Source organism: Photorhabdus aegyptia, assembly GCF_000612035.1.
Lineage (GTDB): Bacteria > Pseudomonadota > Gammaproteobacteria > Enterobacterales > Enterobacteriaceae > Photorhabdus > Photorhabdus akhurstii.
Genome location: NZ_JFGV01000008.1, coordinates 1 through 110,512, shown reverse-complemented (window position 1 = coordinate 110,512; position 110,512 = coordinate 1). Strand labels below are relative to the sequence as shown.

Annotated in this window: 79 protein-coding genes and 4 pseudogenes; 39 read left to right on the top strand and 44 right to left on the bottom strand. The window is 42.7% G+C overall.

Annotation, left to right across the window (positions count from 1 at the left end; genetic code table 11):
- Positions 1–204: 204 nt before the first annotated feature.
- Positions 205–654 carry a phage tail protein gene (locus BA1DRAFT_RS03865; RefSeq protein ID WP_036776181.1) on the bottom strand — a complete coding sequence of 150 codons (450 nt, stop codon included), beginning with the start codon at positions 652–654 and terminating at the stop codon, positions 205–207.
- Between the two features lie 550 nt (positions 655–1,204).
- On the opposite strand from BA1DRAFT_RS03865, the gene BA1DRAFT_RS03860 reads away from it, so the two are divergent.
- Complete coding sequence (locus BA1DRAFT_RS03860) at positions 1,205–3,190, top strand: alkyl/aryl-sulfatase (RefSeq protein WP_036776179.1); 1,986 nt, start codon at positions 1,205–1,207, stop codon at positions 3,188–3,190.
- A 96-nt stretch (positions 3,191–3,286) separates the two neighbouring features.
- On the opposite strand, the gene BA1DRAFT_RS03855 is transcribed toward BA1DRAFT_RS03860, so the two are convergent.
- From BA1DRAFT_RS03855 to BA1DRAFT_RS03815, 9 genes are all read right to left on the bottom strand, one after another.
- Positions 3,287–5,230, bottom strand: a complete 1,944-nt coding sequence (locus tag BA1DRAFT_RS03855; protein ID WP_036776208.1) for an exoribonuclease II — start codon at positions 5,228–5,230, stop codon at positions 3,287–3,289.
- A gap of 139 nt (positions 5,231–5,369) precedes the next feature.
- Positions 5,370–6,008, bottom strand: a complete 639-nt coding sequence (nth, locus tag BA1DRAFT_RS03850; protein WP_036776177.1) for an endonuclease III — start codon at positions 6,006–6,008, stop codon at positions 5,370–5,372.
- Between the two features lies 1 nt (position 6,009).
- Positions 6,010–6,708, bottom strand: a complete 699-nt coding sequence (locus BA1DRAFT_RS03845; RefSeq protein ID WP_036776175.1) for an electron transport complex subunit E — start codon at positions 6,706–6,708, stop codon at positions 6,010–6,012.
- The gene (gene rsxG, locus BA1DRAFT_RS03840) at positions 6,705–7,334 is read right to left on the bottom strand and encodes an electron transport complex subunit RsxG (RefSeq protein WP_036776173.1); all 630 of its coding nucleotides are present in this window, start codon (positions 7,332–7,334) and stop codon (positions 6,705–6,707) included. Before rsxG ends, BA1DRAFT_RS03845 begins: the two co-directional genes overlap by 4 nt.
- Positions 7,335–7,343: 9 nt before the next feature.
- Positions 7,344–8,423, bottom strand: a complete 1,080-nt coding sequence (rsxD, locus tag BA1DRAFT_RS03835; protein ID WP_036776170.1) for an electron transport complex subunit RsxD — start codon at positions 8,421–8,423, stop codon at positions 7,344–7,346.
- A gap of 12 nt (positions 8,424–8,435) precedes the next feature.
- Positions 8,436–10,541, bottom strand: a complete 2,106-nt coding sequence (gene rsxC, locus BA1DRAFT_RS03830) for an electron transport complex subunit RsxC (protein ID WP_036776169.1) — start codon at positions 10,539–10,541, stop codon at positions 8,436–8,438.
- Positions 10,534–11,166 (bottom strand): electron transport complex subunit RsxB, encoded by a 633-nt coding sequence (gene rsxB, locus BA1DRAFT_RS03825; RefSeq protein ID WP_036776166.1) that lies wholly within the window; start codon positions 11,164–11,166, stop codon positions 10,534–10,536. Before rsxB ends, rsxC begins: the two co-directional genes overlap by 8 nt.
- Positions 11,166–11,747, bottom strand: a complete 582-nt coding sequence (gene rsxA, locus BA1DRAFT_RS03820) for an electron transport complex subunit RsxA (RefSeq protein ID WP_011146612.1) — start codon at positions 11,745–11,747, stop codon at positions 11,166–11,168. Before rsxA ends, rsxB begins: the two co-directional genes overlap by 1 nt.
- 107 nt (positions 11,748–11,854) lie before the next feature.
- Positions 11,855–12,295, bottom strand: a complete 441-nt coding sequence (locus tag BA1DRAFT_RS03815) for a DUF2569 domain-containing protein (RefSeq protein WP_036776165.1) — start codon at positions 12,293–12,295, stop codon at positions 11,855–11,857.
- A 196-nt stretch (positions 12,296–12,491) separates the two neighbouring features.
- Here BA1DRAFT_RS03815 and BA1DRAFT_RS03810 point away from each other — a divergent pair, with 196 nt between their 5' ends.
- Both BA1DRAFT_RS03810 and BA1DRAFT_RS03805 read left to right on the top strand, forming a co-directional pair.
- Positions 12,492–13,529 (top strand): oxidoreductase, encoded by a 1,038-nt coding sequence (locus BA1DRAFT_RS03810; protein WP_036776162.1) that lies wholly within the window; start codon positions 12,492–12,494, stop codon positions 13,527–13,529.
- A gap of 84 nt (positions 13,530–13,613) precedes the next feature.
- Complete coding sequence (locus BA1DRAFT_RS03805) at positions 13,614–14,591, top strand: bile acid:sodium symporter family protein (RefSeq protein ID WP_036776161.1); 978 nt, start codon at positions 13,614–13,616, stop codon at positions 14,589–14,591.
- A gap of 96 nt (positions 14,592–14,687) precedes the next feature.
- Here the strand turns inward: BA1DRAFT_RS03805 and BA1DRAFT_RS03800 are convergent, their stop codons facing one another.
- Together BA1DRAFT_RS03800 and BA1DRAFT_RS03795 are read right to left on the bottom strand one after the other, a co-directional pair.
- Positions 14,688–15,089: a hypothetical protein gene (locus tag BA1DRAFT_RS03800; protein ID WP_036776159.1), complete on the bottom strand. Its 402-nt coding sequence runs from the start codon at positions 15,087–15,089 to the stop codon at positions 14,688–14,690.
- Positions 15,090–15,167: 78 nt separating this feature from the next.
- Entirely contained in the window at positions 15,168–15,452 is a 285-nt protein-coding gene (locus BA1DRAFT_RS03795) for a colicin Z C-terminal domain-related protein (protein WP_036776158.1), read from the bottom strand.
- A 229-nt stretch (positions 15,453–15,681) separates the two neighbouring features.
- Between BA1DRAFT_RS03795 and BA1DRAFT_RS03790 the strand changes: the two genes are divergently transcribed.
- Both BA1DRAFT_RS03790 and BA1DRAFT_RS03785 read left to right on the top strand, forming a co-directional pair.
- Positions 15,682–15,876, top strand: coding sequence for a type II toxin-antitoxin system Phd/YefM family antitoxin (locus tag BA1DRAFT_RS03790; protein ID WP_051560642.1), 195 nt, complete (start codon positions 15,682–15,684; stop codon positions 15,874–15,876).
- Positions 15,877–15,951: 75 nt separating this feature from the next.
- The gene (locus BA1DRAFT_RS03785) at positions 15,952–16,809 is read left to right on the top strand and encodes a glycosyltransferase (RefSeq protein ID WP_036776157.1); all 858 of its coding nucleotides are present in this window, start codon (positions 15,952–15,954) and stop codon (positions 16,807–16,809) included.
- Positions 16,810–16,868: 59 nt separating this feature from the next.
- On the opposite strand, the gene BA1DRAFT_RS03780 is transcribed toward BA1DRAFT_RS03785, so the two are convergent.
- From BA1DRAFT_RS03780 to manA, 4 genes are all read right to left on the bottom strand, one after another.
- On the bottom strand, positions 16,869–17,102 hold the full coding sequence (locus BA1DRAFT_RS03780; RefSeq protein WP_036776156.1) for a hypothetical protein: 234 nt from the start codon (positions 17,100–17,102) through the stop codon (positions 16,869–16,871).
- Between the two features lie 342 nt (positions 17,103–17,444).
- Entirely contained in the window at positions 17,445–18,446 is a 1,002-nt protein-coding gene (gene add, locus BA1DRAFT_RS03775; protein ID WP_036776155.1) for an adenosine deaminase, read from the bottom strand.
- Between the two features lie 77 nt (positions 18,447–18,523).
- Complete coding sequence (locus tag BA1DRAFT_RS03770; protein WP_036776154.1) at positions 18,524–20,077, bottom strand: YdgA family protein; 1,554 nt, start codon at positions 20,075–20,077, stop codon at positions 18,524–18,526.
- A 139-nt stretch (positions 20,078–20,216) separates the two neighbouring features.
- On the bottom strand, positions 20,217–21,389 hold the full coding sequence (gene manA, locus BA1DRAFT_RS03765) for a mannose-6-phosphate isomerase (RefSeq protein ID WP_036776153.1): 1,173 nt from the start codon (positions 21,387–21,389) through the stop codon (positions 20,217–20,219).
- Between the two features lie 304 nt (positions 21,390–21,693).
- On the opposite strand from manA, the gene fumC reads away from it, so the two are divergent.
- Positions 21,694–23,088 carry a class II fumarate hydratase gene (fumC, locus tag BA1DRAFT_RS03760; protein WP_036776152.1) on the top strand — a complete coding sequence of 465 codons (1,395 nt, stop codon included), beginning with the start codon at positions 21,694–21,696 and terminating at the stop codon, positions 23,086–23,088.
- A gap of 130 nt (positions 23,089–23,218) precedes the next feature.
- Here the strand turns inward: fumC and BA1DRAFT_RS23705 are convergent.
- The 3 genes and pseudogenes from BA1DRAFT_RS23705 to BA1DRAFT_RS03750 form a co-directional block, all read right to left on the bottom strand.
- A pseudogene (locus BA1DRAFT_RS23705) lies at positions 23,219–23,323 on the bottom strand (toxin-antitoxin system antitoxin component); the annotation flags it as partial.
- A gap of 53 nt (positions 23,324–23,376) precedes the next feature.
- Entirely contained in the window at positions 23,377–24,303 is a 927-nt protein-coding gene (gene tus, locus BA1DRAFT_RS03755; protein ID WP_036776151.1) for a DNA replication terminus site-binding protein, read from the bottom strand.
- 416 nt (positions 24,304–24,719) lie between these two features.
- On the bottom strand, positions 24,720–26,627 hold the full coding sequence (locus BA1DRAFT_RS03750) for an amidohydrolase (protein WP_036776150.1): 1,908 nt from the start codon (positions 26,625–26,627) through the stop codon (positions 24,720–24,722).
- Positions 26,628–27,049: 422 nt separating this feature from the next.
- Between BA1DRAFT_RS03750 and BA1DRAFT_RS03745 the strand changes: the two genes are divergently transcribed.
- The gene (locus tag BA1DRAFT_RS03745) at positions 27,050–28,162 is read left to right on the top strand and encodes a class II histone deacetylase (RefSeq protein ID WP_036776149.1); all 1,113 of its coding nucleotides are present in this window, start codon (positions 27,050–27,052) and stop codon (positions 28,160–28,162) included.
- 275 nt (positions 28,163–28,437) lie between these two features.
- Here BA1DRAFT_RS03745 and BA1DRAFT_RS03740 read toward each other — a convergent pair whose 3' ends face one another.
- Complete coding sequence (locus BA1DRAFT_RS03740; protein WP_036776147.1) at positions 28,438–29,037, bottom strand: lytic polysaccharide monooxygenase; 600 nt, start codon at positions 29,035–29,037, stop codon at positions 28,438–28,440.
- A gap of 303 nt (positions 29,038–29,340) precedes the next feature.
- On the opposite strand from BA1DRAFT_RS03740, the pseudogene BA1DRAFT_RS24460 reads away from it, so the two are divergent.
- A pseudogene (locus tag BA1DRAFT_RS24460) lies at positions 29,341–29,586 on the top strand (ATP-binding cassette domain-containing protein); the annotation flags it as partial.
- A 98-nt stretch (positions 29,587–29,684) separates the two neighbouring features.
- Here BA1DRAFT_RS24460 and BA1DRAFT_RS03730 read toward each other — a convergent pair.
- Positions 29,685–31,292, bottom strand: coding sequence for an ABC transporter substrate-binding protein (locus tag BA1DRAFT_RS03730; protein WP_036776146.1), 1,608 nt, complete (start codon positions 31,290–31,292; stop codon positions 29,685–29,687).
- 447 nt (positions 31,293–31,739) lie between these two features.
- On the opposite strand from BA1DRAFT_RS03730, the gene BA1DRAFT_RS03725 reads away from it, so the two are divergent.
- The 8 genes from BA1DRAFT_RS03725 (at position 31,740) to BA1DRAFT_RS03685 (ending at position 42,300) form a co-directional block, all read left to right on the top strand.
- On the top strand, positions 31,740–34,142 hold the full coding sequence (locus BA1DRAFT_RS03725; protein WP_036776145.1) for a DMSO/selenate family reductase complex A subunit: 2,403 nt from the start codon (positions 31,740–31,742) through the stop codon (positions 34,140–34,142).
- 302 nt (positions 34,143–34,444) lie between these two features.
- Positions 34,445–35,962: a M60 family metallopeptidase gene (locus BA1DRAFT_RS03720; protein ID WP_051560640.1), complete on the top strand. Its 1,518-nt coding sequence runs from the start codon at positions 34,445–34,447 to the stop codon at positions 35,960–35,962.
- Positions 35,963–36,570: 608 nt separating this feature from the next.
- Complete coding sequence (locus BA1DRAFT_RS03710; RefSeq protein WP_036776142.1) at positions 36,571–38,001, top strand: gamma-aminobutyraldehyde dehydrogenase; 1,431 nt, start codon at positions 36,571–36,573, stop codon at positions 37,999–38,001.
- A 15-nt stretch (positions 38,002–38,016) separates the two neighbouring features.
- On the top strand, positions 38,017–38,790 hold the full coding sequence (locus tag BA1DRAFT_RS03705; protein ID WP_036776140.1) for a nuclear transport factor 2 family protein: 774 nt from the start codon (positions 38,017–38,019) through the stop codon (positions 38,788–38,790).
- Positions 38,727–38,984 carry a hypothetical protein gene (locus BA1DRAFT_RS03700; RefSeq protein ID WP_152544267.1) on the top strand — a complete coding sequence of 86 codons (258 nt, stop codon included), beginning with the start codon at positions 38,727–38,729 and terminating at the stop codon, positions 38,982–38,984. The genes BA1DRAFT_RS03705 and BA1DRAFT_RS03700 overlap by 64 nt, the downstream gene beginning before the upstream one ends.
- Before the next feature lie 37 nt (positions 38,985–39,021).
- On the top strand, positions 39,022–40,299 hold the full coding sequence (locus BA1DRAFT_RS03695) for a 4-aminobutyrate--2-oxoglutarate transaminase (RefSeq protein WP_036776138.1): 1,278 nt from the start codon (positions 39,022–39,024) through the stop codon (positions 40,297–40,299).
- 33 nt (positions 40,300–40,332) lie between these two features.
- Positions 40,333–40,701 carry a DUF805 domain-containing protein gene (locus BA1DRAFT_RS03690; RefSeq protein WP_036776137.1) on the top strand — a complete coding sequence of 123 codons (369 nt, stop codon included), beginning with the start codon at positions 40,333–40,335 and terminating at the stop codon, positions 40,699–40,701.
- 57 nt (positions 40,702–40,758) lie between these two features.
- Positions 40,759–42,300, top strand: coding sequence for an NAD(P)/FAD-dependent oxidoreductase (locus tag BA1DRAFT_RS03685; RefSeq protein ID WP_036776136.1), 1,542 nt, complete (start codon positions 40,759–40,761; stop codon positions 42,298–42,300).
- 341 nt (positions 42,301–42,641) lie between these two features.
- Here BA1DRAFT_RS03685 and BA1DRAFT_RS03680 read toward each other — a convergent pair whose 3' ends face one another.
- Both BA1DRAFT_RS03680 and BA1DRAFT_RS03675 read right to left on the bottom strand, forming a co-directional pair.
- Positions 42,642–43,019, bottom strand: coding sequence for a type II toxin-antitoxin system VapC family toxin (locus BA1DRAFT_RS03680; protein WP_036776134.1), 378 nt, complete (start codon positions 43,017–43,019; stop codon positions 42,642–42,644).
- Entirely contained in the window at positions 43,019–43,222 is a 204-nt protein-coding gene (locus BA1DRAFT_RS03675) for a type II toxin-antitoxin system VapB family antitoxin (RefSeq protein WP_036776132.1), read from the bottom strand. Before BA1DRAFT_RS03675 ends, BA1DRAFT_RS03680 begins: the two co-directional genes overlap by 1 nt.
- A gap of 308 nt (positions 43,223–43,530) precedes the next feature.
- On the opposite strand from BA1DRAFT_RS03675, the gene BA1DRAFT_RS03670 reads away from it, so the two are divergent.
- Entirely contained in the window at positions 43,531–44,301 is a 771-nt protein-coding gene (locus BA1DRAFT_RS03670; protein ID WP_036776131.1) for a glucose 1-dehydrogenase, read from the top strand.
- Between the two features lie 81 nt (positions 44,302–44,382).
- On the opposite strand, the gene BA1DRAFT_RS03665 is transcribed toward BA1DRAFT_RS03670, so the two are convergent.
- The gene (locus tag BA1DRAFT_RS03665) at positions 44,383–45,066 is read right to left on the bottom strand and encodes a hypothetical protein (RefSeq protein ID WP_036776130.1); all 684 of its coding nucleotides are present in this window, start codon (positions 45,064–45,066) and stop codon (positions 44,383–44,385) included.
- A 394-nt stretch (positions 45,067–45,460) separates the two neighbouring features.
- Between BA1DRAFT_RS03665 and BA1DRAFT_RS03660 the strand changes: the two genes are divergently transcribed.
- From BA1DRAFT_RS03660 to BA1DRAFT_RS03640, 5 genes are all read left to right on the top strand, one after another.
- A complete protein-coding gene (locus tag BA1DRAFT_RS03660) occupies positions 45,461–46,477 on the top strand; it encodes an NAD(P)H-quinone oxidoreductase (RefSeq protein WP_036776129.1) in 1,017 nt (338 codons plus the stop codon).
- A 454-nt stretch (positions 46,478–46,931) separates the two neighbouring features.
- Positions 46,932–48,851, top strand: a complete 1,920-nt coding sequence (locus BA1DRAFT_RS03655) for a pyridoxal phosphate-dependent decarboxylase family protein (protein WP_036776128.1) — start codon at positions 46,932–46,934, stop codon at positions 48,849–48,851.
- Positions 48,852–48,896: 45 nt separating this feature from the next.
- A complete protein-coding gene (gene tyrP, locus BA1DRAFT_RS03650) occupies positions 48,897–50,105 on the top strand; it encodes a tyrosine transporter TyrP (protein WP_036776127.1) in 1,209 nt (402 codons plus the stop codon).
- A gap of 91 nt (positions 50,106–50,196) precedes the next feature.
- Complete coding sequence (locus BA1DRAFT_RS03645) at positions 50,197–50,631, top strand: DUF29 domain-containing protein (RefSeq protein WP_036776126.1); 435 nt, start codon at positions 50,197–50,199, stop codon at positions 50,629–50,631.
- 54 nt (positions 50,632–50,685) lie between these two features.
- The gene (locus BA1DRAFT_RS03640) at positions 50,686–51,126 is read left to right on the top strand and encodes an OsmC family protein (RefSeq protein ID WP_036776125.1); all 441 of its coding nucleotides are present in this window, start codon (positions 50,686–50,688) and stop codon (positions 51,124–51,126) included.
- Positions 51,127–51,281: 155 nt separating this feature from the next.
- Here the strand turns inward: BA1DRAFT_RS03640 and BA1DRAFT_RS03635 are convergent, their stop codons facing one another.
- Positions 51,282–51,596, bottom strand: a complete 315-nt coding sequence (locus BA1DRAFT_RS03635) for a hypothetical protein (protein ID WP_036776123.1) — start codon at positions 51,594–51,596, stop codon at positions 51,282–51,284.
- Between the two features lie 415 nt (positions 51,597–52,011).
- A pseudogene (locus BA1DRAFT_RS03630) lies at positions 52,012–52,173 on the bottom strand (Tn3 family transposase); the annotation flags it as partial.
- Positions 52,174–52,667: 494 nt separating this feature from the next.
- Here BA1DRAFT_RS03630 and BA1DRAFT_RS03620 point away from each other — a divergent pair.
- The 4 genes from BA1DRAFT_RS03620 (at position 52,668) to BA1DRAFT_RS03610 (ending at position 56,197) form a co-directional block, all read left to right on the top strand.
- Positions 52,668–53,438: an AAA family ATPase gene (locus BA1DRAFT_RS03620; RefSeq protein ID WP_036776120.1), complete on the top strand. Its 771-nt coding sequence runs from the start codon at positions 52,668–52,670 to the stop codon at positions 53,436–53,438.
- Positions 53,439–53,552: 114 nt separating this feature from the next.
- Complete coding sequence (locus BA1DRAFT_RS22920; RefSeq protein WP_420865116.1) at positions 53,553–53,720, top strand: ATP-binding protein; 168 nt, start codon at positions 53,553–53,555, stop codon at positions 53,718–53,720.
- A gap of 173 nt (positions 53,721–53,893) precedes the next feature.
- A complete protein-coding gene (locus BA1DRAFT_RS03615; RefSeq protein WP_036776119.1) occupies positions 53,894–54,235 on the top strand; it encodes a bleomycin resistance protein in 342 nt (113 codons plus the stop codon).
- A 204-nt stretch (positions 54,236–54,439) separates the two neighbouring features.
- Positions 54,440–56,197: an acyl-CoA dehydrogenase family protein gene (locus BA1DRAFT_RS03610; protein ID WP_036776117.1), complete on the top strand. Its 1,758-nt coding sequence runs from the start codon at positions 54,440–54,442 to the stop codon at positions 56,195–56,197.
- 171 nt (positions 56,198–56,368) lie between these two features.
- Here the strand turns inward: BA1DRAFT_RS03610 and BA1DRAFT_RS03605 are convergent, their stop codons facing one another.
- The 3 genes from BA1DRAFT_RS03605 to BA1DRAFT_RS03595 all read right to left on the bottom strand — a co-directional run bounded on the left by BA1DRAFT_RS03605 (position 56,369) and on the right by BA1DRAFT_RS03595 (position 58,456).
- Positions 56,369–57,205 carry an ergot alkaloid biosynthesis protein gene (locus tag BA1DRAFT_RS03605; RefSeq protein ID WP_036776116.1) on the bottom strand — a complete coding sequence of 279 codons (837 nt, stop codon included), beginning with the start codon at positions 57,203–57,205 and terminating at the stop codon, positions 56,369–56,371.
- Positions 57,195–57,419 (bottom strand): nuclear transport factor 2-like protein, encoded by a 225-nt coding sequence (locus BA1DRAFT_RS03600; RefSeq protein WP_051560639.1) that lies wholly within the window; start codon positions 57,417–57,419, stop codon positions 57,195–57,197. The genes BA1DRAFT_RS03605 and BA1DRAFT_RS03600 overlap by 11 nt, the downstream gene beginning before the upstream one ends.
- Positions 57,420–57,787: 368 nt before the next feature.
- Positions 57,788–58,456, bottom strand: coding sequence for an SDR family NAD(P)-dependent oxidoreductase (locus BA1DRAFT_RS03595; RefSeq protein WP_072164752.1), 669 nt, complete (start codon positions 58,454–58,456; stop codon positions 57,788–57,790).
- 544 nt (positions 58,457–59,000) lie between these two features.
- Here BA1DRAFT_RS03595 and BA1DRAFT_RS03590 point away from each other — a divergent pair.
- A complete protein-coding gene (locus BA1DRAFT_RS03590; protein WP_051560637.1) occupies positions 59,001–59,945 on the top strand; it encodes a phosphatidylinositol-specific phospholipase C in 945 nt (314 codons plus the stop codon).
- Between the two features lie 93 nt (positions 59,946–60,038).
- On the opposite strand, the gene BA1DRAFT_RS23880 is transcribed toward BA1DRAFT_RS03590, so the two are convergent.
- A complete protein-coding gene (locus BA1DRAFT_RS23880; RefSeq protein ID WP_235200962.1) occupies positions 60,039–61,562 on the bottom strand; it encodes a hypothetical protein in 1,524 nt (507 codons plus the stop codon).
- A gap of 754 nt (positions 61,563–62,316) precedes the next feature.
- Here BA1DRAFT_RS23880 and BA1DRAFT_RS03575 point away from each other — a divergent pair.
- The 5 genes and pseudogenes from BA1DRAFT_RS03575 to BA1DRAFT_RS03555 all read left to right on the top strand — a co-directional run bounded on the left by BA1DRAFT_RS03575 (position 62,317) and on the right by BA1DRAFT_RS03555 (position 66,897).
- Positions 62,317–63,270, top strand: a complete 954-nt coding sequence (locus BA1DRAFT_RS03575) for a hypothetical protein (RefSeq protein ID WP_036776115.1) — start codon at positions 62,317–62,319, stop codon at positions 63,268–63,270.
- Positions 63,271–63,708: 438 nt separating this feature from the next.
- Positions 63,709–64,621: pseudogene (locus BA1DRAFT_RS03570) on the top strand (Rpn family recombination-promoting nuclease/putative transposase).
- Between the two features lie 364 nt (positions 64,622–64,985).
- The gene (locus BA1DRAFT_RS03565; RefSeq protein WP_036776114.1) at positions 64,986–65,180 is read left to right on the top strand and encodes a hypothetical protein; all 195 of its coding nucleotides are present in this window, start codon (positions 64,986–64,988) and stop codon (positions 65,178–65,180) included.
- 6 nt (positions 65,181–65,186) lie between these two features.
- Positions 65,187–65,843, top strand: a complete 657-nt coding sequence (locus tag BA1DRAFT_RS03560; protein WP_036776113.1) for an SGNH/GDSL hydrolase family protein — start codon at positions 65,187–65,189, stop codon at positions 65,841–65,843.
- A gap of 10 nt (positions 65,844–65,853) precedes the next feature.
- Positions 65,854–66,897, top strand: a complete 1,044-nt coding sequence (locus BA1DRAFT_RS03555) for an acyltransferase (protein ID WP_036776111.1) — start codon at positions 65,854–65,856, stop codon at positions 66,895–66,897.
- 190 nt (positions 66,898–67,087) lie between these two features.
- On the opposite strand, the gene BA1DRAFT_RS03550 is transcribed toward BA1DRAFT_RS03555, so the two are convergent.
- The 11 genes from BA1DRAFT_RS03550 to BA1DRAFT_RS03500 form a co-directional block, all read right to left on the bottom strand.
- A complete protein-coding gene (locus BA1DRAFT_RS03550) occupies positions 67,088–68,092 on the bottom strand; it encodes a hypothetical protein (RefSeq protein ID WP_036776110.1) in 1,005 nt (334 codons plus the stop codon).
- A 522-nt stretch (positions 68,093–68,614) separates the two neighbouring features.
- Complete coding sequence (locus tag BA1DRAFT_RS03545; RefSeq protein WP_051560636.1) at positions 68,615–69,781, bottom strand: cupin domain-containing protein; 1,167 nt, start codon at positions 69,779–69,781, stop codon at positions 68,615–68,617.
- 190 nt (positions 69,782–69,971) lie between these two features.
- On the bottom strand, positions 69,972–72,905 hold the full coding sequence (locus tag BA1DRAFT_RS03540; protein WP_036776108.1) for a salicylate synthase: 2,934 nt from the start codon (positions 72,903–72,905) through the stop codon (positions 69,972–69,974).
- A complete protein-coding gene (locus tag BA1DRAFT_RS03535) occupies positions 72,905–73,702 on the bottom strand; it encodes a thioesterase II family protein (protein ID WP_036776107.1) in 798 nt (265 codons plus the stop codon). Before BA1DRAFT_RS03535 ends, BA1DRAFT_RS03540 begins: the two co-directional genes overlap by 1 nt.
- Positions 73,702–74,799 carry a Gfo/Idh/MocA family oxidoreductase gene (locus tag BA1DRAFT_RS03530; RefSeq protein WP_036776106.1) on the bottom strand — a complete coding sequence of 366 codons (1,098 nt, stop codon included), beginning with the start codon at positions 74,797–74,799 and terminating at the stop codon, positions 73,702–73,704. Before BA1DRAFT_RS03530 ends, BA1DRAFT_RS03535 begins: the two co-directional genes overlap by 1 nt.
- Entirely contained in the window at positions 74,796–86,540 is an 11,745-nt protein-coding gene (locus tag BA1DRAFT_RS03525) for a hybrid non-ribosomal peptide synthetase/type I polyketide synthase (RefSeq protein WP_036776104.1), read from the bottom strand. Before BA1DRAFT_RS03525 ends, BA1DRAFT_RS03530 begins: the two co-directional genes overlap by 4 nt.
- Positions 86,540–92,689: a non-ribosomal peptide synthetase gene (locus tag BA1DRAFT_RS03520; RefSeq protein WP_036776102.1), complete on the bottom strand. Its 6,150-nt coding sequence runs from the start codon at positions 92,687–92,689 to the stop codon at positions 86,540–86,542. The genes BA1DRAFT_RS03525 and BA1DRAFT_RS03520 overlap by 1 nt, the downstream gene beginning before the upstream one ends.
- A 42-nt stretch (positions 92,690–92,731) precedes the next feature.
- Positions 92,732–94,579, bottom strand: coding sequence for an ABC transporter ATP-binding protein (locus tag BA1DRAFT_RS03515; RefSeq protein ID WP_235200961.1), 1,848 nt, complete (start codon positions 94,577–94,579; stop codon positions 92,732–92,734).
- Positions 94,479–96,278, bottom strand: coding sequence for an ABC transporter ATP-binding protein (locus tag BA1DRAFT_RS03510; RefSeq protein WP_235200960.1), 1,800 nt, complete (start codon positions 96,276–96,278; stop codon positions 94,479–94,481). Before BA1DRAFT_RS03510 ends, BA1DRAFT_RS03515 begins: the two co-directional genes overlap by 101 nt.
- Complete coding sequence (locus BA1DRAFT_RS03505) at positions 96,271–97,518, bottom strand: MFS transporter (RefSeq protein WP_036776101.1); 1,248 nt, start codon at positions 97,516–97,518, stop codon at positions 96,271–96,273. Before BA1DRAFT_RS03505 ends, BA1DRAFT_RS03510 begins: the two co-directional genes overlap by 8 nt.
- Positions 97,515–99,521: a TonB-dependent receptor gene (locus BA1DRAFT_RS03500; protein WP_036776100.1), complete on the bottom strand. Its 2,007-nt coding sequence runs from the start codon at positions 99,519–99,521 to the stop codon at positions 97,515–97,517. Before BA1DRAFT_RS03500 ends, BA1DRAFT_RS03505 begins: the two co-directional genes overlap by 4 nt.
- Before the next feature lie 297 nt (positions 99,522–99,818).
- On the opposite strand from BA1DRAFT_RS03500, the gene BA1DRAFT_RS03495 reads away from it, so the two are divergent.
- Positions 99,819–100,796 carry a helix-turn-helix transcriptional regulator gene (locus BA1DRAFT_RS03495; RefSeq protein WP_036776099.1) on the top strand — a complete coding sequence of 326 codons (978 nt, stop codon included), beginning with the start codon at positions 99,819–99,821 and terminating at the stop codon, positions 100,794–100,796.
- A 79-nt stretch (positions 100,797–100,875) separates the two neighbouring features.
- Here BA1DRAFT_RS03495 and BA1DRAFT_RS03490 read toward each other — a convergent pair whose 3' ends face one another.
- Positions 100,876–102,729 (bottom strand): polyurethane esterase, encoded by a 1,854-nt coding sequence (locus BA1DRAFT_RS03490; RefSeq protein WP_036776097.1) that lies wholly within the window; start codon positions 102,727–102,729, stop codon positions 100,876–100,878.
- A 1,014-nt stretch (positions 102,730–103,743) separates the two neighbouring features.
- Between BA1DRAFT_RS03490 and bla the strand changes: the two genes are divergently transcribed.
- The 3 genes from bla to BA1DRAFT_RS03475 all read left to right on the top strand — a co-directional run bounded on the left by bla (position 103,744) and on the right by BA1DRAFT_RS03475 (position 105,400).
- A complete protein-coding gene (gene bla, locus BA1DRAFT_RS03485) occupies positions 103,744–104,628 on the top strand; it encodes a class A beta-lactamase (RefSeq protein ID WP_036776096.1) in 885 nt (294 codons plus the stop codon).
- A 101-nt stretch (positions 104,629–104,729) separates the two neighbouring features.
- Positions 104,730–104,984, top strand: coding sequence for a type II toxin-antitoxin system prevent-host-death family antitoxin (locus tag BA1DRAFT_RS03480; RefSeq protein ID WP_036776095.1), 255 nt, complete (start codon positions 104,730–104,732; stop codon positions 104,982–104,984).
- The gene (locus BA1DRAFT_RS03475; protein ID WP_036776186.1) at positions 104,984–105,400 is read left to right on the top strand and encodes a type II toxin-antitoxin system VapC family toxin; all 417 of its coding nucleotides are present in this window, start codon (positions 104,984–104,986) and stop codon (positions 105,398–105,400) included. Before BA1DRAFT_RS03480 ends, BA1DRAFT_RS03475 begins: the two co-directional genes overlap by 1 nt.
- A gap of 91 nt (positions 105,401–105,491) precedes the next feature.
- On the opposite strand, the gene BA1DRAFT_RS03470 is transcribed toward BA1DRAFT_RS03475, so the two are convergent.
- A complete protein-coding gene (locus BA1DRAFT_RS03470) occupies positions 105,492–105,782 on the bottom strand; it encodes a type II toxin-antitoxin system RelE/ParE family toxin (protein ID WP_036776094.1) in 291 nt (96 codons plus the stop codon).
- Complete coding sequence (locus tag BA1DRAFT_RS03465; RefSeq protein ID WP_036776093.1) at positions 105,770–106,042, bottom strand: CopG family ribbon-helix-helix protein; 273 nt, start codon at positions 106,040–106,042, stop codon at positions 105,770–105,772. Before BA1DRAFT_RS03465 ends, BA1DRAFT_RS03470 begins: the two co-directional genes overlap by 13 nt.
- A 662-nt stretch (positions 106,043–106,704) precedes the next feature.
- Between BA1DRAFT_RS03465 and BA1DRAFT_RS03460 the strand changes: the two genes are divergently transcribed.
- The 3 genes from BA1DRAFT_RS03460 (at position 106,705) to BA1DRAFT_RS03450 (ending at position 110,245) form a co-directional block, all read left to right on the top strand.
- Complete coding sequence (locus BA1DRAFT_RS03460) at positions 106,705–107,418, top strand: phage tail protein (protein WP_036776092.1); 714 nt, start codon at positions 106,705–106,707, stop codon at positions 107,416–107,418.
- A gap of 313 nt (positions 107,419–107,731) precedes the next feature.
- Positions 107,732–109,873: an amidase gene (locus BA1DRAFT_RS03455; RefSeq protein ID WP_200868758.1), complete on the top strand. Its 2,142-nt coding sequence runs from the start codon at positions 107,732–107,734 to the stop codon at positions 109,871–109,873.
- Positions 109,874–109,906: 33 nt separating this feature from the next.
- Positions 109,907–110,245, top strand: a complete 339-nt coding sequence (locus BA1DRAFT_RS03450; RefSeq protein ID WP_321192522.1) for a hypothetical protein — start codon at positions 109,907–109,909, stop codon at positions 110,243–110,245.
- Positions 110,246–110,512 lie beyond the last annotated feature (267 nt).

Sequence of the window (110,512 nt, the reverse complement as noted above, 5' to 3'; positions counted from 1 at the left end):
TGCTTCTTTGTTGGCTGCACTCACTCACCCCGGTCACATAGTTATCTATGCTCCCGGGGATTCGCTCCCTTGCCGCCGCGATGCATCTTGAAATCTATAGGGTATATGTGAACTGTAGGATGGTGAATTTAGTTGGACGGGTGGCAGTTATGCCAATTTTGAGCATCATTTTGTCCCGTCTGATATATCAGTCATCGTGATACTTTAAGCAGCCTGAATGGTTACTCGGTCTGCGGTAAGTTTTATTTCTTGAACGGCGATATCATTGCTGGTGGCATCAAAAGAGGGGGAAGTTAATGAAGTTGGGAATGCATTTGCTACGCTCCAGCTCATTAAAATTTCGGTACCGGCTTCATTGGTCAGGCTAATTGAAACGTCTTTTTTCTCAACCTGATTAAGCTGAATGGAATTAAGCCAGTCAAAAAGTTTGGTATCGCCAGGGAATACCCCTTTACGCAGCGTAATATTGATCAGTTGACGCTGGCCCGGCATTTTATAGTAATTACCGGTGCCATCTTTGTACTCGATGACATCATAAGTAATGTCCAGTCCCGAAACGCTGTTGAAAGGGATTTGTTCATCACCAACGGAGACAACAAATCGATAAGTTGGTATTGGATAGTCAACAGCAATTTGTTCTGTTGTTATGGTCATAGTTATTTCCTTTATTTTTCATGTGTATTACATGTTAAGCATGATTATTGCTTTGTTTTGATTGTAGACAATAGCTACCGCACTAACCTGTTTTGCCTTGGTTACTATTTATAGAGGAACTTTTTACATAGGAACGTTATTTGGTGAATCTAAGATCAGAGTAATGATCACGGTAAATTATAATCAACGTTTGTTAGTTTTAAATATTAATTATTGATGTATGTAATTATTAATTATAAAAACAATTTCCATGTAAATTGTTTCTCAATCATATTGTTATATTTTTTTAGCAAAGGGTGAATAAATATTGTGTTATAATTTTTGACATGAGGACAATGAGCAATTTTCAATAAAGTTATTTATTAACATGTAGTTATGCCTATTTTTGTAAGATTTAATTTTGCGGGATGTTTTATTTCAATAATGGGAGGTTCAGGAAATGAGTTTCTCATTATCTGTTGTGATTGAGTTATGATGCATATCGTTTAGATGTTATCGATAAGATTATGTTTTATTTGATAGTTAAATATATCTAAAGGAATATAACTTGATGAATTACAAATTTTTTCTAGCTATTTCAACGGCAATATCGTTTTCCATTTTTAGCTCTTCATCATTGAGTCAAGATAAACTTTCCCTTCCTGCAACGGAAATCACTAAACAAGTTAATGCCGAAATGGCATCAACTTTGCCATTCGACGATAAATCTGATTTTGATGATGCGAAACGAGGTCTGATCGCCAGGCCGGATTCTCTGATTATTCGTGATGATAAAGGTAAAGTTATATTAGATCTCGATAGTTATCGTAAATTTATTACGGATAAAACACCTGCGCCAGACACGGTTAACCCCAGCTTATGGCGTAATGCCCAACTGAATATGGAATATGGGCTGTTTAAAGTGACCGATCATATTTATCAAGTACGTGGTTATGACGTATCTAATATTACTTTTGTTGCAGGAAATACTGGGTGGATTGTTTTAGATCCAGCTACATCCGCGGAAACAGCAAAAGTAGCCTATGAGTTGGTCAGTAAACACTTGGGTAAAAGGCCGATAGTGAGTGTGATTTACAGCCATTCTCACATTGATCATTACGGTGGTGTGCGCGGTATTGTCAACGAGGATGATGTTAAAGCCGGAAAAGTGCAAGTTATTGCGCCAGAAGGTTTTATGGAACAGGCTGCTAGCGAGAAGGTGATCGCCGGTAATGCAATGAGCCGTCGGGCTGTTTATATGTTTGGTTCTTTGTTGCCGCGTACTCCACAGGGGCATGTAGGAACGGGATTGAGTCCAGAATTGGCGACTGGAACGGTAACGTTAATCCCGCCAACACGTACTATCAAACTTACGGGCGAAAAAATGACGGTTGATGGTGTGGATATGGTATTTCAGGTGACGCCCGGCACAGAAGCTCCCGCAGAAATGAATATATGGTTTCCGCAGTGGAAAGCGATGTGGATGGCGGAAAATACGACGAATACCATGCATAATATTTTGTCGTTGCGGGGTGTCCAAGTACGCGATGCTTTAGCCTGGTCGAAATATATTGATCAAGTCATTGAATTATATGGGGATCAGGTAGAGGTAAAATTTCAGAGCCACCAATGGCCGATGTGGGGTAAAGAGCGTGTGGTGGATTATTTCAAAAAGCAACGCGATTTATACAAATATATTCACGACCAAACAGTGAATCTGATGAATAAAGGTTACACGGGTGAAGAAATTTCTGAGATGCTCAGATTGCCATCAGAGCTTGCACATTATTTTCCCAACCGTGGCTATCATGGCGCACTGAGTCATAACGTTCGTGCGGTTTATCAGTTCTATATGGGGTGGTACAGTGGAAATCCTTCTGATTTGAATAATCTGCCGCCGAAACCTGCTGCGATTAAATATGTGGAATATATGGGAGGTGAAGCTGCATTGATAAAACGAGCGCAGGCTGATTTTGATAAAGGAGGATACCGTTGGGTAGCGCAAGTGCTTAAGCATGTTGTTTTTGCTAACCCCGATAGTATGGCAGGGAAGGCATTACTGGCTAAAACCTATGAGCAATTAGGTTATCAATCTGAATCAAATTCCTGGCGTTCGATCTATTTGCAAGGTGCATCGGAACTACGTCATGGTGTGCCAAAATCTGGCGGTCTGAGTACTAGCAGCCCGGATACGATTCGTGCCATATCACCGGAGATGTTATTTGATTATCTGGCAGTGCGGTTGAATGGACCTAAAGCTGCTAGTAAGAAATTGGTGATGAACATTAATCTTACCGATCTCAATAAGCGCTATACACTGACCGTGGAAAATGGGGTACTGAATTATACGGGTAAACAGGTGGCGCAGGCCGATGTCACATTGACGTTAACCAAAGCCACTCTGGATAAAATTCACTTGGGTAAAGAAGAATTTGATAATGAGGTAAAAAAACGGAATGTGAAAATTAAGGGAGAGCGCGCTAAGTTTAATGAGTTCCTTGATACGCTGGATAGTTTCCCATTCTGGTTCAATATAGTGACGCCCCGCGCAGAATAGAATGTGATGTAATTCTTCCCTTTTAGTGCGGATGTTTAATAACAAACTACAGCTTAATCGCTGTAGTTTGACGCAGAGAAGGTGTTATGAGAATAGTTAGGCCACAGGGCGGGCGACAATATTACGCGTTTCCATTCTGACTTCTTCGATACGAACATCAATAATGTCGTTCAATTGGTAAGCGGTTTCACCTTTGATAATCACTGTGCCGGTCTCTTGGCTGCATTGCAGTTCGTCACGCACGGCATGCAGGAATGGTGCCGGTATAAAGGCTACGGCGCCGTTATCGACCAAGCGAACACGTAAACCGCCACGGGTAATATCAATGATTTCCGCAGTAAAGCGTTGCTCTGTTCCTGCATGGGAGTGCAGGAAGCGTGCGTATAGCCAATCTCCTACATCACGTTCGGCCATACGATTCAATCTGCGACGTTCGGCCAGTTGCAAACAGGTTTCTTCTGAGGGTTGTTCCACATCCGTTTTTTGAATAATCGCTTTTAGTAAGCGATGGTTAATCATATCGCTGTATTTACGGATCGGTGATGTCCAGGTGGCGTAAGCCTCAAAACCGAGACCAAAATGAGGACCGGGTTCAGGTTTAATTTCTGCGAAAGTCTGGAAACGACGAATGCGACTATCAAGGAATTGTGTTGGTTGTTTATCCAATTCACGGCGTAATTTGCAGAAGCCGTTTAAGGTCAACAACTCTTCTGTATTGGCATCTATACCATTTTCTTGCAGTAATTCAACCACTTGTTCAATTTGCAGCGGCTCAAAACCCATATGGACATTGTAAATACCAAAACCTAATTTATCGCGCAGGATTTTTGCGGCGCACAGGTTAGAAGTGATCATCGCTTCTTCAACAATACGGTTGGCTGTACGACGTTGTTCTACCACGATATCCAGTACATAACCATTATCGTCAAGGATGAAGCGGTAGTCAGGACGATCTTTGAAAATAAGCGCGTTTTGGTGGCGCCATTGGTTACGGCGATCACTCATTTCTTTCAGGAGAGTGATTTGAGTTCCAATTGCCTCAGAAGAAGGTTTCCAGGTTCCTGTTTCTTCCAGCCAGTCGGAAACTTCGTCGTAAACCAGTTTAGCTTTTGATTCAACCCAGGTAGAGAAAAACGCAATATCATCACCCAGTTGACCATCTTCCAGAATGGAAACCTGACAAACCAATGCCGGACGGCGGGCGTTAGGGCGCAGAGAGCATAAATTTTCTGACAGATCGCGCGGCAGCATAGGAATGTTAAAACCCGGCAGGTAGTTAGTGAAAGCACGTTGATGGGCGATTTGATCCAGTTCGCTGTTAGCCGCGATATAAGCGGTTGGATCAGCGATGGCGATACTGAGTTTCAGGCTGCCATCATCTTGCTTAACGATATGCAAAGCATCGTCCATGTCTTCCGTGGTTGCACTGTCGATAGTGACAAAATCCAGTGACGTTAAGTCAATGCGCTCAAGATCGCCATCGTTCATCTGGCAATCGGCAGTCATGGTGGGAGCATCACGTTCCAGATTATGGCGAGTTAGTGTTACCCACCAAGGGGCGTAGTGATCGCTACTCTCAGTAATATAGCCGGTAATTTCCGCATGAAACCCACGGCTGCCTTTCAGTGGGTGATGGCGCATTTCAGCGACGGCCCAATCACCATGCTGAAATGGATGTGTGACCTGATTGGCTGGCCGACAAGGGATAGCATCTTTTAACAGTGGGTGATCAGGAACGATCCATAAACGGTTATCGTTTTCTTTTTTCTGGATACGGCCAACGAAGCGATTTAGAAATGGTTCGACCAATGTTTCTGGTTCGGCGATCTCTCTTTCTTTATCAGTATGAATAGCGGCAGTGACTCGATCGCCATGCATAACTTTTTTCATGTGTGGGGGGGGAATGAAATAGCTTTTTTGCCCATCGACTTCTAAGAATCCGAATCCTTTTTCGGTACCTTTGACCAAACCTTCTACTCGAAGTGTTTGGGAATGAAGTTGCTGTTTTAGCTGTGCAAGCAGCGGGTTGTTTTGAAACATAATATCCGCGGAGAAAGTTAGAGGGTTATTATCAGATAGTTTTTGGAATAACAGTTTTACGCGAATTGGCGGTGTCGAGCAAGCAACATCTGCAAAATAGCGCAAGACAGTATGGAAATTGCAATGAAAATTACAATAGTTACTCAGGGTAAATTTTTTCTTTAAATTCACATAGATCTTCAATAATACAGGAGCCACAACGAGGTTTACGAGCTATGCAGGTATAACGACCATGTAAAATAAGCCAATGATGACAATCAACTTTAAATTCGGCCGGAACGACTTGCAGTAATTTATTTTCGACTTCATCGACATTTTTACCGGGCGCGAATTGAGTACGGTTACAAACGCGAAAAATATGGGTATCGACCGCAATAGTCGGCCAGCCGAAAGCGGTGTTTAATACCACATTGGCTGTCTTACGGCCAACACCTGGCAATGCTTCCAATGCAGCGCGATCTTCGGGAACTTCGCCAGCATGCTTTTCCAGCAATATTCGGCAAGTCTTAATTGTGTTTTCCGCTTTGGTGTTATAAAGACCGATAGTTTTTATATACTCTTTCAACCCGTCTACACCCAGATTTAGAATTGCCTGAGGCGTATTTGCTACTGGATAGAGTTTCGCAGTGGCTTTGTTAACACTTACATCTGTTGCTTGCGCTGAAAGCAATACTGAAATAAGTAACTCAAATGGCGTTGTGAAAACTAATTCAGTTGTTGGCTTTGGGTTGTTATCCCGTAAACGCGTTAGAATTTCGATACGTTTCTGTTTGTTCATATCAAATGGAATTCTCCGATCCTTGCGACATTGTTATTGTACTGCTTTTTTCTTTTATTGCTCTGGTTTTCATTTTTTCATCAATAAGATATTTCGCTGCCAGCATTAATCCCAAACCGATAAAAGCGCCAGGTGGTAAGATCGCTAACAGGAAAGGGGAATCCATATGAACGATTTCTATTCGTAATACCTTAGCCCAGTTGCCCAGAAGTAAATCAGCGCCATCAAATAGGGTTCCATTGCCAAGAACTTCTCTAATAGCACCGAGAACAAACAGCGCAAAAGTGGCTCCTAATCCCATAGCTAAGCCATCAATCGCAGAAGGCATAATTGGGTTTTTCGCGGCGTAAGCTTCAGCACGACCGATAACAATACAGTTAGTCACAATCAGTGGAATGAAAATCCCTAATGATTCATACAGGCCAAAAGCATAGGCGTTAATCAACATCTGTACAGTACTTACAACCGAAGCGATGATCATAACATAAATTGGAATACGGATCTCATTGGGTACCCAACGACGCAAACTGGAAACTGCAATGTTGGTACAGACTAGAACCAGTGTCGTTGCCAGCCCTAAACCAAGCGCGTTGGTTGCAGTGGAAGAGACGGCTAACAGTGGGCACAATCCTAGCAGTTGTACTAAAGCGGAGTTATTTTTCCATAGCCCTTGGATAAATAAGTTTTTGGTTTCACTCATGATTTTTCTCCACAGGATTCTAGAGAAGAGAGATGTTCAGGTATGGTCTGTAAATAAAGCGCAGTCCGTTTGACTGAGTTTACCACGGCGCGTGGGGTAATAGTGGCGCCGGTAAATTGATCAAACTTACCGCCATCTTTTTTCACCGCCCAGTGCCGGTCATGATTAGAGGTGATGGTTTTCCCTGAGAAGACATTAATCCAGTCTGAAATCCGGGTTTCAATTTTATCCCCTAGCCCTGGGGTTTCATGATGTTCTGTAACCCGTACACCAAGCACTTTTCCTGAGAAATCAGCCCCAATCAGTAATTGAATAGCGCCGGAATAACCATCCGGTGCAGTACTTTCCAGTGCGGCTGCTACAGGCTGACCATTTTTACGCGCCAGATAGAGACGATGAGGTAAGTTATTGCCCAGAGCATCCGCATTAACTAGATAGCATTCGTTTTGTATATCGTTGTCATACAGGACAGGCGGAATAACCTGATCAAGCAGCGATTTGTGTTGTAATGTGGCCTGTTCTGCAATAGTACTTTTGGTGAGAGAATTCACGATAGCCGTCAATCCGGTGGTAATTGCAGCAAAAATGGCGAGTGTGATGCCGTGACGTCGCATGGTTTCTAACATAACGGCTCCTTATTTATGCCCGTAAACGCGGGGTTGGGTGTAATGGTCAATGAGTGGCACGGTGATATTCGCCAGTAAAACCGCAAATGCTATGGCATCAGGATAACCACCATAAACACGGATAACCCAAACTAACAGGCCAATCATGGCGCCAAACACCAAACGACCTTTGGGGGTTGTAGAAGCACTAACGGGATCGGTTGCAATAAAGAATGCGCCTAGCATGGTTGCACCGGAAAACAGTTGTAATAATGGCGGCGAATAACGAGATGGATCAATCAACCAGCTTGTGAGTGCGCATAAGCCTAATACTAGGATAAATGCTACAGGAATTTGCCAGGTTATCACTTTTCTGTTCAGTAGAATCAGCCCGCCAACAAGATAAGCAATGTTGACCCATTGCCAGCCAATACCAGCCAGAGATCCTTGTAATATGGGTTGGCGAAGAACGTCATCAATATTGTGAGTCAATAAACCGGTTTTGAAACTATCCAGCGGTGTGGCCTGACTAATCCCGTCGAAACCTTGTTGCAACTGCTGTAATGTTGTTCCATCGGGGGTATGGCCGGTGAAGATCACCATCAGGCAGTCTAGCGGTGTGATTTGTGTTGCCAGTAAATCCATAGGAGGCAACCAACTGGTCATTTGTACTGGGAATGATATTAGCAGCACGACATAACCGACCATTGCCGGGTTGAATGGGTTTTGACCAAGACCGCCATAGAGGTGTTTGGCAATAATCACAGCAAAGACCGTTCCTAATACAATCAGCCACCAGGGAGCCAGCGGAGGAAGGCTGATCCCTAAAAGTAAGCCGGTCAGTAACGCAGAATTATCCTGCAAACGAGGCATAACTGCCTGTTTACGCAAAGACAGGGCAAATGATTCCGCAAGCAGAGCGGTAATCACCGCAAGCAGGATCTGGAACAAGGTACCGTAACTAAAGAAGTAAGTTTGTACCGCGATACCGGGTATCGCTGCCAGCACAACCCACAGCATAATACGGCTGGTATTTTGCTGGTTGTGTGTAAAAGGCGAACTTGCGACTTTTAGTTTTTTATTGTCAGTTTGAACGGGTCTGAATTTCATTTATAACAATCACTATTCTATTGAAACTTTCTGTTGTTCCTGAGTGCCTTTTTTGGCCTTAACCCTGGCGATGGCGGCAGCAATTGCCGCTTTACGCGGATCAGTTTCTTCTATTGGCGGTGTTTCTGCCTGAGTTTCAGCTAATTGATGAGTTTGTGCTTTCTTGGCTTTAACACGAGCAATAGCAGCCGCGACGGCAGCTTTACGCGGATCAGTGTCTTCCGCTGGCGATATTTCTGCCTGAGTTTCAGTTGATTGCTGAGTCTGAGCCTTCTTGGCCTTGACACGAGCAATAGCGGCCGCGACCGCATCTTTACGAGGTTCACTAGCGGTAGTTTCAGATTCTTTTGTTTCCAGTGATGGCGCTACTTCCTGATTTTGAGCTGCTTTCTTTGCTTTAGCTCTGGCAATCGCTGCTGCTAATGCGGCTTTGCGTGGATCTTCCGCACTTGTTGGTTCAGATGGAGCAATATTAATATTTTCAGCCGCCTGTTTTTCCGCCTGACGAGCGCGAAGTTGCTCTTTTCTTGCCTGACGAGCCGCTATTACTGCGGAATTATCGGGTACTTGCCCCGGTTCTATAGCAACAACTTTACCTGCGTCAGCCTGTTTTTCCTTCACCCGGGAAAGTGCATCTTGTACAGCACTTTTATCTTTATTATCAATTTGAACGGCCGATTTTTTGTGTCGTTCTTCACGGGACAATTTTTCTCGTTCCATACGGGCTTGTTTAGCTTCGAAACGAATTTTGGCTTCCGTTGAACGGCGGTTTTCCTGATCCAAGGCCCGAATTTCAGCTTTCTCCTGGCGATAATATTGCACCAGAGGAATATTACTTGGACAGACATAAGCACAGGCGCCGCACTCAATACAGTCGAACAGATTGTGATCTCTGGCCTTTTCGTGCTCTTGTCCACGACTGAACCAATAGAGTTGTTGCGGCAGTAAACTGGCAGGGCAGGCTTCCACACATAATCCACAACGAATACAAGCCTCTTCCGCTGTATTTGAATCTATTTCCTGATGGGATGGCGCCAGAATACAGTTACTGATTTTGACGATGGGTACGTTGAGGTCGGGCAGCGTGAATCCCATTAAAGGGCCGCCCATAATGACCATTTGTTCTGATTGTGGTTCAAATCCGGCTAACTGGAGAAGAAATTGTACCGGAGTACCGAGCCGCGCCCAGAAGTTACCCGGTGAGGTAACTGCTTCTCCAGTAAGCGTAACGACTCGCTCAATCAAAGGTTCTCCATCGATAATGGCACGCTTGATTGCAACCACTGTGCCTACGTTCTGCATCAGCACGCCGATAGCGGAGGAACGGCCGCCGGATGGAACTTCTTTACCTGTCAGGATTTTGGTCAGTTGTTTAGCGCCGCCGGAAGGATATTTGGTCGGGATAACCCGGACGATAATCGATTTATCACCTTTTAGCGCGGTTTTAAGTTCTCTTATTGCTTCTGGCTTATTATCTTCGATACCAATCAGGATCTGTTCCGGTTTAAGCAGATGTTCCAGAATACGAACGCCCTCAATAAGTTCGCCAGCATGTTCCTGCATCAGACGGTCATCCGCGGTAATATAAGGTTCGCATTCTGCCGCGTTAATGATCAACGTCTTAAGGCCATGCCGACCGCTTTGCAGTTTAGCGGCGGTCGGAAAGCCGGCTCCGCCTAAACCTGCGATACCTGCCTGATGGATTCGGTTCAGGATTGTCTCTGTATCTAGTGATTGATAATCCAGTGTCTGAATGCGTGTACACCATTGGTCGGCGCCATCAGGGCGCAAACGAACACATAACTCTTTCAACCCGGATGGGTGCGCGGTAATACACGGTTCAATGGCAATGATGGTGCCGGAAGTTGATGCATGAACCGGTACCGTGCGACCAATACCAAATGTTAAAGGTTGGCCTTTAAGCACCTTATCACCCGCTTTAACCAGCAACTCGCCTTGCGTACCCAAATGTTGTTGCAATGGGATGATTAACTCTTCCGGCAGTGGCGCGATGCGTAAAGGAGTCTGGCTGGATTGCAGTTTCATTTCAGGTGGATGAATACCACCGGCAAAATCCCAGATTTTGTTTTTATTGAGTAAATTGAATAAGTTAAACATGATGTTCAGCCTCAATATTTTTAACTGGGATACTGTTGGCGGAAACGGCGTGCGATGGCTGAACAGTAATATTTTTAATGGGAATGGTTTTTAAATCCCATTTCCAATTAGCAGTGGTTGTGGCTACAGGGAGCATCGTAATGCAGTCTGTTGGGCAAGGAGCAACGCACAGGTCACAACCGGTACATAAGTCTTCAACAACGGTATGCATGGCACGGGTAGCGCCGACAATAGCGTCTACGGGACAGGCTTGAATACATTTGGTGCAGCCGATGCAATTCTCTTCATCGATAAAGGCGACTTTGCGGGCTGGATTTTGTACGCTTGCATCGCCATCTAATGGTTGTGGATCGACACCGAGCAGCTCTGAAATTTTCAGCATAGCTTGTTCACCACCGGGTGCGCATTTGTTAATCATCTCACCATTATTCGCTATGGCTTCAGCATACGGGCGACAACCAGGATAACCACATTGCCCACACTGGCTTTGCGGCAGAATATCATCAATGTTTTCAACAATAGGGTCTTCTTCCACCTGAAAGCGGCGGGCAGCAAACCCCAGGATTAACCCAAAAATTAACCCTAGTGCACTGAGTGCACCAATAGCAATCCATAATGATGTCATCAGAACTTCACCAAACCACTAAAGCCCATAAAAGCCAAGGACATTAAACCCGCAGTGATAAGACCAATAGATGACCCCTTGAAAGGGGCGGGGACATCAGCAACAGCCAGACGTTCACGAATAGCGGCAAACAGTACCATAACAAGAGAGAAACCGGCGGCAGCACCGAAACCATAGATAGCGGATTGTAAAAAATCGTGTGATTGATTGATATTCAGCAGCGCCACACCAAGTACAGCACAGTTAGTCGTAATCAACGGCAGGAAAATACCCAATAACCGGTATAACGTCGGGCTGGTTTTGCGTACAACAAGCTCGGTGAATTGCACCACCACCGCAATAACAAGAATAAAACTCAGGGTACGCAAATAGATTAAATCCAGTGGTAATAAAATAAAGGTATTCACCAGCCATGAACATACAGAGGCCAGTGTCATAACGAATGTTGTTGCAAATCCCATTCCGATGGCAGTTTCCAGCTTTTTAGATACGCCCATAAAAGGGCATAAGCCAAGGAATTTCACCAAGACAAAATTGTTAACCAATACGGTTCCAACAAATAAAAGAAAATAGTCAGTCATTGCTGTGCCTGAAAATGAGTTTGTTGACTTTTTATTAAATTATAAGTATGCCCTTGTCTTACCAGGGGCAATCTATTGTTAATGATAACAACCAAAGAAAGTTGAGGTTATCGATCTTGTGTGAAAGTCATTTTGACTCGATGAGAGCGTTTAATGTAGGGGACGAAAATAGCGGTTGCCAATAGTGGCCATGCTAATGCGCGTAAAGCCATTTGATCAGGAATAGGGGAGAAAGCGAAAGTTTTCAATGCAATTAATATGGTAACAATAAGCCAAATAATAAAAATTTGCGGGAATCTTTTTGATCGAATGAAAAGCAGTTTCAATACCCATAGGGTGTAACACCACATTACCGCAGTAATGGCAACAGAAAGAAACCACATTAAAGTAAAGTGATTATTCCCGGCACTCAATGCATTGTTTTGGCTAAAAAATGCCACAATATATAAGGCAAGCATTATACTGGCACTGAGAAAGGTCATCATCAGATAAGCTGCCGGAGCCAGAATCCAACCATTAATTCGGTGGTAATCATTGGTTTGATACATAAATCATTCCACTTGAAGCTATACGAAAAAAGAATAATAGGCGATTCTGATGACTTAGGAAATAGGTTGTAGGAATAGATTGGTTGAAAGATCTTCAAGGGTAGATTCAGAGATAATTTGCGCAACGGTCATCAGCGATGATATTTTTTACGGATGCTGAATTGCTGCATATTATTAATGAGTTTGAGGGGCTGTTATGCGTGAGCTGTTAAAGGTTGGGTTGGTGGGGTATGGTTATGCGAGTAAAACGTTCCATGCACCGTTAATTGCCGGCACTGCTGGTGTTAAATTGGCCGCCATTTCCAGTAGTGATGCTGAAAAAGTGAAATCAGATTGGCCAAATATTCCGGTGGTATCCTGCCATGAGGATCTTTTTAATGATCCCGACATTGACTTAATCGTTATTCCGACACCTAATGATACGCATTATCCCCTGGCACAGAAGGCATTGGCTGCGGGTAAGCATGTTGTGGTGGATAAACCATTTACCATCACCGTTGAACAAGCTGAATCTTTAAAAGAGCAGGCAGAAAAGGCGGGTTTATTACTTTCTGTATTTCATAACCGCCGTTGGGATTCCGGTTTCCTGACGATAAAATCGTTAATTAAAGAGAATCGTCTGGGCAAATTAAAATATTTCGCATCCCATTTTGATCGTTATCGTCCTGTTATACGTCAAAGGTGGCGTGAAGCGGCGGGGCAAGGAAGTGGTATTTGGTATGATTTAGGTCCTCACTTACTCGATCAAGCGGTTCAACTATTTGGTAAACCGCAATCTATTACGGCTGATTTGGGGATGATTCGCCCACAAGCGGAAGCGATAGATTATTTCCACGTGTTGTTGAATTATCCAGATATCAAAGTAGTCCTTCATGCAACAACCGTAGCGGCAGCTGAATCTGCTGTTTATACGTTGCATGGTATGGCAGGCAGTTATGTAAAATATGGTCTTGATCCTCAGGAAGAGCGATTGAAAGCAGGAGAAAAGCCTCCGCATGCTGATTGGGGATATGATATTCGTGACGGTGTTATGACACTGTTAAGTGGAGAGGAGTTAGTGACTGAACATGTACCGACTTTGCCTGGTAATTATTCTGCTTATTATGCTGCTATCCGTGATGCGATTACGCTAGGTAAACCTAATCCAGTCACGGCAAGTGAAGCAATTCAAATTATGAAATTAATTGAAGCCGGTATTCAGTCGGCAGAACAACAACGTACAGTGGAAATTTAAACTTACTATCTTGTTGTGACTTTTTAATTTACTACTTAGCCTGGATTGCCGGGCTAATTATTTGCAGAGCAAGGAAAATGATAAATGACTTGGTGGCAAAGATTAAAAATAGATCCTTTTTTGATGGTATTAGTGACGGTAGTCGTTATTGCGACATTCTTTCCTTGCGAAGGTGAAATAAAAGTAGGATTTCAACGGCTAACCACTGCGGCTATTGCTCTACTGTTCTTTATGCATGGAGCCAAATTATCTCGTCAAGCTATTATTGCCGGTATGGGGCATTGGCGGCTTCATTTAGTTGTTTTTCTCAGTACTTTTGTCTTATTTCCGATCATCGGATTAGGATTGAATTTGCTAGTGCCCGAAATTATGACCCCAACGATTTATTGGGGATTCCTTTATCTTTGCGCATTACCGGCTACAGTTCAGTCAGCTATTGCTTTTACCTCAGTTGCTGGTGGTAATGTTGCCGCTGCTATTTGCAGTGCTTCGGCATCCAGTATTTTGGGCGTGTTTTTGTCGCCAATATTAGTCGGACTGATGATCCATACGCAGGGAGAAGGCAGCCCCGATACATTGGCAGCAATAAAATCTATCGTCCTTCAATTGATGGTTCCTTTTATTATCGGGCATTTGTCACGGCCATTAATTGCCGGTTGGGTGGAGAAACATAAAAAGTTGGTCAATATGACTGACCGGTCATCAATTCTTTTAGTGGTTTATGTGGCTTTTAGTGAGGCGGTTGTAGAAGGTATTTGGCATAAGATTGATGGTTATTCGCTACTGATGATTGGGATTATTTGCTGCATTATGCTGGCAATTGTATTGATGATTAATACCTATACCGCTCGTTGGTTGGGTTTTAATAAAGAAGACGAAATTACGATTGTCTTTTGTGGTTCGAAAAAGAGCTTGGCTAATGGTGTGCCAATGGCAAATGTTTTATTCCCTGCTGCGACGGTTGGTGTAATGTTGTTGCCGTTGATGATTTTTCATCAAATTCAGTTGATGGTGTGCGCAGTATTAGCGCAACGTTATGCGCGGAGGTTAAGACGGAAATAGATATGTAAATAGCTGGCAAAGCACTTTCATCAGATCGTAAAAATTGGGTTGAGTCCCTGTGCTCTACTATTTTGAAAACTACTTATGGCAACCCATCTAATTTTTTAGTGTGTTCACAATACCAATGGCTTGTCTTTTATCATTTGCCCCCATTCTAAACGAAGGAGATAAAGAGGTTTGAATAGTCGTTGTGAACATAGGAATACCGTTAAATGATACTGTCATTTTGGTCCCAATGTTTTTATTGATTAGAGCATTAAATCGAGGAAAACATGGCTTATCTTTTTTCACTACTAATGATAACTCATTATTCATTCCGTCATGTGATCCTAAATAATTAATTTGATCTGTACACTCTTGGGTTAAGATAAATTTTTCACCGGATAGAAATTCAAATTTTAACCCTTCTTTCGTTTGAATTAGCCTATTTAGATTGTTTTTATCGGAACATCCAGTTATTGCGGATAGGAACATCATAATAACAAATATATTTTTCATAATTTCGAACCTGTCATATTTAAGAACCACATATAGCCCACTTAAAAATTAAGTAAGGCTATTAGTAGTATATTGTTACTAATCCCAAGTGACAATAACATTTTGTCCTGTAGAAAAGCTTTTACATCTTATTCTGTCTATTCCCGCTCCTCCTCCATGTATCATGCAATCACCTGGGCCTGTAGCGTGTATAGTTTTTGGCCCCGGCTGATCTACATATTGTATCTCAACAGAAAAAGCGGATGGCATCTGTGATTCTGTTACAAAAGTATATCTAATATTATGAGTAGTACTAGACCATCCTTGTAAATCAACCCAAGGTCCCCAAAAACCAGGTGGGGCGTAAGCTTGTGCTGCTGGCATATTCATCTCCTTAAACAAACGTAAATAATCAGTTATGTTGATAGGAAAATAATAGTTCTAGAACTCTATATATTATAGATGAGAATCTTGTTTATTATAAATAAGATTTATGTTTGTGTGATTTTTGTGAGTAATATCTTATTTTTAAATAAAATAAATTAGTCTAACCAAATTGACTAGACCAATAAAAATGGTTATGTTTAAAATATGTACAAAAAGAGGTCATTTTATGGAAAAGGTTAACATCTACGATGCGAAAATTAACCTGTCCAGAATTATCCAGGAAGTCGTTCGCACTGATGAGCCTGTAGTGATCGCCAAGAATGGTCATGAATTGGTTAAAGTCATCTCATATAGAGAAGATAAACCTAAGCGCAAGCTTGGTTTCCTCAAAGGCAAAGGTAGTCCTATAACCTATCAATAGTAAACATGCGCTTGAAATAAGAGATAGAAACCAAGATTCTTGAAATAAAAATTAAGATTAAGGAATAAGGAACTTATGACTCTAAGTATAATCATCCCTTCTTATAACAAAAAAGAAAGCCTAATGTCTTTGCTCTCTTTATTAAACAAGCAAAGCGCGGACTTTAGTGACTTCGAAGTAATAGTTGTAGATGATGGTTCTAGCGATGAAACTTGTCTCGCTGTTACTAAACGAGTTTATAGCTATAAACTCAAGTATATATATGTACCTGACGAAGGTTTCCGTGTAGCCCGAGCGAGAAATATTGGAGCTAAGAATGCAAAAGGAGAACTGTTAGCTTTTATTGACGCTGACGTACTTTTGCCAAGCTATTTCGTTAAGAGTGTGATCAAGTTCCATAGTTCTAACCCACAATCAGTTTCGATTGGAAATGTATACGGTCTATACTCTGAAAATAAGTGGGATCTAAAAGTTGACCTAGATGATGTAGACAGTACAATTAAAAGGATGAAAGAATTAGGTGTTGGAAAAGATATTCGCCAAAGTTCGTATGCGAGATTCAATTATAAATTATTCTCCATGCCTGCACCCTGGGTTTTTTTATGGGGAACAATATTTAGTGTAGAAAAAAAACTATTTGAAAAAGTGGGCTGTTTTGATGAACAGTTTAAATCATGGGGTGGTGAAGATATTGATCTTGGTTTCCGGCTTCATAAAGCTAATTCTCAATTTCATTTGTTTGAGGGGATAGAAGGTGTACATCTGTCTCATCCAGAAAATGATGATGTAAACTATAAAACCAATTTAGAAAATAAAAATTATATTTCTGAGAAGTATAGTAACGAAATGACAGATTGGCTTATAAAAGAAGAGGATATATTTAAATTAAATGATGTGATAATTTCAAAAAACACTAACGAAAAGGATCGTTAATATGATTAACGTTGCTATCGCAGGTGTTGAAAATTGCTGTTCGTCTCTCTATCAAATTACTACAAATAAAAAATTTCCCTGTATTTTAGTAATGCAGCAATTGGCGCAATTAAAAAAAACAACGCTAATCCAGCACATAAAAATTTAATTTTTACTGCTTTAGCCGTTTTAACTGTCATGAATACAAAAAATAAGCCTAACGGAACAGAGAAATACCAGAAATAACTGAAATACAATACGTAAATCATAAATAGCCAAATTATTACTGCTGTTGCTCCATCCAATACGGACATATTCCAGAACCCCTAACGTGTTTTGATAGATAAATCATAAGGTCAAAACTACCAAAAAATCTACTAAAATCGACTAGAACCTATCATGTAGCTATTACCGCGTTTATACCCGTCATCTTTCAAGCTGCCTCTTTGTTGGCTGCACTCGCTCACCCCGGTCACATAGTTTGCTATGCTCCCGGGGATTCACTCCCTTGCCGTCGCGATGCAGCTTGAAATCCATAGGGTATATATTGCGGTGACGTCCATATTCAGCACTATACGAACTACATATTTGTACATTATATTTCAAATATTAACCATAATCAGGAATGGGAGATTCCATTCCTGAACTATTTGTATTTAGCGACTCGCCGCTTTCATGCGTAATGCCTGTTTTTCTGCATCACTGATAAAAGCGGTTTCCAGCCCATTTATCTGAGCCTGGCGAATTTGCGCGATAGATAAACCTGCGGCAGGGGCGGCAATTTCATATTCATGACGGATGTCGATGCCTTCAACTGCTGGATCATCGGTATTAATGGAAGCAAGAATCCCTTTTTCCAGGAATCGTTTGAGTGGATGGTCCAATAAAGAATTGACGGTGCTGGTTTGAAGGTTTGAAGTTAAACAGGCTTCAATACCAATACGATTTTCAACCAAATAATCCATCAATCCGGGATCGGTAATGGCTTTTACCCCATGACCAATACGAGTCGCGCCTAATTCACGAATGGCTTGCCAAATACTTTCAGCGCCGGCGGCTTCGCCGGCATGGATGGTTATGTGCCAGCCAGCATCACGGGCTTTGATAAAATGAGATTGAAAAAGATGACCGGGAAAACCTAACTCGTCACCGGCCAGATCCAATGCAGTAATATGTTGGCGATGGGCTAGCAGGGCAGCTAATTCTTGAGTACAGGCTTGTTCACCAAAAGTTCTGCTTAAAATTCCGATAAGACGAATATCAATATCGTTATTTTTACGGGCAGAATGGATACCATCAATAATTGCCTCAACGACCCCTTCAACCGGCAATTTGTGGTTCATCGCCATGTAATAAGGGGAAAAACGTAATTCAGCATAGTCGAGTCCAGTATTGATGGCATCTTCAACATTTTCAATTGCAACACGACGGCAAGCATCTAAATCAGCCAGTACTGCCACCCCCCAATCAAGTTTTTGCAAAAAGCTTACTAAACTCGGCTCATTTTCAATAATTTGTACGTGAGGGCGTAGTGATTCCAGATCATTTGCTGGAAGCTGAATATTATGCTGATTGGCAAGATCTAAGATAGTCTCCGGCCGGATATTTCCATCAAGGTGGCGGTGTAAATCTGTCAGTGGGAGTTTTATGTCAATCACATTCCAGTCCTTTTTTATATAAAAATGCCAGTCACATGCGTTGACTGGCAATTTAACAAGATGTCTATAAACGCGTTTTATTGCGCAGGTTGCACAGTACCTTCTGTTTTCTCTTTTCCGCTGTCGTGGGTGTCGCTTTCTGGCATTGTTTGCTCTGGTGCTTCGTCATCATCAGAAGAGTCGTCGGATAAATAGTATTCAGACAGGAACTGATGTAAAGGCATTTTCTTACCGTTCATTTCTACATTACCATCTGCATAGTTAAACTTAATGCTGATAGCATCTTTATCAACTGTGGTAATTTTAAACAGTTGTCCTAATTGTTCAAACTGATTTATCTGTTGTTCAGCATTCTGTTCAGCCTTTGCTTTATCCATGCCATTCATGATCATTGACTGAGTGGAAAACTCAATCATCATAGGTCTTGGTAATGTGACATTCAGAGACATGTTCTGAATTAAAGTACGAATAGCTTCTTCTGTCTTCATTGAATATAAGCTACTTTTATCTTTCGGTAAGTTCTTCAAACTCACGTGGTAATTAATGGTGCTTTCACCTTTGGCATTTTTCCAGGTTAATGGTTCGATACCAAATTGTGGATTATTTTTCAGCAAAATAGGCAGGTTAGACAATACCGCGTCAATAATGGCGGTATCTGCCGCATCGGAAGAGAGATCGCCAGAAGAGAGTGATTTGGCGGCTGCATCATTGTAGGCTTGAGTAAACTGACGAACGGCTTCACCATCCAGACGATCCGCAGTAATTACAAACTTACCAGAACCAAAATCAATATTTCTCATCTTGAGACCATCTAAACTGTAAGTGATTTTCCCTTTTAGATTAGTTTCATCTTCACCAATATTTGAATCTATTTTAACACCGGAAAGCATCATATCTTCATTGCCGATACCTTTTAGGCTGATTTCCTGAATTTCAATGCTTTGATCGCCAACATAGATATCAAATTTGCCTTTTTTATTGGACAGGTTTAAATCAATACCTTTGACAAGGAAATTTTCGTCATTTTTATTGATGGCTAACTGGTCACTCTTGATTGCCAGTGATATCTCTTTCAGATCACGGCTGAGATCGGAAGTCAGTTTGGCGCCGGAAAAATTGAACTTAGCACCATTTTTTTCAAAATCGATAGGAATGATATCAACATCAGAAATAACAGAACCACGATAACTGACACGTGAATCAGAAGTAAACAGCGATTTTCCTTTAGTGATTTCAAACAGTGGTTTTAAAGCTTCATTATTCTCCAGTTCGGAATGAACAGAAGCCATACTAGGAATTAAGGTTAGTTTTTTCACTTGTGCAAGTGGGAAAGGGCCGTGATCAATCACAGACTTAATTGAAATCTCTTCACCTGGTTTAATTTCTGTGTTTCCAACGCCATCTTTAACTGTCAAAATGAGGCGGACGTCAGAACTGAACACGCCACGGTGGAAATCTTTACTCTGTAACATCAGACCTGTTTCAGGAAAAGCTTTTTTCATTTCAGCATTAGCGCGGGAAATAGATTGATCTATACGTTGTTCAATCTGCTTGCCTGTATACCATGAAGCCCCAGTCCAAGCTGCTCCTAAAGCAACAATAATGCCTACGGCCACTAACGATTTTTTCATAATGGAAATCCATCCTTTTAGCACATACTTTGTAGTAAGTAATATGTGCCCTCTAGTATAAAAACGGCCGTTAGCATCACTTGGAATTTAAGCAGTGCTTAACGGCCTGTGAATAAGTTTCAGGCCCAGATTGGCATTATTAATTAAAAACCTGGGCGGTAAAACCATCACCCTGAATAATCACAGCCTTTTCGGTAGCAGATATAAATACTGACTCACCTGGGAAAATTCTTAATTGGTGTTCTCCAGATTGTATAACTGTTTGACCTTCAACACAAAAAACAATCGATGCTGAATTGTTATCCAGCGTAATTGGCTGCTTTGATAGAGAATAAATAGAAAATGCAAAATCATCTACTGGAACAGGGAAGTTTTTCGCTGTTTTTTCCTGTACCGGTAGCGTAAATAAGGTGTCTGTTGGTTTTGATACAAAATCAAGGTTTGCCATTAACTCAGGAATATCCATATATTTATTGGTCAAACCCGCTCGCAGGACGTTATCTGAATTTGCCATAACTTCAAGAGCAACCCCTTCCAGATAAGCGTGAGGCGTGCGAGCGCATAAAAACATGGCTTGACCAGGTTCAAGTTCGACGACATTAAGTAAAAGTGGAATAAACAGGCCGTTGTCATCGGGATAAAACGCCGTCATTTTCTTGATGGAATCCCAAGGTTCACCGAGCCGACTGTTTAACGCTGATTTTAATACGCCAAGAGCTAACTGCTTTTGTTTACCACCCATATTAAGCAATTGGGAAAATAAGCAGGCAAGATTCTGTTCATTTGGTGTTTGAATAAAGTACGGAATCTTGGGATGGGCCGCAATAACGAATTCCAGTAATTGCGCGATTTCGTTTAATGGACGGAATCCATTCATTGCCCGGAAAGGGGTAAGGGCATAAACCAATTCAGGTTTATGGTTATCATCTTTGTAATTTCTTTCGGTTGAATCCAATGGAATACCGGCGATATTCTCTTTGGCAAAACCCTCTTCTGCGGATTTTTTATCAGGGTGAACCTGAATTGAGAGAGGTTGAGCCGCGCACAATACCTTAAATAGGAAAGGCAAACGGTGAAATCTATCTGAAACTTTTTTCCCCAGATATTTTTCCGGATCATTGGCTATTAATTCATTTAAGGCGATTGGTTTTCCTGTTTCAGGATTGGTTACAAATGAACTGCTTTTAGGATGGGCACCCATCCATAATTCAGCCATTGGCAGATTATCTGGATTTTCAACACCATAAATATCCGTCAGGGCAGTTTTGCTTCCCCATGAATAGTGCTGGATCTGATTTATCATCTTCAACATGGCCGTTACTCTCTTTTTAAAAAAATCAATCTATTTCCTTTCTACCACAATACGATAAATACGACTTGGTTGGCATAATCAGGAACTAATATGTGGCATGATAGCAGAATGTTAATCAGTTTATCTGCAAAGACTGATTATACCCTATGGATTTCAAGATGCTTCGCGACGGCAAGGGAGCGAATCCCCGGGAGCATAGGTAACTATGTGACCGGGGTGAGTGAGCGCAGCCAACAAAGAGGCAACTTGAAAGATGACGGGTATATGCATATTCGATTATTCTGTGTGTTAAGGAGAGATAGTAATGGCAGCCACTCGCATTGAAAAAGACTCAATGGGGCCTATCGAAGTACCTGCTGACCAATTGTGGGGAGCGCAAACTCAACGCTCACTTGAGCATTTCCGCATTTCGCAGGAGAAAATGCCGGTTGCATTAATTCATGCTCTGGCGTTGACCAAACAGGCTGCGGCCAGTGTCAATATGGATTTGGGCCTTCTGCCGCAAGAACGTGGAGAAGCAATTATTGCCGCTGCGAAAGAAGTGCTGGAAGGTAAACATCCGACAGAATTTCCGCTTGCTATCTGGCAGACCGGTTCTGGAACACAAAGTAACATGAACATGAACGAAGTGTTGGCGAACCGTGGTAGCGAGATCCTTGGCGGGGTGAGGGGGAATGAACGCCTTATCCATCCTAACGATGATGTAAATAAAAGTCAGAGTTCTAACGATGTTTTTCCAACAGCAATGCATGTTGCCGCTGTTATCGCGCTGCGTGAACACCTTATCCCTGAGCTGAAAATATTACAAAAAACATTAGCTGATAAAGCTGAAGCTTATAAGGATATCGTTAAAATTGGTCGTACCCACTTGCAAGATGCGACGCCATTGACCCTTGGTCAGGAAATTTCTGGTTGGGCGGCAATGTTAACGCATAGCCTGAAACACATTGAAGACAGTATTCCCCATGTTTGTGAACTGGCACTAGGGGGAACTGCGGTTGGCACCGGTTTAAATACTCATCCTGAATATGCGGTTCGTGTTGCTCAGAAATTGGCTGAACTGACCAACCATTCGTTTGTTACTGCGCCAAATAAATTTGAAGCGCTGGCGACTTGTGATGCTTTGGTTCATTCTCATGGCGCATTAAAAGGTCTGGCTGCATCCATGATGAAGATTGCAAACGATGTTCGTTGGTTGGCTTCCGGTCCTCGCTGTGGCATCGGTGAAATTTCAATTCCTGAAAATGAACCCGGTAGCTCAATCATGCCTGGTAAAGTTAACCCAACTCAGTGTGAAGCGGTGACTATGCTTTGTGCTCAGGTTATGGGTAATGATGTTGCTATTAATATTGGTGGTGCATCGGGCAACTTTGAGCTAAACGTGTTCCGTCCAATGGTGATTAATAACTTTTTGCAATCTGTTCGCTTGTTGGCTGATGGTATGCGTAGCTTCAATGAACATTGTGCAGTTGGTATCGAACCTAATCGCGATCGCATTACTCAATTGCTGAATGAATCTCTGATGCTGGTAACGGCGTTGAATACACATATCGGTTATGACAAAGCCGCCGAAATTGCCAAGAAAGCCCATAAAGAAGGGCTGACATTGAAACAGTCGGCGATGAAACTGGGTTATCTGACAGAAGCTGAGTTTGATGACTGGGTTCGTCCAGAAGATATGGTTGGCAGCTTGAAATAATTGTTGTTTAGCCATGAAAAATTGACCGGAGACGAGTGCTCCGGTTTTTTATTTCCCGATCTTTAAATTATTTTTTGCCTTTACTAAACGGGAATACGTGGGATTAGGTTTATGGTTTCCACCGCTACTCTTCATTTAATATTGCATTCAGATGTGGCCCACTGCTTGATGGGAAACCAACTGTTCGCCAAAATGGGTTACTCTGGACTTTGTGGCTTGGTATAAAAACTCGCATAAACACCGCTTTAATTCATTTGTCGCTATTTGAATCAAACAAATAACTATGCACTAAATCTCACGATATAAATGTAGCCTTGGAATAACCAATTCCAGTGGTTTGGCTTTGGGTTTATAGCGATGGACTATGGCATTGGCATCATAGTTAGCAAGTCTCCCTATCTTTGGTTGGTTATCGCCATAGTTAACATAAAATGCAATTATTGGCAGGGGACAAGCATATTGCACTTGTTTTTGTTGTTCCGCATACCAGACTCGCGCAATGGGTTGTACTTTCACTGGGCGCTTGATTTTTAACACCACATCATCAGGCAATTTTTTTATATCGATAATTTCTTTGGCGACTAATGCTGCCCATTGTTCACGAGAATAGGGGGAAACAGCACGCCCAGAGTTATAACTCTTTTCTAAACGTTGCAGAATTTGATCTTTTGTAACTTTATTAATGATATTTTTATTCGCCCAACCAAAACGAACTGAATCAGGATTGAGAAGGGGAGTGATGGTTCTGTAAGCGTTTAAAGTGATCAAGCCATGTAACTGACTGTGAACGAACTCAAATCGTTGCTCTTTATCCACCCCTGATTGCACCGTTACGATATGTTCAAGTTCTGCTTTCAACTTATTTATTTCCTCAATTAATAGTAAAGCAGAGCGATATTGCTGTTGATTTACAGAAAAACAGAGTACACCGGGAAGGCGAACGGCAGCTTTACTGCTGATATTTTGATTGTTGTGATATATAAATAGCTTTTGGTAATGACTTAACCCTAGATTTAGAGCGTCGTTATCGGTCATTTCATTAACAATTATTTCTGTTACAGGGTCATGTTCACTGCCTTTTTCTACATCAGGCAGAGTAAACACATGAGCGGCTAACAGAAAATAGCTATTTAATTGTTCATCCAGTTGTTTCAACTTACTCACTTGTTGTTGAAAACAACGATTCAAATCTTCAATTGATAAATATTTACTCATTTCAATAACAAAATTAGTTACAACATACTTTTCATTATAGAACAAAAGGTGAAAACATCAAACTCAGAAGTCGCTAACCAATAACGAAAAGCAATATACCAGAAGCCGAGAAATTGTAGATATTTAATCTTTAAAAGAAGTTATGGTTTACTATTTAAATTATATAAATTTGGGACGGTTTCTATATTGCTAAGTTTTTAATGTTGGAATGATTATGATTTTATTAAATTACCCCTTTGATTAACTTCCATTAGTTTAGGTTAATCGTTTTTTATGCTCTCCATTAATGACGATGCTATTGCGAGGAATAAATAGCAAAAATTGATGAGACTTTAGCCACATACAATTCCGAGCACCAGCACGTATGCTGGTGCCCAATCTAAAACGTAACCAGTTTTCTGTTTCTTTGTACGTAATTACGAATGCGACTGTGTTTTCTTTCCACTAGTAAAAGTCTCACAGACTTTGATCTTAGGTTGCGTTTTCTTTCCACCAATCCAAGTTTCACAAACTCCGATATCTTTGAGCTTGTCACAATCAACCTCGTAAGGATTTTTTGCAAGGATAACCAGATCAGCGAACTTCCCGACCTCTAAAGAGCCAATTTGTTCGGCTCTTCCGATATGAGTAGCTGCGTTAATGGTAACTGCACGTAATGCCTCAGTCAGACTAATTCTTTGCTCTGGGCCAATGAGTTCATTGGTCGTATCGCATTTTCTGTTAACTGCCGCGTGTACCAATTGAAGCGGTCCAATGTTAGAGCAGGGTGCATCTGTATGGAGCGAGAAAGGGATACCTTTATCCACACACTCTTGCGTTGGGTCCATCCGATTTGCGCGTTCTAACCCGAACAACTGATCTTTATATGCAGATCCATAATAGTAGACATGGTTCATCAGAAAGCTTGGTTGAACGCCAAGATTTTTCATTGTGTCAAGCTGCTCAGAACGTGTGATTGTGCAATGTTCAATGCGGTTGATGTATTTAGCGTTAGTAAGAGGATGCGCATCCTCCCCATAACCTAGCGTAATAGCCTCCAAGACATGATCCAAAGTCCTGTCACCGTTACAATGGATCAGAACTGGCCAACCGTATTCTGCAACCTTGTTGACCATTGAGATAAATTCTCCTTTGTGGTAATTAGCTTTCCCATAATGAACACTATCAAGGTATGGCTTTGTTTGAGCGGCTGTCTTGGCTTGGTTTGAGCCATCGCCTACGATTTTCATCCCATAAAGTGTCATCGCAGCATCTGATTTCTGCACCGCGGCTGAATCAACACCATATTTTTTAGACAGACTATCCAGCTCGTGCGGTTGCATATCATCAGCATACATCAAGCTAACACTTGCACGGCAATTACCCCCTTCGACTACTTCTGCGTACTCGCTGAGCAACTCAGGCAGTTTAACCCCGGGCGGAACTACCACGCCAGCCTCATGAATAGTTGTATTGCCAAGTTCTGCGTTGTAGTCAAGCCAATCTATGATAGCTTTTCTTATTTTGCTCCCATTTAAATTTTGCGCCTGTAACGCGGGGACAATGAAAAGTTCTATTGCTCCTTCCTCATAGACCATCCCGTTATATTTATTATCCTTTGTACCGAAATGACCACCATCTTTAATGGGGTGATTCTTGTAGTATTCTGGGTCTGGATTAATACCAACCGTGTCAAATGCTTTCTGGTTAGCTGTTGCCGTATGCATGTTTATATAATAAACAAAAACCGGGTTATGTGGCGCACAATCATTTAGGTCCGACATCGAAAGGTCACCGTGTTTAATGTCACCGCCCTGACGAAGATTGTCATATAGCGAGAACAATAGCCAATCGTTCGACTGCGCGTTCTTTGCTGTAGTTCGTATGAACTCTAGTACTTCATCTTTAGTCTTGCGAGTGTCGGCATAGCCACAATCGATGGAGAATTCTTTTATTACCGAACCTGTAAGTGTGTGTTGATGTGGATCGATAAAACCAGGGAGAAGCGTGTGCCCTTCTTCCAGACAGACCATCCGTGTTTTGTATGATTGCAGTTTCTCTATATCTTGAAAGGTACCAACGGCCAGAATTTTTCCGTCTGCGATCGCTAATGCCTCGTATAGATTATAACTCTCGTCCATAGTGATGATGCGGCTACCATCTTCAAGTTTGGCGTGGAAGATAATATCCGCTTTTTTGTCAGGAGGAGGCCACTGCATCACAACAGATGCTTCAGTGGCAGATGTCTCAGAAATTTCTTTATCTATATCTATCGAGCTTTGTGGTTCGCAAAGATGCAAAGCACTTATTGTTCCCAGTAATTTTCCTACGCAAGCTTGGCACATAATCAGCTTCCTCTTGAGTTTATTTAAAATGCCTAAGATACGATATGAAGTTAATTTACTGATTTAAATTGTTAAATATTGAAAAAATACCTCCTTTTTATTATTGATTGGTGAGTTATATGACTAATTTAAGGATGATTCTGATTTCAGGAAAAATCAAGTATCTTTGAAAAGGGTATAACTAAAGTTGATTGACTTGTCGTTACTGTCACAAAATAGAAGATATGAAAGTCGTGGGCATCCGGGATATTATTTTCAGAACGGATTGTTGGCGTTGAGAGGGATAATCTAGGAGCCGGAAATTTCTAGTTTTAATGGTTCGTAATTAAAAACAGTCTGGCTCGCATTTATCCGGTTTTTTGGTATTCTGATTATGTTAATAATGTGTAAATAAATTTAATATTATATAGAGGGAAGGGATGATGAGACGAAAAACGGGGTTTTTCTTTGATGAACATTGTTTTTGGCATAGTACTGGCATGCATGTAATGACTCTGCCTGTCGGTGGTTGGGTTCAGCCTTCTTCTGGAACTGCACATGCTGAATCGCCGGAAACAAAACGGCGGTTAAAAAATTTGATGGATGTATCAGGCTTGAGCCACTCCTTGCACCTTTCTTCGGCCTCGCCTATTGATGAGCAAACACTACGCAAAATCCATCCTGAAGAGTACTTGAAGCGATTTAAGCAAGTTAGTGATAATGGTGGAGGAATGCTTGGTCCAGAAGCCCCTCTGGGACCGGGAAGCTATGAAATTGCTAAGCTCTCAGCTGGCCTTGCTTGTGCTGCGGTGGAAGCCGTGCTTAGTGGTGAGCTTGATAATGCTTACAGCCTTTCTCGACCACCAGGTCATCACTGTTTGCCTGATAAACCTATGGGATTTTGTTTTCTGGCAAATATCCCATTGGCCATTGAACACGCAAAAGCACATTTTGATTTAAGGCGAGTTGCAGTCATTGATTGGGATGTTCACCACGGTAATGGTACTCAGCATATTTATTGGGATCGCTCTGATGTTTTGACCATCTCAATGCATCAGGATGGTTGTTTCCCTAACGGATACAGCGGTGAAGATGATATTGGGGAAGGTGAAGGAGCAGGTTATAACCTGAATATCCCATTACTTGCTGGAGCCGGACATAATAGCTATATCTATGCAATGACACAGATAGTGCTTCCTGCGCTTGAACGTTTCGAGCCGGAACTGATTATTGTCGCCTGTGGCTATGATGCGAATGCGGTGGACCCTTTGGCAAGGATGCAGCTTCATAGTGAAAGTTTTCGGGAGATGACCCGGCTAGTGCAACAAGCAGCAGATAGTTTGTGCGACGGAAAACTCGTCGTTGTTCATGAAGGCGGGTATGCGGAGTCTTATGTCCCATTCTGTGGATTGGCTGTACTTGAACAGATGAGCGGCATTCGTACGGAAGTCAAAGATCCAATGTTAGATTCTATACGCTTGCAGCAGCCAAGAGCTGAGTTTGAGCTATTTCAACAACAGCAGATTGATAAGCTTAAAGAAAAATTCGGTCTTTGAGCTTTGTTGCGTAGGTTTGCTCCACATAACTTGGGAGCAAACCTGTAAGATTCTAGTTGACAAATATGTTTCATATAGTCGTGCATTTAATCCGCGAATAATGGCTATTTTATCGATTATTTATATTGACCAAGCATGGGTTTAATTTTGTTTTCATAAACATCTTTGTTTACATCGAAATCAACTGAGCTCAATAGATGAAATAAGAAGTTCGATAAACAGGAACAGCATAATGCTGTTCCTGATAATAATCATTTTATAAGATGTACCAAATATCAAGCAGGGCTAATTGTTGTATCAATCACTTGGTAAAATGCATTTAGGGTATCTGAGATTGTCCAAACACCCAGTATAACGTGATAGCCTTGATAACCTTCTGGTAAGGTACATTTATTAATAACTCTACTGCCCGGCATTTTTTCCTGATAATCCTCAAAGCAGAAAGGTGTACTATTAAATTGCTCTCTGGTTAAAGGTTTATTGGGCTCCCAATCAGGTTTGGTAATAAAATATTCCCAATTTGAAGTTTTGTGTTGAATCATAATTTCCCACTGGAACTCAATATCACCGGCAGTAATAGGGATTTTTTTCCAACGATCTTCGGTTTGAACATCTAATTCACCAAAATGACCAATGCCAGCGCTGGCAATATGGCCATCTTCTGGACCGGCCTGTGGAAAGCCTTTCTTAGCTTCAAGAGATTGAGGCTCATATTTGACCAACCCACAATCCGTATTTTGTTCATTTCCCTGTGCAGAACAAAGGAATACACGACTTCCTGGACTATCAATATAACCATGAGCCCATGCACCATTAGATAAAGCTGTAATTATCGTAGCGGCTAAAGCCATCACTTTCACTTTATGTTTATACATAATAGTGTCCTCCACTTTACACGATAATTTATCTACGACAAATAAAGCCCCAGGACTTAACTATCAATTCTAGATAAATATAATATGATTATCCATTTCATAAATTGATTAATAATCTAATTATATTAAGTTATTGAAACTTTGTTCAAAATATGCCTGTTACTATTTTTTGTAATATAAAACGATATGATTTTCCTAATTTATTTGGCATGGCTCATATTTTTGTGTTTTCCAAGCGGACTCCATATATGGCTATTTAAAATGACCACTTAATCCTCAAAGCAGAAAGGTGTCCAAGGAGGGAAATTGTCCGGAGGGGAGAAACAACGGATTGTGATAGCAAGGGCAATATTACGCAATCCTTTGATGATTATATTAGATGAACCAACTTCCGCTCTAGACTCAAAGATTGAATATAAAATCATTGATGTTTTGAAAAAACGGGTTAAAACTTTGTTAATTGTAACTTGTCGTCAAGATTTAAAATCGCTAGCAGATATTATTTATGAGTTAGACTCAAATGTAAAAATTAACCAGAGGTCAATTTAGGAAATGTATTAATTAATAATTTAACAATATATTACGGTTTCAAACAATCAACCTGTTCAAAACCGTAATATCGACTCAAATACTACAATAATATGTTATTAATGCTTAATAACATAAAGATCTTTTGTCGACACGAAACCCAACGGACTCATATAATACCCGCCAATATAAGGCTTAACTAATCTGACGCCGATATAGTAATAAACAGGAATTGCCGGTACATCTTTTGCCAGAATATCCTCTGCTTGCTGAAAATATTTTCGATCATTTGTTGCTTTAGCTTTATTTATCAAATCATCATAAGCTGAATTGCTATATAAGAATGTATTATTAGAACTATCAGTGACAAAATTATTTAAAAACGAGGCAGGATTATCATAATCAGCAATCCGCGCATATCTCACCATCTCAAAATTACCTTGACGAATAACATCCAACATAGCTTTTCGTTCTTGGTTCTGCAAAACAATATCTACATCCAAACTTTTCTTCCACATTGAAGTCGCCGCAATAGCAATCCGTTTATGCTCTTCTGATGTATTATAAAGAAGTTTAAATTTCAATGGATTATCTCTATCATAACCTGCTTCATTTAACAATTTCCTGGCTTTCTCAACTCTTTCTTGCTGTGTCCATAATGCATAATCAGGCTGCCCTAAATCTATTCCTCCGGTATTGGGAGGAGTATGATTATAAGCAGGTTCTTGGCCTTGCCCTAAAACTTTATTCGCTATGATCTCTTTATCTAAAGCCAGATTTAATGCCTGCCTGACCCTAACATCATTAAAAGGCGCTTTTTGATTATTAAAATCATAATAATAAACACCTAATGCTGGCGTGATATGAACCTGACTACCTAATTTGGCCTTTAAAGATTTAAATAAAATTGATGGAATATTCTTGGTGATGTCAATTTCATCGGCCAGATAGCGATTTATATCTGCTGTTTCTGATGCTATTGGAAGATAAGTGACTTGATTAATAACAGTATGGGCATTATCCCAATATTGTGAATTCCTGACTCCAACAACTTTTTCATTAACAATCCATTCGGCTAGCTTAAATGGCCCGCTACTGACAAATACATCGGAATGAGTCCACTTTTCACCATATTTTTCAACCGCTTTTTGGCTGATGGGTACCATGACAGGATATGCCAACATCTGTAAAAAATAGGATACCGGTTGTTCTAACGTTACTTCCAAAGTCAAATTATCCAGTGCTTTTACACCTAATTCATCAATCTTCTTCTTACCAGAAACAATATCTTTAGCATTGGCCACGTGCATGTTGCCAAGATAACTACCATACGGAGACGCAATTTTGGGATCAACTAAACGCCGCCAGCTAAAAACCACATCATGGGCAGTAATAGGGGAGCCATCAGACCACTTTATTCCTTTTCTTAGATGAAATAACCACACTTTATTATCTTTGGTTTCCCAACTAACCGCTAAATCAGGATTGATTTTTCCATCGCTGCCCGCGCTGACTAACCCACTGAAAAAATCATGAATAATATTGAATTCAACATCATTTTCAACTTTATGAACATCAAGAGATACAGGTTCTGAACCATTATTGCGAACGACATCTTGATTAACTGATAATAATGTACCTGCTGGAATAATTGCGGCATGGGATAATGCCAGATTGCCAAATATAATGCCTGTAAATAAGGATATATTCCTTAATGTTTTATTCATCGTTTGTTCTCCAATAAGATCTCATTTTTGGGTATCTATTTCATGGAAGCCAATTATTTGATAACTAAGGTTTTTATGCAGTCCCGCAAACAAAACTTCAGAATGTTTATGACTATTTCAGATATTAAGTTAAAATTATATGATTCTATTGAATACCCTATTTTGAATGCGAGAGGTATAACTATCATTAAGTATTAGTATAAAATAATTAGCACTACTCCATCAATATCATGAAATTTAAGTAATAAATTTATATACACCTTGAAATATTCACTCGTGATATAAATTATTTTAAAATATTCATTTCAGTATCAATTTTTTAGCCATATTTAGCAAAACTTTTCAAGAAAATGTGATCTAAATTGTATTAATCCTTGATCGCTATCAACATTTAAACCGTTTTTTCTAAATAACATCCAGCGAATAAGATGCAATGTGGAGGCTAATATGAAATATAGAAAAATAAATCATGAAGCCAATGAACAGAATGATGATCTGACAGTCAGCCGTCGTCGTTCTATTCAAGCAAGTGCAGCGCTTATATCTATTCCTTTTGTTTCTGCCCGCCAAGCAATCGCCGAAGAGAAAACAAGCCAAGGCCCGCTACCGATTCATGTTATTGATGCGGGTGAAACAAAAGTCGTACCCACCTGTAGTACGTTTGATTGCGGAGGAAGATGCGATATCCGAGCTCATGTCCGAGAAGGTGTTGTCACCCGCATCACCACCAGACCTGATCATGAACTCGATGAAGCAATGCCGATCATGCAAGCTTGCATACGCGGCAAGGGCTATCGCAAATTTGTTTATCATCCTGATCGTTTAAAATATCCGATGAAACGAGTTGGCAAGCGGGGAGAGGGGAAATTTGAACGAATCTCCTGGGATGAAGCGACAACCATTATTGCGGATAAGCTAAAAAATATTACTGAAAAATATGGCACGGCTTGCCGCTACGTTAGCGTTAATACCGCGGTAATCGGCGGTGTATCATCAGGTGATAAAATGTTGCGTCGTTTACTCAATATTACCGGCGGACATTTACAATTTTACCATTCCGTGAGTATGGGCAATACAGCGGCAGCGACACCCTATACCTATGGCGTAGCCACTTCGGGTAGCACACTGGATACCTTAGAAAATACCCTTTTGGTGATCCTTTGGGGCCATAATCCGGCTGAAACTATTTTTGGTCACTCCAACCACTATTTCCAGAAGATGAAAAAGAACGGCACTAAATTTATTGTTGTCGATCCCCGTTATTCTGATTCTGCTTCCTCGTTGGCTGACCAATGGATTCCTTTGCTGCCAACAACTGATAACGCATTAATGGATGCAATGATGTATGTGATTGTCAGTGAAAATTTGCACGATAAAGAATTTATCGATCGTTATACGATTGGTTTTGATGAAAACAATATGCCGGATGGCGTTCCCGCCAACGAATCCCTAGTTGCTTACCTGACAGGCGCTAAAGATAGCATTGTGAAAACAGCGGAATGGGCTGAAAAAATCACTAAAGTGCCGGCGAATATCATTCGTCAGCTTGCCCGTGAATATGCCAGCACTAAACCCGCAGCCCTGATTCAAGGATGGGGTCCACAACGTCACATCTGTGGTGAACGTGTTGCACGTGGTGCAACAATTTTAGCCACAATAACCGGTAATGTAGGTAAAAAAGGGGGATGGGCAGCAGGTTTCAGTGGTATCGCTGGTAACAAATCCCTCTATGGACTCGATCTGGGTCAAAACCCGGTAAAAGAAAAAATCTCCGTGATGAACTGGGTCCAGGCAGCCGATGATGCCAGTAAAGTTACCCCGGCAGACGGTTTAGTGGGTGCCGATAAGCTGAATACCAATATTCGTATATTATTCTCGTTGGCCGGTAATTACCTTGCAAATCAAAACCCTGATATCAATCAGACAGTAAAAATATTGGCAGATGAATCTAAAATTGAATTCATTGTCTCCAGTGATCTTTATCTAACACCAAGCGCCCGATATGCCGATATTTTATTGCCGGAAACCAGTTTTATGGAACGTTGGAATATTGGCTTTCCTTGGGGCACCGGCAGTTATTTCATTCTGTCATCAAAATTGATCGAACCTGAATTTGAACGGCGCTCTGATTATGAATGGATACGCGAAGTTGCAGCAAAACTGGGCGTTGAACAGGAATTCAGCCAAGGTCGTGACGAAAAAGCGTGGATAGCCCATATTATGGAATCTAACCGTCAGGCTATGCCAAAAGAAAATCTGCCCACTTTTGAGGAATTACAACGGACACACAAACATCTTTTCAAAATACCGCCTTATGTAGCTTTTGAAGAAAATATTCGTGACCCAGAAAATCATCCATTTCCCACACCTTCAGGAAAAATAGAGATATTTTCTAAACGTCTGTATGACATGCAACATCCTGAAATCCCTGCGTTGTCACATTATGTACCGGCATTCGAAGGGCCGGAGGATAAATTAACTGAAAAATATCCGTTGCAATTAATTACCTGGAAAGGGAAAAACCGTTCCAATTCAACCCAATATTCAAATTTAAAAGAGGTGCAAACCCAGAAGTTGTGGATTAATCCGCTGGATGCGCAGAAACGTAAAATTAAACAAGGGGATTTGGTTCGGGTATTTAACGATCGCGGAGTTTCTATGATCCCGGCGGAGGTAACTCAACGTATTATCCCCGGCGTGGTAGCAATGCCGACCGGCGCATGGTGGCAACCGGATAAAAATGGCGTTGATTGGGGCGGTTGTGTCAATGTGCTGACATCATCCCGTAAAACTCCGCTTGCACATGGAAACTCCCATCAAACATTACTGGTCGAGATCAATAAAGCCTGATTGAATTTATAGAATATGCGCTGGTAAGCAACCGACAATTAGGCTTTTTTATTGATTCACCCCGTTGTTCAGGATGTAAAAGTTCCTGTCGCTAATATGTTTCTGAGATAAAGTTGCCTCGGAAAATATTCTTAGCGAAATAAAATCATTTCCTGATAGATGATTTTATTATGGATGTTTGACAAATTGTTAGTAATGATATCATTTCAAAATGAATCGTGAGTTATTCTATAGATTCGACGAGATGCAGTTAATCTGCATTTTTCCAATGTTTCCATCCTAAATAAAAAGGTAATAATGAAATGAGCGAGAATAAGAAAGAGGTAACAGTACAAGGTAACGGTTCTACTAATGAATATAAAATAATACAACGAAGAACTTTTGCACACAGTGAATTACAACCCTCAGGGTTTTACGTTATTGCCGGTCAAGAAGTGATTATTGATGTTGAAGGAGAAATAAAAGGTGCTATTAATGCGGTGATTGGTGTCCCTGAATTGAATAAACCAGTAAAATACTTGTTAACGAAAGGGTTAAATAAACTGAGACCAAGGAATGAAGGTTTACTCTGTTTTACCAATAACAACAATTATGGTTATGTAAAGGTCATTATTAAATCAGAATTACAACCAGTGCCGTCATTTAAGCTGAATGAAACCAGTAATACAGATTGGGAGAATATGATGGAGTTATATTCTCAAGCACCTGTTGTTCAGCTTAGCAGTGAACGAGCAGTAATTGTTGTAAGATATAAGAGTGCTAAGAAATACCTTACCGATCCCAATGCATTAATGAAATATTATGATAATTTTATCCGCTTACAGGATAGCATATCAGGATTATTAGAAGATGGAAAAGCAGACTATAAGAGTGATCCCAATAAATTGTTATATGTAGAATCAGACCGTTTTTATATGTTCGCTACTCATGGATATATGGGCTTTAATGGTGATGCGGCGCTTCAACGATTATTAACTACCAATAATGGTTGGGGGATCTGGCATGAAAGTGGTCATCAAAGGCAACAATTTCCTTATACCTGGAGTGGAGGAACTGGAATGATGGAAGTTACAGTAAACCTGTATTCTTTAGCCGTTCAAGAAGGGCTTTATGGTAGGGCAAGTCAGCTAGATAAATATTACCCCAAGATCAAAGAATATTTAGCCGCTGAAAAGAAGAATTTTGACACCCAGGACATTAATATAAAGTTGGGAATGCTATGGCAATTAAAATTAACATTTGGTGATGGGTTTTATCCTCAGCTTCATCAAATATATAGAATAATGGATTCATTACCAATAAATAATGGTGATAAAAAACAACAATTTATAATATCATCATCTCAACTGGCGAATGTTAACTTGGCTGCCTTTTTTAATAAATGGGGCATTACACCCAATGAAAAAACATTAGAAATATTAAAAACCTTGCCGCCGCTAGATAAAAACATATGGGAAAACGATGATAAAAACTTGATTACAATAAGGATGCCACAGGAAGAATATATTCCAGAATTGGCCTATTTTATGAAAAGCATAAAGAAAACATTATTAAGTGAAAATGAATTTGAATTCACTATTGATCGTGATTGGCACACACCGTATCAATATGTTATTAAAAAGAATAATCAATATCTTGCGGAGATAAAAGATGGCAAGCCTTTTGATTGCAGCACAAATTTAGATGAAAATGGTTTGAATGTAAAAGTTTCTCATCATTTTATTCTAGATGATTTAATTGAAATTGAAGTCAGGTTTGCTGGAGATAAATACGTCATTTACAATATGAAAGTTTATGATTTTAAATTATCATATTCGTAAATTCATCCAACTATATTATTCAATTATCTACAGTTTCTCAACTAACTGCTAAACGGGATTTAACTTACATCAATGCCTGTGTCAATTAATCTACTAAAGAAGTCGTGAATAATATCAAATTCAATATCACTTTCAACTTTATAGACATTAAGAGACACAGGCTCTGAACCATTATGACAAACAATATTCTGGTTAATTGCCAGTTGTGTACCAAGTGGAATAATTTCCGCATGAGATAATGTCAAGCCTCTAAATATAATTCCTGTGAATAAAGATATATTTTTTATTGTCTTTTTAATTGTAATTTCTCCAATAAAACTTCGTTTTTTAATATTAATGTTGCAAGTTGAGCAATCTCTGATATTAACTCGATTGTAAATAATCTTGCCGAGGAATAGCCCCCAAGTCTTTTCTTCCAGTTAAAAAACTCCTCGATCCTGCTCACAAATCAGCATATTTTCCTGAACAGGAGAGTTGAACGTTATATCTATGTATCTAATTATTCTTTTATTTTTATTTTTTAGTTAAAAAATTAACATCCACATAACAATTGAACATATTAAGTTATAGGTTATATTTTATGTTATCCAATCCATCAGGAGGTAACTATGACGGTACCAACGCTCAGACATTTCATTAATAGTAAATATGTTGAATCTAAAGGTTCCGAATATTTTGACCTGGTAAGCCCGGTCACTGGTGAAATCTATGCACGTTCTCCTAACGCGACTGTAGCAGATGTTGATGAAGCTTATGCATCGGCTAAAGAGGCATTCAAGATCTGGGGGCGCAGTACACCGTCAGCACGTCAGCAGGCGTTGCTGGCATTAGCCGATGCGGTGGAAAAAAACTCTGAACGTCTGATCGAAGCGCAAAGCCGCAATACAGGGCAGCTCAAACATCTGATTGCCTCTGAGGAAGTTGCGACGTCAGTGGATCATATCCGTTTCTTCGCTGGCGCTGCCCGTTTTCTGGAGGGCAAAGCGACTGCTGAATATCTTCCTGATATGACGACTAGCATTCGGCGCGAACCACTAGGCGTGGTGGGGCAAGTTACGCCGTGGAACTACCCGTTGATGATGGCAGTATGGAAGATAGCGCCTGCGCTGGCAGCAGGTAATACTGTGGTACTCAAACCGAGCGATACCACGCCGGAAAGTACTCTGTTGCTGGCTGAACTGGCCGCTCCATTCTTCCCTATAGGCGCATTCAATGTGGTGTTGGGTAATGCCAGCGCGGGTGCTCTGGTCGTTTCACACAAAACGCCAGCTATGGTTTCCATCACTGGTTCCGTGCGCGCAGGTTTGCAGGTTGCCTCTTCGGCGGCGGCTAATCTCACCAGAGCACACTTGGAGCTAGGCGGCAAAGCACCAGTGGTTGTTTTCGCCGATGCAGATATGGACAAAGCGGTGGATACCATTGCTACCGCGGGGTATTTCAATGCGGGTCAGGATTGTACGGCAGCCTCGCGTGTGCTGGTGCATGAGTCTGTTTACGATACCTTTGTCGCCAAACTGGTGGCGGCGGCTAAAGCTACCCACTTTGGCTATCCAGAAGATGAAGAGGCTCTGTATGGGCCGCTCAATAATGCTCGTCAGCTGGAGCAGGTCAAAGGGTTCATTGCGCGTTTGCCCGCTCATGCCTGTATCGAAACAGGAGGCCGTCAGGCCGAACGCTCGGGTTATTACTTTGAACCCACAGTAATTACCGGTCTGGAACAGCACGACGAAGCAATTCAGACCGAGATTTTCGGCCCGGTTATCACGGTGCAGAAGTTCCGCGATGAACAGGATGCCATAGAGAAAGCTAACGACGTGAAATACGGACTGGCATCCAGTGTCTGGACTCGCGATCATGGCCGCGCGGTGCGCCTATCACGTGAACTCGATTTCGGTACCGTCTGGATTAACACCCATATTCCGCTTACGGCAGAAGCGCCGCACGGCGGCTTCAAGAGCTCCGGATATGGTAAAGATCTGTCGGCTTATGGCTTCGATGAATATACGCGTATCAAACATGTGATGAGTTCCAACGACTGACACAGGACATCCGTAATGATTCAGAATAGATCTCCTCGCGACTTGGTGTCGCGTGCGCACCACGAGCTGTTTACTGACCGTGATGTAGGAGCGCTTGAGCGTTATTTTGCGCCGCATTTCATCGAACATTCTCCTTTGGTCAAAGATGGTCTTGCCGGATTGCGTGAGCTGGTCTGGGCACATCCTGAACTGCGCCACGAAACGTATCGTGTACTGCAAGATGGTGATCTGGTCGCCATCCACGGTCGTTTTACGGGATTAGACGACTGGCCGTTGGTCGGTTTCGATCTGTACCGGGTTGCCGACGGCTTAATCGTAGAACACTGGGACGGCCTGGTGCCGCAGGCGGCACCCAACGTCAGTGGCCGGACTCAGTTAGACGGCCCGACTGAAACAGGCCATGACCATGACCGAGAGAAGAATCGTGAGCTGATAGTCAACTTTTTTACACGTACCCTGATCGAAGGTCACTACGAAGAGTTTGGAAACTACACTAATGGTGAATTGTTTCGCCAGCACAGCCCCGATATTCCCGATGGTACAGCGGCAGTCATCTCGTTTCTTACGCAACTCAGAGATGAGGGGCAGGGCCTGCATTACACTAAAATTCACCGTACGGTAGCCGATGGGCAGTTTGTTCTGACCCATTCGGAGGGGAGTATCGCCGGAGCGCGTCACAGCTACTTCGAGCTATGGCGCATTGAGGACGGCAAAGTGGCTGAGCTTTGGGATGCTATCACCCCGGTACCGGAGGATGCGAAAGCGCTGCATCGCCACGGGATTTTTTAGCGTTGATCGATACCCGGCGCGAAGCTTGCGGTCGCGCCGCAACCGGATGCCCATACACCGGCAGATATGAGTTCATCGACGCTCCCTATGTGGATTATGTCGGCATTGCGGCGGCGGATATGCTGGTGTCGACGCTGGATCAGTTACTTCTACCAGCTCTGGGAGCTATATCACATCGGGTGTCTGTCTGTTGAAGCTCGCTTATTTCAGATTGCTGAGGAGTTTTCATTTATGACTGGAGCTATATTAGCCAAAAGACACAGCGAGGCTATTGCAAAAGGCGTGAGCGTGGCCACACAAGTCTATGTGGAGCGTGCGGAAAACGCTGAAATTTGGGACGTTCAGGGGCAACGTTATATCGATTTTGCCGCCGGTATCGCCGTGGTAAATACCGGCCACCGCCATCCGCGCATCATCGCGGCCGCCAAAGAACAAATGGAACAGTTTACCCACACTTGTCATCAGGTAGTGCCCTACGAAAATTATGTGGCGCTGGCCGAACGTCTGAACCGCTTGGCGCCCGGTAATTTTGCGAAGAAAACCGTCTTTGTCACTACCGGGGCCGAGGCGGTGGAAAATGCCGTGAAGATCGCACGTGCCGCTACCGGTCGCAGTGGCGTGGTCGCTTTCAGCGGCGCTTTCCACGGCCGTACCTTCCTCGGTATGTCATTAACCGGCAAAGTTGCACCGTACAAAATGGGGTTCGGCCCGTTGGTTAGCGACGTTTACCGTATTCCTTTTCCGATCGGGCTGCATGGCATTAGTGTGGAACAAACGCTGAATGCGCTGGAAAATCTCTTTAAAACCGACATTGAGCCTACATGCGTCGCTGCCATCATCATCGAACCGGTACAGGGCGAAGGTGGTTTCTATCCTGCTCCTCCCGAACTGCTCAAAGCTCTGCGTGAGATCGCCGATTACCACGGCATTGTACTTATCGCCGATGAGATCCAGACTGGTTTCGCGCGTACGGGCAAACTGTTTGCTATGGAGCATCATGAGGTGGTTGCCGATCTGACCACTATGGCGAAAAGTCTGGCGGGAGGTTTGCCGCTGGCGGCTGTAACGGGACGTGCCGAGTTGATGGATGCCGTAGTGCCTGGTGGTCTGGGGGGAACCTATGGTGGTAATCCGGTAGCGATTGCGGCCGCTCATGCGGTGCTGGATGTGATCGAAGAAGAAAAGCTGAATGCGCGAGCGACGCAGTTGGGAGACCAGCTAAAACAGCGGCTGCATGAACTACGACCGCGTGTCCCACAGATCGCCGACGTACGTGGGCTAGGGCTGATGATTGCAGTGGAGTTTAACCATGCGGACAGTCAGGAACCCAATGTCAGCTTTACCAACGCGGTACGTCAGAAAGCGCTGGAGCGTGGTCTGATCCTGCTGACATGCGGTGTACACGGCAACGTGATCCGTTTCCTTCCGCCACTGACCATACAAAATAACGTTTTTAATGAAGCGCTCAACATTCTGGAGTCTGTACTGCTCGATCTGGCTGAACAGTAGATAGAATCTGCTGCATCACAAGAGGGGATAACAATGCACTGGTATTTAAATGTATTAAAGAACTATGCATGCTTCAAGGGGCGAGCCAGGCGTAAGGAGTTCTGGTATTTTGTTCTGTTCCAGATCTTGGCTGTATTTATTATCTCTTTCCTTGAGCGCTACTTTGCCGTTGCCAATCCTGAGGTTTATATGGGCTGGTTCAGCGCTGTCTATCTGCTGCTTACGCTTTTGCCCACGCTAGCAGTGAATGCCCGCCGCCTGCACGACATCAACTGTAGCGCTTGGTGGTTACTGCTGCATCTCATACCGTTTATCGGCACTGTTATCCTGCTGATTCTCGCCGGTCTGAAAGGGAGCTCGGGCAGCAATAAATACAGCTCGGATAGCCGGACTCACTCATAGAGAAACTCTCCAGACCAGGCCAGCGGGTGATTTCAAAATCATGACAGGAGTGTTGAAATGACAATGAATAGAAGAGACTTTATCTCTACCGTCGCGACGCTCGCGGGGGCGGGAGTGCTTTCATCCGTACTTCCCAACTTATCCCTACTCGCCCGGACCTTAACTACGGCCGATGATCCGGCCATCAATATTGATAAGCTACGACCAACACTGTTGGAGGATGCGCAGCATAGAGTCAGCCGGTTGGGGCTGGATTCGCGTATCTGGAGCTGGCATAAAGACGCTGCTGCTGACGCCATGCCAGCCAACTATTATGAAGCTTCTTTGGCTGACTGTCCGGCTTTTGGAAGCCTACCTAGAGACCAGAACTGCGAGGTTGTGGTTATCGGCGGTGGGTTGCTGGGCGCTTCCACGGCATTACATCTTGCTGAAGCGGGAGTGGACGTGATTCTGGTTGAAAAGGATAACATTGGTTCAGGAGCTTCTGGCCGCAATGGGGGACAGATAACCCCTGGACTTGCACGCTGGGAAGCTAAAACCATACTGGAAAAACTTTCATTCGATGAGGCTAAACGCTTATGGCGTTTTGCATCTGTTGAAGCGATGAATCTCGTGGATGAACTCCGTGAGCGTTATAGTTTCGAATGTGACCGCAAATATGGTCATATCACTGTTGCGGTGCATGCGGGCCACATGGGGCCGCTGGTGGCTAATGCCGATGCCCGGCGCCAGTTGGGAGATACGGCGATGAGGGTTATCGGACCGCACGAACTACAGGAAAAATATGTGCGTTCGGACATCTACCACGGAGCGAATATCGACAGTATCGGTGGGCAGGTCCAACCTCTGGCACTATTGCGTGGCTTGGTTTATGGTTTCGCCAGACTGGGTGGGCGAATCTATGACAGCACGAAAGTGAAGGGCATCAGGCAGGATACTGGCGGCACAGTCGTAGAAACTGAGCGAGGGATTATCAAGGCAAGTAAAGCCGTGGTGTTGGGTGTGCATGCCTCCACGGGGGAGTTTATCTCCGGCCTTTCCACCACGATGCCTTTTTTCTCCTACGTGGCGGTAACTCCTCCGTTGCCAGTGGATGTCAAAGAGCTGATCCCGTCAGATTTGCCGGTCTACGATACACAGTTACAGGTCGATTACTATCGTGCGGTACGCAACAACCGCCTGCTGTTCGGTGGACAGGGTACTGGCAATTCCTGGTCACCGCGTGATGTGAACAATTATCTGCTTAAGCGTATCAGAACCGTGTTCCCGCAGTTGGAAAAAGCCGAACTAGAATATTCTTGGGGCGGGATCAGCGATCTGACCCTGAACGGCGCCACCGATGCCCGCAAGAGCGACGACAGAGTACCCGTGTATATGGTACATGGCTGGAATGGTCATGGAGTAGCGCAAACGGTGCGCATTGGCAAAGCTATCAGCGACGATCTTACCGGACGCAACGACGACTTTACCATGCTTACCCGCATTGACCACGAGAGTATCCCGCTCGGCTCCTATCTCTCTCCGGTAGCTATTCCGTTGGCTAAGGGTATTCTGGGTGTGATCAGCACGCTTAATCCGGCAGATATGGTTTCGTTTTGAACAGCAGGGTGTAGGGTTTCGCGAGTCAATATCGGTTATATTTGCATTGGTTGATATACCATAATAAACGAGCATGACTCTTTTTTACCGGGGTCCTGACCGGAGGTCTGAATATACTAAGCATATAGGGGTTCTTTAACCAAAGCTCCCATTTGTTCTCTGGCTCGCTCCTAACCCTTGCTACGTCTGGCTTGAGAGGGAAATATCGTTTTCTGCACTCACCAATAGTAATAGTATTTCAATAACCTTTTGAATATTAATGCTTTTATCTTTATTGCAGAATTCATATTTCCCTAGAAAGCTTAAATGTGAGAGCTGAAAAAACAATTATAAGTTTCCGGTCAATGAATCGGCTGATAATTCACATTAAGACGTTGAGCCAATCTCTCAAGTCGCTTATCCAATGTCCAAAGTCTTGCTCCTGGCGTTATTAAGGTTGATGTCAGCAACGTAATATCAATAAAACCACATCCAAGCCTGTACAGTTTTTCATTTTCAATAAACGCCATCACTTCGGCAATACTGGCCTGATGGCTCGGTGGTAAGAGACCTAGATCACCAAGTGTTCGCAGTCTTGGAGCCGGAGGGGTACCACATGCTATCTCTGCCAATACCATTGGATGAATCAGAACCAGATTCCAGCTCAGCAACTGAATCAACCCGTCATTCCGGTTTTTGAAATGGTCAACCCAGACGGATGTATCAACCAAAATAGTCATTATACGGATGGCTCCTCGCGGCGGCGGGGAATCATCTGCATTTCAGGCGATGTACCGCCAAGCGAAGCGAGCCGCTTTGCCGCCTGCACCTGTACAAACGTTTTCACCGCTTCCCGGAAAATATCAGCTTTGTCCATGCTAGGATCGGCCATTTCCAGCGCCTGTGCATACAGCGCATCATCAATCGTGACAGTAGTTCGCATTTGATTACCTCATTGATTCAGATATTGATGCAATATTGCATCAATATCTGAATCAATGCAAGAGCATAAATCATTGGGGACAATTGTGTTAACCTGTTTAGCCAAAGCCCCCATTTAGGAAAAATGGGACATAATTCATAAAATCAAAATTACCTCACCGATATGTCTTAAACGAGCACTCTTGGAGTAACTCTCTATAAGTATTCTGTGTTTCACTAAGTAATTATTGATAACGTCACAGTATGATCTGGGTCAATAAATATCTCAAATAGTACCTGTGATAACGCGATACTAATGAGGAACAGCAAATGGACCGTATGCTAGAAAGTAAGGTTGTCATTGTTACTGGCGGCGCGAGTGGTATCGGAGCAGGCATTGCATTAGCTGCGGCGCGTCATGGCGCAGCGACCGTAATTATCGGCGACATCACTGATCAGCCCCGAGAGGGAGGAACGCCAGTGCTTCAGCGCCTTAATTCGCTTGGTACAAAAGCCATCTTCCACCGGTGTGATGTCACCTCACGGAGCAATATGGATGCATTGGTCGATATCGCGACACCGTTCGGCGGTGTTGATTTGATGGCTTGCAATGCCGGAATTGCATTAGCTACCGATGGTCCACAGATTAGTGCAGATGATTTTCACAAGCTGCTTACGGTCAACCTTGATGGCGTTTTATTTGGCGCACAGGCTGCTGCTGAACAGATGATAAAGCTCGGTAAACGTGGAAGTATTGTGGCAACGTCAAGTATGGGGTCCATTAGGACAGGCCAACTTACAACCGCCTATTCCACTAGCAAAGCTGGCGTCAATATGATGGTGGCCGCATTGGCCGATGCTTTCGGACCGTCAGGTATTCGTGTTAATGCCGTATGCCCAGGGCTAATCAATACAGCACTTCCTCTTTCCTCGCCGGAAGTCGCGAAAATGTTTGACGGGTTACGGGAGAGGATGCCTCTTCGAAGATTGGGAGAGCCGGAAGAGGTAGGAAATGCAGTCGTATGGTTAGGATCGGATCTCGCATCGTTTGTAACCGGCGTATCACTGTTAGTGGATGGCGGGCAAACAGTAGTATTGTGAGAACAAACATTTCTAGGTAGTTGGCATATTTCGAAGGAGAGTAGGGTAAAATGGCTGTTTTCAATTACATACTGGAATTCTTTACATAGAATCTACAGAACCGAATATTTTCGCCAGCCTTACCAATTGAGCAATTTCATCATTGGAGGCGCCATTTCTGAGGATATCCAGTACCGTCGTGGATTCAGCCAAATCGATACCAGGATTAAATGTCTTGATTTTACGGATGAAAAAATCACACTTTTTTACGCCACTGACTGGACCTAGATTAGTCAGTATTTCTGGAACACCTTTTAAATATCCTCTATTACTCGTTTTTTTATTTACCGAAAACTGGAATACAGGATATAAATTCTCTATTCCCCAATTTAATACAATGAGTTTATGATTTTCACCATATTTATTTACTGTCGGGCGGGTCACTCCTAATATATCAGCAACCTTACTGGACTTATAAACGCCACCGTATTCCCCAAGATGGGCTAGAAAAGCGTTTCTACTTTCGATTAATTCCTCGTGTTCCTTCTTTTCTGGTGTGATATTTTCCACCATTTCAACATAGTTAGCCCGCCCTTTGACTTCTGCCCAAAATTCATTATCAGGTAGGGTTAACAACAGAGAAATACTCTCTGAATCTTTGTTTTTAAGCACATTAATAAAATGATCAGCAAGATTGATGATGCGTGCTTTGACCAGTTCAGACGGATCAAATCCGCTTTTCGGTTTTACTGTCGGGTCATTGGGTTGTTTTGCTGTTGTTCCCATAACTACCTCAATTATTTTGTCATTTCAAAGAATCAGCATACATGAAATGGTAGTATGTGGAAGTTCTGTCACCAGTTTCTTTTTGCATGTACTAAGAATTGATTAATAACAGATAGGTATATTAGAATCACCGCAGTGAAAACTCTTATGTTCACTGGAAATGAAGACCACAAGGTCGGAGATACCGTCTTGTTACTCAATTTTCATCCTACCACTTTTTGGTGTCTATGGTCTTAGTCATTTGTGAAGGAATCTCAGCCAAACGCCTTAGAACATAACAGAGATTCCTGCATTATTTCTCAGCACTCTTTCCACAAATCAGAATAAATAATATTATCATCTAAACTTAGACTAAATTCATAAAAAGGATCGTCAAAAGAAATAAGAGGTATATATGCATAGCCAAATTAATTCATTGCCCCAATATATGTTAGCGATCAGTATCATTAAGCCCGGAGGCCCGGAGAAATTGCATCTGGTTCAGGTTCCGTTACCACGGCCAGGAAAAGGCTACTTGTTAGTAAAAGTAGCTGCGGCAGGTGTTAATCGGCCTGATATATTTCAGAGAATGGGTTCCTATCCACCACCACCGGATGCATCGCCATTGCCGGGTTTGGAGATTGCAGGAGAGGTGGTTGCCAAAGGTGAAGGTTGTGAACGCTGGAATCTTGGCGATAAAGTTTGTGCCCTTGTTGCCGGCGGCGGTTATGCCGAATATTGCCTGGTACATGACTCCGTTGCCTTACCCATCTATGGTTTGGATTTTGTTCAGGCAGCCGCATTGCCAGAAAACTTTTTTACCGTCTGGGCTAATGTTTTTCAGACTGGCAAGTTGAAACAAGGAGAAAATTTGCTGATTCACGGTGGTACTTCTGGGATAGGCAGCGTCACTATTATGTTAGCAAAAGCCTTTGGCGCCAGAGTTATTGCTACCGTCGGCTCTGATGAGAAAGCTAAAGTCGCACACAGTTTAGGTGCTGACTTTGTTATTAATTACCGTAAAGAGGATTTCGTTGATCGGGTATTGCAAATCACGGGTAATCATGGCGTTGATATAGTTGTTGACTTAATCGGCGGTGATTATGTCAATAAAAACTATAAGGTTGCTGCTAAATTCGGGAGAATTATTCAGATTGGTATGATGAAAGGAAACCCTGAAAATCTTAATCTGATGCCCTTAATGCTAAAACGTCTGACTCACACGGGTTCTACATTACGTTCCCGCAGTGTAGAGGAAAAAGCAGAGATAGCTCGGGAATTGGAAAAACATGTCTGGCCGTTATTGAAATCAGGAAAAGTCAGTCCATTAATTTGTAAAGTTTTTGATCTGAAAGATGCTGCTGATGCACATCGAATGATGGAAGCCGGTGATGTTATCGGCAAGGTTATGTTGGTAAATGTATCATCTTAATAGTACTTCTGCTTAAATCAGGGCTATTTTAATTTGTAGCCCTGCATTCTATCTGCTAACCACTTCACGTTAAAAAAATCCTTATAATTAACAAGGTTAACAACAAATAAGCCCCTATTTTCCTCTGTTTTTTGATTTGTTTTTATTCGTTCTTTGTCCTCGCGCACAAAATCAGAATTTATATTTAACGTCATTGTTAATATTTTAACAAATATAGTCTATATCTATTAACAAACGATCGTTTATAGATATGTTAATGATTAATCTATTCCACCTGATAGATTTTTCTGAATGTCTAGAATAATGAGGTATGACCAGCTATTGGTAAGTTAGGTGGCATATAATTTTCTGTCTGACCATCAGAGAAAGATAGTGATTTCATTAACAAGTAAAGAATTTCAGAATCTCTCTGTTGCTGACAGCCGTTTTTGTTAGTTGAAAGGGTAATATAATTATGACCAAGCAGTTTACTTCGCACTTAAACATTGATGCGTTGTTTTTAGGCCCTAAATCAGAAAATACGGTTTTTTTTAGAGAAATGATGGAATATGCCGTAAGTGAGCACATGCACTGGCGCTCTGATTTTCACCCAGAAGATCCCGCCTTAGTCACCTCGGTTGATCGTTATGCACCTGATTATAGGGAAACGCTTTATCGGACAGAGGGTATTCTAAACCAGTTATCCGCTAAGCTGAAAAACACCTCTATTCCCTGGTTTTCTCCTCGCTATATGGGGCATATGAATGCCGACACCCTGATGGTTTCCAATCTCGCTTATGTCATGGCGATGATGTACAACCCAAACAATTGCGCCCACGAGTCATCACCGACAACAACGGAGCTAGAAATTGAAGCAGGGCTGGATCTATGCCGGATGTTTGGTTACGACCCTCGCCGAGCCTGGGGACATATTACATCAGGAGGAACCGTCGCCAATTATGAAGGGTTATGGGTCGCGCGTAATTTAAAAACCATGCCTCTTGCCATTGCACAATATCCACAATCCAGCGATCTGGTCGCAAATAAATCAGAACAACAACTGTTGAATATGTCGCCATCAGATATTCTGGATTTGACGGATGAATTAAAAAAACGTGGCATTTTCGAAGAAGTTCGTGAACTTTCTTGCCGTGGCGCCGGGATAAAGCAGGGGATGTTTGGCAAAGTCCTGGTTCCACAGTCGAAACATTATTCATGGATGAAAGCAATGGATGTTCTGGGAATCGGTCAACAGCATATCGTGCCATTGCCGGTCGATGCGAATTATCGTACCGATGTTGAAAAAATGCGTGAAATTACATTCGGTTTGATAGAGCAGGGGGAACCTATTCTGGCGATGGTAACCGTAGTTGGAACGACAGAAGTGGGAGCCATTGACCGAGTTGATGAAGTTATTGCGTTGCGCAAAGAGTGTGAAGAGCGTTATGGCGTCTCATTTTATGTGCATATTGATGCTGCTTATGCAGGTTATGCCAGCGCAATGTTCCTTAACGAACGGGGAGAGTTTATGGAATATGATGAACTTATCCGTCGTTATCGTGAATTGGCGATTATTCCCGAAGATATTATTTGGCCTAAACCTGAAATTTACCAAAGCTTCCGAGCCATGTGTCAGGCTGATTCAATCACCGTAGATCCTCACAAAGTTGGATTTATTCAATATGCCGCCGGTGCAGTATGTATGAAAGATAAGCGTATTGTTGACTTAATTTCCTACCGGGCGGCTTATGTTTTCGAAGATGTTGATACTCAACCAGAGCAAGCCATTGACCGGCATGTCGTACTCGGCGCCTCTATTATGGAGGGATCTAAAGCCGGAGCTATCGCCGCCGCCATTTGGGCAGCGCACCGATTGGTTCCACTTAATATCAGTGGTTACGGAAAAGTGATTGCTGCCGGTATTGTGACGGCTAATTGGATGATTAAAAAACTTTTAACTACAGAACCATTGGTTGTTGGCAAACGCCGGTTTGCAATTCATACCATGCCAAATCCTGATTTCCATATGGTCAATTTCACTTTTAAAGAGCAAGGAAATAATGATTTAAGTCACCACAACCGTCTTAATAAACGGATGTACGAGCTTTGTTCATACACTTCTGGGCGTAGTTACACCAATGATTTTTTGACTTCTTCCACCTCCCTTGGTTATGGGGAGTATGGTGATACGCCTTGGCATTACGTTGAAAGTTGCGGTTTTGACCAAGAAGAATGGCAGAAAGTCCACAGTTTATATGTTTTGCGTGCTGCTGTGATGACTCATTGTTTACGTAGTGCTGACGACTTTGACGAGTATTGGGAAAGGCTCCAGAAAATTTTTATTCACAAACTGACTCAGATTGTTGATGAAGAAGAAAAAAAGAAAGTGGCCTGATTTTCTATTATTAAATATTTGTTGTTGATTCGAAGGGAAAAAAACGTGAAGAACCGAACTTTTGGTAGTACTTTTATTATCGCCGGAACCACTATAGGTGCTGGTATGTTAGCCATGCCATTAGCCACCGCCGGTGTAGGATTTGGTGTAAGTTTGATTATGTTGGTTGGCTTGTGGGTTTTGATGAGTTACACCGCATTATTACTGGTTGAAGCTTATCAATATGAGTCTCCTGATACGGGATTAGGGACACTTGCTCAACGTTATCTTGGCAGCGGCGGCAAAATATTAACGGGTTTCAGCATGATGTTTCTGATGTATGCGTTAACATCAGCCTATATTAGTGGTGCCGGGGAATTACTGACAGTCAGCCTCAATAAATGGCTTAATTTGTCCCTTCCTGCTTCCGTGGGCGTTATTCTATTTACGGTAATTGCCGGAGGAATCGTTTGCATTGGCACCAGTTCAGTAGATATGGTTAACCGAGTTATTTTCAGTGCGAAAATTATTTTCCTGGTATTGATGTTGGGGCTGATGATGCCGCATGTTCAGCATGTTAACCTACTGACACTACCATTAGAACAAGGGTTAATATTATCTTCAATTCCGGTGATATTCACATCGTTTGGTTTTCACGGCAGTGTTCCCAGTATTGTGAAATATATGAACGGCGATGTACGTCGGCTCCGTTGGGTGTTTATTATCGGCAGTGCAATTCCGTTAATTACTTATATTTTCTGGCAATTGGCGACATTAGGGAGTATCAATTCCAACACGTTTGTCGATATCTTAGCTGAAAACGCCGGGTTGAATGGCTTATTACACAGCATTCGTGAAGTTGTTGCTTCACCGAAAACTGAACTCGCAGTACAAATGTTTGCTAATCTAGCGCTCGCAACCTCATTCCTCGGTGTCGCACTTGGCCTGTTTGATTTTCTAGGTGATCTATTTAAACGCAAAGATAATGTAACCGGACGTATGCAAACTGGTTTGCTGACCTTCGTTCCACCATTGATTTTCGCGCTATTTTACCCAAAAGGTTTTGTAATGGCGTTGGGATATGCCGCGGTCGCGCTGTCAATTTTAGCGTTATTATTACCTAGCCTCCTGGCATATAAATCCCGTCAACAAAATGAACGTCAATATCGGGTACCTGGTGGTAAGCCCGTACTATTGCTGGTATTTGCCTGCGGTGTTGCAGTAATAGCAATCCAAATTGGCATCGTAAGTGGAATGTTGCCGACAGTAGGCTGAATACTGAGTTATCGAAGATAAGTTCTTTTTTGACCTAAAGCGTATTCTCTGACAGACTGCTAGCATAATAGACCTATTAGCGGAGGCAATTATGAATCATACCCGTTACGAAACTGATGTGGTCGCTTGGGCAAATGAACAGGCAGCGTTATTACGTGCCGGTAAATTCTCTGAGATTGATATAACCAATATTGCTGAGGAGATCGAAGACGTGGGCAAGAGCGAACAGCGTGAGTTGGCTAGCCGCATGGCAGTATTAATTGCTCACTTATTAAAATGGAAATACCAACCAAGCCATAGAGGAGCAAGTTGGGAAAGAACAATTAAAGCGCAAAGAAAAGAGATTCTTTATGGTTTAAAAGAATCTCCTAGTTTAAAGACAAAGTTAGATGATCCAGACTGGGTTGATGTTGTCTGGTCTAAAGCCGTTGCCTCAGCAATGAACGAAACCGGATTAGATGCGTTTCCCGATGTATGCATTTGGGGTATGTCCCAGATACTGTCCTTTGAGTTTTATCCTGATTAGCAAAATTCTGTTTGCCCCGGTGAAAAACTAATATTAATTTTAAGGAGTTGGATCATGGCGAAAGAACTATTTACTGCCACAGTAAAATCTGTAGCTGGAGTGAAAGTTGAATGTACATCAAGAGATTTCTCCTTTTATTTGGATGAACCGCGTAATTTAGGTGGTACTGATCAGGGGATGAATCCAGTTGAAGCTCTACTCTGTTCTCTCGGGGCTTGTAAATGTATCGTAGCAAAGGCTTTTGCTAAACTACACAAAATTAACTTAATTGATATTCACGTTGATCTAGAAGGTGAACTTGATACTGATGGTTTCACTGGTAGAAATAAACAAGCGAAATTAGGTTTCTCTAAAATAGTGACAAAATTTCATATTAAAGCTGATAATAGTGAAGAAGAAATTCATGCTTTTGTCGACTTTATTAATAGAACCTGCCCGGTTCACGACACCATTGAGAATGCACCAAGTTTTATCACTGAAATATATTGTGAATAAATAGATGTTACGCTGAGATAATTTCACAAAGAAAATGTTGTTTAAATTAATTTTAAAAATCCTCTACGATGCAGTAGAGGATTTTATTATAGAGTTAGGTAAATCAATGTTTATCTATCTTTTTGCCTCATTAATAATGGCATAAGAAACAATTACTATTGTTTAATAACGTAAACGGTAGTTATATTACAACTCGCATTTTCTATACCAACTTTAATATTTAAACCCTGTGCATAAGCTTGACTTAATAGCCTATTAACGTTTTCAGCGCTTGATCCTGACCAAATATAACCAGGTTTCCCACAGTTACCAGCTAAATTCCCGCTAAATGTATAAAAATAATGTGCAGGATTATCCCAATCAGCTTTAATTTCTGCGACTCTAACAATGCCACTATTGGTTTCCGCTGAGAATGCAGGGGCGCTAATCATACCAATTAAAATAAATAACATAGATATCAATTTTTTCATAATTTACTCCTGATTAATAATATAAATAAGGTCTGACGTTTTGCAGTGTAAATTATGCAAATAATCTTTGCACCAACTTCATATTAATATAATAGGTGACTCTCCTGATAAATAATGCCAAAAGTTTTTCCATTGAAATAAATAATTGATAAAAGCAACATGGTGGTTTTTATCAAAAAAAGTAAAAGTTATTATCGTTAAATTCAGTATTATGTTGCAGATTAATTTTCTTTCTCTGCTAATTGATCAGTTATTTCTTTATCAAGCTGATTACCACCATCTGGTACTATAATCATCAAACACTAAGATTCATAACCAATTCACTAACTGGTTATATAGGGGTTTGGGGAGTAACGGAACAGCAAACGCCGTTAATGGGCCAATTTAAATAGCCATTAATATATTAATCAATAAATTAAACCTCTTCATTGAACGCTCTCAGTTCTCCTTTGCTGACGGACTCCGGCACCGTAAAGGAATAGCGCCCTTGCATATTGATATGCCCACATTGTAACGGCGAGAGTTTTTCAACATCTTCATCCTTAACCGGATAACCCTCACGCCTGAGTTGTTGCAACGTCCTTCGACGTTTGTTTTCATCGTCGAGGTAAGTCAGCATTCAGCATAACTAGCATTTTTCCAGTCTGGTACCTCACGTTCCAGCATAAGAAGGATTACCAGCTGCACCAGGATAGTTCCATCCTGATTAATTCCGTAGCTCCACTCACACTGAACCACAATAGGCATCGCAGTGTGGTAATACAAAATCACACCCTCTGCATCAGAATAAAGCTTATTTTTAAGATAATCCCTAGATGCTTCATGCAGAGGCATGAATCTCGCTCGGCAACTTTCGTTCCAGCCAGTAGCAATTAGAGCAGTTGTGGCGGTAACAAAGCGGCTGAAGCCTCTGGTGTATAGAAGGAGCATTTTAATGATAATGTATTCCACTAAGGAAAAGTTTTTAGAGGAAGAGCTGGACGCAAACCTGGCAATCAAGATAATACTTAACCTATTATTTGCCCTAACATAGGGCATATTTGAGTCGCATAATGCTGAAAAGGCAAAATTATGAAACCAGTAACCAACAATAATTTCTTAAGAAAAATTAATATAAAAGGCTACAAATCTATCTCAGAATGTGATTTACAAATGGGATGTCATAACATTGAGGACTACGCATTACTTACTATGCTCCGATGGAGGGTTTACCATTTCCATGATACGAGTGATAATGCCAGAGTTAAACAAACTCATCGTATTAATGATAATGACTATTTACGGGAAGATGGTGCTAATTTAGCGGCATTCTTATATCGTCTGCAAAAAAATCATATTCTGCATTACAAACGCATTGTCAAAACCATTCAAATGGTTGCCCCATTTTTTGGTGATTTTTACTTGCGGCCCACCTCGGATAATACTGATTACATTCAACTCGAATGGACAGAGAAAGAGCAGGATATTCCGTTTAAAGCGAGTGAATTGTCCGATGGTACTTTACGATTTATTTTATTGACTACCGTGTTACTGCAACCTGAAGACTATATGCCAAGTTCAATTATTATTGACGAACCAGAGCTTGGACTCCACCCCTATGCTATTAATGTACTGGCTGGTTTGATCAAAAACGCCAGCAGTAAGCACCAACTGATTATTTCTACCCAGTCAGTCGAACTGGTCGATCAATTTGATGCTGATGATTTGATTATCGTTGACAAACAACAAGGGGTATCGACCTTTAAGCGTCTGAATAGTGACTTTCTTTCAGAATGGCTTGAAGACTATAGCCTTGGTGAATTATGGAAGAAAAATTTACTCGGCGGGAGGCCACAGCGATGATCCGTATCAATGTTTTGATACAATTCGTTCCCAATGCCCACATTTCAATCAGTGGTTAAATAAGCTAACTAACTTAAATTCTGGATAAATTAGTTGAACATTTCTGCGAGTGTAATGAACTCATTTCAACCACTTAAAAGCTGTGCCAAAATTGAATTGATGGAAAATCCGACAGTTGCAGATGCGCTGTTAGACCGATTGATCCACAACGCACATCGGCTGGAATTAACAGGAGAATCGCAACGGAAAAAAAGTCTGGCTGAAGCTGCGAAAGTAAGTTAAAAAGTGAGTGGTTACGAAGAAAAGATCAGATGGCCGGACAAACCGAAATAGGAGGTATTGTTGAATCTATTTTTATAGTCATATTACTTATTTAATGAGAGTAACGTACAGTGATTTGTCAGACAATCCTGTATGAGCGTTTAAAAATTATATATAAATAAAAGGGAAAATGTATGAGCGATTGGGAGGCTGTCCCTGTATTGGCTGCATTGGATCTAGATAAATTGGTTGACTTTTACACAAGTAAACTTGGGTTCCATTGCGACAATTTTGTTCCTAATGAATATGCGATAATTAGCAGAGGGGAAGCTGAAATCCATTTTTGGGCATGTAACGATAAGTACATTGCAGAGAACACTTCTTGCTATATTTTCGTGAAAGATATCCAAAGTGTGTTTCAAGAACTACAAGCGCAGACTGAAGTCTCTCCGCTTGCGGAAACTCCATGGGGCATGTTGGAGTTCCACCTAATTGATCCAAGTGGAAATTTACTTAAGTTTGGGCAGCCAGTTTAGCTGTTTAACGTTCTCCCCAACTCCTGTTTATTTGATAAACATGTTTTAATATGGTTTTCTCTACTGGGCTATAAGAAGGAAAATTTTCAACAGGTCACTTTTATATAATAAAATTTTTTAAATTAGAGGTATATATTTCTGGTGTATCCCATGACACTATTAGATAGCTAATATACATATTATTCTAGGAAAGGCTTCATCTATATGAATAGATCATTGTGCAATTCGGAATCAAAATTAAGGTCTTATTTAGGTATAGGAAATACGGTAATATCTGATAACCTTTTAGCCATACTTAAAAACACTTGTGATAATTACCCGTCGTCAGTAGAAAAATTCATAGAACTGCTTAAATATATTCAAAATAATAATATTCATACGACATCATTTAATGAATTAGTTTCCCTGCATGAACTTGTAGCTCCACACGATTGCGCTGTAGTTTCTATGCTATCAATTCATTTTAATTTAGCCATAGGCACTATCGCTAACTTAGGAGCACAAACTCCATATGTGGAAGATCTCTACCGAAAACTTTGCTCAGGTCATGCCATTGGAGTATATCTGGCAACTGAGCTGGCTCACGGAAATAATCTCATCGCGATCGAAACACAAGCTAATTATCTCCCGGAAAAAGGCGTATTCATATTGAATTCACCCAGCCAAAATGCATATAAATTTATGCCTAATACTACACCTTGTGAACTACCAAAAGTAGCTGTAATTTTAGCTCAGTTAAATGTATCAGGAAGGAAATATGGTATTTTTCCATTTATTCTCCCTCTGTCCGTAAATGGCAAATTAACTCCCGGAGTTAAAATTACTCCACTTGGCGATAAGCCAGGATTTTATTTAGATAACGCAATAACTTCATTTAATAATGTCGAAATACCTTTTGAAGGACTACTTGCGGGCAATATGATAACACTGACTAGGGAGGGTAAAGTATCATTGCATACTAAAGAATTAACAGAAAGGTTTTCGTTAATTACAAATAGAATACATTCAGGGAAGTTATGCATGGCAGTGATCTCAGTTACAGCAGCTAAATCAGCTCTTCATATAACTAGCACATATGGCAATAAACGACAAACATTCGGTTATTCAGGTACTATGCCAATAATTAATTATTCTCATTTCAAAGAGGGTATTGCCTGGGATACTTTGAGCACAATCACTCACGCGTTATACTTAAGAGAATTAACAAGAAAAGTTTCAATTATATTATCAGAATCAGTTAAAAGCTTTAAATTTCCAGATAAATTACTTATTGAAATCATTACTACTAAGTCCTTGTGCACATGGCGCACGCAAGAAATATTAATTAATTGTCGTGAACGCTGCGGCGCACATGGTTTATTTACGCTTAATAAGATCCCCAATTATTTAATATCTAATTTTGGCGCGATTACTTCGGAAGGGGATAACCTTGTATTATCACTAAAAGCCGGAAGGATGATCATTCTCAATAAGATGAAAGAAATAAACAAAGCATCTTTCCAGCATGACCTATTTTCCATTTTGAATGATTATATGGACTTTTTATATGAAAAACTAAATAAATTAATAGTAAATAATAATAAAAGGATAAACTTAGACACGTTTAATAATCATAGTGGGGATTTTCTAGAACTAAGCCAAACATATGCGGTTTTATCCGTGGTGACGACAACTATTGATACATACCATAACAATAATGATGATTTTTATATGATCATCGAAGGTTATCTCCTCGATTGGATTCACCGTACCATGAGCAATCTCCTGAGAAGTGAAGTGATCAATTTACAGGAATCGCAAAGAATAGACGAGAGACGTATTGAATATATACGTAAACATGCAGACAGAATAAACGATTATATTACCAGTTTTGGCGTGGATAAAATTGGAATCGAGACGCCAATATCCAGTAATGACTATATTACCTGGTATGCAGATAATCATCATCAATTAAGAAAATAACTAGGGATTTCCATGTGTGGATATAAGGGAGTGAATCCCCGGGAGCATAGAGAACTATGTGACCGGGGGTGAGCGAGTACAGCCAACAAAGAGGCAACTTAAAAGATGACGGGTATAATAAGTACAACATCGTTATTTTACTTCGGACAAGTATTATCCCGAGTCATACAATTAAACCTTCCAGCGATGACATTCCCTCTGAATAAAGATATCCAGTGAACAAGGATTCACTCCTGTTAATGCTTTGACGCCATCTGTAATGCGCTCCTCAGTACCTGATGCGATGTCATTATCCATTGCTGAAAGGATTTTTGAGTAGGTTTCATCCAGTCCATTTTGTTGTAGCCGACTGGCCAATTCACTGGTCGTTAGATTTCGGTGACTAATTTTGCGGCCTAAGGCTTTACTCAATGCAGCAGCAATATCTCCATAACTAAGTGTTTCAGGTCCTGTAAGGATAAAATCTTTATTTATGGTTCGATTTGATGTTAATGCAGAAACAGCAGCACGAGCAATATCAAGGGCGTCAATGAACCCCACTTTGCCATCGCCCGTTGCAGAATAGATAGCGTTCTCTTCATTTATTGTTACCAAATGCCGTTGCTCATAAAAGTTCTGCATAAACCAGGTAGGACGTAATACTGTCCATTCTGGCGTATTAGCTTCCAGCCAGGCGTGAATTTTTCCCATCATTGGAGCACCAGAGGCCAGCGACGATGCACTAAGCAACACAAAACGTTGAACCCCTTTTTCTAGCGCTATCTCAAGCAATGGTGGTACTACTGAACCATGATCACTAGTGTTCGTTGGCGCCACAATATATAGTGACCTGATGCCAGAAAATGCGGCTTCGGCCAGATCAGGACGCATCCAATCAAAAGCAATTTCACTGCCTGATTCAGGGGTGCGGGTACCAATCCGATGCGCGATCCCATTTTGGGTCAGTAACTCACTAATCAACCTTCCGGTTTTCCCCTTACCACCTGTGATCAAAATATTATTCTGCATGATAATCTCCTTTTAATTTGCTTGTAAGGTAGTTTTTGAGGGCTTTTTTTCCATTTAATACTTGCACTCCATCAGGCAAAGCATAAGGAAATTCAAAAACAATATCCTCGGCTATCATGTCAAGAAATGATTTAGCATTAGGATACAGTGCATGACTAACTCCCTGGCGTAGCAGAGATGTTAGATGAGGAAAAGGATCACTATTTTTCATCATATATATTCACTCCCGGAGGATGGAACGATATCATTTCATCCATATTATCAAGGGGAATCGGATGGAACACAATACGACAAAATGAAATATTAAATAAGTTTAATCAGATACATTCGTTTATTCCGTTGGATTTAAGAATAGTTCTCCAATCTAGTGATCTAATTAGCAAAGAATAAATCCATATCATGTTGAAATAATGGCATAAGAGAAAGATCACTTAAATAAGTTGAAAATCCCCTACCACAAAGTAGAGGATTTTATTGTCAAACCAAGATGATTAATACGTTAGATATTATGTTACAGATCCCTTTTTCTTCTCAGCTAATTTATCCGTTACTTCTTTAACAAACTGATTTCCACCATCTAGCTTATTTTCCTTTTAATGCAATAATATACTGTAACAATCGTGGAAGAAATCGATTAAGGTATACACCAATGACTTCTTTATTACCTCCGGGGTATATCTCTCTTTTTTCACTAACGATTGCCTTAACAATTTTCCTGGCGCATAAATCGACAGGCATGCCGTGTTCCAGTTCACTATCAATACGTTGATAAGGCTCCCCATTTCCAGTGAGAGATCTCATGGTAATATCAGTATTAATAAAACCGGGACAAATAAATGTAACATTGATATTGTCTTTCGTATGCTCAGCACGCAGAGATTCAAAAAAACCATGCAATGCCTGCTTCGATGCTGAATAGCCTGAACGACCCGGTGTACCAAACTTACCAGCCACACTGGAGAGAACAACAAAATGCCCTCTCTTTTTCTCAATCATCGAAGGGAGTACAGTTAATGCTATGTTGACAATGGATAAAAAATTTAAATTAATCAATTTTTCATAGACAAAGAATTGTGTGTCTGCAACTAAAGAACGTTGACTGACGCCAGCAGTGAAAATAATACAGTCAATACTCCCGATCCGTTGAAGCACTTTATGTACCATTTCTTTCGCTTTGTCATGATTTGTAATGTCGAAAGGAATAACGTTTTCTTCCGGAAGATTAATGTCAGTAGCCAATTTTTTCAGCAAATCTTTTATTGAGTTACTGGCTTATACAATGATTAAGATAATTGAAATCAAAATTCAGTAAGGAGGAAATGATTTTTTGCTCACTATTTTAATGCCAGTAATGTCTATTCATTTTATTACGATTAGCCTCATAATATATAAAAATGAAAAAAATATTTTCATTAATCGAATTCGCCAACTATTTTCAGGCGTTTTTTTAATTAAAATATCTAAATCGTAGATTTTCTATGTTTAAAAATACTCATTTCATTATGTATATAATCACTATACTTTCTCAATAATTATCTTCTTTAATTGCCTATTGTTGGCGCACTTCTAATTTCTTCAAAATAGTAGTATACCCAATGGATTTCAAGATGGATCGTGACGGTAAGGGAGCAAATCTCCGGGGGCATAGATAACTATGTGACCGGGGTGAGTGAGTGCAGCCAACAAAGAGGCAACTTGAAAGATGACGGGTATATACTTAAGAATAATAATGTCACTCTATTTCACACATTAAATATCTCTTAAATAACTTAAATTAATATGGTGAGAAATAAATATGAATAACAACGGTAATAATATCGATGAAAAATCAAAAATTGATCATCAAACCGAGCGCTCACTGTCAATATGGACTCCTAATGCTTGGATGGGACATTTGCATGATGATAATCGACTTTTGAGCCATATCACTATTCCGGGAACACATGAAAGTTGCGCCCACAGGAACATATCGGGACTTGTTCAATGCCAGAGTTTGTCAATATCGGACCAATTGCAGCTAGGAATTCGCTATTTGGATATCCGATGCCATGCAAAAACCAATGATAGGGGATTTATCATTGATGGCTATGAGGACAGATGGATTTTTGACATGCATCACGGGATCATCAATGAATACATCGTATTCGATAAGGTAGTCAATGACTGCCGGAATTTTCTTAAAGCTAATCCATCAGAAACGATTTTGATGAGTATCAAACAAGAGCAATCAAAGGAACCAGACGAACTATTCAACGCTATTTTCAAGCACTACAAGGACAAATACTTTCCGCTCTTTCATGACGATCGCCAAATTCCAAAGCTTGGTGATGTCAGAGGAAAGATTGTTATCATTTCAAGGAATAAAGGGTTGTCTGGGATCGCCTGGACATCAATGGATATTGAAGATCACTATGATAATCCTGAGAAGAAAGAGAAATATCATCTTGTTGTTAATCATCTCGAAGAGGCATTGAAAGATAGCGAGGATACTCTATATCTGACTAACACGAGTGCATACAGTGGCCCTGATTTCACTCTCTATTATGCTTTTTATATGTACAAAAACCTTAAGGATTGGCTTATTCATACCTACCAACCTGAACACCCGGGCCACGATAAACCAACTCTCGGAATCGTAGCAATGGACTTTGTTGGCCGATGGAATAACGGCGATGTGGTTTCCCTACTTTATGAAGGCTGCAATTCCGACAAAATGTCTGATCGTCTAGGTTCCAACTAGGTTCGCAGTGCTTTTAAAAGTGATAGTAGATAGCAATGTAGGAGTAATGTAGGAGTAATGTAGGAGTAAAGCTGCGAATTCAGTTCAAAAAGGTCAAATGTCGTACTTTGCAGCTTCGCTCCTATTGGACCAGGTTGTAGTCACGGAGCTAGTAATTGCCTCAGTCGTTCTTGCCCACCTATTCCTTAAGCTCTTTGGAACGATTCTGGAAATGATAGAGACCAGATACTGGTTAGTGCCAATGTAGAGGTCATTATTCCTGTTGAAGTAAATGCCGCCGTACTCATGACAATAGTTCACACCTCTGCCGAGGGGAATTTGCCAGATCACCCGGCCATTGAAAGAATCGATGGCGCTAATGTAGTACATTCCTCCCTTTGACGCTGAAATATCATCGGACCAGCTACAGGTATGCGCGAAGATGATACCGCTGCCGCGACAGAGCATGTTCATCGCGTAAAAGTGAACGTCTGGAATAGACCATCTCTTTTCATCGGGTTGTTCAGTATTCTCAGGATTGATGCGGATCATCTCCATGCCGGGACCATTCGGGACTAGCTGCGAGAACGGCCACGTCGGATAGTGGCCGAAATTATTTTCGACCACAAAGGTATCACCAAAGCCTATCAACGAGGCATTGTCGGTGATTCCCACCAGTTCAGTCCCGTCCTCCATTTTGGTGAGCGTCGGCGTAGTTCCCGAACCGATATTCGTCTGACCCGGCTTCCGGTATCCGGCATTCTTGTAAGGCGTCTTCCAGCGAATGGTGATCTCATTCCCCTCCAGACCGAACGCCCAGAGATACCCTTTCGTACATAAGCCCTTGCTATCGATACCATTGGTGACGATATAAGCCCCGTTCTCATCAACAGCGAATGTATTGTTGTTCCACTGTTTTTCCAGCTTCTTCGCGCCAATCAGTGTTGTGCTCCCATCATTCGGATCAATTTGCACAACTGCTATCCATGCAGGAGAGCTGAGTGTACTCTCCGGGTAGCTCTGGTAGTTATAATCACCGGCAATCAGGCACCAGTAGAGATTCGGACGATCCGCATCCCAAACAGGCAGCGACGAGTAGAGGGAATTGCCATCCACTGAACCAGTGACCACTTCGATGATATCAGCGCTCTGCCAGTTCGGTGTGAGCGCATAAATCTCGCCTTCTCTTGGCTGCACATCCGCTGTCGGATAGCTGACAATCTGGTTGTCCTGTACCACTATCGTGTTATCGTTGTTGTCTAGGTAAAAGTAGCCGCCGCCGAAGGTACTATTGCCGGAAAGTGTACCCGCCTTCGTGGCTGAAATAATGTTGCAGTTCTCGTCAAATACCACCACCCAGAACTGAGATGCGGAGTAGTCCAGCGAGACGCCCACCATTTGATTCTGACTATTACAAACCATATTCGGCGTGTATCCGAAAGGATTGTACTGCTCAATAAGCAGAAGATTGTCATTAACAGGACCGTTGAGCGACACGGACTCGGAACACCAGCTATCTTGGTGCGAGCTCCCGAAGTCGTTCTGCGCCATCCACGGGTGTTGAGGTATTTCAGCATCGGCAAAACGGTTCAGCGCACTCTTCGCCGCGGGGACATGGTGCAATTCTTCTTTTCTCATGGGGACTACATGATCGAATGGATTATAGTTAAGCCTGTATATTTTTATATTAGATTATAAATTCCCCATCCCGATATTCAGGATTGGAATGTTCAAGTTTTAGATTAGACATTCATAATGATGTGTATATAGAGACTAGAAGTCGGTTATGGAATGTCAAGAATCGTTGGATGATATTAGAAAAATATCTTTTTATTTCTCTGATAAAGTTATTAAACGCATGATTAATTATAATCATTTTTGATTAGATGAATTTAATCGGATATATTCTGATTTTTTCAAAAATAATTATCCTGTTTAATAATCCACTTGGTGAAGAATAATTACATTGCATGTTGAAATAATGATATAAGGAAAAAATCACATAAATAAACTCCTATCTTTAAATAATTACAACTCTTTTTTTGAGCAATTTTATAGAGAGAATTCTACTCAAAAAATCGACATATTAGAAACATTAATTTTACCTAAAGTACATATAGAAAAATTGATAATAATCAGACTCCAAATAAAAGAGAAAAATCATTAATTGAAGGAATTATCAATTCTTACAAGTTTGGTTACTATGGCAAAGGTAGTCAACGCTGACATTAATTGGGAGATAATTATTTCTGTGTTTATTAACTGATTATTTAGCCATTATTTCTAGTTAGGCTTCATCCCCCTACAAACAAAATTGTAGGCAGCGTAAAAGTTTTTGCGATATTTTTATCTTCGTCATTACATCCGGTACCAACAAGAAAGGAGAATTATAATGGATAAACCAAAGGAGAATAATATGAAAATTAATGTGGCATCTATAAGACAAGCAACATTTCGCTCTGAGTTTTCTCTTGATAGAGAAAGCGGACAGAGCATACAAGATTACTTGGCGAAAGAAATAGAACGTAGAATTGACTTGGTGAGAGAAAATATTCTTCTTGCATCAGAAAATAAAGAAAAAAACACCCCGTTGTTTTTTTCTTTACCTGAATTTTTTTGGAACATAAAATGGAATACGCTCAAAAACAAAGATGAATTATATCAACTAACTGATTATATGATGCATTATTTATCAGATGCACAGGAAAGTTTGATGAATTCCTTACCCGAAAGCGAAGTGGGTAAAATCGTTCTGTTGGCAGGAACAGTGGCAGTCTTGGTAGAAACTAGTAATAACGGGGTATTTGAACCTTTAAATTACTGTTTAATAAGCAATAACTTTAAAAAGAAAAACGATGGTCGATTTGAAAGGTCAATGTGGCCAAAGCGTACAACTTCACATATTGATTTCGGTCTTAAAGATAAAGTGACTAATAATGGGTTTATATTTACCTTTGTAGATGGATTAACTGTCGAAGTTCTAAACAAGACTCAGCATGTTGGTGAGCATGATAATAACATGAACTACGGTTTCTCTATCGATAACAATATAATTGACGACTGCCCGTTTAGCATTAACTTATGCCTTGATTATGGGAGAGTTAAGCCAGGAGAACGCAATGATGAGCTTATTGAATCATCATCGAAAATTGATTTCCTGTTGGCTTGCGGTATGTCTTTGAGTCCAAATTACAAATATCCGCCCAGCGTGCGATTTGCTGTAAGGAATGACGGCATGAGAAGTGGAAAGGTTGAATGCTTCTCAATCAAAGATAGACATTTATTTCAACAAGTTCCACAAAAAGAATTAAATACCCGTCTATCGATGGTGGAGCTGGCTCTTTAATAGATAATATAACTGCTCTTCCCTTACTACGAGTGGGAGAAGAGTATATGTCAGGTATGATTAACCGTTGCTGCCCCAATCTTAGGCGGGCAGCATATTGTCATCACATCAAATTTATTTGGAATCTTTTCGGCCCAAGGCTTTACATCATGTTGGCCGAGTACTATTGGTCACGGAAGCACCGACGAAAGTACCTTTATGCAAGACTTTCATGTGCCACTTCATCATCACCGAGTGGCCATCGCCCACGACCTCATGGATTCCGACAGACTGGTCGCCAAGCGCTTCTGTAAGCGGTTTCCAGACAGTTTCGATCCACTCAAGGAAAATGGATAATCACCGAAATAATATGTTGTACATTGGTTGCGAGTTTTCCAGAGATATTATAATTTTGACAATGCGTGGCAATGACTAATTAATAAGACAGAGAAACGGATTGTGGCAAAAAAAGAAAAACGGCCTCACCATGACGCGTTATTCAAACATTTTTTAACGCAGCCCGAAACGGCCAGGGAGTTTTTATCTCTTTATCTGCCCGAAGAGATCCAGTCGTTGTGTGATTTAACCACATTGAAACTGGAACCCGGCAGTTTTGTGGACCGGCATTTACGGCAACTGCACAGTGATGTGCTGTACTCGGTTGAAACAACTCGGGGACAAGGCTATCTATTGCCTGATTGAACATCAGTCCACTCCTGACCCGTTGATGGCCTGGCGGCTGATGTATTATGCCATGTTAGCAATGGCGGCCCACCTGAAAAAAGGCCATACTGAACTCCCTTTGGTGGCGCCTTTGCTGTTTTATCATGGTGAGGTTCGTCCTTATCCTTACTCAAACCGGTGGCTGGATTGTTTTACGCTCCCTGAACAGGCTGCCCGCTTATACCGCCAGGCGTTTCCGTTAGTGGACGTCAGTGCGCTCAGCGATGAAGAGATCCTGACGCATAAAGGGGTTGCCCTGATGGAGCTGGTGCAAAAACACATCCGTTGTCGGGATATGCTGGAATGGGTCCCCCAATTGGTGGAACTCCTGAATGGAGGGTATAATACAACTGAGCAGCGCAATGTGGTGTTACGCTATATTTTACTGAATGGACATACGCTGGATCTCTCCCAATTTGTCCATCAACTGATTGAACAATCTCCGGAGCATGAAACGATGTTGATGACTATTGCAGAACAGCTTGAACAAAAAGGGCTTGAGCGGGGTATTGAGCAAGGTATTGAACTAGGCCGAGAGAAAGGTAAAGTGGAAACGGCTCGCGCCTTATTACGACATGGCGTGAGTTTGGATATTATTGTCACCAGTACCGGACTGAGCCGGGATAAAATTGAAGCGTTAAAGCATTAAATTAATCTTCTCTTTCACTGTAAAATGCCGATATTCAAGATCGGCATTTTTGTTATTAAACTCAGATGGTCAGTAATTCAATATTATGTTTCAGATCCATTTTTTTCTTTAGCTAATCTATCCACCACTTCTTTAGCAAACTAATTGTCACTATCGGCATTTTTTAGCACCTGATAGATAACTTGTTTATGATAACCAATCCGTATTTCTGTTATGAATGTGCATGATTAAAAGGTCGTAAAAGAGGTTGATATCGTATTATTTATATGAGACAACTTTATCCGAGATCCAACCGCAATGATGAAATTCATTTTCACTATCCGGTCAGCGATCTTTATACGGACATGATTTGTATGGGATCAGGATGATGACTCATCATATAGGCCAAATTGCCGATAAAAGTAAAAGACTCTTCACCTTAACGGATGCGAAGCAATTTGCTCTGTATGCGCTTTCTGATTTTAATGAAGGCGGTTATTTCAAAGTTAAACACGCTTTTTTCCGTTTTGCTTTGTTCTCGCAATGGTCTCTCGTCGAATTTTTATTTTTAGAAGGATAAAAGTAAATGTCTTATATTCAATCGCATTTGAAGGAAGGGTGTTGGTTTACCCTCGGTGACAGTATAACTGAAAGAGGGTGGTATCAACCAATAGTGACTAAAAATTTAGGTCTAAAAGAATGGAAAAACTACGGAATAGGGGGAACATGCATAGCCCAAAAAGATAAAAATGACAATTCAGCCATTTGCTTAAGATATGAAAAAATGGGAAGCAATCCAGATATTATTACAATATGGGGAGGGGTAAATGATTTTGGATTTGACTTTGGTTCCTATGGAGGGGTGGAAATAGGTGATTATAAAGACAAAACCCCATTGACATTTATTGGAGGCATGAAGTTATTAATGACCGGAGTTACCAAAAAATACCCATTAGCGAGAATAGGATTTATTATAACAACGCCAATATCAGTACAAAGAGGTATGAATAGTAAAAACGCCAAAGGGTACTACTTGTCTGACTATTGCAGCGTTTGTCGGGAAATTTGCGAAAAACACTCCATCCCATATCTGGATTTGTTAAAACAATCTGGATTCAATGAAGGAAATATCGATATTATGACCAGCAATAGCTTGGGCACCGTGTCCGATGGTTTGCATCCATCAAAAATAGGTATGGCCAGGATTGCCCCAAAAATTTCAAACTTCATTTTATCTATTTAAGAGACAAAAAATGAGAATATTAACCATAGATTTATTAAAGATCATTTCTATATTTTTCGTTGTAATTTCTCACGTTACTTTATTTTTCTTGTTGCGCGATGATAATGACGTGGTTTTGTATTTTCTTAGGCAGATCGGTCAGTTAGGGGTCTCATTGTTTTTTATGTGCAGTGGCTATTTCTTACTAAATAACAGACATGAAAAACAGGTGGATTACATCATTAATAAAGCCAAAGGGATATTAACTGTATTATTGTTTTGGCTTATCTTTTATTATCTGTATGACACATATTTTATCAGTAAATTTACAACAGTACCTAATACTAATTTTTTAAATTATATTAATGTTAGTAGAACCACATCAGATGCCACCCATTTATGGTTTATATTTGCAATTGTCTCTCTATATATATTAACACCACTAATGCGTAACGCATTTAACGAAACAAACGCAAAAGGGATTATGAAAATAATTGTCATAATGCTTATAATTTCTAATCTTACATTGCTGAATGCACTAACAGATTACAAATTCTCTTTTTCCCTAATCCCATTCAATATTTTACTTCCGTTCCAAGCTGAGGGTTTGATTAGTTTCTTGATAGGTGGATATTTAGGGCTAACGAAACCTAAAATAAAGACTTTTTCCTGTAAACACATAATGCTTCTGGTATTTTTTATTATATCATTGATATCTTTATCAATCATTTCATCCAGGACTGGGATGGACTTCTTTTATGGGAGATTTTATAATGTATTCCTTCAGGTTTCTTCGGTGTGCCTATTCTTATTCTTGGTTAATTTGAATATCAACGAAATACCATGCTTAATTGATGACATTAGCAAGAATACACTAGGCATATATCTTGTTCACAATATTTTTGTTATTGAAATACATAACGAATTTATCCATAACTTATTACTGGAAAAATTTAATTACATAAATATATATGTTTACATAATAGCCTATTCTTTGCTGGCTTTTATCCTGTCATATATATTATGCGTTTTGTTAAATAAATCAAAAATAACATCAAAAATTATAACCATTTAACGTTATGGACAGGGAGAGTCGGTTTCTTTCAGTAATATCTTTTTGGCAGTAAGGTGTATTGGCTAAAGGAAGGCGTTTTACAATTATCACAGACCACACAGTGGTTTGAAAAGTAAAACGCCTTATGAGACTCCCGTTGAAAAAATGAGAGCTTAAAAATGCTCTGCCAATCGAAGCTAGAGATCACACATCATATATTTTTATAATGAGTTCCAACACTATGAATCGTGATTGTATTTTCAGCATTATTTTGCGTGAAAGTTACCCTGTCTTTTTGACTTAGCCTCACACTAAATAAATTATTTGGCAATTTTTCCAAGTTACTGCCGCTTGCTGTACCAATACTTTTTGCTGCTGTAAGTGGATCGTTACCCTTTTGCACCTCTTTTACAAATGAACTATACTTTTGTTTTGCAGCACCGCCCATATTAACAAATCCATTCCTAGATTTGTTCTTTTTAAGTTCTTGAAAACTAACTCTCCATTTAGGTGGTTCAGTTGGGCCGGCCAAATAACCTATTCTGCCATCAGGTAACTTCTGAGGTGGTCGAAAGAAAGGTTTAGAAAGCTTTTTTCTCTCAATATAATTCTCTAATGATTTAGACTCTAACCCATTGTAAAAGTTTTTTGAAAAAATCCTCCTTCCCAGTGAAGTTACAGCAGATAAGATAAATAAGAAATCAATTAATTTAAAAAATCTTGCGGCATTTGATTGTTGATTTTCCTCCAGTGGAATTTCCTGTGCCGCAAAAAAATATAGTGCCAATAATTTATCGTCATCTAAATAATCACTCAATGGTTTATTTTCAAGATCAGGAATATTCCAGATGTTTTGAGGATATTCACCTTCAAAATCCAGTTCATTCTTGTAAAAACCATCTGCCATATCTTTAGAGATTTGATCGCCATTTTCACCTAATAGTGCAGATGAAAGATTAGACATATATTCTTGATAAATTCCCTCGGCAGTCTCTTTATTCTTATAATAGTCATCAGGAAGTTGAGACACATCATGAATACCACTTACAGCTAAAGCGTATGCTAATATTATTTTCTTAGCCCGATATTCAATTCCATGTGATGCTGTATACCCCTCATCTGTTTGCTTAAAGTTTAGTACACGTATTATCTCTCCTGCTATTTGCTTTTCAACGGGCTGATATCCAATTCTGTCAGATATTAATTTTATATCCATTATATTTCTCCATTATGTTAGTGTTTATTGATCTATGAATCTCATGGCAGAGAACTCCTAAATTTGTCGCTACTAATATAAATTTCAGTTTTAAATATAGGGTTTCTCTGGCTTTCTAATCGTTAATTTCAATATAAAACTACTTTACATGCTAATTATTAGTAAGCTTTTATCTTGCCATTTTTTGTTGATTTTTTTCCAATTAAATCATTATGTTAAGATTAATCAAACAAATAATAAAATGAGCAAAAGAAAAAAAAGAAGGCACTAAAACCAAAAGGACTTGGAAAATAGGATAACCTAATGTTAACAAAACGTTTTTAAATGGTCATAGAAGGTTATATAAATGTAAAACAGCCATTAAACATGACAGAAAATAAGGAGTTTATTCTTTTAATCCCTGACTGACCTAATTACCGATAAAAAGGTGTTATCCGATGTTAAATAAAGCCCCGAGTAAACGAGGCTATTTCTGATATACAAAGTTATATAGGTTCCTTCAATACACTACGGTGTAATATCTCAAGTCCTACGGCGTGATATAACTAGCTTATCCTTAGGACGATTCACCCAATCGGAGGGATCATTGTTGAAGTTATCCGCCAGTAGATAAGACGGAGTTTTAGCTAACCAATCAGAGAGTGAAATATCTTGATAAACACCGTTATCTAGTACAATCAGCACTTGAAGATCATCATCGCCAATATTTTCGATATAGTGACCAAACCCCAGTGGCACGTAACCAACGTCGGTTGGCCCATATTTTGCGGTTTGTGCGTGTCCGTGGGAACTAAACACAGTCATACGTCCTTTACCTGAAATGTAGTATTGCCACTCGTTGGCATTCGGATGCCAATGTAGTTCACGTATTGCGCCAGGTTTGATGGTCTCTATAAGGCCGGTGATCGTTGTAGAAATAGGAAATTCCTTCGATGATGCTCGATAAACACTCCCTGCGTCGTTCTCGAAGAAAGGTTTATTTTTCAAGAGTTCATAACGGTGGGTAAGTGGGGCATCATTCAATCCTCCATCGTCAGCAGGTAGGGGAAGTTTCGGCGGTATAGCGCCACCAACGATGTAAGCTTCTCCCTGTTTAATTTTAGAAAAAACGGATGCCGGCATGTTGACACTTTTCTCAAGTACCTCTTTCGGCATATGGGTTATCCAATCCGTGATGCTGAAAGTGCCAAATTCTGAAAAATGCCCATTATCAAAAGCCAGAATAAAATGGGCGCCATCCCCAAGCGCCTGAATAGAATGACCATGACCTTTGGGAAAATACCATACATCGCCGGGGCCAAAATCAGCTACTTCACTTTTGCCCTCCGGATCAATAACGGTAATACGTGCATGACCTTCCAGCATATATGCCCATTCAGCGGCAATAGCATGCCAATGAAGTTCACGGACACCACCCGGTTCAAGTAACATATCAACACCAGCAATCCCTGTAGATATCGGGAATTGTTCTACCGTGGCTTCTCGTGCCCATCCATTTTCCAATATCCGTTTTTTGCTATCGGTGAATTTGTATTTATACAAACTTTTGGTATTCATTGGCTGTTTATTCTTGCCAGCAGTGACTGTATTGTGTTGTTCATCAGCAACAGCCGCTTTAATCATACCGCCCATGCCAGCAGCGGCTGCGCCAATTGCGGATGCCTTCAAGATATCACGACGAGAGAACATATTTATTACCTCCAGGTAAAATGAGTACCAGCAAATAGTTGCAAGCTGATATCTATTTGTTTGGTTTTTTTAAGTTAATGGTTGTCACGGAAGGAAAAATGAAAGGTGACTTATTAAGAATAGTAGAAAATTAGTCGCCTAGGGAAAACCAGAGACAATTCTGGTTTTCCCGGAAATGCTATTACTTCATTTATTCTTTTTTGCCGGAGTAAGAGCGAACGTATTTCATAATGCAGTCAAGTTTTTCACAAGTTTCCTGCCATTCTCTTTCTGGTTTTGAATCTCTGACCAATCCTGCGCCAGCCTGGAGCCAACAGCGCCCTTGATGCTGATAGAGAGAACGCAATACCAGCGCCGCATCCAGTTTACCTGAGCTATCTAATAACATGACACAACCGCTATAAAGTCGGCGTGGTTCACCTTCGTAACGTGAAATTGCTTGTAAAGAAGGTTTTTTGGGTATCCCCGAAGCGGTTACTGCCGGGAATAGGGCGATAAATGCATCCCAACGATTTTTATCTGTTTGTAGTAATCCTTTTACCCGTGATGCTAAATGTTGTACCGAACCCCGTTTACGAATCGCCATAAACTCTGATACACAAAGTGTGTCAGCCTGACAAATCGGCACCAGCTCTTCTAATGCTAATTTGGCCGAAACAGCATGCTCGGAGATCTCTTTCGGGTCAGAAAGCAAATCTGCTCTCAACCGTCGATCCTGATCTTTATCATGTGTCAATGCTCTGGTTCCAGCCAATGGTTGCGTACTGACCCAACCTGAACCATCTGCTTCAACCACGGTTTCTGGGCTGAAACCATAAACAGAGAAATCTTCATCCCGTAAGAAGAAGGAGCGGGCAGGTGTGTTAGCCTGACGGCCTAACCAGTAACTGTGTGGCATATCAATACCTGAACCAAGTTCAACCCGACGTGACAGGATCACTTTTTGGTAATGACCCACGGCAATATCCTTAACCGCATTGGCGACGTTATCCTGATAATGCTTCGCCGCGTCTGGCTGATTAATGATTTCCATATCTTCTGTACATGAGAAAACCGGTGTGCCTAATTGATCAGCCTGGCGAACTTTCTCACTCAATATGGCGAGTTGACCTTCTTCGAGCGTTCGTATCAGAACCTGTCCTTGAGTTATGCGTAATTCATGCTGTGGAATAGTGATTTTTATTAACGCTTCGTTTTGTTGTTCTAATGGCAGCCCATACGTCATATGGGAGAATTCAAATAAAGTTCTTCCGTAGGCCCGCCAATCCTGAATGGGGAGAGCATTAAGCGCCTGTTCAAGTTTCTGGCTCAATGTGCTGATATCGTATGGATGACGATTACCTTGTGGATCAATCAGTTGTCCTGATGCATCCGCACTGATGGTCGCTGCACAGCCTATCCCCAATGACCATTCACCTTTCACCTCATAGAGCATATAAGGTTGTGCTTCGTCATCTGAAAGCAAATGTGTGATCAAATCTAACGGAGTACTGGTAATAGCAACAGTTTGTTCATGATATTGCTGCATTGGGCAGCCATGTTCTGCTTGTGCCATCTGTACCAAGCGGCGTTTGTCAATTTTTCCCACTGTCGTTAACGGCCAAGACGCGACAAACAACCATTGGTCAGGAATTTTATGACGCTGAACCCCTTTCTGTTGTAGAAACGCCTCTATCTGCGCCGGTTCCGGTTGATTGCCGTTGTTAGGTAAACAGGCACAGATTCGTTCACCCAACAGCTCATCGGGCACAGAAATGACAACGGCATCATCAATGTCAGGGTGTTGCAGCAACAAGGTTTCAACTTCCTGGGTCGAAATTTTCTCACCACTGCGGTTAACCTGTTCTTTAATTCGGCCCTCAACGATCAGATTGCCATCTGAGGTCATACGAACCAGATCGCCGGTACGATAGAACCCATCGGTGGTGAAAGCCACGGTATTATGCTGCTCTGCACGGTAATATCCCGTAATGGTGTAAGGACCTCGTGTAATAAGTTCTCCTACCTCACCGGGTGCTACAGATTGCAAATTGGCATCAACAATTTTGATCTCATCTTCTTCTGATAACGGCCGCCCTTGGGTATTAATGATGACCTCATAGGAATCATCTAATCGGGTATAACAGAGTAATCCTTCCGCTGTACCAAACACCTGCTGCAAAGGCCCAAGGCGTGCTATTACCTGTTCCGCTAGTTCTGGCGTCAACCTGCCGCCTCCCACTTGCAAACAGAGTAGGGATGAAAGATCGCTTTGTTCCCAGTCGCGGGCCTGTTCCCAAAGCCGTGCCAGAGCCGGTACTAATGCTAAATGGGTCACTTTGTGTTGTTCAATTAGCGGCATAGCTTCATCACAACTGGCGGTATCGCTCAGAAGGACACTTCCGCCTTGGGAAAGGGTACCTAAAATACCGGGGCTGCCTAACGTGAAGTTATGTGCGACAGGCAGTACAGCCAAATAAACACTTTCCGTATTTACCGCACACAGACGGGCTGAGAGCACAAAATCATAGGTATAGGCGTCGTGAGTACGGGGAATTAATTTCGGTGTACCGGTCGTTCCCCCTGAAAGCAATAAAACAGCAATATCACCATAGCTTGGACCAGGAATATTTACCGGTTCATCATCAATGGATGCCAATGCGGTAAATTCTTCCGCTTCTCCGTCAACAATAATCTGTTTCAAATCGGGACAAGATGCTGCAATTTCTCGTGCCATTTCCCGGTAGTCAAAATCATGGATGCAATCGGGAATAATGTAAGCAACCGGGCGGGCAATCTGGCAAAGGGCATGAACGTCATGTGTCCGCTGTGTCGGCATTAATAACACCGGGTGAGCGCCTAACCTAAACAGGGCAAAACAGGTAACGACAAAAGAGATACGGTTAGGCAGTTGTACCATAACGTTATCTCCACGACGGACCCCACGACGAAATAGTCCGCTGGCTAACCTCTCTGCGGATTGGTGCAATTCACGGTAAGTTAGTTGTTGTTCTTGATAGATCAGCGCTGTTTTATCGCCCCAAATACCAGCCCACCCGGCAAGTTGTTGGTCTAGCGTTTTGCCATTCCAAAGATAGTCTGGCGTCAAAGTAAGTGTTTTCCCTGGAATAGAAAAAGGTGCCATTATGCAAACTCCTGTACATATTGTATAAATTGTGTAATGTGACGAATAAAACTTTCAGGTTCTTGAGTAATATAAAAATGGTCGCCTACAACCTCCTTGTAGCGATATGAAAGATGTTGCTCTCCGTCTGCAAGCCATTGCCGCCACTGTTGAACTTCTATCGCAGAAGCCTCTTTGTCTTCACTGCCATAAAGCAGCAACGTTGGTGTTTGCAGTTTTACAGCGTCAGTCTGAATGGGCCGGTAATAACGTTCGGTAGCAAGAAAATCAGCCCGTAGCATCGGTAAGAACAGCTCAAGCAAGCCGGGATCTTCTCGCAAAATCGGGCTACAACCGCCGATATCAATCAATTGTTCAAGAAACTCATGATCAGGCAACCCGCTCAGTTGGCGGCGAGATTGAAGATGAGGCGCATGGCACCCCGAAAGTACCAGCGCCTTGGGTGAACAACTTTGTTGCTCAAGGCGTTGGCAAGTTTCAAAAGCAACTTGTGCTCCCATACTGTGACCGACAAGTATCAGGTGCTCTCTCTGTGCGGGGGTGAATGACGCCATCAAGTCAGAAAGTGATTGCGCCAATGGCGCAATACTGGCAGCAGCCTTTTCCGCCATGCGGCTGTCACGTCCGGGGTAAATCACCAGTGAAACCGCTATATCTAAATTTTTCAGTGTGGACCAGTGGCGGAATGCACTGGTACTGCCCCCGGCAAAGGGGCAGATTAACAGCGTGTATTTGGGTTCGCCGTGAGTCGTCAGACACGGACGAATCATCGGATGTGTAGGGAGTGCCCATGTCATCAGCATTCTTCCTCAGTTAACATCAATTTTGCTGGCTCAATCCAAACAGGGGGCGGTAAATCCTGAGTAATCGGCTCTCCCATAATGCGCAAAATTTGTTGCCATAAACCAGCTAACCGAAGTTGGTAATCGTAAGCAAAAGCAGACGGACAGGAAGCGCCATTCAATACAGAACTCAAGGTGTTGAGTAAAAATGCCACACCTTTAGCACCATCACATTCAAACGCCGTCATCCAGTTTTTGGTTGCCGGACAAAGAACTTGTGATGTTGCCTGGTGCAAATAGTTACCATCCGGCTGACTGGCATTCAGGTAGAGGCTTTGTTCGCTATTCAGGTGATCAGGAGCATGAAGGACGGGCGTCCAAGTGACCGGCCCATAACTGGCTTCCTGCGTAAGATAACCGGCAGGCCAAATCAGCGTCATTTTATGCATCACCAGATTGTGCATATCGGGATCTCTCGGGTCCAGATAGGATTGCACGTTTAATGTTACGGTTGTCCCTTCGAAGCTAAGTTCAAAGCAATGAAATGCACCGCTTCGCTGACCGACATAGACTATCTCCATCGGTTCCGGACAGTGACATGCCTGCAACAACAGATCGAGCGCGGAAAATAGCAATTGGCGACTGGTTGTCAAATAACCACTTACCGGACGCTGCTGTGATAAGTGAGTGATTTGCCGCGCCGCATGTAACCAACTTCTTCCAGCATGACATTGGCTATAAAAGCTATTTACCCAAAACATTGCATCATGTTTGTTGGCGTTTAATTGATGTCTTTTGATAGCTTCGGCATCAAGGGGATGTTCCTGAATGACAGAAATTCCACGCGCCAAAAGTGCCTGAGTGAGCTGATCGCCTTTGCCGCCAATAACCTCCGCCCGTATTACCACGCAGGCAATATCAATATCATTTGGTAGTTCATCCAGTGAGCGGAATAGGGGCACATTAAAATCACAGGCAAGTTGCCGCGAACGAGCGCTGCCCTGTGCCAAAATACCGGCTAATTCCAGACCAGACTGAGGTTGTAAGAACGCATTAAGATACAATTCGCCAAATTTCGAACCGACAATCAGAACCCGCCGTGGCTTTATCATATGTTCTCCTTAACAAGATTAGTGGTTGATACTGAATTCAAGATATCTTTCATACAGGTAACCAGTGAGCCGACATGTTGATGTTGGAACAAGGTGTAATGATCGCCCGCAAGTTGTGTCACATGGACTGGCCCAAAAGCTTGCCAGCCAAGATCGATTGAGGCGATGGTGGTTGGATCGAGATAATCCATAAAATCAGGTAGTGCCTGTGCTGCCCGAATAAGCCAGAAAGGCTGTGAAGTCTGCGGTGGACAGTAATCAAGCAACGCATTTAAGTTATGGCGCCACACGTCATAAAGTGCGGTCAGCGAGCCATCAATCTGTGCAGATTGTGGCAAGGCATCGTGTAATGCATGAAGGAAAGTCTTAGTATCGGCGGCGATAACATGATTATCCAGAGTCAGACCTGGGAATTGTCCCTGCAAATCGAGCAGGAAATGGCGATGACAAAATGTTTCATCCAACGCCAAATCGGTGCGTACATTTGGCGCAAAGCTGTCAATTAGGATGCATTGAGAAATACGTTCACCCATCGCTCGTAATTGATGAGCCATTTCATAGGCCACCAGTCCACCGAAAGACCATCCTGCCAAAGCATAAGGTCCTTGCGGCTGGATGGCGCGGATTTGACTGATATAGTCAGCCGCCAATGCCGCCACGGAAGGGGTATCTGTATTTAAATTATCCGGTGAAAACGCCAGCCCAACCATGCGTTGGTCGCCGAAATTGGCCGCCAAATGGCGATACCCCAACAGATGTCCACCAATAGGATGGACGATAAACAGGGCTGGTTGCTCAACGCTTCCCTCATTCAATATCACCCCTTGGCAAGGGCTTTCTGGCTGATGTTCAATAAATTCAGCCAAAGAGTGTACGGTATCGTAAGTTTGTAGCAGGCTGAGTGGGTATTGACGATTAAACGTCTGATTAATTTTCACCATCAACCGCACCGCCGCCAGAGAATCACCACCTAGCGTAAAGAAACTCTCATGCACATTAATAGATTGTTGTGCCAATACCGATTGCCAAAGGTCCAATACAGTCTGTCCTGTCACATTGAGAGCAACGGATGATACTGGATTGACTTCCTGTACTTCCCCCACCAAGGCCGCTAATGCGCGTCTGTCAATTTTACCGTTGTCTGATACGGGTATGGTATCGAGAATGATAAAGCGCTGTGGACACATCCAAACAGGTAAGGTCTGTTGCAACCAATGAGGCAGAACCGGTAAAAGTTCTGTAGATAACAGCGCTTCATCAGATAAACGCACACCCGCGACAAGTTGCAATGCGCCGGTTGACGTAGTATGTGCAAACGCTAACGCCTGTTGTATATCTGGGTGCTCGCATAAACGGTGTTCGATCTCGCCTAACTCAATCCGGTAGCCACGAACTTTAATTTGGTGATCATTGCGCCCCAAGAATTCAATATTACCGTCTGGCCGCCAGCGCCCTAAATCACCGGTGCGGTACAACCGTTCACCCGTTTGAGGATGAGTAATAAAGGCTTGAGCGGTTTTTTCCAAATCAGCCCAGTAACCTAGCGCTAACCCTTGTCCACCAATATAGAGCTCCCCCGTTACCCAAATCGGGCAGGGTGAAAGCGTTGCATTGAGCACATAGAAAGTCTGATTAGCCAGTGGTTTTCCATATGGAATGCTGCGCCAGTTTGGATCAACCTGAGTAATAGGATAAGCAATAGACCAAATTGATGCTTCGGTTGCACCACCCAAACTGAGAAGGTTCAGCGCAGAATGGAGCGCAGATAATCTTGCCGGCAAATTGGTCGGTATCCAATCACCGCTCATCAATACCCAACGCAGGCTATCCAGCGAATGTGGATAATCTCTGGCGTATTCCTCAAGCAGTTGTACAAATGCCGGAACAGAGTTCCAAACTGTGACGGATTCTTGCTGTAGCCACGCCAATAATTTGTCGGGTTGTCGGCTGTCACCGGGAGAAGGAATAACCAGTTTTGCTCCACAACTTAAAGTACCGAACAGATCATAAACTGAAAGATCGAATGTCAATTCTGAGATTGCCAGTACGCTATCGTGTTCATTGAGAGCAATACGCTGGTTAATATCAAGAATGGTATTAACTGCTCCCTGATGATCTATCATCACGCCTTTCGGTTTGCCAGTAGAGCCTGAGGTGAAGATCACATAAGCCAAATCCTCAGGACAAGCAGACAAGCGCTGTTCACCGGTATTTTTCGGCAAGCGATTAAGTAATAGTTCATCCAGCGAGATAACCTGTACACTATCAGGCCAACCCATTTGTTGAGCAAACTTAGGTTGAGTTAATACAGTATCAACTTCCCCTGATGCTAATAGTTGATGGATACGCTGTTGCGGGTAGCTGGCATCAATAGGCAGATAAGCCCGTCCCGCCAATAAAATCGCTATAACCGCGACAACCTGTTCCCAACCCTTTTCCATCACCACGCCAATCAGAGACGAATGCTGATTTTCTTGCGCTAGTAAATGGTCAGCCAATGCCAGACTTTGTGACCACAAAGTGCGGTAATCGATTTGACGGTAAGCATCGACTACGGCAGTACGTTGTGGGTAGCGGTTTACCGCCTGTTCAATCAACGAACACAGCGTATGTGGTGGAAAAACATTCTTTGTCGCATTACTGTTTTGGCACAAAATCCGATCATTTGCCGGGAGCCACTCTGGCAGTGGGGCGTTCCATTGGTAATCGGCTTCAAGCAGGGCGGCAACGCTAGCCTGATAATGAGCAAACATATTTTCTGCAACTTGTGGCTGGAATAGTTGCGGCAAGATTGCCCACTGAATGATAACGCCGCCATCTGAGCTGGAAATCAGCATACAGTCGAGATAAACATGCGGTGTTTGCGCCCCAAAAAGATTCAGCGTTCCCAATCCTGACGGCCCTTGACCCGCAGTACCGGTTGTATCGTTGAACACGATCGGCATACCGGCGTTCAGATTGTGACGGTGCTGATTTTTCTCTCTGAGTACTAATTGACCATCAAATAGAGCATGTTGCAGATCAGCTAACCACTGTTTCTGTATCCGACTTACCGAGTCACTGAATCCTGTGCTGTTGCGTAAATCCACTTCCAACAATGACGTGGTAGACAAATTCCCCACCAACGTATCGCAATGTTGTGGCATAAGCAGCCGGTTGCCATGCAGAACATTGATGGTGAAATGCTCGCTGTTGCTCCACACTGCCAGAATATGGGTGAATAACGTCAGCATAACCTGTGATGGCGACGCTCGGTATTCTGCTGCCCGTTGTTGCAAACGCTGCCATTGTTGCGGACTGATACATCCCATCAAACATTGCTGATTAAGCTGTTGTGATTGATGATCTTTTAATGGCAATTCCGGAGCATCAGGCAGATAAGGTAAGCGATTAAGCCAGTATTGCCGACTTTGTTGCCAGGCTTCGCCCGTTTTCTCATCTTCCAGTGCTTGAATATAGTCACTAATAGTCGCGGCCGGTGGTTCTGGCTGCCAATTGGGTTCCTGATATCCGCGTTGCAAATCACTTAGAATTAACGTCAGACTTTTGCCATCAGCGACTAACAGATCGATAGTCAAATGCAATAGATGTGCCCGGTCATCAATATGATACAGCGTCAAATCAAACAGCGGCCAATTATCGCTAGGAACGCCTTTAGTGCGCAGGGTATCGCGGGCATCAGCGAGTTTTGTTTCGCATTGAGTAGGTATCATGTCACGGCAGTCGATTACCGTCGGGGTATAGCAGGGAACTTCCGGCAGAATATGATATTGCCCATCTTTCACATAGCCACGTAACTGCTCATGGTGGTTGATCACTCGGTTCCAGGCAGTAGTGAAACGTGGTAGATCAAGATCGTTGATAGCCAGTTCAGCATAGAAATGCGCAATACCGTTACCAAACTGAAACAGTTGGCTTTCGCCTAACCAATAAGCATATTGCAACGCAGTAAGTGGCAGCGTCTGCTCTGATGCTGGCTTAGTCTCAAGTGGAATAGCCTGTGTAGCGGGTGTTGTTTCAATTGTCCGCAAAGTACGACAAAACTCACTCAACTTAGGATGTTCAAACAGTTGTTGCAGATTTGCCTGTTCGTAACCTTGACGACGCAATTGCACCACCATCCGGGTAGCAATTAAGCTGTCGCCACCACTCTGGAAAAAGTCACTTTGACGCTGTATTGGCTGAGGAAGCAGTGAACACCAGAGCGCGATTACCTGCTGTTCAATCTCATGGAATTGGTCATCCGCTGTTTCCGGTTGTACTGTTGCCGAAGTTGATGACTGTGCCGTGCTCTCTTTAGCGGTCACGATCAACGGCAATTGTTCTTGCTGTTGAACATGCAATGCGTAAGGCAAAGTGGAAAATTGCGCCACTATTTCACTAACATTAAGTTCACTGACATTGAGCCGTGCCTGCCGTTCAGCACGCGCCAGAATCAATTGTTGATGCAGTTTTGGTCCATCTTGCCCCGGCCATTCCAATGAAACCCGATAGCCGGATTTCTCCAGGCACTTACGCCAGCCCGCAAGCTCCATCAATGCACTATCGCCGCGATCATCACTCCAGGCATTAATACCTTCAATAAATCCGACACTAGCGAGTTGCATAGCGCTTTCGCGTTTCGTTGATTCAATAATCAGCAACCATCCACCGATTTTCAGTAACCGTGACAGGCGTTGTAGCGTGTTTTGCAGATGAGTTGCATCATGCAACACGTTAACCGCCATAATCAGGTCATAACCGGATTCAGGATGCTGGCTAAAATCAATACGCTGATTAATATCGAACAGGGCAAATTTTACGGTTTCGCCATAATGATTGAGCAACTGGCGTGCATCATCCAAGAATAGCGGCGAAACATCGGTAAAGTGATAGCTTTCAATCGATTGTGCATTATGCTCAAGGACCTTCGCTGAGGTTGCGCCGGTTCCTGCACCGACTTCCAGGACCGTGAAATCCTTAGATATCTGACTCAATTGCCGGACAATTTCAGCGGCGGTTTGGTTCAGGCATCGTAACGCGGGATTCTCGCTATAGAGGCTGACCGTGGTCTGTTTATCGGCAAACAGCAGTTCCAACGCATTACCTCGCCCTGCAAGCAGAGCATCATGTTGCTCGATACATGTCGCTACATAACGGCTAATTGTTTGGCACCACATTGCGTCGTCCAGTTTTGCCGTAGGAGCAGGAACATGATTAAGCGATTGCAAACAGCGGTATCCATCAGCGGTTTTTTCAATCAATCTCTGGTTGTTTAATAACGTCAACCATTGGGTAAGAAGGCGCTGATACTGTGGCGCAAGTTGTAAACGTTGTTCAATCTCCTCACGGGAGTGACATTGCTGAGGATAAGTGAACAGGTTATGGCGCAGTAATGTCTGGCCCAAGCCGAGTAATGCTTGCTGTTCAATGTATTGCCAAGAGCGCTCAAACGCTTGTTGTTCGGTTAACTCAGGCAGTGGTAACACATCGGTGTTGATCGTCTGTAATTCTGGTAACTGTAATGGCAAATTATTTTCTGCCACCAGCCATAAATTATAATCTTTCGTGTCGTCCTGACGTGGCTGAATCTCTGCCAGCCGGATTTCAGGCTTGGAGCGCAAATATTGCTCAATTTGATGTAATTCAGGTTGTTGCGGCCAGAAATCATAACGTACATGACCAGAAGGCGGTGTATGAAGGTCATAATGTTCTATGTGGTCAGGCTGACGGCAAATTTGCACTATTTGCACTAACAGCGCGTTATAAGCGGCAAACAGTGCCTCAATAACTCCTGGCGCCAATACATCATCCATGCAGTACCAGTTAAACAGTAGATCACCATCCACTTCCATGACCTGATGATCCAGCCAAACTTGCGGGGTTTGACTCAAAACAAAGACCGGATCTCCCAGTAACTGAGTGATGGATTGTTTAATGGCGACGCCTTCTTGCGCCATGCCTAACATGCTGGTGAAAACCACCGGCGTCAGCGGTTGTCTGCTATGAGCTTCACCATTTTGTTGGCGGCCAAGTTCTCGCAACACTTCAACACCATTGACATAGTTATGGCTCAGCCGTTGCCATAACAAAGCTTGGGTTTTCTCCATGCTGGCACGCAGGGAAGTTGTTTTGCGTAAGTCAAAATCCATCAACATAACGGAGGTAAAATCACCAATCAGATCTTGAACTTCTGGATGGAAAGGTTGCCGGTTAAAGAATGTCAAGTTGAGAGTAAACAGCGGATGGCGGCTGTACCATTCCAGTGTATGAGCAAACAGCGTCAGCAGACCGGCAGAAGGAGTCACGCCCCATTTTTGCCAGCGCTGTTTAAGCATTTGCCAATCAGATTGTGTTAATCGACCTTCATAAGTCGTGAATTGTGGCTGACTACGCTGAGGCAGTTGTGAATTCAGCGGCAATCTTGGCGCCGGAGGCAACGAAGGTAATTGCTCCTGCCAGTAGGCCCATGATGCCCGCCACTCTTTACTTGTCCGTTGAGCTTGTTCCGCCATTACATAGTCACGGAAGGTAAACACCTGTGGCATCAGTGGTTGCTGGTGATAAGCGCGTTGCAAATCGTCCATCATGATTCGGAAACTCTGTACGTCAAACTGCAACAGATCCAGGTTCATATGTAAGCGACAGCGTGCATTTGGTAGCAGAGAAACAGAAACTTCAAACAACGGCCACTGTTCCGCAGGGGGAACCTGATAAGAAAGTGTATGGCGACGCTGAACCAATGCCTGTTCGCAAGCTGTTTCATCCAGCATACGCAAATCATCTTGCGATAAAGCATACCAAGGCGTTTCAGGCAGAATTCTTTGTTGTCCGTCTTCATCCACTACCATGCGCAACATGCCATGACGCTGAATTAAAGCATTCCATGCCTTCTCAAAACGTGAAATATCAAAACTATCCAGTATCAGATCCCACTCAAATAAGACGTGACACGCGACACCGCCAAAATCAATGGCCTGAGTACGACCAATCCAGTAAGCATGCTGAATAGGTGTTAACGGGAATGGAGCATGACGTTGGGCGTTGTCAATAATGATTTCAGGCTGAGAACAGGTTACTGGTTGCTCAGGTAACGCGTCGCCAATAAGCCGATTAAGCCCCTCTAAAGTCATATTCTGATAAGCCAATTCGGCAGTGAGTCTGAAACCAAATTGCTGGTGGATCACTGCATTTAGCTCCAGGAACAATAGGGAATCCAAACCGAATTGCAATAAATCCTGTTGCGATTCCAAACGTTCAGGCTGCTCTAGCCGTAGCAATGCAGCGACACGTTGACGCAACCAATTAAGCCGTTTTTCACTATCCTGATACAACGTGTTATCGACAGAGTGTGAAGGAGCAGGGGTTGCCACTGGGTGACTATGGTCAGTATCAGCCTCTAAACGCCGTGAAATATCAGGATGATGTTCATCCAACCGTATCGCCAGATAACAAGGAGATGCACTGCGCAGAGATTGATTAAAATGCCAGATACCTTCATTGACGCTGAACGGTAACATGCCATCTTGTGCCAATTTTTCCACTAATCGCCGATCACTGGCCATACCAACGCCACCCCAAACACCCCAGACCAGTGCTTTTACCATCAACGAATTCGGTGCTGTCAGCGCCAAAGATTCCAGGTAAGCATTGGCAACGGCATAAGCGCCTTGTCCTTGAGCACCCAACATTGATGCGGCAGAAGAATGAAGCAATAGATAGTGCGCATTATGTTGCTTAAGAGCAGTTTGCAACGCCGATGCACTCAGGGCTTTTACCGATAACATCTGTGACAGACGTTGAGGTTCAAGTTCTGTCAACCGGGTATGATCGGCGATACCCGCTGCATGAATTGCCCCGGCGATACCATCCTCTTGTGCCAGCTTCTGTACTGCGTTTAACAAAGCTGGCGTATCAGTAACATCAACTTTAATCCAGCGTATCTCACACTCAGTATTCAGTGATAACTCTTGAACAAAAGCGTCCCAGTCCGCATGTTGGCGGCGGGCAAATACCGCAATTCTGCGTGCGCCTTGAGCCAACAACCAACGGATGGAAATCTGACCAACCCCTCCCATTCCTCCGGTCACGATATGCCAACCCTGATGGGGAATCGACATTGGCTGTTGAGAAAGCAGTAAAGATTGACGTTGTAAAATCGGCACAGAAACTTGATTGCCACGCACTTTCAGCCAACGATTATGTTCACTCAAATAACCAAGCGCTAATGACAAAGCATCAGCATCGTTGATATCAGCAATATCAATCGCTTGAATACGACGATGGGGATATTCTTCAACTGCGACACGTAACAATGCCCAGACAGCGTATTGAGCTGGATTGATATTCGCTGGTGATAAGGTGGTTTCCGGTTGAGCGCAACAGGTGACAACAGTGAGTGATGTCGCTTCATCACGTTTTAATTCGGCAATAACTTGATCGCATAATTCAAGTACATCACTGCCGGTAAGCATTAATAATATGTTTCCGCTTTCTGGCTGTAAACGAATACCCGCCTGACGGCAATGATTAACCACTTCATCATTCGTAATTATTGAAGAGCGGAGAGTATATGCCGTTGAAGATCTTGGGATATCTGCGGTGTTTATTGTACGCCAGTGTAGGGCATAGTGGGTGTCAGGGCACGGTTGCGGCGCCGGAAGCCATGAGTTGGTTATAGCTGGTGTTGCCACAATCTGGCGCGGCAAATCGCAACGATCGCTTAACAGGGCGAATAGACGCTCACCGGCATAAATCAAGGCCGGAAAAGCAGTGAGTAAACGTGACTCTAATAATCTGCGTTTGGTATATGGCAGGGGACGATCAGGACGATATATGTTACTTGCCATCGGCCCAGAAACTTCCCGGTAATAACCTTGCTGGACGCAATAGGTTAATAATTGCTCCAACAAAGGACGCCAACAAGGCTGCAATCGGCCAGCCCGAATCGTGTCGATGGCACTGAAACCTTGTTCAGCATTACGTCCATGACATTGATAAACCAGTGCATCGGTATACAACACTCGTAGAATCTCAGCATCTGGGTTTTGTTCAATGGCAGGATCGAGAAGAGCATTCACATCAGGTCCAGCATTGATATTGATTGTGGGCGGCACAGATTTGGTCGCAGGGAAGCGGTAATGCTGTTCATCAAATGGATAAAGCGGAGCGTGGCATTTTTCCCCAGTGAGTGGGAAAAGATGCGACCAGTCAAGATGCACACCAGCACAGTAAAGTTGCATGAGCGCCGTTTGCTGAGCTGTCTCTGGAGAGCTTTGACGCTGTACGCCAGCAATCCAGCTTTCCTGTGGCAGACTGACACGCCGCCCGATGCCGGTTAATTGTGCATCAGCGCCCATTTCCATAAATAATGCCACACCTTGCTGACGGGCAAATTCAACAGCCGGGTAATAGCGTACGGTCTGACGCATATGGTTACGCCAGTAGTCCGGTGAAGCCAATTGTTCAACCGTTGCAATATTGGCGGTCAGGGTAGAAATCAGCGGAATTTCCCCCAATGCAGGTTGCAACTGGCTACAACGCAGAGAAAATGCCTCCAATATGCCATCAAGCATGGCTGAATGTGCTGCACAGGCAACGTTAAGACGCTGGCAACGAATCTGCTGTTGCTCCAGACGTTGCGCCAAAGCAGCAATTTCCGTCTCTGTACCGGCCCAAACCCAATGTTGTGGGCCATTGCAAGCCGCCAGATCTAATGCCAGCGCATGAACGAACGGAAGCATCTCTTCTTCATTGGCAAAAACTGCCAGCATTGCGCCCCCCTGGGAGCAACTTTGCATCAGTTTGCCTCGTACCGCCACTAACGGCATCACCTGTTCAGGCGTGAAAATCCCGGCAACAACGGCAGCGGCAAATTCGCCAACCGAGTGCCCCAATACATAATCAGGTTTTAATCCAAGCGCCCGCCAATGTGCCGCCAGCGCAATTTGATGCGCCACAATTGCCGGTTGTGCGTATTCAGTGGTGGCTAATGCGGCATCATGCTCTCCGAACATCACGGCTTTTAATGGCAGTGCCAACTCTGATGCACAGGCTGCGCAGCAACGATCCAACATAGCGGAAAAAACAGGAGAGCTGGTATACATTGCTTTTCCCATTCCAGACCATTGACAACCCTGACCACTAAATTGCCAAAGTTGCTTACTTTCGCGATTAACTTGTCCACTGAAAATATTTTGTGTTGGATTTTTATTGGCAAAAGCGGATAAATATTCAGCACTTTGTGACGTTAGCGTCAAGGCTAAACGCCAGGGTAATGAAAGATCACGCCCCTGTAATGCGGTCCAGGCCAGATCCGCATGATGCTCTGGTGCATCATTGAGTGCGGTCGCATAACGTTGTGCCAATTGACGTAATGAAGATTCAGAAGCGGCAGAGAGCAATAAAGGCGAGGTCTGCGCATGATGGGTACGGTGACAACGTAACTCTTCCGGCAATGATTGCACTACGACATGACAGTTGGTACCGCCAATACCGAACGAAGAGACGCCTGCGGTACGTAATGTTTGTGTCCAGCTCTGTCCTTGCGTTGCCAACCTGAACGGACTTTGTTCCAACCGTAACGCTGGGTTGGGTTGCTGAACATTGATCGTCGGTGGAATATAACCATGCCAAACAGACAGAACCGCTTTAATCAAGCTGGCAATGCCAGCGGCTGTATCAAGATGGCCCATATTGCTTTTTACTGAGCCAAGATAACAAGGCGGCATCGCCACACTTCGGTCAGAAAATATACTGCGTAGCGCGTCAACTTCTATCGGATCGCCAAGAGGCGTTCCTGTACCATGTGCTTCAATCATGCCAACATCATCAATGCTGACATCGGCCAGTTGGAGTGCTTCGAGAATAACGTTGCGCTGACCGTTAACCGAAGGGGCGGTAAAGCCAACTTTCTCATTGCCATCATTATTAATTGCACTGCCACGCAACACAGCCATGATGGGATCACCATCGCGCAGAGCATCACTTAAGCGTTTTAGAGTGACAACACCAACGCCATTGCCGCCATAAGTGCCATTTGCCTGACTATCAAAAGGGCAGCAACGTCCATCAGGGGAGAAGATCATTCCCGGCTGATACAAGTAACCGCTTTCTTGCGGGAAAGAAACCGCCACACCACCGGCCAATGCCATGTCACACTCACCGGCACGCAGGTTTTCACAAGCCATATGCACGGCAACCAGTGAACTTGAACATGCTGTTTGTACCGTCAGCGCCGGGCCTTTTAGGTTTAATTTATACGCGGTACGTGTCGCAAGATAATCTTTATCGTTACTGATTAATGCTTGAAGCCCTTTAACTTTGCCAACATCGGTCATGGAAAATTGTGACCATGAAGGCCAAGTACTAACCCGGCTACTACCAAAAACACCGGTTTTCAGGGGAACATGACGTGGCGCATAACCGGCATGTTCAAGAGCATGCCAGGCAGTCTGGAGAAAAAGACGCTGTTGAGGATCTAGCATCTCCGCTTCCTGACGTGAATAACCAAACAGCGAGGCGTCAAATTGTTCCGCCTTCTCTAAGATCGCTGCCCGATTGACAAAATTTTCACTCTCAATAACTTCAGGAGGAATACCTGCATCTAATAATGTTTGACGAGCGAGTGGAACAGTACACTCAACTCCGTGTTGCAGGTTATACCAGAAAGCATCGCTATCTGGCGCCTGCGGAAAGCGGCAGGCAAGGCCAATCACTGCGATAGGATCGCAATTATCGTAGTGAGGCGTTAAATCAGTCATTATGCAGCTCCTTTATGACGTTTTTCCCGTTGTTGCAGACGCTTTTGTTGTTGACGCTGACGAGGAGTGATCGACAAGCGATTTCCATCGTGAGAATCCTTCCGGCAGCGTAAACTGAGCGTCTCTGGTGTTGGATAAGCAAATAAATCAGTCACGGCAAGATGATGAAAACCCGCATGTTGTAATCTGCTATGCAATTGAATGAGTTGTAGCGAGCTGGCTCCTGCCTCAAAAAAGTTTTGTTGTACGTTAATAGGATGATTTGTTATGGATAAAAATAGATGTTGAATTTCGCTGCATATTTGTGGGTCATATCCCTCTGAACGCAGTGATGGCGCAATAGTGACAGAACTATTGTCAACCATCACGGATTGTCGGCGCGGCATCAGTTGTTCCATTACTGCATGCCAACTTTCTGGCTGTGCTGCAAGGGTGCGTAATAGCGTCATGTAGCTATTGAACATGTTTTGCAACTGACGCGGTTCAAATAATTCTTCAACAGCATCCCAATTCAGACAAAGTTCATTGTCAGATTCATAAACCTGATGATCCAACCAGATTTGTGGCGTTTGGGAAATACCCCAAACGGGTTTCATCCACGATGAATGCGAAAGGAATCGCCCTTGGTGTGTTCCTAATGCACTGGTGAAAACGACCGGCATAATGGCAGCATCAGGGCCACGACTCTGTGCCAATTCACGCATCACTCTGATTGCTGAAATGTGACGGTGATCCAGATCCTGCCAGAGCTGTTGTTGCAATCTACGGGCGCTTGATAACCAATTTTTCTCCGGGCGCCATGCCAGTAATGACAGCGAAGTGAAATCACCCAGAATGTGATTAATATCTTCATGCCAATGCGGACGATCGAAAAGGGTAAGGTTGAGCGTTAGCTCCGGTTTAGTACTGAACGCAGACAAGACCGCTGCATAAGCCGCAATTAATAACGCGGAAGGGGTTATCTGATAAGGAGCAGCATGTTGTTTTAACTGACTCCATTCATGTGCAGACAATCGATCGCTATAGCGCACAAAACGGGGGGATTGAACACTTTCTGGGGCAATACGCAGAGGCAATTGTGGTGCCAGTGGTAATGTTTTCACTTGCTCCTGCCAATATTGCAGCGAACTCTGATGTGTTGGCGCCTGTTGCTGACGTAGTACACAATCCCGGAATGTCACTTTCAATGGTGGCAATTCATGTTGCTCGTCGAGATAGAGCTGCTCTAACTCGGCCAGCAATATCTGCATGCTCAACCCGTCTAATAGCAGATTATCCAGACTGACAAATAGCCGGGAGACCATCCCATCGTCTTGCGCAAGTTGGAAATCGAACACCGGCCAGTTACCGGCATTTAATACCTGATGTGAAAGCTGTTCACGTAATGTATCTGCCTGCGTAATGTCGGTAAATTGATGCTGTTTGACAGAAAACTGCGGAACATTTTTTAATACCTGTTGCTGACCATTAACAACTACAGTTCTCAGCATTGGATGACGCTGGATCAGACGATTTAACACCCGATTTAAACGTTGAACATCTAACTGTTCTATCCGGTATTCAATAAAGAAATGTGCCCCAACACCACTTAAAGCGAAACCCGGATGGCGTCCGACCAAATAAGCCTGTTGAACTTCCGTGAGTGGGAAAGGCTGGTATTCATTTTGCTCTTTCGGCAGAGCGCACTCTGGTGATGAAATTTCAGCCAAAGGAACCAATGTAGCCGCAAACGTAGCCAATTGTGGGTTACGGAAAAGATGGCCCAGTTCACCCTTGAAGCCTTGTTGTGTCAGTTCACCAACCAAACGTGTAGCCAGAAGACTGTCTCCACCAAGTTGGAAAAAGTCACTGTCACGACCCAGTTGCTCTGTATTGAGCAAACATTGCCAAATGCCAGCAACGGTTTGTTCCACCGCATTCAACAAAGCCATTTCATTCTGGCGTGGTGCGGTCTCGGTTTTTGTCGCGGACTGTAGTTCTTGCGACAACGCTTTACGATCAATTTTGCCGTTAGGTGTCAGCGGCAGGCGAGGAATGATATGCAAACGCTGTGGGATCATATATCCCGGCAGATGTTGTGCCAGCACCGATTTAATCTTTTCACGATCGGGAATGGTGACACTGTAACTTGATTGCATCAATAACACACTAAGGTTGCCGATGGTAATTGGCGTTTCAGTCTGTAGTGGTAATAATTGTGGCAATAGCGATAACCACTGTGACGCAGAGCGTAATTGAATACCTTGAGGTGAAAGCAACTCAGTCGTAATCAAGGAGAGAGACGATGCTTGTCGCAACTCCATTGCTAATATCAATGCGCCAGGTTGAGCAAGCGGTAGCAATTCCTTGACACAACGTGCGGGATCTTCTTCCCGATGTAGTACGTTATTTAGCAGAATAATATCAGCCTGATATTGCAGCGACTCAGGAACTTGTTCAGGCCAACTTTGTTTAGACCAACCTTGTACTTTAGGCCAACATTGTACTTTAGACCAACATTGTACTGATGCATGAGCATAACCGCTCAACCGTGTTTGCGCCTGATTGACCAGTGCCTGAGAACGTTCAAAGCCGAGATAACAGAGGTGCTGATCAGTAATATGCTCTGCCAACCACTGCGCACAGAGACCGCTACGAGCATCAAACTCCATCAAAGTCACGGGGCGTTGTAATCGCAGAGAGAGGGCAGTGATTACCTGTTGCAATCCGACCAACCATTGCCGGGTTTCCGGCAACACAAACAACTGTTGTTCCGGTGCGAATTGTGGATCATCAAGCAATGTTACCGCTGACTGTTGCCCGGTAAGAATACTACGTAGCATAGAATGCCAGCGTTCAGGGATATCTGCTTCATTATTAATAGAGGATAATAATCCGGCCTGATATACATGCGGTGTAGATTCAGTCAGTACTTTACATTGGCAAAGATATGCCAACATACGGCCAAACCAATCATGGTATTCCGGTTGGGGCTGATAGCGCTGCAAGCAATCTGTCAGTGATAATGGTGAAGTAAAGGTAATACCGTGACGAGAGAGATGTTCCAGCAGAAACATTGCAACTTGAGGTTCACTGTTATCCGTGGTCATTGCATGCATTACGGGGAACAGCTCACGATAGCTAGCGGGTAACTGCGGTGCACGATTGATCCGTTGGCATAAAGCATCACCTTCCAATTCAAGGAACGCCACCAGCGACTTCTCTTTTTCACCACTGGTGAGCGCCACTCCTTTACTAATCCCAGTGACTTGATTAAGGGCAGCATCAATTTCTCCCAACTCAATGCGGTAACCACCAATTTTTACCTGGCTATCACGGCGCCCTAAAAATTCAAGCCAGCCTTCAGGATGGTAACAACCCAGATCACCGGTGCGGTACCAACGTTCCCCTTGATCGACAACAAATTGCGCAGAAGTGCGTTCTTCATCATTAAAGTAGCCTAATGCAACACCTGCGCCACCAATCCAAAGCTCACCGACAACCCAATCAGGGCAATCACGGCCATCTTCACCTACCACACGATAACGCTGGTTAGCCAAGGGATAGCCATACGGAATAGAGCGCCACTGTGCTGCAACTTCTCTGACGATATATTCGTTTGACCAAACAGCCGCTTCTGTAGCACCGCCCATCGCACTCAACACACCATCAGGATTGAATGCCCGGTAACGTTCAGGCAGTGATAAACCAATCCAGTCCCCGGACAACATCACGGTACGAAGTGCTTTCGGTGCATCCACTTCCATCCCTTCACAATAGGTCAGTAACATGTCGAACAGTGCCGGTACGCTGTTCCATATCGTTACGTTGTAACGAGAAATCAACATTTCCCAGGTTGATGGATCACGACGCTGTGCTTCATTAATTAATACCAACGCGCCTCCCGCCGTGAGAATACCGAAAATGTCATAAACGGAGAGGTCGAAATGTAGGGCAGAGAGTGCCAATAATCGGTCGTTACTTTGAACCTGATGACGACGATTAATATCCAGACAGGTATTGAGTGCGCTTTGGTGGCTGATAACCACCCCTTTTGGTATACCGGTTGAGCCAGAGGTATAGATAATATAAGCCGGATCAGTCACCGCACGCTTAGCCATATTTGCCAAAGGCAGCCATTGCTCATCCTGATGCCAGGAAACACAATGTACATCTTGCGACCAGTCATCATATTGTTGCTCAGGAGCAATGATAACGACACGAATTCCAGCACTTTCGCAAATAGCACGACGTCGGTTTACTGGCTGATCAACCGGGACCGGTACATAAACGCCGCCGACATAAAGTATCGCCAATACCGCGACAATTTGTCCGACGCCTTTTTCCATGCTAATGGCAACCCGATCTCCCGGTATAACCGACATTTTTTGCAACACGGCAGCCAACCGGCGAGCGGCCAAACTCAATTCACTATAACTAATTTCCTTATTATTAGTCACCAAAGCAACGATATTTGGTGTACGTTCTGCCTGTAAGAACACACCTTCATGCAGCAGGGCGTTCGGCAAAGGTTCAGCTGTGCCATTGATCTGATGCCGAAGCTGGTATTGCGATTCAGGCATCAGATCCGGTAATTCTTCACTCCACTGTGTGGCGTTTTCCGTTAGGTTCTCAATGAACCCCTGATAGGCGGTAAACAAGGTATCCATTAGCCCATCCGGGAAGAGTTCGTCGTTACTATCCCACTGAATATTCAGCGTATTTTCATGTTCAAATGCAACGAAATCCAACCATACCTGAGGGGTTTGTGATATTCCCCAACTTGGTTTTCCCAGAACATCACGGGTATTTTCGCCATATAAAGGTCGGCCTAAATTGCTGGTAAACACAATTGGCGCACCATGTGGATGGCTGCCACGTTTTTTAAGTTCACGTAAAACTTCTACACCAGACCAATGGCGGTGTTCGTAGGCTTCGGCAAATGTTGCCTGCGCATCTTGAGCCAGTTGGCAGAATGGCAAATTATCAGCGGGAATATCTAACAGCAGAATATTAGTAAAGTCGGCCAGCAGGCCATCAACCGCGGCGTGCAATGGCGCTCTATCAAACAACGTCAGGTTAAACAACAGACGAGGCGCATGGTTCCAGCGACATAATAAACCAGCAAATGCGGTCGCCAACGCCATCGTTGGCGTAACACCATTTTGTTGAGCAAGTTGTTTAAAACGTTGCCAATGTTCAGGAGCCAAACGGAAACATCTGCGCTGAATGCGGACATTTTTTATTAGCGAAGGTTCCTTAGCCAGCGGAAGCTGCGGGGCGGGGGGAAGGGTATCTAACCGGTTACGCCAGAATACCTCTGCTTCTTGTCGAGCCTGCGCAAATTGCGCCTGATATTGCGCCAAGTAGCTGCAAAAATCGTAGTCAGAAGGGATAGCCAGCAGGCTACGTTTGACAATTAATGCCGCCAGTTCAGTAAAGAACAGGCTAAAACTGGCGGCATCCATGATCAGCAAATCAATGTTAGCGTGCAACCGATGCTGATTCTCACCAAACAGACTGAGTTGAATATCGAACGTTTCCCCTTGTTCAACCTGTAATACGCGATGGCTTAGTTGTTCACGTATATTGTTCAGCGCTTGTTGCTGTTCGTCCGCTGTCAAGTTTCGCAGATCATGAACTGTTAATTTTTTCCAATAAGCGTCGGTCATACCTTGCTGGCGACCATCAGGCAAAAACCGCACTCGTAACATCGGATGTCGCTGAATCAACTCATGAATTGCCGCTTCCAGTCGTTCAGGTTCCAGCCCGATACCATCAAATTCTTGATATAAATGGCAACCTACTCCTCCCAACGTCTGTTCCGGCGAACGCCCAACAAAATAAGCATGTTGTACTGCGGTCAGTGGGAACGGACGCGCATCTGCAATCAGTGGTTGCGCCGCATCAGGCTTAGGTGCTGTGTGAGTAACAGGCGCATGACGTTGCAGAAGTTGGCTCCAGGCATACAGTGTGGGTTTTTGATAAAGTTCACGAAGAGTGACGCGATATCCCTGACGTCTCAACTGGTTTAACAATGCCATCATTTGCATTGAGTCCAGTCCTTTGCGAATTAAATCATCGTTATCATCCACCAGTGTATTTTTTTGAGTAAACAGGCCAGATATGATCTGACGCAGTGAATCTGGAGAGACAAGATCCGTGTGCATGAAGATATCCTATAAATAATGACGGTTACGAAACGGTGGGGGTTACACCTTATTTGGCTTATTTGGGTTTAGATGCCAATGCTCTTCTGAGCCGAGATGGTTTTTCCAAAGAGATTGATAAAGTGAACAACGTCCTAACAATTCATCGTGAGTTCCATTATCACAAAGGGTTCCATGATCCATCACCAATATTTGGTCAGCGCGGGTTATCGTGCTTAGCCGATGAGCGATAACAAAGACCGTTTTATTCCGGGTAAGAGAATCAAACGCCTGTTGTATCAACTGTTCGTTTTCGGGATCGAGAGAAGCCGTCGCTTCGTCGAGGAATAAAACCGGAGATTGTTTTAAGATGGCGCGGGCAATGGCAAGACGTTGACGCTCGCCACCAGACAACGTACCGCCATCCACGCCTAGCGGTGTATCGTACCCTTGTGGCAATGCCATAATCGTATCGTGAATATTGGCAAGGCGAGCAGCTTGCTCCAGTTCTAACTGGGTTGCATTGGGATCACCCAACCGGAGATTATTAGCAACAGTATCCTGAAAGAGTGCGGTTTCCTGAAATACCATAGTCACAGTGTCATACAGTGCCTGAGTTTGGTAATGATGGATATCATTTCCACCGAGACGGATTTCCCCCTTATCCAGTTGATAGAAAGAGAGCAATAGATAAGCCAGTGTGGATTTCCCACTGCCACTGGGCCCGACAATGGCGGTCATACTGCCTTGCGGCGCATAAAACGACACATTTTGGATAGCGGGTTGATTCGTACCTGGATAGCTAAACGAAATGTTATTAACTTCAACATCATATTTGTCTGGCGCGGCTAGTGGCCCGGAAGATTGGGTTGCAACAGCTTCTATCTCTGCAATATGGGTTTCACCTACTTGCGTTAAGGCTGTGATATTGAGCAGGGGGATGATCCCACGTAGGGGGGTAATTGTGGCAAACAACAACAAAATCGTGATAAGCATTTCAGAAAGTGTTAATGCTTCTGGTGAATTAAAGCGCAGGGCGCCAGCCAAAATGCCAACCACCACGCTGGTATCAATGATGATGTAAAACAAGCTCAATAGCGGAATACTTCTGAACACCCCACGGCGGAATGCAACCCGTAATTGATCGATTTCGCGGTCAAAACGCTGTTCTACCGTCGTGGTAGCTGCCGCAGCACGAATAAAGGACATACCTTGGGCGTACTCAACGATAGCTTCGGATACATCAGCCATCATAGCGGCACGCAAGCGCAATATTTCATTCAGTTTTTTACGGATAGCCCCTAGGATGAACATCCCAACCATCAGCACCAATAATGCACTGCTGCCAACCACCCAATCGAACCAGAATAAAGCCAGGTAGATAAGGGTCAGCATCATCACCTGACAGGCAATTTGCGGTGTGGTATAGGCTGACTGATTTTCCTGCCATTGCACATCTTCAGATAATGTCAGCGCTATCTTTCCGGCACTTAGCCCTCGAATCGTGGCGACAGATATACTGACAAGGCGTTGTAGCAGAGCGCGACGAATTTCTATGCCTAAACCATAGGCGGCAATGGTGAGTTTACGTAATGCGCGAGCCATAAAAGTAAATCGCAGCAACAGCAGAATAACCAGTAACCCCAAAGTGATAAGTGGCAGCATTGCGTTGTCACTTTCCCCCAGATGGGTAATAGCCCAGGCAGCAATAGCAAGTTGAGCCATAATCGCAACGGTATCCAACTGCTTATATAACAACCCCTTGAACCAAACTCTTTGCAGTTTTGGTGATAGATGTTGCTGGAGACGATTAAATAGCCCCATGATAATTTGCTCCTGTCCCGGTTTTTTCTCCCCGCCAAGCAGCCCACTGTCTGGCGTATGCTCCTTGCTGTGCGACCAGTTCCTCATGGGTGCCTTGTTCGATAATCTGTCCTTTATCTAAAACCAGTATTCGATCAAGATGACAGATAGTCGGCAGGCGATGAGCAATGACAATCACTGTCTTATTGCGGCATAAGGCATTGAGCGCCTGTTGCATCTCTTTTTCACATTCTGGATCGGCATAGGCTGTCGCTTCGTCCAATACAAGAATTGGTGCGTTTTTCAGAATAGCGGCGGCAACGGCAAGACGCTGTTTTTCTCCTACCGATAAACTCACACCGCCGTTCAGTACGGTGTCGTAGCCTTGTGGTAATTGTTGAATAAATTGATCTGCTTGCGCTGCGATAGCCGCCGCTGCAACTTCCGCCTGTGAAGCATTAGGACGGGCTAGTCGTATATTATTAGCCACCGTATCGTTGAACAGAAACACACGCTGGAAAACAAAAGAGACGTTATTACGTAGCGTCGGTTCATCCATATGACGGATATCAACACCGCCGATAGTCACCTGACCGTGTTGAGGGTCCCAAAGACGTGCGATAAGACTCGCGACAGTCGATTTACCCGAGCCACTGGCGCCAACTAAGGCTAATGAACTTCCCGCCGGGATAGAAAATGAAATGTTATTCAATGCATTTTCCTGTTCATCCTGGTAGGAGAAACTGACATTATGCAAAGCAACGCTGTGATCCGCAGGTGTTTGGCTCTGAGTACAAGGCATTAGTTCAGGTTGATTCATTAACCAACGATAACGTGTGATTAACGCCTCTTGCTGTTGCAAACGTGTCATCACAGCAAACATGGATGAGGCAATATTGCCGAATGCCATTGCCGCCAGAATAAAAAAAGTGAATTCGAATAAAGTGATCTCTTGTTGATTTAATAACCAGACCGCCAAAGGGAGGACAAACAACAGGTTAGCACTGGATAACACGAAAAACCGGCTGGATTTGACCTGTACTTTCTCAACCCAGACATCAATAATCCGTGTCAGAGCGGTGAAAGCCTCCTCAGCGCGTTGCAACGCAACCTTGCCGCCTGAATAGGTTTTAACCACCGGAATCGCATTAATAACTTCACCCATTGTTGAAGCAATACGGTTTTGGGCGGCATAAAAACGCTGAGTTGTCGTTTGCACCTTCATCTGGATATAGACGAATAACAGGCAGGCGCCCAAAGTTGGCGCGAATGCCGCCAAGGCTAACCGCCAATCAATGGCCAGCATGACGCTTAATGCGATCAATGGCCCAAACAAGGTAGCTGACATCTCTGGAATGATATGGGCAATACCATCTTCAAGTTGCTCGACGTCATCTAGCATCATCTTTTTTATTTCAGTGCTGTCAGTCAGCATGAAAAAACCCAAAGGCACAGACTTCAACTTGCTGCTGATATTGCGGCGAACATCAGCCTGTACATCAGCGGCAATCAAATGAGCAAAAAACGTTGAACCACTAAAGGTCAACATAGCGGCAAACGTGAATCCCAATAACATGACGCCATAATTCAATAGCGTGTCATATTGCCCATCATAGATAGACTGGGTGATAAGCCCGGCAACCGCCGCCGGTAACATTTGCAGACCGGCGGAAAGAATAGCAAGTGCGATAGCGACGTAACTCAGCGTGCGGTATGGGCGCATCATACACCATAACTCTTTAACAACGCCGGCATCAGCCGCACGTTGCTCCGGTGAGTTCTGAACAGAAGTATCATGGCTATGCATGCACATTCTCCCTTTGGAAATCATGGAATTTACGCAATGTCCAGAACAGGGCAGTGAAGGTGAAAATAAGTGCTAGCATGAAAAGGGTAGCGTAACTTACTTTAGTCACTATCAATCCCCCCAACATAGAACAGATAATTGCAACGCCCATATCCGTGGATTGCATCAACGCAAAATCCACACCAGACTGAGCACCTGCTGCAAGCGACATCATCTGGGTATACAGCGCAACAAATTTGGCGGCAGTGATCAACGTGATGAAGACATATGCGGCTGAAAGCAGGGATAACGGCGCTTCTGGTTGCTTGGCAAGCCAGAAAATGCAGGCTAATACGATAGATTCAAGCAGCATGATAGCCAGTAATGTCTGGACAGCGCCGAATTTACGTACAATGACACCACCAAGCAGCACACCAGATAATCCAGCTAATGCACCACCACTGGCAGCAATGATACCGAGTTGAGTTAAATCCACACCGCGATCGATCAAAAAGGGCGACAGCATACCGAGTGAAAGGCGCGTACCGATCATACACAACAATATCAAAACCAGTGCTTGTCTAACCGGCGCCCGGCGGAGGGCATTTTTGAGAGAAGGAGCAGCAACCGGGGCTTTTAAAACCGTCTGCGCTTTTTCTACCTGTGTTTCCCGTAAAAATAGGGCAGGCAATGACATCAATAGAATCACTATGGCTAACACTCCGGCGCCAATGTGCCAACCATACAGTGAAACAAGGTATAGAAACAGACCACTGCCAATGATGGAGCCCAAATAACCGCCGCCAACTTGCATAACATTACACCAAGGGCGGTGCTTTGGTGGTAACCGGTCAATAGCGTGACCATCGGTGGTGGTATCCACCACAGTCAGGCAAATTGTGATCAGAAACAGACCAACAATAATCAGCGGCATATGTTCGGCAGGTCTTGCCAGTGACATTGAACAAAAAAGCAATGTAATTAGCAGATTACCGCAGATCATGATACGGCGGGGGTTTGTATCCCCCGAACCAGATTTACGATAGCGCTCTATAATAGGCGCCCAAAGGAATTTGAACGCCCAAGGCAACATCAGCAAGTAGAGTAAGCCGATTTTATCTGGGGTTACACCGTGGCTGCGTAAAAACGCCGGCATACTTTGTAACGTTAACATGCCGATAGTACTTTGGAGGGTGTAAACCCCCGCCAAAGTCAACAGTAGTAACGATATATGACGGGGATGGGAGATATTATGCGTCATAACGAGACACTCACATCCAGCCCAACATTCAAGCCTTTATTGATCATACTGAGTGTATTTGGCCCCACGGTGAAACTGGAGACGCGATACTTTTTATCACCCAGATTTTCGCCATAGAGTTTTACATTAACCCCATGCGCCATCTCTAAACTTAATGAAGCGTCATAGAGGGTATATCCTCCCTGTTCAAGGGTATTCGCTTCATTAAAGTAGCTTTTAGAATAGTAACGGGCACCGGCATTTAAATAGAGGTTACCGGGTAACAACGTTTGATCAATCAAGTAGTCAAAACTTGCATTAAGCATGACATCTGGCGCATAAGGCAGACGTTTATTGTCATAACTTATGCCATTCTCTGTATCGGTTGCATCAATGAAGTTTGATTTGCCTGCACTTCCCCCAAGAGAAAATTTCAGCCCTTTCATTGGCTTAATTTGGCTACTCAACTCAATGCCTTTGCTCTCTGCTTTACCCACATTGCGTATAAACTGTGCACCGATCGGACCAACATAAATTTGTTTATCTTTCGAACGAATGTAGTAAACAGCGCTGTCTAATGTCACTGCGTTATCAAAGAACGAGGTATGCCAACCAAGCTCATAATTATCTGAGGTTTCAGTATTGTAGGGTTTTCTATCATTGGCGGAGGAGACAATGTTATTGAATCCACCGGGTTTGTACCCTTTAGTAGCGGAGATATAGAAACGAGTATCTGGCGTCAATTGCCAACCTAATGCGGCCTTAGGTGTGAACTCATTGCTGGAAACCTGGTTATCAAAAGCTTCGAGCGCCATCATGCCAGAACGGCCTGCATAATCTATCTGCGATTTTTCATGGGACAAACGACCGCCCAAGGTCAAATCCCACTGAGAAGCAAAGGGCAATTTCACTTCACCAAACAGTGCCAGCGATTTTGCTTTTATTGTGTTAGCCGCATCGCCATAGTAACCGAGATAACCACTGGTATGATGTTTATTCTTTTCATCTGAAAACCAGCCGCCGAGAACGCTGGTAATCCCATTTGAGAAATTGGAGTTCAAACGCAGCTCTTGCGTGGTGGCGTGGTGTTTCTCTTTCCATTTACCCCCGATGAAATCACGGTAAATATCGCGATCCTGATAAGAAGTCACACTGGTTAATACACTGTCGCCGAAATCATATTCAGCCTTGAATGCATAACTGTCAACTCGCCGGGTTAAATCAGGGATAGGGCCATCATATTCTTTCCGACTGAATTGTTCGTCGTTTAAATAGAGCTCTTCATGGGAATCGAGATCTTCATGAGCAAAGCTAAGTTCAGCACTGAATGAAGAATCTTCTGGGGCAAATGTCAGTTGCCCTCGACCGAGCCAAGTTTTGCTGGAATCAACATTTTTATTACCTCTATTAGGTGCATCAATTTGTCCAGGCTCTTTTACCCAACGCAAACTGATACTTCCATAAAGGATATCTTCAATAAGCGGAGTCGATCCGCTGAAAGAACCGCCTTGTTTCAGCTTAGAGTAATTACCGGAAAGGTTTAGCCAAGGGCCTTCTTGCGGCGAACGGGTGACGATATTAATAACACCCGCTTGCGCATTTCCGCCATATAAAGTCCCTTGCGGACCGCGTAATAATTCCACACGCTCCACGTTGATTAATTCTTGTGTTAAGAACTGGTGATCCTGAGGAACGCCATCGACATAAATTCGAACAGAAGGAGAATAGAAATCCGGCGAACTAATACCTCGAATGGTTGTTGCTGAATAAGTTCGGTTCCCCCGTGAACGAATTTGTAAGCCGGGAAAAGCACGCTCAAGATCTTGCACTTGAGTGATACCGGCTTGAACAAGTTCTTCACCCGTTCTAACCAAAACGCTACCATCCACTTTATTTAACGCTTCTTCTCGTTTATTAGCCGTTACAATCAAAGAATCCTCTGTCGCACCAGGCGAATGTTCTGCCCATACAACAGGCGAAATTAAACAACATAAAACAGACGCCTTAGCGTATTTTTTTTTCATATAAATAACTCGTTATGCACTGTTTAAGATCATGTTTTACAAAAATTAAACATGGTAAAACAAAAAACATAACGGGAGACTATCGATAATATTCCATCAGGGCTAACGGAATAGGGACAAAAGTAGCGCATTACGCACTATTGATAATGATTATCATTAATGATAAAGTGAGTGACATTCACAATATGCATATATATATAAAATAAAAATATAATGTCTTTAATATGCAAAACGCACTGTTTTAAGTGAGAAAACACTTTTTAACCGGTATCCGATGCTAATTTTACAGGGGATCTCATGAAGACGATCTATAGCAAGAAATTAGGAGTTTTCACGGCTGACCATTGCAATTGCATGCATTCGCATGCGGAGAAAAATAATACAAATACTCCCTTATTGATTGAGGAATTATCTGACGGAATTCATATAAACCGAATTCGCTTTGAGCTCGACAAGGATGTCACAGAATATTGTGAAGGGCCGCCAACGGTATCAATTGCGTTTATTTTAAACGGGAGAGGGAAAATGGCGATTGAAAATGGTGATGTTTTAGATATCAGTTCGGGAATGATGATATTTTTCCATTCACCTAAAATGACGCGTGGCATGAACTTCTTTGGTTGCGGCTCATGGCATATTCTCGATATTCGTTTCTCATTGAACGAAATTGAAGCTCAGGAATTACCCCCTTTCACCCAATTAGCGGCAGGTTTTGAGAAGAACGCCAGCTACAGTGATGCATTGATGATGGCATGTCCCATTTACCCACCATTTATGCAGATAGTGAATCAAATAGAAGAGTGCCAATTAAGTGGCAATGTAAGAAAGGTTTATTTAAAAGCAAAAGCGTTAGAGATACTCGCTTGTGTAGCATCTCAGGTTTATGACTGCCAGTATAATGTGATCAGCGGGTCGCAACGCCGTGCTGTTTATAATGCAATAAAAATAATTAACAGTGATTATCATTCCCCTTGGACGATAAAATCATTATCAAGAGCAGTTGGCTTGAATGAACGGAAATTAAAAGAGGGATTTCGTGCGGTTGTTTTTCGTACTTTCCATCAATATCTGGAGAATGTCCGTATGACAACCGCAGAAGATTTACTAAAAAAAGGAATGAGTGTCATTGATGTTTCTACCGCAGTAGGTTATTCCAGCCCAAGTCACTTTTCTAAACGCTTCCGGCAACATTATTTGATCAATCCTAAAGCATGGCAGGCGAAATATGCCGTTGGTCACACCTTATTAACAGAAAATATCGTAGCCGGGAATTAGCTATTCAATTGACTCCTAAACCAAGATGGCCATTTTAACATGGCCACTTTACAGGTAGGGATATCGCATAATTTATATGTTACGCCAGTATTATATTATCCACCAACAAACTGTCCATGCTGACGCCAACCAAAGTGACTGAGTTTTGGCCGAAGGTAAATACCAGATCATTGTCCACCATAGAGACATGATCCAGATAATTACTTTTATCACTACTGCCTTCGGTACCCAAAAACACGAGTTTATCAGTCTTATTGTAGCCATAGATGATATCTTGCCCAAAATCACCGTTGAACAAGAAGGTATTGTTATTACCCTGACTTTTCATGACATCGTTACCTTCACCACCGACAAAAACATTATTATTGCCGAAGCCGATCAACGTATCATCACCATCCAGACCAAACAGCCAACTACCGGAAGTTTTAGACGTCAGTGTATCATTCCCATCATTGCCTGTTACTGAATTGGCGTATTTCGTCTTCAATCCGCTGTTGGAATACAAACCATCGGCCCTGACTTGAGAATCCACCTGTTTAGTCAAAAACAGCCAGGTACTTTCTTTACTTCTTATAGTGGAAATATCAGTAGCAACTGTGATACCACCTTGTGCATCACGCACATACAATGTACCTGCCTGGTCATAGGCTATTTCTGCATTTTTTAGTGACTTCTGTAAGTCAAAAGTATTATGGCCTTTCCCCCCGGCAATCATGTTAAATCCGCCGTCATCGCGGAATATATCATTGCCATCGCGTCCTTCCAAATAATCGTTTCCTTTACCACCTTTAATCAGGTCGTTGCCGTCGGTACCAATAATAAAAGTACTGCCAGTGTGTTTCTCAGCATTCCGATTCAAATCCTGCACCCAAGTATTTCCACGGGTGACATTGGAAAGGTTGCTGACAACAATAGTCGAATCTTTATGTGTTAGGTCGTAGAACGTTGACTCCATAATACGTTGCATGCCGCTCTGGTAAAATGGCGTCACATGCGAAACCCAAGTTGACAGATTAGCAATAGAGAAGGGCAGTACATTCCACCAGTCTGATGCATAGTGATCGTTAAAATTAACAATATTATTTGTAGCCGAATCTCTTGGTACATCGTGAACGCCCGCAGAGTTCGCATCAACACTGGTACCGTTGAGCACGCGGAATACAGGATCATTTTCATATCCTACATTCAGCACCTTGTTACCTTTCTCATACTGTGATGGCGAAGCGAAAGTGATATAGTTCGACTGGGAGTAGAATCCCCCCCATTTCGTATCGCTAGACTCCGCCATACTATTCACAGCTAACCCACCCAAACTATGGCCGCTGACCACAACGTCATTGCCCGTCAAACCGTGAGCTTTGGCATAATTGGCTACATGGTCCAGCAGCCGGCCAAAAGCGTTTGGCGCGTAGTCATTCGAATAGTCTTTCTTACCTAAAGCCACCAGCACATTATTCATAATGTCGCCCAGTGTATCGGTAATAACTGACTCTCGAGGACCACTCGTACCGCGAAACGCAATGCCAATAGAAATCAAATTACCATCAGCATCATATTTTCCCATTACCTCTGCCTGAGCAGTGGAATGACTTGCTTTTTCGCCAAAAAAAGTACCGCGGGCATCAGTTCTACCCTGATAGCCTAACTCATCAGCACTGATAGTAAACCATCCTGATTCATTGAGTTTATCTTGTGCCTGTTTTTCCGCGTCTGGATTCCAAGGCAATTTAGGCGTGATGCCCTGCGATGTCGTGCTGCCGAGAATTGCGGTCAGCAACGTTAATGGCATCCCTAAACCAAAACCATAATTGTAATACCCCTCAGCAAATCCGCTACCCAGATTATGATAAGCATATCCGGAGATAGTTTTTGCGTCGGAAAACAACTCTTTGGAAGTAGCGCTATCAAAGTCTTTGTACTGAAAAACACCCATGATGCATATCCTTGTTAAGTTAAAATAAGGTTAAAAAAGTGTTCTAAAAATATTAACCAGCTAGGTAAGTATAGATTGATGTAGATCATTTAAAGAGTAATTGTCTAAAAATTTATAAATTAGTGAGCCATAATGAAAATTTAATATTTTTACAAATCTTTAATTGAATAAATTAAGTTTATATGCTAAATGATCTCGCGGGTGAGAATAAACATACTAAATATATCTATATCATTGTTGATAGTTTTTAAAAGTAACTAAATTAATGGATAGTTATAGTTCACAATATTATAAAGGGAGATCGGTTAATTCCATTTAATACATATAAAATAAATATGGATATTTAAATTAAATGAAAAAATTTATCGCTGACTCACTTAATTGGTTAGAAAAATAAAATTAAAACCCATTCAAATTAATGCATAATACTGACATTCATTTCTTATTGATTAGAATAGTTGTTATTACTCTTTCAATATAATTTCTTTAATAATCAATTCACAAATACAATACATTGATTTTTTATTTAAAAACAGACTTTAAAATAAGATTATAATTGTATTATGTTAATAGTTATATTTATTAAATTGCAATGATAAATCTGTATTTATATTCTTAATGCTTACTATTTTAAATTAGTTTTATTTGATAAAATTTTAATTTTATATTCATACAACAAATTAAATTAAAAATACTTAAAAATCAATAAAATATTACCATTTCATTAGCGTAAAATCACAGCCATAAGTAATGTGGAACATTTATAATAAGTTATTGAATTTAATTTTTTACACAGGGTATAAAATTAATTAAAAATAACAAAAATAATTCTAAATCTTCTAATTACAATTACCACAGCATTAAATGAAATATTATTTCACATTATATCTCAGATTAAACACAATGCTTATCATGATAAAAATCCCCATAATAAAATATTATTAAAAATAGTGCGACATTACTTTTTTCTCTCTATAATGCGTTTTTTTATTATCCATATTACGAGATCCAAATATGAAACACTCTCCGTTGCGGCGTTCGTTATTATTAGCCGGTATCACATTTCCATTGATCAACTTTGCTTTTCCGGCATGGTCTAGCGCCACTCCCTCATCCCTGCATAAACAACTTGCCGAACTGGAAAACAGTACAAAAGGTCGTTTAGGTGTGACGCTGATTAATACTGTCAACGGTCAGGAAATTCAGTACCGAGGGGATGAGCGTTTTCCTTTCTGTAGTACTTTCAAGCTGATACTTGTTGCAGCGGTATTACACAAAAGCATGTCCCAATCTGAATTGCTAGCAAAACATATTCACTACCGTGAGTCCGACTTACTCTCTTATGCTCCCATTGCGCGCAAAAATTTAAATCAAGGGATGAGCGTTGCACAATTATGTGCGGCAACAGTGCAATACAGCGATAACACCGCAGCAAATCTATTGATTAAAGAATTGGGGGGATTAGAGGTTGTAAATCACTTTACTCAAGGTATTGATGATCCTGCATTTCGACTCGATCGCTGTGAACCCGATTTAAACAGTGCCATTCCCGGTGACCTCAGAGATACCACAACACCTGCCGCAATGGCGACCAGCGTGAGGAAAATCGTGCTTGGAGAGGTACTTGCAGCTCCACAACGGGAACAGTTAATCGTCTGGCTTAAAGGAAATACCACCGGAGATGCCAGTATTCGTGCCGGTGCTCCAGCCGATTGGGTAGTGGGTGATAAAACCGGTGGTGGTGATTATGGCACCACTAACGATGTCGCCGTACTTTGGCCGCCAAAGGGGGCGCCTGTGGTTCTGGCAGTTTACTTTACCCAACCTCAGCAAGATGCCGAATCACGCCGTGATGTACTTGCTTCGGCTACGCGGTTGGTGATGGCACACTTAACCTAATTTTTCCTGGGATGCTAAGAGGGTGAATGACTAAAATTTGCACCCCTTAGCAATATGTAGTAACGTACCTACATAAATTAGCTATTATATCGAGGTGCACCATGTCAATCACAACCTTATCGAGTCGGCAGCTCAATCAGGATGTCAGCGGGGCAAAAAAAGCAGCTAAAAGCGGTCCAGTGTTCATCACAGATCGTGGCAAACCGGCACATGTCCTGCTAACCATTGAGGAATACCAACGAATCACCAAGCAGAGTAGAAACATCGCTGATGCTTTAGCAATGCCCGGTGTTGAAGATATTGAATTCAATCCACCACGTGTCGTTATCAATAGCCGTCCAGCCAATTTCTCATGATGTATATTCTTGATACTAATATTGTCTCCGAACTTCGGAAAGTTCGAACGGGTAAAGCTAATGCCGGTGTGGCTGCATGGGCTGAAAGTGTTGATGCAACGAAGCTTTTCCTGTCAGCCATTACTATTATGGAGTTGGAAACCGGCATCTTACAGATTGAACGACGAGACATAACCCAGGGGGCATTATTGCGCTCATGGTTCAACCACCATGTAATACCGGAATTTACTGGTCGGATCTTGCCAGTAGATACGGCTGTAGCTCAGCGGTGTGCCCGGTTGCATGTCCCTGATCCATGCTCAGAACGTGATGCACTAATCGCCGCCACCGCGCTGGTTCATGGTATGACTGTCATCACACGAAATGTGATTGATTTTGAATTGACCGGTGTACCAATATTAAATCCCTGGGTTTAAGGACGGTGAAATATTTAAATATTCATGTTGGGTAGTAGGTGATAAAACCGGTAGTAGTGATTATTTCTCATTAGCAGTCATCTGTCTGATTTTAATATCCGGCCTCTTTTTGATGCCGTACAGCAAAAATTGTTGCTGTTTCACCCTCAATCCGATACAAGGCGATATAGCCACTACTTCCAAAATCAATAAGCCATTCTCGGAATTCCGGATCCATATCGTCAGCAGGGCGTCCCGCTTCAGGTTGACGTGCCAGCATTTTCACGCCAGCACGTATTGTTTTAATAGCTCGACGAGCAGTGTCTTTGTCTTTTTTAGCAAGAAAACCATAGAGCCGCTGTATATCAGAGAGAGCAGGTGGAGACCAAATCAAACGTGGCATTCAGGTAACTCCGCATCTTCTCCTGCTTCGAGCTTAGCTAACCAGTCGTCCGCTTCTTCAAGTGTCAGGTGTAGTCCATTCTCTTGATACGCTTCCCAGGCACGCAATGCATCCTGTTTGAAAGCTTCACGTTTTTCTTCACGCTCTACATAGTCACGTATAGCTTCACGCATTATCCAATGAGCTGAACGATGCCGCACTTCTGCCAAATACTGGATCCGACTTTTCAAGTTATCATCAAGTTTTACTGAGGTTGCCATTTTCTTCCACCTAAATATTAGAAGGTAATACCTTTTAATACTATATCATGAAATCTCCGCTTTGCTACTAGGTAAAGAAAACCTACGTTTTTCACTTGTTTGGTGCGTTGGCTGAATTTGAACGTCATCTACGCCGCCACCGCGCTGGTTCATGGTATGACTGTCATCACACGAAATGTGATTGATTTTGAATTGACCGGTGTACCAATATTAAATCCCTGGGTTTAAGGACGGTGAAATATTTAAATATGCATGCTTATATTAAATAAGAAATGAACATGCATATTGATATATTTATTAAAAATAAAATCAAAGCAGAACATTGAAATGTCATTTTTCAAATTTGAAAAAACATTTACCCAGTCATTACTATCTATTTTATCCTGTTTTTCTTTTGGTTATTATTCAAATAAAAATATTTTCATATTTTAATTTTATTATTTTATACATTAACTTTCCAGAAAAATAGAAAGGCAATAACTCACACTCATTAATCTGTTTATCCATCACTTATACAAAAATAATTAACCATGTAATTTATAAAAATAATCCATTATTATTATTTTTAACTAGACTATGATTAGCACCAATAAATAGAGTTATCGATACGATAATTTAATATATTGATTACATGGGAAAAAAGTTTAATTCAAGAGGGGAATATGAGCCAAAAAAATGATTTTAAAGCTTTTTCTATTAGTAATAATGCTAATGTAGTGAGTCAAGAAAAATATGAGGAAAATCAGAGTTTGCAGGTAGGATTTCCACCAGAGAACATCTCTACACATATATTAAACAAAGCGTTACGCCAATCATCAACAATAGCCGCTGTTATCGCTAACTTTATTGCGACACAATCTGATGATGATGTTCTGGATGATGGTGATGCAGAAATTCCCAATGCCTCATTAACACAAAAAGGCATTGTTCAACTGACCAATGAAATTGGCAATAATGAGACATTGGCCGTGACACAAAAGCTAGTTCAGGAAATCATCAATTCATTGCGTGGAAATAATGGTTCCGCTTTTAATATATTACAGTATCCGAAGTTAGCAGAAGCTTATCCTGATGGCAGATTACCTGATTTAAGAGGTGAATTTATTCGTGGTTGGGATGATAATAGAGGGGTAGATCCATCTCGTTCATTATTGTCATGGCAAGAAGGGTCTTATTTGCTACAAAGTCTTGATGCTAATACTATTACCTTTGCACTCAATGGTCTTACAAAATTACAATGGGATACTCCCCAAGATGACAATATTTCAGCAAGAGTTCAATTTATTAATGGTAATACCGGGCCAGTAGATAAGAACTATATAGGAGTGTCAAGACCACGAAATATCGCATTTAACTACATCGTAAAAGCAGCATAATAATGGCACAAGAAAATATCTTGGATTCAAAAACTCTGTATTAGGGGTCTAATGGAATAATCCCTAATTTTGTCAAGTTTGCTTTTCCGAATGGCGTAATGACTTATTTATCTTCATATTTAAGTTCTAATTTAACCACATTCAGTTCACCCATTATTGGAGATTAATTATGAATTTAGAAAGTATAACCGCCATTCGGTCAGGCCGATCTATTACATGTAATGCGTGGTTGTTCTGGTTAAGGAAGTTCACCGGGAACATACCCAACAGCGTGCTAGTAGTGATGGGCTCATTATTCATTAGCGCGGTATTTATGCCAACGACTGATGCATCCAACACGCGGATTTTTTCGTTGCAAGAAGCAACCATCAAACAGATGCAGCAAGCGATGGAGGCTGGTGCGTTGTCGAGTGTCGAATTGACGACAATGTACCTGAACCGAGTATATGCCTACGATCTCAATGGCATAAAACTGAACTCTATTCCTGTCTTAAATCCAAGAGTGCTTGAGGAGGCTACGGAGGCAGACCGTCTGCGGTCTGAGGGCATAATACTCGGGCCTCTTCACGGAATCCCTTACACTGTTAAGGATAGCTATATGGTTGCTGGTCTCACCGTAGCGGCGGGTTCGCCCGCCTTTAAAAAGCTGATGGCAAAAGATGATGCCTTCACGGTTAAAAAGATTCGGGAGTCTGGTGGAGTTCTCATCGGAAAGACCAACATGCCTCCGATGGCAGCCGGGGGAATGCAGCGAGGTGTTTATGGTCGTGCGGAAAGTCCCTACAACGCCGACTATCTTACGGCCGCATGGTCTTCCGGTTCATCGAACGGTTCGGCTACTGCAACGGCCGCAAATTTTGCGGCCTTCGGTATGGGAGAGGAAACCGTGTCGTCTGGTCGTTCACCTGCTTCTAATAATGCTCTGGCGGCCTATACTCCTTCACGTGGATTGATCTCAACCCGAGGCAATTGGCCTCTGTACCCTATACGTGATGTGGTTGTCCCGCATACACGTACTGTTGAGGATATGCTTCGAGTCCTGGATGTGGTAGTAGTTGATGATCCAATCACAGAGGGAGACCTCTGGCGTCATCAGAAGGTTGTCAAACTCCCTGCGGTGACTTCAATACGCCCTAAAACCTATCTTGAACTCAGGGACCCAAATTCGCTGAAAGGACGAAGAGTTGGCGTTCCAAAGATGTACATTGGCAAAGATTTTGGCGGCAGTGATCCCGTTCGCGTCAGGCCGTCTATCATTGAACTTTGGGATAAGGCTGCTGCCGACCTTCGTACGCTTGGCGCTGAGGTGATTGAAATCGATTTCCCACTCCAGAATAATTATGAGGGGGACCGTGTAGGTACCAGAACAATGGAAGAGCGCGGACTTATTCCGCTCAACTGGGTGGAATTGGAGTTTAACTACATAAATTCCTATGCGGCCGAAGAGTTCCTCAAGAGCGTAGGAGACCCAAATTTCCCTTCTTGGACTAAGATTGACCCGGCGACAGTATTTCCAAATCCGCCAGCATCCGTCGATGCATGTCGCGGATTTAATCGAGATTCAGATTATAAATTGCTCATCGACACAATCAAAGCTGGAGTCCAGCCCATCGAGAAACTACCGGGTTTTGCGGCTATGCTCCGCGGCCTCGAAGAAACGCGAAAGATAGACCTTGAGAACTGGATGAAGGCGGAGAAACTTGATCTCATTGTTTTTCCCGCAAACGGCAACATCGGTAAAGCTAACGCAGATATCAATGATGTCTCGTACGAAGAAGCATGGCAGAACGGTAACTTTTACTCGAACACCAACTATGTTCTCCGTCACTTGGGCATCCCAAGTGTTTCAGTAAGCATGGGGACCATGAAGGATACGGGTATTCCTGTTAACTTAACATTCATTGGCCCAGCTTACAGCGACAACGATCTGCTTCGGTACGCATACGCTTATGAATTCGCCACCAATAACAGAACCCTAGCAACCCGGGTTCCCCGATTGTCCGACGAAATACTGGACTACTCAGACGGAAAAACAGTACCACCGGTGCAACGTACAGATAAGCTGCCCCCGATGTTAGTATTGAATGCATCTCTTGCCGGTACTACGCTGACAATTTCTGGTACGGCGAAGGATACAAGTAAAATTGCGACAACGCGTGTTTATGTTAATGGGATAAAGATACCATTTGATGGCGATTTGGTTAACTGGCAGGCGAAAGTTGACACCAAAAAATACTACAACATCACAGCATTAGCCGCAGAAACACTTTTCGTGATTGTTATTTCTAAAGACGAATATGGTAATACGGCCGCGGCAACCAAAAGTATCAAATTGCCGGTAAGCGAGAGTAAAGCAACAATACAGATCGACAACGGGACTACGCCATCATCTGCACGTCCGCCAGCAATCATACCTGCGTGTATACCTAGCGGCGCCCCACAACATATTGGTTAAACAGGCGGACACCTATACCCTATGGATTTCAAGATGGATCGCGACGGCAAGGGAGTGATTAGTAATAATGCTAATGTGGTAAGTCAAGAAAAATATGAAACAGATAAGAGTTTACAGGAAGGATTTCCACCAGAAAATATCTCTACTCATATATTAAATAAGGCATTACGCCAATCATCAACAATAGCCTCTGTGGTAGCTAATTTTATCGCGACACAATCTGGCGATGATGTTTTAGATGATGGTGATATAGCTAAACTTACCGCCAAATTAAATCAAGCGTTAAAACAAAAAGTCACCGCAGAAATTCCCAATGCCTCAACTTATTGCGTGGGAATCTTGATGGTAAAGTCTCCAATAGCCGTAAAATAAATGGTAAAGCGTTGACTGAGGATATTAATCTGAATGCGAGTGATGTAGGGGTTAGTTATGAATAATATCATCGTTCATCATGACACGTGGCTCTAGCAAAATCATTTTCACGGATAATAAAAGCTCATCAGGTAAGATGAGCTTTTATTGCTTTCTAGACACGCTCGAAGTTTGGATTGAGCATCGTCATCATTTTTGGAGAGGGCGTTCAGAATTCTGTGTCACGTTAATTTAGCGGTTACAACGTTATCACATTATCCAAACGCC

Coding starts and splice junctions, on each gene's coding strand:
- BA1DRAFT_RS03865 (WP_036776181.1), bottom strand. CDS start 654: ATGACCATAACAACAGAACAAATTGCTGTTGACTATCCAATACCAACT.
- BA1DRAFT_RS03860 (WP_036776179.1), top strand. CDS start 1,205: ATGAATTACAAATTTTTTCTAGCTATTTCAACGGCAATATCGTTTTCC.
- BA1DRAFT_RS03855 (WP_036776208.1), bottom strand. CDS start 5,230: ATGTTTCAAAACAACCCGCTGCTTGCACAGCTAAAACAGCAACTTCAT.
- nth (WP_036776177.1), bottom strand. CDS start 6,008: ATGAACAAACAGAAACGTATCGAAATTCTAACGCGTTTACGGGATAAC.
- BA1DRAFT_RS03845 (WP_036776175.1), bottom strand. CDS start 6,708: ATGAGTGAAACCAAAAACTTATTTATCCAAGGGCTATGGAAAAATAAC.
- rsxG (WP_036776173.1), bottom strand. CDS start 7,334: ATGTTAGAAACCATGCGACGTCACGGCATCACACTCGCCATTTTTGCT.
- rsxD (WP_036776170.1), bottom strand. CDS start 8,423: ATGAAATTCAGACCCGTTCAAACTGACAATAAAAAACTAAAAGTCGCA.
- rsxC (WP_036776169.1), bottom strand. CDS start 10,541: ATGTTTAACTTATTCAATTTACTCAATAAAAACAAAATCTGGGATTTT.
- rsxB (WP_036776166.1), bottom strand. CDS start 11,166: ATGACATCATTATGGATTGCTATTGGTGCACTCAGTGCACTAGGGTTA.
- rsxA (WP_011146612.1), bottom strand. CDS start 11,747: ATGACTGACTATTTTCTTTTATTTGTTGGAACCGTATTGGTTAACAAT.
- BA1DRAFT_RS03815 (WP_036776165.1), bottom strand. CDS start 12,295: ATGTATCAAACCAATGATTACCACCGAATTAATGGTTGGATTCTGGCT.
- BA1DRAFT_RS03810 (WP_036776162.1), top strand. CDS start 12,492: ATGCGTGAGCTGTTAAAGGTTGGGTTGGTGGGGTATGGTTATGCGAGT.
- BA1DRAFT_RS03805 (WP_036776161.1), top strand. CDS start 13,614: ATGACTTGGTGGCAAAGATTAAAAATAGATCCTTTTTTGATGGTATTA.
- BA1DRAFT_RS03800 (WP_036776159.1), bottom strand. CDS start 15,089: ATGAAAAATATATTTGTTATTATGATGTTCCTATCCGCAATAACTGGA.
- BA1DRAFT_RS03795 (WP_036776158.1), bottom strand. CDS start 15,452: ATGCCAGCAGCACAAGCTTACGCCCCACCTGGTTTTTGGGGACCTTGG.
- BA1DRAFT_RS03790 (WP_051560642.1), top strand. CDS start 15,682: ATGGAAAAGGTTAACATCTACGATGCGAAAATTAACCTGTCCAGAATT.
- BA1DRAFT_RS03785 (WP_036776157.1), top strand. CDS start 15,952: ATGACTCTAAGTATAATCATCCCTTCTTATAACAAAAAAGAAAGCCTA.
- BA1DRAFT_RS03780 (WP_036776156.1), bottom strand. CDS start 17,102: ATGTCCGTATTGGATGGAGCAACAGCAGTAATAATTTGGCTATTTATG.
- BA1DRAFT_RS03770 (WP_036776154.1), bottom strand. CDS start 20,077: ATGAAAAAATCGTTAGTGGCCGTAGGCATTATTGTTGCTTTAGGAGCA.
- manA (WP_036776153.1), bottom strand. CDS start 21,389: ATGTTGAAGATGATAAATCAGATCCAGCACTATTCATGGGGAAGCAAA.
- fumC (WP_036776152.1), top strand. CDS start 21,694: ATGGCAGCCACTCGCATTGAAAAAGACTCAATGGGGCCTATCGAAGTA.
- tus (WP_036776151.1), bottom strand. CDS start 24,303: ATGAGTAAATATTTATCAATTGAAGATTTGAATCGTTGTTTTCAACAA.
- BA1DRAFT_RS03750 (WP_036776150.1), bottom strand. CDS start 26,627: ATGTGCCAAGCTTGCGTAGGAAAATTACTGGGAACAATAAGTGCTTTG.
- BA1DRAFT_RS03745 (WP_036776149.1), top strand. CDS start 27,050: ATGAGACGAAAAACGGGGTTTTTCTTTGATGAACATTGTTTTTGGCAT.
- BA1DRAFT_RS03740 (WP_036776147.1), bottom strand. CDS start 29,037: ATGTATAAACATAAAGTGAAAGTGATGGCTTTAGCCGCTACGATAATT.
- BA1DRAFT_RS03730 (WP_036776146.1), bottom strand. CDS start 31,292: ATGAATAAAACATTAAGGAATATATCCTTATTTACAGGCATTATATTT.
- BA1DRAFT_RS03725 (WP_036776145.1), top strand. CDS start 31,740: ATGAAATATAGAAAAATAAATCATGAAGCCAATGAACAGAATGATGAT.
- BA1DRAFT_RS03720 (WP_051560640.1), top strand. CDS start 34,445: ATGAGCGAGAATAAGAAAGAGGTAACAGTACAAGGTAACGGTTCTACT.
- BA1DRAFT_RS03710 (WP_036776142.1), top strand. CDS start 36,571: ATGACGGTACCAACGCTCAGACATTTCATTAATAGTAAATATGTTGAA.
- BA1DRAFT_RS03705 (WP_036776140.1), top strand. CDS start 38,017: ATGATTCAGAATAGATCTCCTCGCGACTTGGTGTCGCGTGCGCACCAC.
- BA1DRAFT_RS03695 (WP_036776138.1), top strand. CDS start 39,022: ATGACTGGAGCTATATTAGCCAAAAGACACAGCGAGGCTATTGCAAAA.
- BA1DRAFT_RS03690 (WP_036776137.1), top strand. CDS start 40,333: ATGCACTGGTATTTAAATGTATTAAAGAACTATGCATGCTTCAAGGGG.
- BA1DRAFT_RS03685 (WP_036776136.1), top strand. CDS start 40,759: ATGACAATGAATAGAAGAGACTTTATCTCTACCGTCGCGACGCTCGCG.
- BA1DRAFT_RS03680 (WP_036776134.1), bottom strand. CDS start 43,019: ATGACTATTTTGGTTGATACATCCGTCTGGGTTGACCATTTCAAAAAC.
- BA1DRAFT_RS03675 (WP_036776132.1), bottom strand. CDS start 43,222: ATGCGAACTACTGTCACGATTGATGATGCGCTGTATGCACAGGCGCTG.
- BA1DRAFT_RS03670 (WP_036776131.1), top strand. CDS start 43,531: ATGGACCGTATGCTAGAAAGTAAGGTTGTCATTGTTACTGGCGGCGCG.
- BA1DRAFT_RS03665 (WP_036776130.1), bottom strand. CDS start 45,066: ATGGGAACAACAGCAAAACAACCCAATGACCCGACAGTAAAACCGAAA.
- BA1DRAFT_RS03660 (WP_036776129.1), top strand. CDS start 45,461: ATGCATAGCCAAATTAATTCATTGCCCCAATATATGTTAGCGATCAGT.
- BA1DRAFT_RS03655 (WP_036776128.1), top strand. CDS start 46,932: ATGACCAAGCAGTTTACTTCGCACTTAAACATTGATGCGTTGTTTTTA.
- BA1DRAFT_RS03645 (WP_036776126.1), top strand. CDS start 50,197: ATGAATCATACCCGTTACGAAACTGATGTGGTCGCTTGGGCAAATGAA.
- BA1DRAFT_RS03640 (WP_036776125.1), top strand. CDS start 50,686: ATGGCGAAAGAACTATTTACTGCCACAGTAAAATCTGTAGCTGGAGTG.
- BA1DRAFT_RS03635 (WP_036776123.1), bottom strand. CDS start 51,596: ATGAAAAAATTGATATCTATGTTATTTATTTTAATTGGTATGATTAGC.
- BA1DRAFT_RS03620 (WP_036776120.1), top strand. CDS start 52,668: ATGAAACCAGTAACCAACAATAATTTCTTAAGAAAAATTAATATAAAA.
- BA1DRAFT_RS22920 (WP_420865116.1), top strand. CDS start 53,553: ATGAACTCATTTCAACCACTTAAAAGCTGTGCCAAAATTGAATTGATG.
- BA1DRAFT_RS03615 (WP_036776119.1), top strand. CDS start 53,894: ATGAGCGATTGGGAGGCTGTCCCTGTATTGGCTGCATTGGATCTAGAT.
- BA1DRAFT_RS03610 (WP_036776117.1), top strand. CDS start 54,440: ATGAATAGATCATTGTGCAATTCGGAATCAAAATTAAGGTCTTATTTA.
- BA1DRAFT_RS03605 (WP_036776116.1), bottom strand. CDS start 57,205: ATGCAGAATAATATTTTGATCACAGGTGGTAAGGGGAAAACCGGAAGG.
- BA1DRAFT_RS03600 (WP_051560639.1), bottom strand. CDS start 57,419: ATGATGAAAAATAGTGATCCTTTTCCTCATCTAACATCTCTGCTACGC.
- BA1DRAFT_RS03590 (WP_051560637.1), top strand. CDS start 59,001: ATGAATAACAACGGTAATAATATCGATGAAAAATCAAAAATTGATCAT.
- BA1DRAFT_RS23880 (WP_235200962.1), bottom strand. CDS start 61,562: ATGAGAAAAGAAGAATTGCACCATGTCCCCGCGGCGAAGAGTGCGCTG.
- BA1DRAFT_RS03575 (WP_036776115.1), top strand. CDS start 62,317: ATGGATAAACCAAAGGAGAATAATATGAAAATTAATGTGGCATCTATA.
- BA1DRAFT_RS03565 (WP_036776114.1), top strand. CDS start 64,986: ATGATGACTCATCATATAGGCCAAATTGCCGATAAAAGTAAAAGACTC.
- BA1DRAFT_RS03560 (WP_036776113.1), top strand. CDS start 65,187: ATGTCTTATATTCAATCGCATTTGAAGGAAGGGTGTTGGTTTACCCTC.
- BA1DRAFT_RS03555 (WP_036776111.1), top strand. CDS start 65,854: ATGAGAATATTAACCATAGATTTATTAAAGATCATTTCTATATTTTTC.
- BA1DRAFT_RS03550 (WP_036776110.1), bottom strand. CDS start 68,092: ATGGATATAAAATTAATATCTGACAGAATTGGATATCAGCCCGTTGAA.
- BA1DRAFT_RS03545 (WP_051560636.1), bottom strand. CDS start 69,781: ATGTTCTCTCGTCGTGATATCTTGAAGGCATCCGCAATTGGCGCAGCC.
- BA1DRAFT_RS03540 (WP_036776108.1), bottom strand. CDS start 72,905: ATGGCACCTTTTTCTATTCCAGGGAAAACACTTACTTTGACGCCAGAC.
- BA1DRAFT_RS03535 (WP_036776107.1), bottom strand. CDS start 73,702: ATGACATGGGCACTCCCTACACATCCGATGATTCGTCCGTGTCTGACG.
- BA1DRAFT_RS03530 (WP_036776106.1), bottom strand. CDS start 74,799: ATGATAAAGCCACGGCGGGTTCTGATTGTCGGTTCGAAATTTGGCGAA.
- BA1DRAFT_RS03525 (WP_036776104.1), bottom strand. CDS start 86,540: ATGACTGATTTAACGCCTCACTACGATAATTGCGATCCTATCGCAGTG.
- BA1DRAFT_RS03520 (WP_036776102.1), bottom strand. CDS start 92,689: ATGCACACGGATCTTGTCTCTCCAGATTCACTGCGTCAGATCATATCT.
- BA1DRAFT_RS03515 (WP_235200961.1), bottom strand. CDS start 94,579: ATGAGGAACTGGTCGCACAGCAAGGAGCATACGCCAGACAGTGGGCTG.
- BA1DRAFT_RS03510 (WP_235200960.1), bottom strand. CDS start 96,278: ATGCATAGCCATGATACTTCTGTTCAGAACTCACCGGAGCAACGTGCG.
- BA1DRAFT_RS03505 (WP_036776101.1), bottom strand. CDS start 97,518: ATGACGCATAATATCTCCCATCCCCGTCATATATCGTTACTACTGTTG.
- BA1DRAFT_RS03500 (WP_036776100.1), bottom strand. CDS start 99,521: ATGAAAAAAAAATACGCTAAGGCGTCTGTTTTATGTTGTTTAATTTCG.
- BA1DRAFT_RS03495 (WP_036776099.1), top strand. CDS start 99,819: ATGAAGACGATCTATAGCAAGAAATTAGGAGTTTTCACGGCTGACCAT.
- BA1DRAFT_RS03490 (WP_036776097.1), bottom strand. CDS start 102,729: ATGGGTGTTTTTCAGTACAAAGACTTTGATAGCGCTACTTCCAAAGAG.
- bla (WP_036776096.1), top strand. CDS start 103,744: ATGAAACACTCTCCGTTGCGGCGTTCGTTATTATTAGCCGGTATCACA.
- BA1DRAFT_RS03480 (WP_036776095.1), top strand. CDS start 104,730: ATGTCAATCACAACCTTATCGAGTCGGCAGCTCAATCAGGATGTCAGC.
- BA1DRAFT_RS03475 (WP_036776186.1), top strand. CDS start 104,984: ATGTATATTCTTGATACTAATATTGTCTCCGAACTTCGGAAAGTTCGA.
- BA1DRAFT_RS03470 (WP_036776094.1), bottom strand. CDS start 105,782: ATGCCACGTTTGATTTGGTCTCCACCTGCTCTCTCTGATATACAGCGG.
- BA1DRAFT_RS03465 (WP_036776093.1), bottom strand. CDS start 106,042: ATGGCAACCTCAGTAAAACTTGATGATAACTTGAAAAGTCGGATCCAG.
- BA1DRAFT_RS03460 (WP_036776092.1), top strand. CDS start 106,705: ATGAGCCAAAAAAATGATTTTAAAGCTTTTTCTATTAGTAATAATGCT.
- BA1DRAFT_RS03455 (WP_200868758.1), top strand. CDS start 107,732: ATGCCAACGACTGATGCATCCAACACGCGGATTTTTTCGTTGCAAGAA.
- BA1DRAFT_RS03450 (WP_321192522.1), top strand. CDS start 109,907: ATGGATCGCGACGGCAAGGGAGTGATTAGTAATAATGCTAATGTGGTA.